The sequence below is a fragment of the Flavobacterium sp. FlaQc-49 genome (genome assembly GCF_044005985.1).
Classification (GTDB): domain Bacteria; phylum Bacteroidota; class Bacteroidia; order Flavobacteriales; family Flavobacteriaceae; genus Flavobacterium; species Flavobacterium cupriresistens.
This window is the reverse complement of the sequence record NZ_JBIPCS010000005.1, coordinates 230687-346029: the sequence shown is the minus strand read 5'-3', so window position 1 is coordinate 346029 and position 115343 is coordinate 230687. Positions and strand designations below refer to the sequence as shown.

111 protein-coding genes (2 of these 111 running past the window's edge) are annotated in these 115343 nt (G+C 34.7%); 33 read left to right on the top strand and 78 right to left on the bottom strand.

Annotated elements, in window-relative coordinates; translation table 11 throughout:
- A protein-coding gene (locus tag ACHRV3_RS13525; protein ID WP_230001598.1) for a tetratricopeptide repeat protein crosses the window boundary here: on the top strand, positions 1-786 show its 3' portion. The gene continues 483 nt to the left of window position 1, outside the view; only the last 786 of its 1269 coding nucleotides appear in the window; its start codon lies off the left edge, out of view; its stop codon occupies positions 784-786.
- A gap of 67 nt (positions 787-853) precedes the next feature.
- On the opposite strand, the gene ACHRV3_RS13520 is transcribed toward ACHRV3_RS13525, so the two are convergent.
- The 7 genes from ACHRV3_RS13520 to ACHRV3_RS13490 all read right to left on the bottom strand — a co-directional run bounded on the left by ACHRV3_RS13520 (position 854) and on the right by ACHRV3_RS13490 (position 10497).
- Complete coding sequence (locus ACHRV3_RS13520; protein ID WP_047776081.1) at positions 854-1273, bottom strand: OsmC family protein; 420 nt, start codon at positions 1271-1273, stop codon at positions 854-856.
- Positions 1274-1876: 603 nt separating this feature from the next.
- On the bottom strand, positions 1877-3868 hold the full coding sequence (locus ACHRV3_RS13515; protein ID WP_395435039.1) for a DUF349 domain-containing protein: 1992 nt from the start codon (positions 3866-3868) through the stop codon (positions 1877-1879).
- Positions 3869-4147: 279 nt separating this feature from the next.
- Positions 4148-4888 carry a lipid A phosphoethanolamine transferase gene (locus ACHRV3_RS13510; protein ID WP_395435038.1) on the bottom strand — a complete coding sequence of 247 codons (741 nt, stop codon included), beginning with the start codon at positions 4886-4888 and terminating at the stop codon, positions 4148-4150.
- A gap of 66 nt (positions 4889-4954) precedes the next feature.
- On the bottom strand, positions 4955-5704 hold the full coding sequence (locus ACHRV3_RS13505) for a shikimate dehydrogenase (RefSeq protein ID WP_047776075.1): 750 nt from the start codon (positions 5702-5704) through the stop codon (positions 4955-4957).
- Complete coding sequence (locus ACHRV3_RS13500; protein ID WP_047776073.1) at positions 5704-7101, bottom strand: tetratricopeptide repeat protein; 1398 nt, start codon at positions 7099-7101, stop codon at positions 5704-5706. Before ACHRV3_RS13500 ends, ACHRV3_RS13505 begins: the two co-directional genes overlap by 1 nt.
- A 206-nt stretch (positions 7102-7307) precedes the next feature.
- On the bottom strand, positions 7308-8504 hold the full coding sequence (locus ACHRV3_RS13495; protein WP_395435037.1) for an aspartate aminotransferase family protein: 1197 nt from the start codon (positions 8502-8504) through the stop codon (positions 7308-7310).
- A gap of 325 nt (positions 8505-8829) precedes the next feature.
- A complete protein-coding gene (locus ACHRV3_RS13490) occupies positions 8830-10497 on the bottom strand; it encodes an OstA-like protein (RefSeq protein ID WP_395435036.1) in 1668 nt (555 codons plus the stop codon).
- A 285-nt stretch (positions 10498-10782) separates the two neighbouring features.
- Between ACHRV3_RS13490 and ACHRV3_RS13485 the strand changes: the two genes are divergently transcribed.
- Positions 10783-12651 (top strand): alpha-amylase family glycosyl hydrolase, encoded by a 1869-nt coding sequence (locus ACHRV3_RS13485; RefSeq protein WP_395435035.1) that lies wholly within the window; start codon positions 10783-10785, stop codon positions 12649-12651.
- A 314-nt stretch (positions 12652-12965) separates the two neighbouring features.
- Here ACHRV3_RS13485 and ACHRV3_RS13480 read toward each other — a convergent pair whose 3' ends face one another.
- From ACHRV3_RS13480 to rsfS, 7 genes are all read right to left on the bottom strand, one after another.
- Positions 12966-13745 (bottom strand): superoxide dismutase, encoded by a 780-nt coding sequence (locus ACHRV3_RS13480; protein WP_047776067.1) that lies wholly within the window; start codon positions 13743-13745, stop codon positions 12966-12968.
- A gap of 8 nt (positions 13746-13753) precedes the next feature.
- A complete protein-coding gene (locus ACHRV3_RS13475; protein ID WP_047776065.1) occupies positions 13754-14023 on the bottom strand; it encodes an acyl-CoA-binding protein in 270 nt (89 codons plus the stop codon).
- Positions 14024-14677: a phosphatidylserine decarboxylase family protein gene (locus ACHRV3_RS13470; RefSeq protein WP_047776063.1), complete on the bottom strand. Its 654-nt coding sequence runs from the start codon at positions 14675-14677 to the stop codon at positions 14024-14026. It lies immediately after the preceding gene.
- A complete protein-coding gene (locus ACHRV3_RS13465) occupies positions 14667-15557 on the bottom strand; it encodes a phosphatidate cytidylyltransferase (protein ID WP_047776060.1) in 891 nt (296 codons plus the stop codon). The genes ACHRV3_RS13470 and ACHRV3_RS13465 overlap by 11 nt, the downstream gene beginning before the upstream one ends.
- Before the next feature lies 1 nt (position 15558).
- Complete coding sequence (locus tag ACHRV3_RS13460; RefSeq protein WP_047776058.1) at positions 15559-16167, bottom strand: lactate utilization protein B/C; 609 nt, start codon at positions 16165-16167, stop codon at positions 15559-15561.
- A gap of 113 nt (positions 16168-16280) precedes the next feature.
- The gene (gene ftsH, locus ACHRV3_RS13455; protein WP_395426028.1) at positions 16281-18206 is read right to left on the bottom strand and encodes an ATP-dependent zinc metalloprotease FtsH; all 1926 of its coding nucleotides are present in this window, start codon (positions 18204-18206) and stop codon (positions 16281-16283) included.
- A 15-nt stretch (positions 18207-18221) separates the two neighbouring features.
- On the bottom strand, positions 18222-18593 hold the full coding sequence (gene rsfS / locus ACHRV3_RS13450) for a ribosome silencing factor (RefSeq protein WP_007809313.1): 372 nt from the start codon (positions 18591-18593) through the stop codon (positions 18222-18224).
- A gap of 94 nt (positions 18594-18687) precedes the next feature.
- Here rsfS and ACHRV3_RS13445 point away from each other — a divergent pair, with 94 nt between their 5' ends.
- The gene (locus ACHRV3_RS13445) at positions 18688-19416 is read left to right on the top strand and encodes a biotin--[acetyl-CoA-carboxylase] ligase (protein ID WP_395435034.1); all 729 of its coding nucleotides are present in this window, start codon (positions 18688-18690) and stop codon (positions 19414-19416) included.
- A 182-nt stretch (positions 19417-19598) separates the two neighbouring features.
- On the opposite strand, the gene ACHRV3_RS13440 is transcribed toward ACHRV3_RS13445, so the two are convergent.
- The 3 genes from ACHRV3_RS13440 to pyrE all read right to left on the bottom strand — a co-directional run bounded on the left by ACHRV3_RS13440 (position 19599) and on the right by pyrE (position 21798).
- On the bottom strand, positions 19599-20264 hold the full coding sequence (locus ACHRV3_RS13440) for a hypothetical protein (RefSeq protein WP_395435033.1): 666 nt from the start codon (positions 20262-20264) through the stop codon (positions 19599-19601).
- 337 nt (positions 20265-20601) lie between these two features.
- On the bottom strand, positions 20602-20994 hold the full coding sequence (locus ACHRV3_RS13435; RefSeq protein ID WP_047776047.1) for a hypothetical protein: 393 nt from the start codon (positions 20992-20994) through the stop codon (positions 20602-20604).
- 159 nt (positions 20995-21153) lie between these two features.
- Positions 21154-21798, bottom strand: a complete 645-nt coding sequence (gene pyrE / locus ACHRV3_RS13430) for an orotate phosphoribosyltransferase (protein ID WP_395435032.1) — start codon at positions 21796-21798, stop codon at positions 21154-21156.
- Positions 21799-21805: 7 nt separating this feature from the next.
- Between pyrE and ACHRV3_RS13425 the strand changes: the two genes are divergently transcribed.
- Positions 21806-22408 (top strand): NUDIX hydrolase, encoded by a 603-nt coding sequence (locus ACHRV3_RS13425; RefSeq protein WP_230001608.1) that lies wholly within the window; start codon positions 21806-21808, stop codon positions 22406-22408.
- Positions 22409-22686: 278 nt separating this feature from the next.
- On the opposite strand, the gene ACHRV3_RS13420 is transcribed toward ACHRV3_RS13425, so the two are convergent.
- The 3 genes from ACHRV3_RS13420 to ACHRV3_RS13410 are packed head-to-tail and all read right to left on the bottom strand — an operon-like array spanning position 22687 to position 25175.
- On the bottom strand, positions 22687-23031 hold the full coding sequence (locus tag ACHRV3_RS13420) for a cyclic-phosphate processing receiver domain-containing protein (RefSeq protein ID WP_047776042.1): 345 nt from the start codon (positions 23029-23031) through the stop codon (positions 22687-22689).
- Positions 23031-23411, bottom strand: coding sequence for a hypothetical protein (locus ACHRV3_RS13415; protein WP_395435031.1), 381 nt, complete (start codon positions 23409-23411; stop codon positions 23031-23033). The genes ACHRV3_RS13420 and ACHRV3_RS13415 overlap by 1 nt, the downstream gene beginning before the upstream one ends.
- Before the next feature lie 36 nt (positions 23412-23447).
- Complete coding sequence (locus tag ACHRV3_RS13410) at positions 23448-25175, bottom strand: M14 family metallopeptidase (protein WP_395435030.1); 1728 nt, start codon at positions 25173-25175, stop codon at positions 23448-23450.
- A gap of 207 nt (positions 25176-25382) precedes the next feature.
- Between ACHRV3_RS13410 and ACHRV3_RS13405 the strand changes: the two genes are divergently transcribed.
- The 4 genes from ACHRV3_RS13405 to ACHRV3_RS13390 all read left to right on the top strand — a co-directional run bounded on the left by ACHRV3_RS13405 (position 25383) and on the right by ACHRV3_RS13390 (position 29150).
- Positions 25383-25841 carry a cupin domain-containing protein gene (locus ACHRV3_RS13405; protein WP_047775967.1) on the top strand — a complete coding sequence of 153 codons (459 nt, stop codon included), beginning with the start codon at positions 25383-25385 and terminating at the stop codon, positions 25839-25841.
- 16 nt (positions 25842-25857) lie between these two features.
- The gene (locus ACHRV3_RS13400) at positions 25858-26736 is read left to right on the top strand and encodes a dihydrodipicolinate synthase family protein (protein ID WP_395435029.1); all 879 of its coding nucleotides are present in this window, start codon (positions 25858-25860) and stop codon (positions 26734-26736) included.
- A 393-nt stretch (positions 26737-27129) separates the two neighbouring features.
- On the top strand, positions 27130-28479 hold the full coding sequence (locus ACHRV3_RS13395) for a DEAD/DEAH box helicase (RefSeq protein WP_395435028.1): 1350 nt from the start codon (positions 27130-27132) through the stop codon (positions 28477-28479).
- Between the two features lie 224 nt (positions 28480-28703).
- Positions 28704-29150, top strand: coding sequence for a hypothetical protein (locus tag ACHRV3_RS13390; RefSeq protein ID WP_047775962.1), 447 nt, complete (start codon positions 28704-28706; stop codon positions 29148-29150).
- Positions 29151-29268: 118 nt separating this feature from the next.
- Here ACHRV3_RS13390 and ACHRV3_RS13385 read toward each other — a convergent pair whose 3' ends face one another.
- From ACHRV3_RS13385 to ACHRV3_RS13375, 3 genes are all read right to left on the bottom strand, one after another.
- Positions 29269-29847 carry an alkylphosphonate utilization protein gene (locus ACHRV3_RS13385; RefSeq protein WP_230001612.1) on the bottom strand — a complete coding sequence of 193 codons (579 nt, stop codon included), beginning with the start codon at positions 29845-29847 and terminating at the stop codon, positions 29269-29271.
- A gap of 84 nt (positions 29848-29931) precedes the next feature.
- Positions 29932-30390 (bottom strand): pantetheine-phosphate adenylyltransferase, encoded by a 459-nt coding sequence (gene coaD, locus ACHRV3_RS13380; RefSeq protein WP_395435027.1) that lies wholly within the window; start codon positions 30388-30390, stop codon positions 29932-29934.
- Between the two features lie 194 nt (positions 30391-30584).
- A complete protein-coding gene (locus ACHRV3_RS13375; RefSeq protein ID WP_395435026.1) occupies positions 30585-31556 on the bottom strand; it encodes a D-alanine--D-alanine ligase in 972 nt (323 codons plus the stop codon).
- A 209-nt stretch (positions 31557-31765) separates the two neighbouring features.
- Here ACHRV3_RS13375 and ACHRV3_RS13370 point away from each other — a divergent pair, with 209 nt between their 5' ends.
- Positions 31766-32389: a PASTA domain-containing protein gene (locus ACHRV3_RS13370; protein WP_047775955.1), complete on the top strand. Its 624-nt coding sequence runs from the start codon at positions 31766-31768 to the stop codon at positions 32387-32389.
- Positions 32379-33422, top strand: a complete 1044-nt coding sequence (locus ACHRV3_RS13365) for an RluA family pseudouridine synthase (protein WP_047775954.1) — start codon at positions 32379-32381, stop codon at positions 33420-33422. Before ACHRV3_RS13370 ends, ACHRV3_RS13365 begins: the two co-directional genes overlap by 11 nt.
- 70 nt (positions 33423-33492) lie before the next feature.
- Here ACHRV3_RS13365 and ACHRV3_RS13360 read toward each other — a convergent pair whose 3' ends face one another.
- The 4 genes from ACHRV3_RS13360 to ACHRV3_RS13345 all read right to left on the bottom strand — a co-directional run bounded on the left by ACHRV3_RS13360 (position 33493) and on the right by ACHRV3_RS13345 (position 37046).
- Positions 33493-34104 (bottom strand): hypothetical protein, encoded by a 612-nt coding sequence (locus tag ACHRV3_RS13360; RefSeq protein ID WP_395435025.1) that lies wholly within the window; start codon positions 34102-34104, stop codon positions 33493-33495.
- 296 nt (positions 34105-34400) lie between these two features.
- Positions 34401-35654, bottom strand: coding sequence for an ATP-binding cassette domain-containing protein (locus ACHRV3_RS13355; protein WP_395435024.1), 1254 nt, complete (start codon positions 35652-35654; stop codon positions 34401-34403).
- Positions 35655-35671: 17 nt separating this feature from the next.
- The gene (locus ACHRV3_RS13350) at positions 35672-36529 is read right to left on the bottom strand and encodes a sulfurtransferase (protein ID WP_395435023.1); all 858 of its coding nucleotides are present in this window, start codon (positions 36527-36529) and stop codon (positions 35672-35674) included.
- Between the two features lie 127 nt (positions 36530-36656).
- Positions 36657-37046, bottom strand: a complete 390-nt coding sequence (locus ACHRV3_RS13345; RefSeq protein WP_047775941.1) for a DUF1398 domain-containing protein — start codon at positions 37044-37046, stop codon at positions 36657-36659.
- A 357-nt stretch (positions 37047-37403) separates the two neighbouring features.
- Between ACHRV3_RS13345 and ACHRV3_RS13340 the strand changes: the two genes are divergently transcribed.
- On the top strand, positions 37404-38096 hold the full coding sequence (locus tag ACHRV3_RS13340) for a hypothetical protein (RefSeq protein WP_395435022.1): 693 nt from the start codon (positions 37404-37406) through the stop codon (positions 38094-38096).
- 25 nt (positions 38097-38121) lie between these two features.
- Here ACHRV3_RS13340 and ACHRV3_RS13335 read toward each other — a convergent pair whose 3' ends face one another.
- The 19 genes from ACHRV3_RS13335 to ACHRV3_RS13245 form a co-directional block, all read right to left on the bottom strand.
- The gene (locus ACHRV3_RS13335; RefSeq protein WP_395435021.1) at positions 38122-38958 is read right to left on the bottom strand and encodes a mechanosensitive ion channel family protein; all 837 of its coding nucleotides are present in this window, start codon (positions 38956-38958) and stop codon (positions 38122-38124) included.
- Positions 38959-38978: 20 nt separating this feature from the next.
- Positions 38979-39422 (bottom strand): nuclear transport factor 2 family protein, encoded by a 444-nt coding sequence (locus ACHRV3_RS13330; RefSeq protein WP_395435020.1) that lies wholly within the window; start codon positions 39420-39422, stop codon positions 38979-38981.
- Between the two features lie 80 nt (positions 39423-39502).
- Complete coding sequence (locus ACHRV3_RS13325; protein ID WP_047775934.1) at positions 39503-39940, bottom strand: thioesterase family protein; 438 nt, start codon at positions 39938-39940, stop codon at positions 39503-39505.
- A gap of 138 nt (positions 39941-40078) precedes the next feature.
- Positions 40079-40669, bottom strand: coding sequence for a hypothetical protein (locus ACHRV3_RS13320; RefSeq protein ID WP_395435019.1), 591 nt, complete (start codon positions 40667-40669; stop codon positions 40079-40081).
- A gap of 22 nt (positions 40670-40691) precedes the next feature.
- Complete coding sequence (locus ACHRV3_RS13315; protein ID WP_395435018.1) at positions 40692-41720, bottom strand: saccharopine dehydrogenase family protein; 1029 nt, start codon at positions 41718-41720, stop codon at positions 40692-40694.
- A gap of 38 nt (positions 41721-41758) precedes the next feature.
- A complete protein-coding gene (locus ACHRV3_RS13310; protein ID WP_395435017.1) occupies positions 41759-43024 on the bottom strand; it encodes a Na+/H+ antiporter in 1266 nt (421 codons plus the stop codon).
- A gap of 144 nt (positions 43025-43168) precedes the next feature.
- Entirely contained in the window at positions 43169-43489 is a 321-nt protein-coding gene (locus ACHRV3_RS13305; RefSeq protein WP_230001627.1) for a hypothetical protein, read from the bottom strand.
- A 75-nt stretch (positions 43490-43564) separates the two neighbouring features.
- The gene (locus tag ACHRV3_RS13300; RefSeq protein ID WP_395435016.1) at positions 43565-44008 is read right to left on the bottom strand and encodes a hypothetical protein; all 444 of its coding nucleotides are present in this window, start codon (positions 44006-44008) and stop codon (positions 43565-43567) included.
- A 103-nt stretch (positions 44009-44111) separates the two neighbouring features.
- Positions 44112-44666, bottom strand: a complete 555-nt coding sequence (locus ACHRV3_RS13295) for a hypothetical protein (protein ID WP_395435015.1) — start codon at positions 44664-44666, stop codon at positions 44112-44114.
- A gap of 65 nt (positions 44667-44731) precedes the next feature.
- Positions 44732-45247, bottom strand: a complete 516-nt coding sequence (locus tag ACHRV3_RS13290) for a hypothetical protein (protein ID WP_395435014.1) — start codon at positions 45245-45247, stop codon at positions 44732-44734.
- Positions 45248-45320: 73 nt separating this feature from the next.
- Entirely contained in the window at positions 45321-46421 is a 1101-nt protein-coding gene (locus tag ACHRV3_RS13285) for a hypothetical protein (protein WP_395435013.1), read from the bottom strand.
- 448 nt (positions 46422-46869) lie between these two features.
- Positions 46870-47376 (bottom strand): hypothetical protein, encoded by a 507-nt coding sequence (locus ACHRV3_RS13280; protein WP_395435012.1) that lies wholly within the window; start codon positions 47374-47376, stop codon positions 46870-46872.
- Between the two features lie 186 nt (positions 47377-47562).
- Positions 47563-48024, bottom strand: a complete 462-nt coding sequence (locus ACHRV3_RS13275) for a DUF3828 domain-containing protein (RefSeq protein ID WP_395435011.1) — start codon at positions 48022-48024, stop codon at positions 47563-47565.
- Between the two features lie 24 nt (positions 48025-48048).
- Positions 48049-48525, bottom strand: a complete 477-nt coding sequence (locus ACHRV3_RS13270; protein WP_395435010.1) for a hypothetical protein — start codon at positions 48523-48525, stop codon at positions 48049-48051.
- A gap of 151 nt (positions 48526-48676) precedes the next feature.
- Positions 48677-49168 (bottom strand): hypothetical protein, encoded by a 492-nt coding sequence (locus tag ACHRV3_RS13265; protein WP_395435009.1) that lies wholly within the window; start codon positions 49166-49168, stop codon positions 48677-48679.
- 173 nt (positions 49169-49341) lie between these two features.
- A complete protein-coding gene (locus ACHRV3_RS13260; RefSeq protein WP_395435008.1) occupies positions 49342-49935 on the bottom strand; it encodes a hypothetical protein in 594 nt (197 codons plus the stop codon).
- A gap of 207 nt (positions 49936-50142) precedes the next feature.
- Positions 50143-50682 carry a hypothetical protein gene (locus ACHRV3_RS13255; protein WP_395435007.1) on the bottom strand — a complete coding sequence of 180 codons (540 nt, stop codon included), beginning with the start codon at positions 50680-50682 and terminating at the stop codon, positions 50143-50145.
- A 218-nt stretch (positions 50683-50900) separates the two neighbouring features.
- On the bottom strand, positions 50901-51494 hold the full coding sequence (locus tag ACHRV3_RS13250; RefSeq protein ID WP_395435006.1) for a hypothetical protein: 594 nt from the start codon (positions 51492-51494) through the stop codon (positions 50901-50903).
- Between the two features lie 311 nt (positions 51495-51805).
- Positions 51806-52192, bottom strand: coding sequence for an RDD family protein (locus tag ACHRV3_RS13245; protein WP_395435005.1), 387 nt, complete (start codon positions 52190-52192; stop codon positions 51806-51808).
- 338 nt (positions 52193-52530) lie between these two features.
- Between ACHRV3_RS13245 and dnaK the strand changes: the two genes are divergently transcribed.
- Both dnaK and ACHRV3_RS13235 read left to right on the top strand, forming a co-directional pair.
- The gene (dnaK, locus tag ACHRV3_RS13240; protein ID WP_047775908.1) at positions 52531-54414 is read left to right on the top strand and encodes a molecular chaperone DnaK; all 1884 of its coding nucleotides are present in this window, start codon (positions 52531-52533) and stop codon (positions 54412-54414) included.
- 247 nt (positions 54415-54661) lie between these two features.
- Complete coding sequence (locus ACHRV3_RS13235; RefSeq protein WP_395435004.1) at positions 54662-55234, top strand: hypothetical protein; 573 nt, start codon at positions 54662-54664, stop codon at positions 55232-55234.
- Positions 55235-55298: 64 nt separating this feature from the next.
- Here ACHRV3_RS13235 and ACHRV3_RS13230 read toward each other — a convergent pair whose 3' ends face one another.
- Positions 55299-55901, bottom strand: a complete 603-nt coding sequence (locus tag ACHRV3_RS13230; RefSeq protein WP_395435003.1) for a transposase — start codon at positions 55899-55901, stop codon at positions 55299-55301.
- 205 nt (positions 55902-56106) lie between these two features.
- Between ACHRV3_RS13230 and corA the strand changes: the two genes are divergently transcribed.
- From corA to ACHRV3_RS13215, 3 genes are all read left to right on the top strand, one after another.
- Positions 56107-57177, top strand: coding sequence for a magnesium/cobalt transporter CorA (corA, locus tag ACHRV3_RS13225; RefSeq protein WP_395435002.1), 1071 nt, complete (start codon positions 56107-56109; stop codon positions 57175-57177).
- A gap of 63 nt (positions 57178-57240) precedes the next feature.
- Positions 57241-59334 carry a phosphate acetyltransferase gene (gene pta, locus ACHRV3_RS13220; protein ID WP_395435001.1) on the top strand — a complete coding sequence of 698 codons (2094 nt, stop codon included), beginning with the start codon at positions 57241-57243 and terminating at the stop codon, positions 59332-59334.
- Between the two features lie 88 nt (positions 59335-59422).
- Positions 59423-60619, top strand: a complete 1197-nt coding sequence (locus tag ACHRV3_RS13215) for an acetate/propionate family kinase (protein ID WP_395435000.1) — start codon at positions 59423-59425, stop codon at positions 60617-60619.
- 260 nt (positions 60620-60879) lie between these two features.
- On the opposite strand, the gene ACHRV3_RS13210 is transcribed toward ACHRV3_RS13215, so the two are convergent.
- Genes ACHRV3_RS13210 through ACHRV3_RS13200 form a run of 3 tightly spaced genes read right to left on the bottom strand, consistent with a single transcriptional unit; the run spans position 60880 to position 63404 of the window.
- Positions 60880-61431, bottom strand: a complete 552-nt coding sequence (locus tag ACHRV3_RS13210; RefSeq protein ID WP_395434999.1) for a hypothetical protein — start codon at positions 61429-61431, stop codon at positions 60880-60882.
- A gap of 8 nt (positions 61432-61439) precedes the next feature.
- Positions 61440-62831 carry a hypothetical protein gene (locus tag ACHRV3_RS13205; protein WP_395434998.1) on the bottom strand — a complete coding sequence of 464 codons (1392 nt, stop codon included), beginning with the start codon at positions 62829-62831 and terminating at the stop codon, positions 61440-61442.
- 6 nt (positions 62832-62837) lie between these two features.
- Positions 62838-63404 (bottom strand): YceI family protein, encoded by a 567-nt coding sequence (locus ACHRV3_RS13200; protein ID WP_047775897.1) that lies wholly within the window; start codon positions 63402-63404, stop codon positions 62838-62840.
- 757 nt (positions 63405-64161) lie between these two features.
- Between ACHRV3_RS13200 and ACHRV3_RS13195 the strand changes: the two genes are divergently transcribed.
- The 10 genes from ACHRV3_RS13195 to ACHRV3_RS13150 all read left to right on the top strand — a co-directional run bounded on the left by ACHRV3_RS13195 (position 64162) and on the right by ACHRV3_RS13150 (position 81846).
- Positions 64162-66906: a histidine kinase gene (locus ACHRV3_RS13195; RefSeq protein ID WP_395435046.1), complete on the top strand. Its 2745-nt coding sequence runs from the start codon at positions 64162-64164 to the stop codon at positions 66904-66906.
- 243 nt (positions 66907-67149) lie between these two features.
- A complete protein-coding gene (locus ACHRV3_RS13190; protein WP_395426060.1) occupies positions 67150-70164 on the top strand; it encodes a SusC/RagA family TonB-linked outer membrane protein in 3015 nt (1004 codons plus the stop codon).
- 4 nt (positions 70165-70168) lie between these two features.
- Positions 70169-71632, top strand: coding sequence for a RagB/SusD family nutrient uptake outer membrane protein (locus tag ACHRV3_RS13185; protein ID WP_395434997.1), 1464 nt, complete (start codon positions 70169-70171; stop codon positions 71630-71632).
- An 11-nt stretch (positions 71633-71643) separates the two neighbouring features.
- Positions 71644-72543 (top strand): LamG domain-containing protein, encoded by a 900-nt coding sequence (locus ACHRV3_RS13180; protein WP_395434996.1) that lies wholly within the window; start codon positions 71644-71646, stop codon positions 72541-72543.
- A 68-nt stretch (positions 72544-72611) separates the two neighbouring features.
- Complete coding sequence (locus tag ACHRV3_RS13175; RefSeq protein ID WP_395434995.1) at positions 72612-73997, top strand: glucoamylase family protein; 1386 nt, start codon at positions 72612-72614, stop codon at positions 73995-73997.
- Positions 73998-74002: 5 nt separating this feature from the next.
- A complete protein-coding gene (locus ACHRV3_RS13170; protein WP_395434994.1) occupies positions 74003-74716 on the top strand; it encodes a prolyl oligopeptidase family serine peptidase in 714 nt (237 codons plus the stop codon).
- An 11-nt stretch (positions 74717-74727) separates the two neighbouring features.
- The gene (bglX, locus tag ACHRV3_RS13165) at positions 74728-77028 is read left to right on the top strand and encodes a beta-glucosidase BglX (RefSeq protein WP_395434993.1); all 2301 of its coding nucleotides are present in this window, start codon (positions 74728-74730) and stop codon (positions 77026-77028) included.
- Between the two features lie 101 nt (positions 77029-77129).
- Positions 77130-77915, top strand: a complete 786-nt coding sequence (locus tag ACHRV3_RS13160) for a glycerophosphodiester phosphodiesterase family protein (protein WP_395434992.1) — start codon at positions 77130-77132, stop codon at positions 77913-77915.
- A 65-nt stretch (positions 77916-77980) separates the two neighbouring features.
- Entirely contained in the window at positions 77981-79912 is a 1932-nt protein-coding gene (locus ACHRV3_RS13155) for a discoidin domain-containing protein (protein ID WP_395434991.1), read from the top strand.
- 545 nt (positions 79913-80457) lie between these two features.
- Entirely contained in the window at positions 80458-81846 is a 1389-nt protein-coding gene (locus ACHRV3_RS13150) for a M20/M25/M40 family metallo-hydrolase (protein ID WP_395434990.1), read from the top strand.
- A 1033-nt stretch (positions 81847-82879) separates the two neighbouring features.
- On the opposite strand, the gene ACHRV3_RS13145 is transcribed toward ACHRV3_RS13150, so the two are convergent.
- The 17 genes from ACHRV3_RS13145 to ACHRV3_RS13065 all read right to left on the bottom strand — a co-directional run bounded on the left by ACHRV3_RS13145 (position 82880) and on the right by ACHRV3_RS13065 (position 95232).
- Positions 82880-83185 (bottom strand): hypothetical protein, encoded by a 306-nt coding sequence (locus ACHRV3_RS13145; RefSeq protein ID WP_395434989.1) that lies wholly within the window; start codon positions 83183-83185, stop codon positions 82880-82882.
- A 4-nt stretch (positions 83186-83189) separates the two neighbouring features.
- A complete protein-coding gene (locus ACHRV3_RS13140) occupies positions 83190-83642 on the bottom strand; it encodes a hypothetical protein (RefSeq protein ID WP_395434988.1) in 453 nt (150 codons plus the stop codon).
- Between the two features lie 91 nt (positions 83643-83733).
- Positions 83734-84411, bottom strand: coding sequence for a YiiX family permuted papain-like enzyme (locus ACHRV3_RS13135; RefSeq protein WP_395434987.1), 678 nt, complete (start codon positions 84409-84411; stop codon positions 83734-83736).
- 112 nt (positions 84412-84523) lie between these two features.
- Positions 84524-85378 (bottom strand): hypothetical protein, encoded by an 855-nt coding sequence (locus tag ACHRV3_RS13130; protein ID WP_047775872.1) that lies wholly within the window; start codon positions 85376-85378, stop codon positions 84524-84526.
- Positions 85379-85396: 18 nt separating this feature from the next.
- Positions 85397-86215 (bottom strand): 3-deoxy-8-phosphooctulonate synthase, encoded by an 819-nt coding sequence (gene kdsA, locus ACHRV3_RS13125; protein ID WP_047775870.1) that lies wholly within the window; start codon positions 86213-86215, stop codon positions 85397-85399.
- A gap of 285 nt (positions 86216-86500) precedes the next feature.
- Positions 86501-86953: a 2-dehydro-3-deoxyphosphooctonate aldolase gene (locus tag ACHRV3_RS13120; RefSeq protein ID WP_395426074.1), complete on the bottom strand. Its 453-nt coding sequence runs from the start codon at positions 86951-86953 to the stop codon at positions 86501-86503.
- Between the two features lie 100 nt (positions 86954-87053).
- Positions 87054-87752, bottom strand: a complete 699-nt coding sequence (locus ACHRV3_RS13115; protein ID WP_395434986.1) for a lysoplasmalogenase — start codon at positions 87750-87752, stop codon at positions 87054-87056.
- Between the two features lie 12 nt (positions 87753-87764).
- On the bottom strand, positions 87765-89036 hold the full coding sequence (locus ACHRV3_RS13110) for a sterol desaturase family protein (RefSeq protein ID WP_395434985.1): 1272 nt from the start codon (positions 89034-89036) through the stop codon (positions 87765-87767).
- 65 nt (positions 89037-89101) lie between these two features.
- Positions 89102-89377 carry an ATP-dependent Clp protease adaptor ClpS gene (locus ACHRV3_RS13105; RefSeq protein WP_047775865.1) on the bottom strand — a complete coding sequence of 92 codons (276 nt, stop codon included), beginning with the start codon at positions 89375-89377 and terminating at the stop codon, positions 89102-89104.
- Between the two features lie 34 nt (positions 89378-89411).
- Positions 89412-90245: a 50S ribosomal protein L11 methyltransferase gene (prmA, locus tag ACHRV3_RS13100; protein WP_395434984.1), complete on the bottom strand. Its 834-nt coding sequence runs from the start codon at positions 90243-90245 to the stop codon at positions 89412-89414.
- A 142-nt stretch (positions 90246-90387) separates the two neighbouring features.
- A complete protein-coding gene (gene tpiA / locus ACHRV3_RS13095) occupies positions 90388-91140 on the bottom strand; it encodes a triose-phosphate isomerase (RefSeq protein ID WP_395434983.1) in 753 nt (250 codons plus the stop codon).
- A 71-nt stretch (positions 91141-91211) separates the two neighbouring features.
- Positions 91212-91706: a TlpA disulfide reductase family protein gene (locus ACHRV3_RS13090; RefSeq protein ID WP_230001682.1), complete on the bottom strand. Its 495-nt coding sequence runs from the start codon at positions 91704-91706 to the stop codon at positions 91212-91214.
- Between the two features lie 300 nt (positions 91707-92006).
- Positions 92007-92672 (bottom strand): YqiA/YcfP family alpha/beta fold hydrolase, encoded by a 666-nt coding sequence (locus ACHRV3_RS13085; RefSeq protein ID WP_047775857.1) that lies wholly within the window; start codon positions 92670-92672, stop codon positions 92007-92009.
- A gap of 58 nt (positions 92673-92730) precedes the next feature.
- Positions 92731-93030 carry a type II toxin-antitoxin system RelE/ParE family toxin gene (locus ACHRV3_RS13080; protein ID WP_395434982.1) on the bottom strand — a complete coding sequence of 100 codons (300 nt, stop codon included), beginning with the start codon at positions 93028-93030 and terminating at the stop codon, positions 92731-92733.
- The gene (locus tag ACHRV3_RS13075) at positions 93027-93272 is read right to left on the bottom strand and encodes a type II toxin-antitoxin system ParD family antitoxin (RefSeq protein ID WP_230001684.1); all 246 of its coding nucleotides are present in this window, start codon (positions 93270-93272) and stop codon (positions 93027-93029) included. The genes ACHRV3_RS13080 and ACHRV3_RS13075 overlap by 4 nt, the downstream gene beginning before the upstream one ends.
- Before the next feature lie 231 nt (positions 93273-93503).
- Positions 93504-94625 carry a BT_3928 family protein gene (locus ACHRV3_RS13070; RefSeq protein WP_395434981.1) on the bottom strand — a complete coding sequence of 374 codons (1122 nt, stop codon included), beginning with the start codon at positions 94623-94625 and terminating at the stop codon, positions 93504-93506.
- Positions 94626-94692: 67 nt separating this feature from the next.
- A complete protein-coding gene (locus ACHRV3_RS13065; RefSeq protein WP_047775851.1) occupies positions 94693-95232 on the bottom strand; it encodes a DUF1599 domain-containing protein in 540 nt (179 codons plus the stop codon).
- Between the two features lie 148 nt (positions 95233-95380).
- Between ACHRV3_RS13065 and folP the strand changes: the two genes are divergently transcribed.
- Both folP and ACHRV3_RS13055 read left to right on the top strand, forming a co-directional pair.
- Positions 95381-96214, top strand: a complete 834-nt coding sequence (gene folP, locus ACHRV3_RS13060; RefSeq protein ID WP_395435045.1) for a dihydropteroate synthase — start codon at positions 95381-95383, stop codon at positions 96212-96214.
- A gap of 47 nt (positions 96215-96261) precedes the next feature.
- The gene (locus ACHRV3_RS13055) at positions 96262-96909 is read left to right on the top strand and encodes a hypothetical protein (protein WP_395434980.1); all 648 of its coding nucleotides are present in this window, start codon (positions 96262-96264) and stop codon (positions 96907-96909) included.
- Positions 96910-96993: 84 nt separating this feature from the next.
- Here the strand turns inward: ACHRV3_RS13055 and rlmH are convergent, their stop codons facing one another.
- The 11 genes from rlmH to ACHRV3_RS13000 all read right to left on the bottom strand — a co-directional run bounded on the left by rlmH (position 96994) and on the right by ACHRV3_RS13000 (position 111088).
- The gene (rlmH, locus tag ACHRV3_RS13050) at positions 96994-97467 is read right to left on the bottom strand and encodes a 23S rRNA (pseudouridine(1915)-N(3))-methyltransferase RlmH (protein WP_029269532.1); all 474 of its coding nucleotides are present in this window, start codon (positions 97465-97467) and stop codon (positions 96994-96996) included.
- Positions 97468-97564: 97 nt separating this feature from the next.
- Positions 97565-97870: an antibiotic biosynthesis monooxygenase family protein gene (locus tag ACHRV3_RS13045; protein ID WP_395434979.1), complete on the bottom strand. Its 306-nt coding sequence runs from the start codon at positions 97868-97870 to the stop codon at positions 97565-97567.
- A 65-nt stretch (positions 97871-97935) separates the two neighbouring features.
- Positions 97936-99354 carry an adenosine deaminase gene (locus ACHRV3_RS13040; protein ID WP_395434978.1) on the bottom strand — a complete coding sequence of 473 codons (1419 nt, stop codon included), beginning with the start codon at positions 99352-99354 and terminating at the stop codon, positions 97936-97938.
- A 109-nt stretch (positions 99355-99463) separates the two neighbouring features.
- Positions 99464-99748 carry a GNAT family N-acetyltransferase gene (locus tag ACHRV3_RS13035; RefSeq protein WP_395434977.1) on the bottom strand — a complete coding sequence of 95 codons (285 nt, stop codon included), beginning with the start codon at positions 99746-99748 and terminating at the stop codon, positions 99464-99466.
- A 5-nt stretch (positions 99749-99753) separates the two neighbouring features.
- The gene (locus tag ACHRV3_RS13030; protein WP_047775840.1) at positions 99754-100149 is read right to left on the bottom strand and encodes an OsmC family protein; all 396 of its coding nucleotides are present in this window, start codon (positions 100147-100149) and stop codon (positions 99754-99756) included.
- Between the two features lie 3 nt (positions 100150-100152).
- Entirely contained in the window at positions 100153-101034 is an 882-nt protein-coding gene (locus tag ACHRV3_RS13025; protein WP_395434976.1) for a pirin family protein, read from the bottom strand.
- Between the two features lie 292 nt (positions 101035-101326).
- Entirely contained in the window at positions 101327-103324 is a 1998-nt protein-coding gene (locus ACHRV3_RS13020; RefSeq protein WP_395434975.1) for a heavy metal translocating P-type ATPase, read from the bottom strand.
- Between the two features lie 10 nt (positions 103325-103334).
- Positions 103335-104552 (bottom strand): efflux RND transporter periplasmic adaptor subunit, encoded by a 1218-nt coding sequence (locus ACHRV3_RS13015; RefSeq protein ID WP_395434974.1) that lies wholly within the window; start codon positions 104550-104552, stop codon positions 103335-103337.
- A gap of 11 nt (positions 104553-104563) precedes the next feature.
- The gene (locus ACHRV3_RS13010; protein ID WP_395434973.1) at positions 104564-108880 is read right to left on the bottom strand and encodes a CusA/CzcA family heavy metal efflux RND transporter; all 4317 of its coding nucleotides are present in this window, start codon (positions 108878-108880) and stop codon (positions 104564-104566) included.
- A gap of 94 nt (positions 108881-108974) precedes the next feature.
- Positions 108975-109301, bottom strand: coding sequence for a DUF6660 family protein (locus ACHRV3_RS13005; RefSeq protein WP_053004236.1), 327 nt, complete (start codon positions 109299-109301; stop codon positions 108975-108977).
- 689 nt (positions 109302-109990) lie between these two features.
- Complete coding sequence (locus ACHRV3_RS13000) at positions 109991-111088, bottom strand: DNA alkylation repair protein (RefSeq protein ID WP_395434972.1); 1098 nt, start codon at positions 111086-111088, stop codon at positions 109991-109993.
- Between the two features lie 404 nt (positions 111089-111492).
- Here ACHRV3_RS13000 and nadC point away from each other — a divergent pair, with 404 nt between their 5' ends.
- The 5 genes from nadC to priA all read left to right on the top strand — a co-directional run.
- Positions 111493-112350 carry a carboxylating nicotinate-nucleotide diphosphorylase gene (nadC, locus tag ACHRV3_RS12995; protein WP_395426088.1) on the top strand — a complete coding sequence of 286 codons (858 nt, stop codon included), beginning with the start codon at positions 111493-111495 and terminating at the stop codon, positions 112348-112350.
- A 117-nt stretch (positions 112351-112467) separates the two neighbouring features.
- Positions 112468-113388 (top strand): YihY/virulence factor BrkB family protein, encoded by a 921-nt coding sequence (locus ACHRV3_RS12990; protein ID WP_047775830.1) that lies wholly within the window; start codon positions 112468-112470, stop codon positions 113386-113388.
- A gap of 3 nt (positions 113389-113391) precedes the next feature.
- Positions 113392-113823, top strand: a complete 432-nt coding sequence (locus ACHRV3_RS12985; protein WP_047775828.1) for a DUF2147 domain-containing protein — start codon at positions 113392-113394, stop codon at positions 113821-113823.
- 25 nt (positions 113824-113848) lie between these two features.
- Positions 113849-114604 (top strand): subclass B1 metallo-beta-lactamase, encoded by a 756-nt coding sequence (gene bla-B1-FLAV / locus ACHRV3_RS12980; protein ID WP_395434971.1) that lies wholly within the window; start codon positions 113849-113851, stop codon positions 114602-114604.
- Positions 114605-114731: 127 nt separating this feature from the next.
- Positions 114732-115343, top strand: partial view of a primosomal protein N' gene (gene priA, locus ACHRV3_RS12975; RefSeq protein ID WP_395434970.1) — the beginning only. Its footprint extends 1839 nt past the window's final position; the window shows 612 of its 2451 coding nt (coding positions 1-612); the start codon lies at positions 114732-114734; the stop codon falls past the right edge of the window.

The window sequence follows — 115343 nt, the reverse complement described above, 5'->3', positions numbered from 1 at the left end:
GCGGTAAATGCTCAAGACTATGATGCAGCTTTACCAATGTACGAAGAATTGAAAAAAGTAAATTATTCCGGAAAAGGAACTAGTTATTTGGCATTAAACAAAGCAACTAAAAACGAAGACGGTTTTAATAATGCTAATGAAAGAGATTTAGCTGTAAAATTAGGAACTCACGAAAAACCAAGAACAGAAGCAATTCCTTCTAAAAGAGGTGAGATCAACAAAAATCTTGCTTTAATCCTGGTTCAAAAAGGACGTATTGAAGATGCTAAAAAAGCCGTTGCAGATGCTAGAAAAGCAAACCCGGAAGATTCTACTTTGTTGCTTACAGAAGCCAATCTATATTTAGAAACTAAAGATTTTGAAACGTACAAAAAATTAGTTAACGAGGCTTTACAAAAAGACCCGAACAATGCTGATCTATTGTTTAACTTAGGGGTAATTAGCAACAATGCTAAAAATCCTGCTGACGCTGAAAAATACTATTTGAAAGCGATCGAAATCAAACCGGATTATACAAACGCTTATCTTAACCTTGCAGCTTTAAAATTAGAAGCAGAGAAACCAATCATTGAAGAAATGAACAAATTGGGTACTTCTGCAAAAGATATGAAACGTTATGACGTTTTAAAAGCGCAAAGAGAGTCTGTTTTTAAAGGAGTTATTCCTTACCTTAAAAAAGCAAACGAATTAGATCCTAAAAACGAAGATGTTTCTAAAACATTATTAGGTGTTTACAAAGCATTAGAAATGACTGCTGAAGCAAAAGCTTTGAAAGCTACAATGTAAGCAGAAATGAATTAGTATAAAAAAAACCAAGGCTTGACCTTGGTTTTTTTATGCTTTAAAGTTTCGTCTAACTTACCAAAGTAGCAGTTAACGTAATTGTAGTATTTAAAAGCTTTGATATTGGACAAATTTCTTTCGCTTTAGCAGCCGTTTTTTCGAATTCTTCTGCTGAAATAGAAGGGACTTTTCCTTTTAAATCCAAATGAATCAAAGTTATAGTGCCGTCTTCAAAGGTTACTGTCGCTTCTGTAGTTAAATCATCTGCGGTAAAACCTCCTTCGTTAAGTAAAAAACTTAATTGCATCGTAAAACAGCCCGAATGCGCTGCTGCAATAAGTTCTTCCGGATTCGTTCCGACTCCGTCTGCAAATCTTGTTTTAAAGGACAATTGCGCATTGTCTAATGTAGTACTTTGTGTACTGATAGTTCCTTTTCCTTCCATGCCCGTACCTTTCCAGTTGGCATTTGCTTTTCTTGTAAATTTCATATTGATACTATTTAAAGGTTTACAATCTTCTGATTCTCAAATATAATCAATATTTTAAAGAATAGTTTTATGAAATTTAATTAGAACGTTAAGTTTCTGGGAGAAATGCTTGAAAACATAATTGTGCGCAAAGTTTGTATCAAGTCAAAAAAAATGTGGAGTAATTTGTGTAAATCTTCTTCTGTTTATTTTGTTGGTGATTTTAGGCTTTATTTCTCGCAAAGATGCAGAGCCGCCAAGTTTTTATACTGATTTTTTAACTTCGCGACTCTGCGACTTCGCGAGATTTTTGTTTCTCTGCATCTTCTGAACTTGATTCCAAAGTTTTCCAAGCAAAAATGCCAAACAGTTTTTCTCTTCTTTCCTCCATTTGTCAGGCTGAGCGAAGTCGAAGCCCTTTTTACCAAACCAGCCTTCGACTACGCTCAGGGTGACAATAATTCATAAAAGAACGTTATAGAGCGTTTTTAACGAGACAAACATAGGAGTCCGAAAAACTTTATGTTGATCTTGCTTTGCGAACCCTGCGCTTAAAAAAAAGTGCATAAAAAAAAGGTGCAATGAGAATTTCATTACACCTTTTATATTTTTAAATCAAAAGTCTTATTCCTGACCTAGATTACGTAATTGTTTTAATTTGTCTTTCCAAACATCAAGGCTTTCTTTGTGAACAGCAATGTTTTTACGAACTTCAAGAACAATTGAATTCTCTTTCTTAGCATTTTTTGTATTGGTAAAAAACTGAATGTTGTTCTCTAATTGGAAGATTTCATTTTGAACCTCTTCAATTTTGCGCATTAAGAAGATTTTTTCGTTGTCCAGTTTTCTGGTGTCGTTACTTTCCGATAAAGAATCTATACGGTTAGAGAAACGCATCATTTCGGTTTCTTTTTTACTCAAACTTAATTTTTCAAAAAGAGCATCCAGGATTTTATTGAATTTCCCTTCAATATGACGTCTTGAGAAAGGTACTTTACCAAAGTCTTTCCAAGTTTCAATATGTAATTTTATAGCGTCCAAATCAGTTTTGTGGTCTCCGGTAAGCTGGTAAGCTCTTAAGATGTCCAAGTACGCTTTTTTGTTGTCAAAAGCCGCTACTTCATCACCGTTTTCCTCTGATTTGTGCTCTTTTAATTTATCAAAATAGTGATTGCAAGCGTCTTTGAAATCCTTCCAGATTTTATCAGAATATTTTTTAGGAACATGACCAATTTGTTTCCACTCTTCCTGAATTTGTTTCATGATTGGAGTAGTGGCACCAAAATCAGTACTTTCTTGTAATTCTTTGGCTTTGGCAACAAGAGCCATTTTTTTATTTAAGTTGTCGTTTTGATCTTTTTTAATGTCCTTATAAAAAGAATTTTTAAAAGAGTTGAAATTTCTAACGGCAGTTTTAAAAGAAGCCCAGGTTTCTTCGTTTACCTCAGACGGCACTTTTCCCGCTGCAAAGAACTCATTTCTTAACGCTTCTACTTTTTGAATTTGTAGCAACCATTGCGAATGGGAGTTTACTTTTTCAGTTCCCAGAACTTCTAATTTACCAATAATCTCTTTTTTAATTTCAAGATTTTGTTGCTCATTAGCTCTTTGGCTTTCAAATAAAACCTCTCTTTTATCATGGATTTTTTTAGTCAGTTCACTGAACTTGTTCCAGATGGTATCACGGTGTTCTTTAGAAACAGGTCCGATATCTTCTTTCCAGATTCGGTGTAGGTCTTGTAATTCTCTGAAAGATTTACTGATATCCGTTTCGTTTACCAATTCTTCAACACGAGCTATAATTTTTTGTTTTTGCTCTAAGTTGTATTTAAAATCTAAATCTCTGGCTTCACGATCTAAGTGCAGATAATCATAGAAATTTTCTACATGAAAGTGATAGTTGTTCCAAACGTGATTGTATTTGTCTTTTGGAATTGGTCCTGCATTTTTCCATCTCTCTCTTAAATCATTAAAATGTTTAAGCGTGTCTTTGATGTTTTCCTGCGGGTTTATAAGTTCTTTTAGCTCCTCAACAATTGCAAGTCGATTGTCTAAATTAGATTTTAAATTGGTTTGTAAATGTTTGAAATGCGCATTTCTCTTTTCTCTGAAAATAGAATAATATTCATCAAACTTAGATTTTAATGGAGAATGGTATTCAAATTCTTCATTAGGATCTTGTTTAGAAGCGTTGAATTCTTCTTTTTTCTCCTCTATAAGATGATTGTATTGTAATAAGAATGATTTCTTGATTTCTTCGATATGCTCTTTTACAGACATTACTTTGTCTGTATTTACAAGTTTTTTCAGTTCGTCAACAAGAGTATCTAGCGTAAAAGTATCATAATCCTGCATAGGGATTTCATGACGTTCTTTTAACGTTTCATCTTCACTTTCCTCAGCGTTCGAATTGGTGATCGCATCTAATGCCTCTTGATGATCTGCTTCCGGAGTTTCAGCTACAGTTTCTAATTCAATTTCAGTAGTTGAAACTAAATTTTCCGCTGCAGTTTCAGAATCAGATTCTTCAATCACATTGTCTTGTATAGAATCGCTAATCTCGATTTCTAGTTTTCCGTCTGCATCTTGCAGGTTATCATTCTTTTCTTCTAACATTTTAAATGTATAAGGTTTATTGGTTTAAGTAGAGCGAAAGATAGTAAAGGTGTTTCTAAATACAAAATAAATCGTTTGTTTATGCACTATTTTTCGATGAAATCCTTATTTATTGTTCTGTTTTAGGGATGTGATATTCTTTTTTTTGTTTCGTTTTCTGAAATAAATTCAAAATTTGACCCTATACCATTTTTAGAAAAATGCTATTAATTGATTATTTCGTTTTCTATTAAGGATTTTATTTTAAGAAATCTGAAATTTTGTAGTCAAAGATCTTTGTCAGAATAAGATTAGAAGACCAACCTCCAAACCATAGTTGTATGTTTTGTTTCCTCCAAAAGCCACACTCGGATGGATGTAGGCGAGGTTAGTAGGGGTAATTTTTCGGCCAAATTCTAAAAAAGCATTATTTTGAAAGCCTTCTAAAATACTATTGTACCGAAAAGCAACATCGGCAGCAATCCAGTTTTTGCCAAAAAAATGAAATAGTACATTTTCATAAGCAATGACATTAATATCACTTCGTTCACTGGAACCGGCAAAACTCGCCTGATATTCTAAGGAAGTGATCCAAAGGAATTTTTTATCGCTCATATATTTCCCATAAAAAACGGCCGGCATGACAACCCATTTGCCCGATCCGAAGTTGGGATCTGCGGCAGAATTGGCATATACTCTTGCTCTGAGGGCAATACCGTTTTGTCTCTCCATAAAAGGAATGTAACTAACCCCCATGCCAACATCTCCAATCCCGCTTTTATTTATCGAATTGGTATTGGCTGATATTAAAGGAAGGTCAAACCGTAAATTCCAGGCTTTGTCTCCAATCGGAACTAAAGCACGTACTTGTGTAGTATTAAAAGAACCATTGTCGGTATCTAAATACTCATTAAAAAGTAATATGGTTTTAAGAAAATAATGATAACGGGGCTCTGAAAAAGGGCTTTTGGACTCAACTGTTCCTTGAGCATTTGTAGCCGTGGCAATTAAAAAAAATAGAATAAGTAACGATTTATTCATAACTACCTATTAACGAGTAGTCTAATGTACGAAAATTACTTTAACATTTTATGGACGGCCGGTTTTTTATTTATTCCAGATTTTCCAGGCTTTTTCGGCTTGAAAAATAAGCATGTCGTAGCCATTTTTTATAACAGCACCACGTTCTTTTGCATTTTTTAGAAATTGAGTTTCTTCCGGATTGTAAATTAAATCATAAGCGATATGCTTATTGGTGAAATATTCATACGGCAGGTCAGGACAGGCTTCAATATTAGGGCTTGTGCCTACCGGAGTACAATTGATTATAATTTGATAATTGTCAAAAGTAGTAGCGTTGATTAAATCGTAATCAATGATGTTGTCTTTGGCTTCTCTCGAAACAAAAGTATAAAGAATATCAAGCTCATCAAGAGCAAAAGCAACCCCTTTTGAGGCACCACCGGTACCTAAAATGAGTGCTTTTTTGTGATGGGGTTCTAATAGTGGCTTTAATGATTTTTTAAAACCATAGTAGTCTGTATTGTATCCTTTTAATTTACCGCTCTTGGTAAATTTTATGGTATTAACAGCGCCTATTAAAGCCGCTTTTTTTGAAAGTTTATCTAAAAAGGGAATGACTTGCTCTTTGTACGGAATCGTAACATTTAATCCTTTTAAATCCGGATTGTTTTTTACTAATCCGGTGAAGTGATTGATTTCTGAAATGTCAAAATTTTCGTAGCTGTTGCCGGTAAAAACTTCATTGCTAAATTTTTCAGTAAAATATCCTTTCGAAAAAGAGTAGCTAATGTTACGGCCCAGTAAGCCAAAACGTCTTTTTAAAGTGTCAATCATTATTGCTTTCTGTGTTTTTCAATATAATTTTTAACCATTTTTTTGGTCCAGACTACCGGAAACAAATCTTCGATTAAGATGTAATTGTCAAAGTTTAAACGTAATCCGTTGCTTAAATGAAATTTAGCTTTTGTATTGTCCTGAATCATAAAATACAATCCCGCAAGACGATATTCAACTTCATTTTCTTCAGGGAAGTATTCCGACGCCTGCAATAAGGTTTGGATGGCGCTTTCAAATTCACCTAAAAACTGAAGAATATCAACCCAGAATAACCAGGTTTCTAAGGCGTAATCGCCAAATTCGACTGCTTTTCTATACCCAAACTCAGCCTCTTCAAAGAAGTTCATTTGTTTGTTTATCGTTGCGTAACGTTTCCAATACAAACGATTTTGATTGTCGATAGCCAATGCTTTGTTGACAAAGAATAAGGCTTTCTGGAAGTTTTTTTGACGAACATAAAAATCAGTAATCGCGATCCATCCTTTGTCTAAAAGCGGATCTTCATGTACGGTCTGATTGTAATATTGTAATGCTTTGGCTGAATTGCCCAGTTTTTCATGACATTTTCCGATACGCAACAAAGCATACGAGGTAGCATCGTCTAATTCGATGGTACGGTTGTAGCTTTCGATGGCTTTGCTGTAGTCTTTCAGGCGTTCGTAAGCTTTTGCTTTTTCCATAAAGGCACCTAAGAACTCATCGTCTATGATGGTTGCATAATCAAAGGCACGAATGGCATTTTCATATTCTTTAACACCATAGTGCAAGCGACCCAACTGATGCCAGGCAATCTCGCTGTACGGGTTTTTGTTGATATAATCGTTCAGATATACAATGGCATCCTGATTTTGATCTAAAAATTCAAAACAATACACCACATTGTATAAAGCAGATTGATCTTCTAAATCTTCTTCAAGACATTTGATAAAACTGTCTTTTGCCATCTCAAGGTTATCCATAAACAGATATTCCATTCCGATTAAGTTGTACACGTCAGCGTAATCGTCTGTATATTGCAGCGCAATTTTAAGTAATTCTACCGCTTTTTCGTGTTGGTCTCTCTTAGAACAAATATTGGCTTTCTGGATGTAAATTTCCTCGTTGTTAGGTTCAATTGCATACAACTCATTCAAAAGCTTTTCAGCGATGTCGAGTTTGTCATCGTAAACCAGCATTTCTACTTGTACTAGTTTTAAGCCCGTAGATTTTGGGTGCTGATCCAATGCGAGTTTTAAGGCTTTTTTTGCTAAATTAGCCTTACCTATGTCTAAATAATGAAGAATAATTTCTTCAAATTCTTCAGAATCAAAAAAGAGTACTTTGTTAGTTTTTAACATCGACTCAAATTTGGATAGGGATAGGTTATAATCTTCTTCTTCGTTGCTTAATTGCATACTTTGTTTATTTGAAATTAGCCTGTTATAAAATTAGGCAACCATATTTTGTTGTGAGGAAAGGGGATTAATTGTTTTGAACAATTTAATTAACAATATGGACAGAATTCGTGTTCTGTTTTTTTAGGTGGTATTCGTTTTTCTTGTAAAAGAATACAGCATTATTATTCTAAAATTTAATACTAATCCGGAGTATTTACCCCTGATTAATTTTCTTGTTCCTTTTTCATTATTTCATCCATAACATTCAAGATAATGGCACAACCTTCTTTTATTTCCTCTTCAGAAATCGTTAACGGCGGTGTTATTCGTATCGCGCATCCTTCAAACAGCAACCAGAATAAAATGAGCCCTTTGTCCTGACAATTCAAAATAACTTCGTTGGTTATTTCGGCAGTTTCAGTCATGGCGGCAAGCATCAATCCTTTTCCTCTAACTTCCTTTATCAAAGGATGTACCAAAAGCGATCTGAAGAGTTTTTCTTTCTCTAACGCCTCTTGCATGAGGTTTGTTTCAGTTAATTCCTGCAAAGTTGCCAGACAGGCTGACGCAATGACAGGATGACCTCCAAAGGTGGTGATGTGTCCTAATTTCGGATTTTCCGTTAAAAGATCCATTTTTTCTGCCGATGCCGTGAAAGCACCAACAGGCATTCCGCCACCCATTCCTTTTCCCATAACGACAATATCCGGAACGACATCATAGTTTTGAAAACCAAACAGTTTTCCGGTTCTTCCAAATCCGGGTTGGATTTCATCCACAATCATCATGGCTCCAACTTCATCACAGCGCTTGCGTACTTTTTGAAGGAAATTATCATGGGGTTGGATGAATCCTGCACCTCCTTGAATGGTTTCTAAAAGAATAGCAGCCGTTCGCGTGGTTATTTTTTGTAAATCTTCTTCGTTGTTGAATGTAATAAAATCTACATCAGGTAGTAATGGACGAAATGGTTGTTTGCGTTCCTCAAAGCCCATAACACTCATCGAACCCATCGTGTTACCATGGTACGCATTATGACACGATATAAGCTGACTGCGACCTGTTGTTCGTTTAGCCAATTTAAGCGCTCCTTCAATCGCTTCTGTGCCTGAATTGACCAAATAAGTTTTGTTCAGGGATTCTGGAAGGAGTGAAGCTAATAATTTGCAATATTCTACCGCCGGGCTTTGCGAATATTCACCATAAACCATAACATGCGAATATTTGTCTAACTGGTCTTTTATAGCCTGATTGACTCTCGGATGTTGATGACCAAGCGTGCAGGCAGAAACTCCGGCCACAAAGTCTAAATATTTTTTATTGTTGGTATCGTATATGTAGGAACCAATGGCATGCGAAACCTCCATTCCTAAAGGATAAGGGGATGTTTGTGCCTGGTATTTTATAAAATCGGGATTCATTTCTTTTTTAGGTGCTAAGTTGCTGAGATTCTGAGTTTTTTGTTTCAGGTTTCAAGTTTCAGGTTGCTGGAAACTGCGACTGTGACTGAAAGCTACTTCTTGAGTTTCAAGTTTCAGGTTGCTGAAAACTGCTACTGCGACTGAAAACTACTTCTTGAGTTTCAAGTTTCAGGTTGTTGGAAACTGCGACTGCGACTGAAAACTACTTCTTGAGTTTCAAGTTTCAAGTTGCTGAAAACTGCGACTGAGACTGAAAGCTACTTCTTAAGTTTCAAGTTTCAGGTTGCCGAAAACTGCGACTGAGACTGAAAACTGCGACTGAAAACTATTTTTTCTCCTTGGTCTTCTCCTTACTCTTTTGTTTAACAGTTGGCTTCTTTTTATCGTAATCTAATGTCTCTTTCATGATTTTCATGGGAACATTTTCTTTTGCATCATCTTCTTTTCCTTCTTTGACTAATTTATCGTTGAGTTCATTCTCTTCGGGGGTAAAAATATCGTCTTTAGATTTTATTCGTTCATCACCTCGCCAGACTAGACCTCGCAGTTTTCGGGCATTTTCGGGCAGATCAGCTTCGGGGTAGATATCGCCATCTACTTTGTTGAAAAAAGTGATGGTTTCGAGTGCATTGTTTTCTAAAATCATATTGATTTTACTACTCACATTTTTATTGATACCGATAAGTTCATGGGCATCATTCCGCATATAGTAAATAACTTCCGTGTTTTTTACGACATCGACATCATGTAGTTTTCCATCCCGGAATTTACCAAATAAATTGATACCCTTAACCTGATTATAACCGGTTCCGAGGGTGTCCCGCGAGACCATGAAGGTATTGTTGAGCACTTTTAAAGAATCGATTTTTCGAGTTGTATTATTTCCGATAAGGTGCATGATATCTCCTGTAATCTGACTTTCACCATTCCAAAGAATCGGATTTCCGATTAGTTTTGTTAACGCACTTTTAGAGTTGGAATGAATCGAATCGCATTTTCCGCTCATATCGGTTTTGTAAAAACGTGCATTGTTATAAGCTCTAAGGATTCGCTCGCCTTCTTTACCGGTAACCATCAGTTTTTTTCCGTGAATATAAACGGAATCATTATCTACAAAGTTAACCGCAACGGCTCTTTTAGTAACAAACATCGAATCTTTAAGTTTGAAGACTTCTGCATAATGTCCTTTTACAATTCCGCGATTGATAGAATCCGTAATTTTTACATTCCGCGTTGCAGAAGCAAATTCAGTATTCCGATTGTAGAATAAACTATCACCTTCTATGCGCCGATCATCGTATTTTATATAGGATTTTCGCAGTAAATGCGCCAGATTTTTCTTGGTGTCATAAAAACCATTTTCTGTATAGATATAATTGGTTTTACTGGTAATCGTCGACGGGCCAAATAAGTAACTGTGTCCTGAGTTACTGTAATAATCCAGGTGATTTGATTTGATTATGTATTTCGGGTTGGTAAGCGTAACGGCCGTTAAAAACTTAAACTTTTTCTCCGTCACATAATACCTGCCTGATTTACTAACCAAGGTATTGTCTTTGTTGATGATAGTTCCTTTTGTGTTGTAAAAAACTTCCTGAACATTTCGGTCAAAATTGATCGTATCCGTCTGCAAAGTAGCATCCGGTGAAGTCATAACAGCATTTCCGGTTGCAAAAGCCTTTTTCATATTACCATTGTACTCGGCATATTTACTGTTTAGAAACAAGGTGTCACCCTGTACTAATTGTACATTTCCGAAAGCTTTCAGATAGTTTTCTTTTTGAAAAAAGTACGCCTTGTTGCAAGTTAGTACTACACCATCATGATTGACCTTCACATTTCCGGTTAACAAAAGTGCGTCCGGCATTAATACCTGATCGACATCAGAAAAATCAGCATTCTCGACAATGATTTTTTTGGGTGTTTGTGCAAAGATGCTTTGAACACTTAAAAGAAGCAAACAATAAGATATGAAAAGGAGTGATTTCTTCAATGGTTTAAATTTTTGTCAAATTTATGAAAAAGGTTACAACCTTTAAGGATATTAGGATTAATTTATAATTCATAAATTTCATTACAGGTTAAGCGAATTTTAAAAGTTTAAATTATGAACAAAAACCGCTACTCTCTCGTTGTAGTTTGTCTTTTTGAATTGGAAACAGTATAAATTGATTTAAGTTTTCTTCGGGTTTTAAAAATTAGTTTAAATTTAATAAATGGTTTCTAAATTATCGATTTAATCTCTCGGTTTAGAAAAGAATCAGTTTATAAAATCAATATGATAAGTAAAAGAATTTTTGTTGCAGGAATGGCTGTAACGATGCTGTTTTCGGCATGTAAAACAAAAGATTTGAAAATGAACAGAGACAAAGAGGAAGTTGCTGGAGATAAGAAAATTGTCGTGTATCAGGTTTTTACACGTTTATTCGGAAATAAAAACACCACCAATAAGCCATGGGGCACCATTGAAGAAAATGGGGTTGGAAAGTTTGATGATTTTACAGATAAAGCATTGCATGAAATTAAAGATTTAGGGGTGACTTATGTTTGGTATACCGGAGTTCCACATCATGCTTTGGTTCGTGATTATACAGCCTATGGAATTTCAAACGATGATCCGGAAGTGGTAAAAGGAAGAGCAGGTTCTCCTTATGCAGTAAAAGATTATTACAATGTGAATCCTGATTTAGTGGTAAATCCTGCCAATCGTTTACAGGAATTTGAAGCTTTGATTGCGCGAACCCATAAAGCAGGATTGAAAGTCATTATTGATATAGTACCCAATCATATTGCCAGAAAGTATGAAGGAAAAAGCAATCCGGAAGGCGTTCGGGATTTTGGCGCTGATGATAACGTAACGGTTGAATACAGTAAAAACAATAACTTCTATTATATTCCGAATCAACATTTTCAGATTCCTGACGGCGATATTCCGCTTAATGGAGAAAAAAGCCTTCTTATTGATGGTGTTTTTGATGAAAACCCGGCAAAATGGACGGGTAATGGTTCACGTAAAATAAAACCGGATCAAAACGATTGGTACGAAACCGTAAAAGTAAATTATGGTATTCGCCCGGATGGTTCAAAGGATTTTCCGGAACTTCCGACTGGTTTTGATCAAAAAACCTATCAGGAGCATTTTACCTTTTGGCAGGATAAAGACGTGCCGGATTCCTGGAAGAAATTTAAATCGATTGCCTTGTATTGGACAGCCAAAGGGGTTGATGGTTTTCGTTATGATATGGCCGAAATGGTTCCGTATGAATTTTGGAGTTATATGAATTCGGCAATCAAAATGAAAAACCCAAAAGCGTTTTTATTGGCCGAAGTTTATAATCCGAATGAATACCGCAATTATATTCGCTTGGGAAAAATGGACTATTTGTATGATAAAGTAGAAACATACGATAAACTAAAAGATATTATTCGTGGAAAATCTTCAACAGATGGTTTGTCTGAAATTCAAACCAGAATGTCGGATATCGAACATCATATGTTACATTTTTTAGACAATCATGATGAACAGCGCTTGGCAAGCCCTGAATTTGCAGGAACTCCGGAAAAAGGTAAACCGTTGATGGTTGTTTCTACTACAATCAGCACATCGCCAACCATGGTGTATTTTGGACAGGAAGTAGGAGAGGCCGGAAATGAAAACGCCGGTTTCGGCACCCGTTCGCGAACTTCAATTTTTGATTATATCGGCGTTCCAAATCATCAGCGTTGGATGAATGAGGGGAAATTTGATGGCGGGCAACTTTCAGAGTCAGAGAAGAGTCTTCGTGATTTTTATAAACGTTTATTGAATTTTTCGATTAACAGTCCGGCTTTGATGGGAAGTTTTCAGGAAATTCATTCTGTAAATCATCAGAATACAGGTTATACCGATTTGATTTATTCTTATGTGCGTTGGTCCGAAAACCAGAAGTTGATTGTTGTGGCTAATTTTTCTTCGGAAAAGACAAGTGAATTCGAATTAAAAGTTCCTTCTGATGTTATTTCTAAATGGAAATTAAAGGAGGGCTCTTACGTGCTTTTGGATCAGTTGTATTTGCAGAATAAAATCTATTTTACAGTAAAGAATGGTGAAGGGGTGGCACGAGTTAAAATTGGGCCTTCTGAGTCGTTTATTTATGAAGTGAAGTAACTTTTTTTAACCGCAAGGGACGCAAAGGGTTTACGCTAGGTTCGCTATGGTGTTTTTCACGCAGATTTGGCAGATTTTTTTTGTTGCCGCGCAAAGTTAAAATAGCTACTGTTGTTTTGTTAGCAGTAAATAAATCAGCCTAATCTGCAAAATCTGCGTGCTAAAAAAAAAATACAAAGCTATAAGTAAAACTTGCGTCCTTTGCGCAAACCCTTTGCGACCCTTGCGGTTAAACTTCCTAACCTTAAAAGTTTATAAGGATAAAAAAAAAACAGGCTGTCTCTTAATGTAGAAACAGCCTGTTTTTTTATGTTTTATACTTTTCTGACTTTCTTTAAAGCCTCAATATAATTTTCGTTTACTTTTTCCCAATTGATGTGCTGGTAAAAAGCATCAATATAGGTTCCTTTTCGGTTTTGATAATCGAGGTAATAAGCATGTTCCCAAAGATCAATTCCCATAATGGGTGTTCCGGGGATCAGAGCATTTTTCATTAGCGGATTGTCCTGATTATCGGTCGTTGTGACCTGTAATTTCCCTAATTTGTCCACTACCAACCAAACCCAGCCTGAACCAAATTGTTTTGTTGCCTGACTTTTAAATTGGTGTGTAAGATTATTAAACGAACCAAATTCTTTATTAATTGAGCCAGCAAGCGTATCCTTTGGAGTTTGCTCTTTTGGTGTCAGAATATTAAAATAAAGTGTGTGATTGTAATATCCACCAGCATTTTGACGAAGTTTGGCATTGTTGAGATCTAATTTTTTCAGTATATCTTCAATCGTCATATTCTCATATTCGGTAGAAACAATTTCTTTATTTAAAGTATTTGTATACGATAAATAGTGTTTTGAATAATGTGTTTCTAAGGTAAGTGATCGTATGGCGGGGGCTAAACCGTCATAAGGAAAAGAAAGTTTGGTTAAAGCAAAAGAACCTGCTTCAGCTTTTACATCATCAGGTGTTCCTATGAGTATTTTCTCTTCTTTTGTTGGTAAAGGAACTTCTACAACTTCGGTTAGCTTATTGTCCTGACAAGAAAATAATGCTAAGAATGAAGTTAAAATACTGAAACGAACAATGTTTTTCTTCATAATAAAAATTATTTTGCTGTTAGTGAATTAATGATTTCGATATAATTTTCTTTAGCCTCATCTCTTGATAAATGGCTTATTTGCATCCATGCATTTGTTTTGAAAGCGTCTCTTAAATCAAAATTTTCAGATTGATTGTAAACGGCAGTTCCAAAAGTGGCTTGTTTGTAATAGGCATATAGCCTTAGTTGCACATCTTGCGGCAACGCGGCTTGTGTCATTTTTAATGCATTTTCTACAGCCTCAGAGAAACGTGTATCTAAATCTTTTATCGTCATTTAAGCTTTTGTAGCAATAATGGTTTTTCCTCCAATTGCTTTTTGGTTTAATTCCACATTAATTGGAGTACCTAAAGGTAAAAATAAATCTACTCTCGAACCAAATTTAATAAAACCTGCATCAGTTCCCTGAATAACCTGCATTCCTTCTTCGGCATAATTCACAATTCGACGTGCCAAAGCACCTGCAATTTGTCTATATAATACCTGTCCGAAAGTATCATTTTCGATAACAACAGTTGTTCTTTCGTTTTCTTCGCTTGCTTTTGGATGCCATGCAACTAAAAACTTTCCAGGGTGGTATTTACTGAATTTGATAATACCGTTCATTGCGTAGCGCGTAACGTGCACGTTTATTGGTGACATAAAAATAGAAACCTGAAGACGTTTGTCTTTAAAGAATTCACCTTCGTAAACTTCTTCAATTACCACAACTTTTCCATCAACTGGAGCAAGAATGTGATCACTGTTTAAAACGGCGATTCTTTTTGGGTTTCTAAAAAATTGCAGAATAATAATCAAAATTAACAAAGCTGCTATTTGAACAAGCATTCTTAGCCAATTGATATCGATAAATTTTTCAGCAATTAAAAGTACGGCAACAGTAAAAACTGTACCTAATAAGATTGATGGGGCTCCTTCTTTATGAAACATAATATAAAATTTGGTAAAATAAAAATATAAATGGTGCAACAAATATAACACTATCCAGGCGATCTAAGATGCCTCCGTGTCCCGGCATTATCGAACCGCTGTCTTTTACACCGGCGATTCTCTTAAATTTAGACTCGATCAAATCGCCGATCGTTCCAAAAACACTTACTATTAAAGCAATAATCGTCCATATTAAAATGGATTTATTACTAAAAGCCGGACTAGGCTGAATGTAAAGTTTTGAAATTAAAAAACCGGCAAAAGCAGCAAATACAACACCTCCCAAGAATCCTTCTATGGTTTTTTTTGGAGAAACACGCTCAAAAAGTTTGTGTTTTCCCATCGATTTTCCAACCAGATAAGCAAAAGTATCATTGGTCCAGATCAGGACGAACAATCCAATAATAATTTTCGGATTGTAATCGTTGGTTCCAAAAGAAATTTTGACAATAAAAAGAAAGGGTAGTGTAATATATCCCAGTAGGTAGAGATATTTTGAGGAAATGCTTACTTTTTGAACAGAGTCATAAAATAAGAATATAATACATTTAACTGATATCACTACTGTAACGGCAAGAAGTATCAGATTTAATTGTTGAATGTTGGTTTCTAAATCGAGGTTTGTTTGAAACAATTCATCCAGATAAGCAGTTGTCTGTTTGTTGTAATGACTTAAGAGTACAATAACAGCATATAACAAAACTCCGAATAGAATGGCGAAGATTTTATTAAGGCTTACCAAGTTGCAAAACTCGTAAATTGTAATGATCAGGAAAATACCAAAAAGGATAATAAAGCTTTCAGTAGAAAACAAGATCGAACTTAATAGTAAAGCAATATAAACAGCACCGGAAATGGCTCGCTTGAGTGTTTCGTTCATCTTAAAGATCCTCTAAGAGCAATAAATATAGATTTTTCGCAACACTTCCGTATTGTGTAAAATCTTCTTCTTTTGCTTTTTCGAAATATTTTATTGTGGTAATATTAGTTGGATAATCCCTTTCGTATTTGTGTTTAATAGCACTTAGACCATCGCTTTTTATAGCCAGGATCTGACTTGTGGTTGCTATTATGACAATGTTAGCAGGTAATTCGTTTGGTTTGTCTTGTCTGATTTGCTTGGATGAAAATAAGATTGAACCTTCATCGGCAATCAGGTTTTCGCAAGAGGCAAGTAAAAATTTAGGATTTCTAGGAGAGATATAAAGTAATTTATTCTCTTCTAACAGGCTAAATAAACCCGGTTCATAACATAAAACTTCGTTTTCGAACCAGTCGTTTTCTTCGAGGATATTTTCAAACTGTTCGGCAACTTCTTGTTTGTTTTCACAATACAAAAATTTACCGCCATTCTTCTTAAAATTAAAAATGAACCTCTCGTCAATTGACAAATGACTATCAGGACTTGCCGCACTTCCTCCATATTCGCTTTCATGTTCTTCATCAGAAGCGGAGTCACCGGAACCAAATATTTTTTTGAAAAAATTCATTTTATATGAAATACTTTACATGTTAATTGAAAACGTTCAAAGATAAAAAAATCTTAATTCAAAAGGCTATTTTGAATTAAGATTTTAAAAAATATTAAATATTTCTGTATAATTTACGAAACTACTTCTTCAAGATTTTTGTCAAAAGTACGTTTTCCGAAAATTGTTTCTAAGTCATCTTTGAAAATAACTTCTTTTTCAATTAAGATATCAGCAAGCTGATTTAATTTGTCTTTGTTTTCTTCCAGAATTTGAATGGCTCTTTTGTATTGACCTTCAATTAATTCTGAAATTTCAGCATCGATAATTTTTGCTGTCTCGTCAGAATAAGGTTTCGAAAAGTTGTATTCGCTTTGTCCGCTTGAGTCGTAATACGTAACATTTCCGATTTTATCATTCAAACCGTAAATCGTTACCATAGCACGAGCTTGACGTGTTACTTTTTCTAAGTCACTTAATGCTCCGGTTGAAATTCTGTCAAAAGTTACTTTTTCAGCAGCTCTTCCACCCATAGTAGCACACATTTCGTCTAACATTTGATCTGTTCTAACGATTTGTCTTTCTTCCGGAAGGTACCAAGCAGCTCCTAAACTTTGTCCACGTGGCACAATAGTTACTTTAATAAGTGGTGCAGCATGTTCTAACATCCAGCTTACAGTTGCGTGACCCGCTTCGTGAATCGCAATTGCTCTTTTCTCTTCTGGAGTAATGATTTTGTTTTTCTTTTCAAGACCTCCGATGATTCTGTCAACAGCATCAAGGAAATCTTGTTTGTCTACTGCAGTTTTGTTATTACGCGCCGCAATCAAAGCAGCTTCGTTACAAACATTTGCAATATCTGCACCTGAGAAACCAGGAGTTTGTTTGGCTAAGAAATCTAAATCAAGACCTTCTACTTTTTTGATAGGAGCTAAGTGTACTGCAAAGATTTCAGCTCTTTCGCGAATGTCCGGTAAGTCAACAAAAATTTGTCTGTCAAAACGACCAGCACGCATTAAAGCTTTATCAAGAACATCAGCTCTGTTGGTTGCAGCTAAAACGATTACGTTAGAGTTGGTACCAAAACCATCCATTTCTGTTAGTAATTGGTTCAAAGTGTTTTCTCTTTCGTCATTTCCGCCTGACATATTGCTTTTTCCTCTTGCTCTACCAACTGCATCAATTTCATCGATGAAGATAATAGCAGGAGATTTTTCTTTTGCTTGTTTAAACAAATCACGTACACGTGAAGCACCAACACCAACAAACATTTCTACAAAATCAGAACCTGATAAAGAGAAGAAAGGTACTTGAGCTTCACCCGCAACTGCTTTTGCAAGTAAGGTTTTACCAGTTCCCGGAGGACCTACCAATAAGGCTCCTTTTGGAATTTTACCTCCAAGGTTGGTGTATTTTTCTGGGTTTTTCAGGAATTCTACAATTTCTTGTATTTCTTCTTTTGCACCTTCTAAACCGGCAACATCTTTAAATGTTGTTTTGATATCTGTTTTTTCATCAAACAGTTTTGCTTTCGATTTTCCAATGTTGAAAATTTGTCCTCCACCGCCACCGGCACCGCCTGACATTTTACGCATAATGAAAATCCAAACACCAATAATAATGATGATAGGAAGTAAGCTGATCAGGATATCGCTCCAGTTGTTTTTTTGCAAGAAATTAAAATCTTTCAGTTTGCCTTCGCCAACTGCTTTTTCTAATTTCGTTTGAAAAATCTGGTCGTTACCAATTTCTAAAGTATAATGAGGACCTTTGTTAGGTCTTTCAAAAATATCTTTTGCTACTTTTTTATTCGCTGCATCTTTTAGTGCTGCTGTTGTAAGGTATACTTCAGCTTCCGCTTTGTTGTATACATTTACTTTCTCAATTTGTCCTTTTTCTAATAAAGAGTTGAATTTAGAAGAGGTCAATTGAGCGGGTTCGCTTAAGCTAGATCCTCCGGTTGCAAAACTTATAAATAAAAAAACCAAAAGTATTGCAGTATATATTAACCAGGGACTTATTTTAAATTTACTCGGATTTGGATTATTATCTTTAGCCATTAGAAAAAATTTTCTTTAGTATTTGTTTTCGATTGTAGTTATTTTGGCATCACCCCAAAGGCTCTCGATATTATAGTATTCACGGATGTGTTTTTGGAAAACATGTACCACGATATGAACATAGTCCATCAGAACCCATTCTGCGTTATCGGTTCCTTCTACGTGCCAAGGTTTATCTTTTAAATCTTTGGATACTGTTTTCTGAATTGAGTTTACAATGGCGTTAACTTGAGTGTTAGAGCTTCCGTTGCAAATTACAAAATAGTCACAAACAGCCGTGTCTATTTCTCTTAAGTCAAGAATATCGATATCATTCCCTTTTACTTCTTCAATTCCTTTGATTATGTTCGCTAATAGAACGTCATTATTAATAGTCTTTTTCGCCATGAATTATTTTATATGATTTTGTAAAGTTACCAATTTTTGTCATTAATTTTGAACCTTAACAAAATATTAAATTAAGTATAAATAAATTATTTAAATGAAACTAATCAAACTCGATGCCATAGATTCTACAAACGATTTTCTTAAGGCATTGGCGAGCCAGGATGAGCTTGATAATTTTACAGTGGTAACGGCTGAAAATCAGATAAAAGGCAAGGGGCAAATGGGCTCCAAATGGCAGTCTGAATCTGGTAAAAACTTAATTATGAGTGCCTTGGTGAAGGATTTTTTGTTTGATAATGAACAGGTTTTTAATTTAAGTATAGTAGTTTCATTAGCCGTAATTGAAACTTTAAAATCGTTGGATATTTCTGATTTAAGTATAAAATGGCCAAACGACATTATGTCATACAACAAGAAGATTGGTGGCATACTAATAGAAAATACTCTCAAAAGTGATGGCAGAATCGTGTCAGTTGTTGGATTAGGACTGAATGTTAATCAAACAAATTTCGCCGAATTGCCTAATGCTTCCTCCTTATCGCTAATTTCCGGAAGAACTTTTGATAAGGATGTTTTGCCTTTTTTAATCACAGAAAAAATAGAACAGAAAATTGAGGCATGGAAAACCAATTCTGAAGTTTTTTGGGACGAATACTTTAATTCTTTGTTTAGAAAGGGTGTTCCAATGCCTTTTAAAAATCTCCAGAATCAAAATTTCATGGGAATTATTCAAGGGGTTTCTCCCGTTGGGAAAATACAAATAATGCTTGAGGATGATTCAGTGGAAGAGTTTGAAATTAAGGAGATTCAGATGCTTTATTAGGGAGGTGCTAAGGTTCTGAGGTTCTGAGTTGCTGAGTTTTTGGTTGCGAAAGGTTCAGAGGGACATTGGCTCAGAGGGAAGAACTTAAATTGAAAGATTTTAATTGTTTGATAGAAATAAATCCGCTAAATCTGCGTTCTTAAAAAAACTCATGACTTTTATACAAGATTTAAAAGAAATATTTAAATCTGCTCAATCTGCGTGCTGACATTCTTTTTTGGTTCAATTTTTCTATTCCAGTAAATAATATAGATTGTTCCTAAGATTGACGGTGTGATCCAGGCTATTAAATTACCAATACCTAATCCGGCGACGATGTAGGCCGTAATAGAGGCGATTAAAGCTCCAATCATCTTTCCGATATGTTTTGAAAGCCAGTTTCTATTGGTTTCCGAAAATTTTTTATAGAAAATAAAATCTTTTACGGTCATGTAAAATCCAAATCCACCAAAAAAAGTAAACAGGATTCCGTTTGCAATGTTATTCAATTGACAATAAACGCCTAACGAAATCATTAGTGCTGAAAAGAATAACATCGTTCCTGAGATTATTTTGTCTAATCTATCTGCTTTGGGTTTATGTTTAAAAGTCAAAGCTCTGTTTCCTGAAATAACAAGATAGATGGTAAACAATCCAATTAGAAATAAAAATATATTTTGATGTTTTGGCATCCAGCAAATCGGTAACGAAATAAGGGAGCTGGTGATCATGCCAATTGAGAATAATTTCCCCATTCTTTTATGCAGTTTTCCACCTTTTCTGACTATAATGCTCCCAATTCCGGTAATTAGTCCAAGTCCTCCAAAAAAAGCATGAATGTAAATTAAAATTTTAATAGCTGGTTCCATTTTGATGTGTTTTAGTTTGATGAACCAAACTTCGATCAATAATGCGGAGCTGAATAATTTATAGTTCTGAGTTGTGGTTTTTTGAGGATGAATTGGTTTTTTTTTAAGGTTCTTAGGTGCTGAGATGCTGAGATGCTAAGTTTTTAGGGAGAGGGGAGGTTGGGAGGTTCAAAGACTCAAGGGAACAAAGGTTCAGATGGGAAGAGCTCAAATTGGGGATTTTAATTTTGTTATAGATGTAAATCCGCTAAATCTGCCAAATCTGCGAGCGAAAAGAAGACAATAAAAAAGTCCGATCGTAAAATCGGACTTTTAAATTATGTGGGCTAATTTACAATTAAAGCTTTGTCATATTAGTAGCCAAAGTTTCAATGAATTTGCTAATTGGTCCTTTGATCATCATGGCCATCATGGCATTAAATTCACCTTCGAATTGCAATTGTACAGCACTTTCTGAGTCAGAAATACTATCAATGTTAGAAACCAATGTAAACGGAAGTTTATCACTAGCAGCGCCCAAGACAATCTTGTTTGGAGCTGTTTTTTCTTTCATTTTTAGTTTTATTTCCGGCATACCTTTTAATCCAAAAATAAAAGCATCTTCGCCAATTACTTCAAATTTAGCAATGTTATCCGGCATTAATTTTTCAAAATTCCTAACATCAGTCAATAAATCAAATAGATCTTGCGCTGATTTCTGAACAGTAACTTTTGGACTTTCTAAGTTCATATTTTATTTTTTATTTAAGCTAAGTTGGTTGTTTAACCGCAAAGTTCGCAAGTTTTGTTCTATTGTAAAACGTTATAAACGCAAAGTTCGCAAAGGTTTTATGTTTAAGTTGTAGAATCAAGACCAAGAATCTAAAATCTACAATCTAAAATCTACAATCTAACCCTGTTTCCAAGTTGACGGACTCACATTCCATTCTTTTAATGCAGCCATATCATCCTCAGAGATGTATTGTTTTTGTACCGCTAAATCCAATAAGTTCTCGTAATTACTTAGTGTGTACAAATCGATATTAGCGTTTTTAAAGTTTTCTTCGGCAACATTAAAGCCATAAGTAAAGGCTGCTGCCATTCCTTTAATAATAGCACCTTCATTGCGTAAAGCTTCAACAGCCATAAGACTACTGTTTCCGGTACTAATTAAATCTTCTACGACAACTACACTCTGACCTTTTTGCAGGAAGCCCTCTACTTGATTCTGTCTTCCGTGTTTTTTTGCTTCTGGGCGGACATATACGAAAGGTAATCCAAGGCTTTCGGCCACTAAAATACCAATTCCTATTGCCCCGGTTGCAACACCGGCAATGACATCTGGTTTCCCAAATTGTTTTTCTATATTTTTCGCAAACTCATCACGAATGAAATTTCGGATGGCTGGAAATGAAAGAATTAACCTATTATCGCAGTAAATAGGTGACTTCCATCCAGAAGCCCATGTAAAAGGATTTTCTGGATTCAATTTAATTGCATTTATTTGCAAAAGCAATTCGGCTGTTTTTTCGGCTGTATCTTTATTAAAAATCATAGTACAAATGTATAAAGTTTTTGTGAACGACAAACCACTTTTTTTGACAAATGAAATCTCAAGAGAGACCAATTTTCAATTATTTCTGTTAGAGAGCATTGATATTGAACAGCTTATTGTCAAAATTTTTCAGAATAAAATTCAAAAAGCGTATTTGTACCATCCTGATGAAAAGGAGATATTGAAGACGTTGAAGGCTAAAATTCCTGTAAACAAAGCCGGCGGAGGACTAGTTTACAATAAAAAAGGGGAAGTTTTATTTATTTTCAGAAACGGAAAGTGGGATCTGCCAAAAGGTGGAATCGAAAAAGGAGAGGAAATAGAGAACACTGCCATGCGCGAAGTCGAAGAAGAGACTGGCGTAGGAAAATTAAGAATCACGAACAAGCTTCAGAAAACCTATCACGTTTTTAAACGTAACGGAAAATACAAACTCAAAATCACACACTGGTTCGAAATGCATTCCGATTTCGAAGGAACACCACACGGACAACAGGAAGAAGGTATCGAAAAAGTAGCCTGGTTAAATCCCGAACAAATTAAAGAAGCCTTGAAGAATTCGTACGAAAACATCAAACTGTTATTTGAAGAAGAAATTCAGTTCCAATAACTGCTGGTGTAAATTCCAATCTTTTAAAATTCCAAATTCCAATTTTACGTTGAACTTTTAAATTCAATTGGAATTTTGAATTTTTTTAGGTTGTTTCAAGTTTCAGGTTTCAGGTTTTGTGAAAACTGTAACTGGGACTGAAAATTATTTCTTAGATTTTTAAGTCTTTTTATCGTCGCTAGCGCGAGCGTCCCGCTCGTGAGCGCAAAGAGAATCAAACTACGGTAAGAAATGGCAACGGGCGCGAGCGGGACGCTCGCGCTAGCTAAAAAAAAGAACTAACTATTTTCGTTTCTCAAATGTCTAATATAATTATCAAGTAAACTCTGAATTTGCTGACTAGCAACAGGATTGGCAGAATGTACATTAAATTTTAGGTTTATTAAATCAAGACCGGATTCATAAACCAGCCATTTTGCGGCAGCATAACCATCTTCTGCAATTATATCATTTTCGTCTAATCCCAAATCATTATCAAAACTGATTAGTTCAGGAAGACCGTTTTCGAGTATGGTTTTTTTGAAGTCATTAAAATTTCTTACGATTACAAAATCATCGTCAGTCAAGTTTTTGTAAACCATTTTTACGGTTCTAATATCGTCAAGAAAAAGCTTATATGTCATTATTTAGGATTTGGTTTTGTTGTAATTATGATTGCGCCCCTGCCTCCTTGAGAGCCGTATATCACTGTAGCGCTTCTTTTGTTTAAAAATAAAATTTGATATAAGTCCTTTTTTTGGAGCGGTAAGAAAACGGTATCTTTTTCTATATCATATTTAATTGGTATGCCATCAATTATAATAATTGGAGACAAACTAATTTGATTATTTTGTGCTATTTTACGAATGGAATCAGATAAATAATATTTTTGATTGTCAGTGTCTTTAAGTACAAATATTGTGTCTTTTGAACAACCAATAATCACCAGTAAAGTAAAAAGTATTAAAATTTGCTTCATTAATTTTTGTTTTTTATTTACCTCAGTAAAACGCTTTGAGTTCATGGTAGTTAAATCTTTAAATATTTTACAAATCACATTTTACAAAACCCGATAAACCGGATACTGCAAATGCGCCTTCTCATAATATGCAGAATGTTTGTAAATCCATTCTAATTGTGCTTCAGGATTTTTAGCAAATGTTGTGTCGTTTTGTTTTTTCGTTTCCAGTTCTGCTTTTAATGTGGGATTCTCTTTCAACAATTTTGCAGCAGTATCTTCAAAAACGTATTCAGAATAATGTTCTTTTTGCTGTAAAATAGCGTCAAAGAAATTCCAATTAAAGAACGAATCCACACCTTCCGGTTCAAAAGCTTCCAATAAATATTTGGCGCCTTTTTGATTTGTAGGCACCAGGTAATCGCCTTTCGCGAAAGCAAGTTTTACGATTTTAGAAGTTATACTTGTATTTCGATGTATATAATGCCCTTCATAAGCGGATGGAGTCGTTTTGAAATCAGCGATTTTATAACTTTCAACCTCAACAATTGTGTCGTTTTTTAGCTGAGAATAGGCAATTCCGTTATTTTTCAAAAGATCGATTATGTTCCAGTAGCCACGTGGAATGATATAAGCGGTTGGAATCACAACTTCTTTAACCGATTTGAATTCTTTGATGTACGGAACGTCTTTTTTGTACGGTTTACTTCGATCATAGTACAAACGGTCTCCGGTTGTAGCATCACTTTTTTTGTACCCCGCTTCATAGCCTAAAAAGGAGAATTTAGTGGTTTTGGTACTGTCCATTTCCCACTTCAAAGTATAGGACTTTTTCGGTAGATATTGCGCTTCGTTTTTTGCTCTAAGCTGTTTGATTTTTGAATAATTCGCCTCCATAAAGTCGATTGTCGATTTCATGTATTCGTAGGTTACTTTTACACGATCGGCATACTTTTTAAGCATGTGCGTTTCAACCACAAAACCTATTGTATTAAATAGTGAAGTATAACCCGTAGTATACCTTGGACTGTCTGTAAACTGGCCAAAACCTTTGTCCGGTGTGTCTTTAAAAGAATCTACATAAGGGGTTGTTTCAATTTTTTTATTTTGTAAATCTTTCACTAAAGCCGGCATCATTTCGGTATTCATAAAATCACCCAAAACGGTTCCCAGTTTATTGTGTTGCGTCATAATATATGTTAGCTTGTATTGATAATCTGATCCGTTACTTACGTGATTGTCAATAAAAACATCAGGATTTGTTTTCTGGAAAATTTCGACAAAACTTTTGGTATTTCGGGTGTCGGACTTTATTAAATCCCGATTTAAGTCATAGTTTCGGGCATTTCCGCGGAAACCATAAATTTCCGGACCATCCTGATTGGCTCTTGTTGTTGAGTTTCTGTTTAAAGCACCTCCAATATTATACACCGGAATCGTTACAATAACCGTATTTTTTGGCGCTTTGATTTTTCCTAAAGCCAAATCTCTGAACAATTGCATAGTGGCGTCAATTCCGTCTGGTTCTCCGGCGTGGATTCCGTTGTTGACAAGAAGAACAGCTTTGTTTTTTTGAATGGCATTAAAATCAAATGCCGCATCCGGATTGAAAGTAATCATGTGTAAAGGATATCCTGAATCTGTCAACCCCATTTCCTGCATTTGAACCGTTGGAAAATCTTGGGACAAAAGAGTGTAGTACTTTATAGTTTCGTGATAATCGGCCGCTTGATTTCCATTACCTTTTTCGAAAAAAGTGTCGTATTTTTTGGTGTTCTGCGCGAAAATTGTAAGGGTGAAAAGTAAAATGGGAATTGTGAAAAGTCTCATGATTTGGGTTTTTAATAGGAGTCAAATATAATTATTTGTTGTAAATGTTTTAATGCTTTTGTAGTTATCAGGAATGTTTCTTTAAAATTTAATTTTCCGAAATTGAACCTGGACTAGTAGTTTGTTTTAAAACTGCACCACTTGTGTAGTCCAAACTTAAAGTAGTTTTGAAAACGCAATACTGCAGTAAACAAAATTTCAAAAATTATGGAAACTAAAGAACAATTTTCATCAAAAGATTTTCACCAAACTTTTGCCCGACCAACATTTGTGAAACCGGAAAAATTAATTCACAGAAATGTAGAAGATGCCGGAGTACACAATCAATTTTCTACCGAAAGAAAACACCCGGTTTTTTTCGTTGATCTTCCCAGTAAAAATGTAAGCATGACTATTGGAGGCCTGTTACCGGATCAGATGACAAACAGACACAGACATACTTATGAAACCGTATTGTATGTCATAGAAGGGCATGGTTACACAGAAGTTGAGGACGAAAGGGTAGAATGGAAGGCCGGAGATGCCGTTTATATTCCGAGTTGGGCATGGCACAGGCATAAGAACTTGAGTAGTGAAGCGTCTGCAAAATATATTGCTTGTGAGAACGCGCCACAACTTCAAAATTTGGGTGTTGCCTTGAGAGAGGAAGAGGGAAGAGATCTTTAACAAACTAAAAAAACAAATGAAAAATAACTTATTTAAAGGCATTATAGCCTATCCGATTACTCCATTTGACAAAGAAGAAAAAGTAGATATTTCGTTGTATAAAAAACTATTGGAGCGATTGCTTGTTTCAGGTTCACACGGAGTTGCGCCATTAGGCAGCACGGGTGTAATGCCATATTTGACAGACGAAGAAAAAGAAGCCGTTACGGAGGCAACCATAGAACAAGTCAAAGGCAGGGTTCCGGTTTTGGTTGGAGTATCAAACTTAACGACCGAAAGAACGATTTATCATGCGAAATTTGCAGAGAAAGCAGGCGCCGATGCGGTCATGATTATTCCGATGAGTTACTGGAAATTATCGGATGATGAAATTGTAAAACATTTTGATGCTGTGGCAAAACAAATAACAGTACCAATCATGGCGTACAATAATCCGGCGACAGGAGGAGTAGACATGTCACCGGCCTTGCTTAAAAGGATTCTTGAAATTCCCAATGTTACCATGATAAAAGAAAGTACGGGAGATGTTCAGAGAATGCATTATTTGAAAAGAGAACTGGGAGATGATGTGGCATTTTATAACGGTTCAAATCCGTTGGCATTGGCTGCGTTTGCTGCCGGGGCTACGGGATGGTGTACGGCAGCACCCAATTTGATTCCGAATTTAAATACGGATTTGTATAACGCGATTCAGAATAATGACTTGAATGAAGCTCAGCAGGTGTTTTACAAGCAATTAAATCTTTTGAAGTTTATAGTGAATAAAGGTTTGCCAAGAGCCATAAAAGCCGGCTTGGAGATTCAGGGAATAGATGGAGGTTTTTTGAGGAGTCCCTTGAAGCCATTGACTGAAAGTGAAGTTAAGGAGTTGGGATTGATTTTGGAGGAGGTTTAAAAAGATTCAGGTTTAAAAGATTCAGGTTTCAGGTTTAAAAGTTTCAGGTTTCAAGTTTCAAGTTTCAGGTTTGAAATGGGGGTGGATTTGGATGGCGTGTTTAAACGCAAGGTTCGCAAAGGTTTTTCGCAAAGGCGCAATGCTGTGCTTAAGATGTTTTTTGACTTCGTTTGGGTGATCTTTGATTTGACTCAGAGAGAGCTTTGGCTTTGGTCAGGACGCCCTTCGACTTCGTTCAGGACTACATACCGTATGTCAAGCTGAGCGGAGTCGAAGCCTTTTACGGAAAACCTGAAACTTGAAACTTGAAACTTGAAACATGAAACTTGAACCTTCAAACCTGAAAAAAAACTTTACCCCCATAAACAACACTATTTTGTTTACTTTTGCAAAATGAATAAAAAACACCATTCCAATAATATACTTTCGAATTTAGGTATTGAGAGCCTGAACGAAATGCAGGAAGTTGCACAAGATGCAATTCTTAACGATAATAATGTTTTACTGCTTTCTCCAACGGGATCGGGAAAAACACTGGCTTTTTTATTGCCGGTTTTAGAATTATTGCAGCCTGAAGTGCTTTCGGTTCAATGTTTGATTTTGGTTCCTTCACGTGAATTAGGATTACAGATCGAACAGGTTTGGAAGAAAATGGGGACTGATTATAAGGTAAATATCTGTTATGGAGGTCACTCGATTGACACTGAAATTAAAAATTTAAGTAATCCACCGGCTGTTTTAATCGGAACTCCAGGGAGAATTGCAGACCATATAGAAAGAGGAACTTTCCGAATGGACAAAATTCAGACTTTAATTTTGGATGAATTTGATAAGTCATTGCAATTGGGTTTTCATGAGCAAATGTCTTTTATCATTGGCAAGCTTACGAAATTAAACAAACGTGTTTTGGTATCGGCTACTTCAGATATTGAGATTCCGAGATATACCCGAGTGGTTAATCCGACCGTTTTAGATTTTATTCCGGAGGAAGAAGAAAAAGCCAATCTTTCGATGAAAATGGTGGTTTCTCCTGCGAAAGATAAATTAGGGAGTTTATTCAATCTGATTTGTTCTTTAAAATCGCAATCGGCTATCGTTTTTTGTAATCATCGTGATGCCGCTGAACGTATTAGTGATACATTAAACGAAAAAGGAATTTACTCAGTGTATTATCATGGCGGAATGGATCAGGATGAGCGTGAACGTGCTTTGATTCAGTTCAGAAACGGAAGTGTAAGTTATCTGATTACAACAGATTTGGCTGCCCGTGGTTTGGATATTCCGGAAATGAAACACGTTATACATTATCATTTACCTTTAAAAGAAGACGAATTTACGCATAGAAACGGTCGTACGGCACGTATGCAGGCTTCGGGTACGGCTTATATACTCATTCACGAAAGTGAAAAAAAATTAGATTACATCGACTACGGTATGGATGCTTTGAATGTTGAAAATACAACAACACTACCAAAACCACCTGAATTTCAAACAATCTACATTAGTGGAGGAAAGAAAACAAAACTGAATAAAATTGATATTGTGGGGTTCTTTTCGCAAAAAGGAAAACTGGAGAAAGGCGATTTAGGATTGATTGAAGTAAAAGATTTTATTTCTTTCGCAGCAGTAAAATATAACAAAGTAACAGAGCTCCTTAAGAATATTAAAGAGGAGAAAATGAAAGGGAAGAAATTTAAAATTGAAGTGGCCAGAAAGGTAGTTAAGAAAGAAGAAGAGCGATAGTTTTTTTGAATTTGAAGAACTTTTTGTAAAGGTTTATATCTTAAATAAGTGTGGTTTTTGAATTTAAATTATTGATTATTAATCTGTTGTGGTTCGTTTATTGAGGAATGAAATGCTTTTGAACAAAATCAACAATTTAATGTTAATAAAATAGCAGTTTTAGAGGTAATTTTTCCTAATTTCGGCGTTTAATAATATAAGTAAAAATTAACCCCAAATTCATTATGAAAAACATTATTACCCTTGCCCTTATGCTCTTTAGTTTTGTTTCGTTTGCACAAATTAAAGTCCTTGAAACTGTACCAGTTGAAAAATTGGGAAAAGTAAATAACAACTATATTCAAAAAATTGGAGATGAGTATACGGTTTATTACACTAGTATTCAAAATGAGGACGAATCGTCAAGTTTAAGAAAGTTTACTTTCAAAAACGTAAATAACGATTACACCAATTTGTACAATATTATTTTAAACGGTTTTACAGCAAGCCCTTTATATGATATCAAATTAGAGTTGCCAAACAATTACATTTGGTTGCACTACACAGGAAGTGTTCTTCCGGAAAAAGCTACTGTTCAGTTTATGGTTTCTACTAAAGATGCTTCTTCTGCAACAAGCAGTGTTTCTGAGCCATTCGTTAAAGATCAGATTAATAAATTGTTTCAAAAATAATTTGTTAGCAGACACTATATTAAAAAGGCCGTTCAGTTTTCTGAACGGCCTTTTTTAGTTTTCAGTCGCAGTCGCAGTTTACAGAAATGTACTGAGACCGAAGACTGCGACTGAAAACTTATATCTTCTTAACGTACTGTGTGATAATTACAATCTGTTGCCCGTCTACTTTTCCTTCAATGTATTCGGCATTTTCATGATCTAAACGAATGTTACGTACAGCAGTTCCTTGTTTGGCAACCATGCTTGATCCTTTTACTTTTAGGTCTTTAATTAAAACCACAGAATCTCCGTGCTCTAAAATTACGCCATTACTGTCACGGTGAATTAGTTTATTTTCGTCCTCTTCACCTTCTCCTGTTGCTTGTGCCCATGCCAAAGTATCTTCGTCTAAGTACATCATGTCAAGCAATTCTTGCGGCCATCCTGCAGCACGCATACGGCTTAACATTCTCCAGGCTACGACTTGTACGGCAACATTCTCGTTCCACATACTGTCGTTTAAGCATCTCCAGTGATTTAAATCGACATTATCCGGATTTTCGATTTGATCTATACAAGTAGTGCAAGCGAATATACTTTCATCAATTCCGCCTTTTTGTGTAGGTAAAACGGTATATACTTTTAGGTTTTCGGTTGCGCCACAAAGTTCACATTTCGATCCGCTTCGTTTGTTTAATTCTCTTTCTATGCTCATTTTTTTGTAATTTATTTGTAGTGACAAAATTATCTTTTAATAGCTTTGCTTACAAATTTATGTTTTTAGGTTTTTTACTTTAGATTATTTCTGCACCCTCACAGCATCCGGAACCAACATCTCATACTCGCCACCATTTCGGAATACGTCACGAACAATACTGGAACTGATATAGGATGTTTTGGCTGCTGTCAGCAAGAATACGGTTTCTATTTTTGAAAGACGTCTGTTGGTATGCGCAATCGCTTTTTCGAATTCGAAATCGGCTGGGTTGCGCAACCCTCTTAAAATAAAGTTCGCTTTTAGTTTATGACATAAGTCGATGGTAAGACCTTCATAGGTAATAACCGTTATTTTTGGTTCGTCTTTGAACGTTTCTTCAATAAATCGTTTTCTTTCTTCCAATGAAAACATGTATTTTTTTTCGGCATTAACACCAATCGCAATGACAATTTCATCAAAAAGAGAAATTCCTCTTTTGATAATGTCTTCGTGACCTAGTGTAATGGGATCAAATGATCCGGGGAATATGGCTTTTCTCATTTTTTTTTGAGGTTCTGAGTTTCTAAGATTCTAAGGTTCTGAGTTTTTGAGGTTCAAAAGCTCAAAGTGGCAAAGGCTCGGAGGTTTTGTTTTGAATTCTTCTTTGTCGAAATTGATAAAGAAAGCTATTTTTAAGAATTAAAAAAGGTTCCGAAATCTTAGTAACTTAGAATCTCAGAACCTCAGTAACTTTTTTAAACTAACGCCAGCTCAATCGCATTAGTAAATAAATCTTCCAGAGAGATTCCCGCTGCTCTGGCTTGCTGTGGAATCAAACTTTCTGTTGTTAGTCCCGGAATGGTGTTCATTTCGAGCATATAAGGTTCGTTGTCTACGATAATGAATTCGCTTCTGGAGAAACCTTTCATTTTTAAAACTTCGTAAGCACGTTTGGCTGTTTCAGCTACTTTTTGAGTTAATTCTTCTGAGATTCTTGCCGGTGTTATTTCTTGTGATTTTCCTTCGTATTTGGCCTCATAATCAAAGAAATCATTGTCGGATACAATTTCTGTAATTGGTAAAACTTTAATTTCACCTTTATAATTGATTACACCAACCGAAACTTCTGTTCCGTCAAGGAAACTTTCGATGATGATTTCGTTATCTTCTTTATAAGCCACCTCAATAGCAATTGGCAATTCGGCAGCGGTTTTTACTTTTGAAATTCCGAAACTTGATCCTGCTTTGTTTGGTTTTACGAAACAAGGTAAACCTACTTTTTTTACAATTTCTTCGGTATTGATAACATCACCTTTGTTTAGGTAATAAGAAATGGCTGTTTTGATTCCGTATGGTTTTAAAACCGAAAGTAAATCACGTTTGTTGAAAGTAAGTGCAGATTGGTAATAATCGCAGGAAGATTGTGGAATGTTTAACAATTCGAAATAAGCCTGCATTAATCCATCCTCACCCGGAGTTCCGTGAATGGCATTGAAAACACAGTCAAAAGTAATTTTTTGTCCGTTTACGATTACAGAGAAATCATTTTTATCAATTGGAAATTCAGCTTCATTTTCGTCTACATATACCCATTTTTCTTTGAAAATATGAATACGAAAACCAACGTATTTTGTTTTGTCAAGATATTGGTGCACAACATTTCCGCTGATAAGAGAAATTTTATATTCGCTTGAATATCCGCCCATGATGATGGCTATGTTTTTCATTTTTTTATGTTTAGTATGTTTTGTTCGTTTTTTTGTTTCAAGTTTCAGGCTTCAAGTTCGACAATTTTGTGAACTTTGCGTGAAATCTTTGCGGCCTTTGCGGTTAAATTTTAACGTAGCGTTTTTTTGCCACTTTCTTGTTTTAAACAAAATTATCATTTTTTTTGAAACGAAATAGGTTTATCTTTGCCACAACTAAAAATAATTTTATGAGTTTACGTAAGTATTTAACAAGCCGTGTGTTCTTTTTGCAAGTATTAGGTGCGGCTGCTATTATTGCAGTTTTGGGTTATTTGTTTATGCATTGGTTGACTTTTACAACTGATCACGGGCATGAAATCGCTGTTCCGAATTTATCTAAACTAACCGAAGAGCAAGTAGAAGCAAAATTAGACGAGCTGGACTTAGATTATGTGCTTTTGGATAGTGTTGATTACCGAAGTGAATTTCCAAAATACAGTGTAGTGGAGCAGGATCCATTGCCTGGAACAAAGGTAAAAGTTGGTAGAAAAATATATATAAAAATTAATGCTTCCGGATTTTCGTCTGTTCGAATTCCGGATTTAATAGAAAAAACGTATCGTGAAGCAGTTCCAACGCTAAAGGCTTTAGGACTTGAAGCAGGAACAATTACCTATATTCCGAATCTTGGAAAAGATATGGTTTTGGAAATGCGTTACAAAGGAAGAAATTTAAAAGTAGGTGACCGTGTATTGAAAGCTTCTAAAATTGATTTGGTTTTAGGAGACGGAAAAGCGACGTATGCAGATGACAGTCAGGCGACAGATAGTTTAGCTGTGCCACCAACTGAAACCCCAAAAGATGAACAATAATATTGAAAATTTAGATTTGGAAGACGAATTATTCGAACATTTCAGATTTGAAGTCCCTAAAGGTCAAGCGCTCTTGCGTATTGACAAATATTTAATGAATTTGATTCAGAATGCGACCCGAAATAAAATTCAGAACGCAGCTACTGAAGGAAACATTTTTGTAAATGATATTCCGGTAAAATCAAATTATAAAGTAAAACCACTAGATGTGGTAACCGTGATGTTATCGCACCCACCCTTTGAAAATCATATTCTTCCGGAAGATCTTCCGTTGAATATTGTTTATGAAGATGATGCTTTGTTGTTAATCAACAAGGAACCGGGAATGGTAGTACATCCGGGTCATGGAAATTACACCGGAACCTTAGTGAATGCTTTGGCACATCATTTTGATAATTTGCCAATGAATAGCAGCGAACGTCCTGGTTTGGTTCACAGAATCGACAAGGATACTTCGGGACTTTTGGTTGTAGCCAAAACCGAAGCTGCCATGACACATTTGGCAAAGCAATTTGAAGCTAAAACTTCTGAACGCGAGTATATCGCACTTGTTTGGGGTAATGTAGCGGAAGAAGCGGGAACTATCGAAGGAAATCTGGCCCGACATTTAAAAGACCGCATGCAAATGGCTGTTTTTGCTGATCCTGAAATCGGGAAACCTGCAATTACACATTATAAAGTGTTGGAACGTTTTGGTTATGTAACGCTTATTTCCTGTAAATTGGAAACAGGTAGAACACACCAAATCCGTGCGCACCTGAAACATATCGGACATCCGTTGTTTAATGACGAACGTTACGGAGGGCATTTGATTCTGAAAGGAACCACTTTTACAAAATACAAACAATTTATAGACAATTGTTTCAAAGCATTACCACGTCAGGCGTTGCATGCTAAAACACTTGGTTTTGTGCATCCGACTACGGGAGAAATGATGCGTTTTGATACCGAATTACCGCAAGATTTTCAAGATTGTATTGAGAAATGGCGCAATTATGGAAAGACGCATAATATGGAAGACGAAGAGAACTAATTAGATAATTTGTTAATTAGAAAATTAGATAATTTTGGTATATAAAAAGCTCCTATTGGAGCTTTTTTATTTAGATACTTTTTACAATAAAGTCGGTTATTTTTACTTCTCCATTTGTTAAGAGACCCAACTTCCCATGTTGGCTTAAATTGCTTTTTTCTAAGGAACATTCCAGTTTAGTGACATTATCTACAGAAAAGAATAATTGATTGTTTAAAACCCGAATTTTGACCGAATACCAATGATTATTTTTTAAGCTGATTGATTTGGTAAATAAACTTGGTCCGCCACGTTTGTCGTATTCGTTACTTCCTTTGTTGTAGGTGCCTCTGCCAATGACGATATTCTGATCAATCTGATAAAGGTAAGTTCTGATGTATTTATCCTGATCGATATGGAGCATTATTTCAAATAAAGATTCTTTTGTCATATTGACTTTCAAATCAATTTCGAAATTTTTCGGAAGTTGTTTTTTAGATTCCATTACACCCCACACCATAGGACCTCCCGTACCCATTAAGGTATCTTTTTGTAAAGACCAACTTTTTGAATTTTGCTTCCAGTCAGATTTGATTTGTGCTGTTTTGGTTAATTGATATTCTTTTTTTTGTGTTGAAATTACGCTGGAGCAGGAAATTAGTAATAAGGACAACAGGAAAAATGTAAGGTGTTTAAATGTCATAAGTTTGGTTTTTAATTTAATTTCAGCATGGTATTTTCAATCCATCAAGCCTTTTTTTGTAGCTATGTCAATTTCGACGAAGGAGAAATCACACTCGCAAATCAACAAAGATTGGCGATTTTCTATGCGGAATTCCTTTTGTGATTTCTCGACTTCGCTCGAAAGGACAAACGACTTTTTTTTTAAATAAACCAAATTTTCAGACCCAATTTTTCACACCTGATCGCTTTTTTAGGCAAGTAACGCAAAGTAAATTTAAAATGAACTTACATCACTTATATGGTTTAAATATACTTTTACTTGATTACCAACTTTTGCACCGGATGGTATTTTACTTTTCCAATCGAACCTGTTGGTGTGGGTACTAATTCAAATACGGAGGTAGGAGCGAGGCCTGATTCGATGCGGTGCGAAACGTAGATGATCGCTACGCTGGTTTCTTGTTTTATGGTATTGATAAGCTGAATTACCAAATCTACATTTTCGTCGTCTAAACCTTCTACAGGTTCGTCCAGAATTAATAATGGTGGATGTTTTAAAACGGCACGAACAATCAACGCCACTCTTTGCTGGCCGATTGACAGTTCTGTAAAACGTTTGTTTTTTAAATGACTCATTTCGATTACTTCAAGCCATTGTGCTACGTTTTGTTTTTGAAAAGTTGTGGGTTCTGTATATAATCCGATAGAATCGAAAAATCCGGACAGTATCATTTGTTCTAAAGTGTGGCTTTTTTGAAACAAATCGGTCATCGAAGTGGTGAAGATTCCGATTTGTTTTTTAATGTCCCAGACACTTTCTCCCGTTCCTTTTTTTCTTCCAAATAAAAATAAATCCTGACCAAATCCTTTTGGATTGTCTCCCGTAATTAAAGAAAGGATCGTGCTTTTTCCGGAACCATTTGGACCGATAAGTTGCCAGAACTCACCCGGTTTTATGGTCCACGATATTTGATCTACAATTTTTCTTTCTTCGTAACTTACCGAAACGTTTTCCATTTTTATTAATACACTTTCGTGAAAGGAATGCGGTTCTATGGCTTTTGGAATTGAAGTAGTCTGTAATGTTTTAAAATGGTTTTCGACTTTTGATAATGGATGCAAAGCAAACGAATTGTCCTTAATTTGGACTTTATTCGGAACAAAATCAAGAACGTCAACATATCGATTAACCAATTGAATAATAGCAATACTATCGGTCAGTTTTTTTAGTGATTCTGCCAAAACAACACGGGAGGCTTGATCTAAATGATCAAAAGGATTGTCGAAAATGATGAAATCAGGTTTTTGATTGATACAGTATCGAAGAAACTCTTTTTTACGCTCGCCTGAAGAAAAGGTTCGCAATTGTCGGTGCGAATCCGGAGAAGCTTCTACAATGTCATATTGGTATTCTTTTTCAATAAATTTCTCTATCGCCATGTCGGAGAAAAGAATGCCTTTCTGATCTTTAAAAATGCCCAGTTCTCCTTCAATAGTGCCGGAAAGTAACGTGTCGATAAAAGCTTTTTTGTTTACTTTATTTGATAAAAGGATATCCCAATGCTGCATTATTATTTCTTAAAAGATTAATTGTTTTCTTTGGTTGCCATCGGACGATCGTTACGTGACCACTCGCTCCAGGAACCTACGTATAATTTTGGAATCGGAATTCCGGCATAATCCATTGCTAATAAGGTATGACAAGCCGTAACGCCCGAACCACAATGGACTATTGTATTTTCGGGTTTTACAGGACCTAAAACTTCAGTATATTTTTTCACTAATATTTCAGCAGCATGATAAAAGCCATTTTCGTCTAAGTTTTCACTAAAAGGAACATTAGTCGCTCCTGGTATATGTCCTGCGATTAAATCCAGGGGCTCTGTGAGACCATCAAAACGATTTTTATCTCTAACATCAATAACGATAAATTCGTCATTATTTCGAGCCGTTTCAACTTGGTTTATGTCCGCTAAACCCAATTGCCATTCTTTAATCGGGTAGTTTTCTACGGTGTCAAAATGTTCAATTTCTGAACTTATTGGAAAGCCACTTATGATGGCAGCCTGTAAACCACCGTTTAAAACCTGTACTTTTTCGTGTCCGACAGCTCTGAGCATCCACCAGAATCTGGCAGCGGCGTTGGATCCGTTTTTATCATCATAAATTACAACATGGCTTGAAGGTTGAATTCCAAGTTTTGATAGTGTTTTTGAAAATTTATCAAGAGAAGGTAAAGGATGTCTTCCACCTTTTGCAGGTTCGGTTGTGATCGTGGCTAAATCGTGGTTCAAGTCAGCATATCGGGCACCTTTTAAATGCTCTTTTTTATAATTTTCTTCCGCACCGATTCCAGCTCTCGCATCTATTAGGATAATTTTTTGAGAAGCATGTAATTCCAGTAGTTCATTGGGATTTATAAGAGACGAAATTTTATTTGACATGGCTTTGGCGTTTTTTGGTTTTATAAAGGATTGAAAATTGGCGATTTGTGTTTGATGCTTCCTTTTTTTGCCACGAATTACATGAATTGGCGCGAATTGAATTTGTTGGTTTGTTTTGTGATTGAAATTAACTTGGGATTTTTTCGATCAGGATTTCATTATCTGATTGATCAAAATAAGTACAGGTCATTTCGACTATATCAACACGCCATTTTGCAATACCACATTGCGCACAATGGCCGCAGAATGTTATATAATCGGTTTCACCATACTGATGTTTTACCAAAAACTCAATAAAAAGTTCTTTGTTCGGAAAAGGGGCTACTTTAATTTCTGCATATTTTTCATCAGCAGTAACGTTGTAATTATTTACGCCGTAATATTCTACGTGACCGTCGTGCACAAAAGTATCGTATCCTTTAACACCTAGAATAATTAAGTCTTGTATATAGTTTGGAAAATCGGCACCCGATTTTACTTTAGAATGTGCTTCTTTTATTTGTTCGATTGTAAACATATTGTCAGTTTTTTAAGATTGCTATTATATTTCAAAAATACGATTAATGGATCAAAAAACGGATTCCGCTTTTATTATCTGATCGAATCTGAATTGATACTTATAAAAGTAAAGAGAACCATTTTTAAAACAAAGAGTAAAATGCTAAAGTTATCTGAAAAAGCAAAGGACTGGGAATTACCGTCACTTCTAATTTTTGTAGGTTTCTTTTTAGTTTCGTTTAATTTAATGTTAACTACTTGATTTTTAAAATGTTGTATTTTGGCGATGAATAATGCACTTAAAAGGATATTTTTTTTAAATAGCAAGGTTTTTCGTAAATTTAATAGTAGAATGTTGTAAGCTAAAATTGATATTATGAAAAGAACAATACTTCTATTCCTGTTGACAGCCCCTACATTTGCCCAGGAAATCAATACATTTGATTTTGCCGTTATAAACTCAACCTTAATTTCACCCAATATCGATCTTGATAAAGGACGTAGTGTTGTTGCGGGCAATGAAAATCAATATTCGACTTACTTTCAGTACGCCTTTACGATGTGCGAGGACGATGTTATTTTGGGAGCTGGCATCGATAAGTCTGATATTGATCGGTCTTATGTTGGTTATATCGGTAAGATATGTGAAAAGTTCAGAGCTACAATCGCTATAGGTTACTTAGAGTCGAGGAGTGGTTATGACGGAACATTTACGGGATTTAGTGTGTCGTGGCATTTTAAGGAGAACACTTTTATTGGTGGTAGTCTCGAGAATCTGCATTCTACAAGCATTAGTTATGATACCGATGAAAGTTCCGATTATTACAGAAAACTGGTTCCAAAAGTTTTTGCGAGTTACGAAATTATTCCACATGTGATTGCTTTTGGTCAGTTAAGCAGCAGAGTTAATGATATTGCTTTAAAATATCAGAACGATCGTTTCGCGGCAGGTGGATTTTATTCCGGTCAGGGAGAAGAAGGAATTTTTGGAACGGTAAACTTTGGTCGTTTTGCAGTTTCCTGCAGTACAACTTTTGATAGAGTAAATTTTGGATTGAAGTTTCAATAAACTAACACGTCTTACTCTAGAAAATTTATTTCTTTAACGTGACAACCTGTTGCGGATAAGGGATATCAATATTGGCTTCGTCAAAACGTTTTTTGATGCTTTGTAATAAATCACAATACATAATAAAACCGTCCGTAGAGTTTTTTGCCCATACCCAGGTTTTTATATTGACACTTGATGCACCGAGTTCAACTACTCTTGCATTAACTAAAGGCGTGTTTTTCTTTTTTTCTTCGGCAGTTCGATTATCAATAGAAAGGGGATGTTTGCTGACTTCTTCTTTCATGATTTCCAGCGCTTTTTCGATATCCGATTCGTAACCGATACCAATTTGGATTATTTTGCAACACTTGGTATCGTGCATATTGGTGTTTACAATAATTTGATTGCTAATAATCGAATTTGGAATAATGATTCGGTTGTTTTCCGCATCTTTCAGAACGACCTGTCTTAGATTGATATCTTCAACGGTACCTACAAAATTGTTGATGGTAATTTTGTCATTGATGCGAAAAGGCTTAAAAATCACAAGAAAAATACCGCTTACAATGTTACTTAACGCTTGTTGCGAAGCCAAACCGGCCACGATCGAAATAACGCCGGCACCTGCCAAAAAGGAATGTCCGATAATTTTAAATTCCGGAATTTGTATTAAGGCAAATGCAAATCCTAAAATATAAATAACCGTAATGATTAAGTGTTTTAAAAACTTAAAACCTGTCGCATCGTATTCTTTATCGCTGAGTTTGCGATAGAGAAACATTTTTAAGGCTCTATCTGTAATGGCACCCAAAACGATGGTTACAATCACTATAATAGCGACAAAAATGCCTATCCTAAAATCTGTTATATAATCAATCATTCGTTGTAAAAAGGAGCTTATTATTCGTCGAAATTGTCGTAATAGGTAAAGTCTTTTGTGATCAAACCGTTTTCAATCGTAAAAATGGTACAAATCGGAAGTTCAAAAGTTGAATCGTCTTCGGCAGTTCCGGAAGACACAAATTCAACGATAACATTATTTTCGCCTGAAGGATAGATCTGAATGACTTTATCAGTCAAATCCGGAAACATCTGATTTAATTCGCTGTATTTTTTTAGGGTTTCGGCACGAGTTTGTTTTACAATCCCTGTTCCTAGTGACGGGTCTTTAAAATCGGCAGTCGGGGTATACATTTCTGCCATTTCTTTCCATTTGTGGTTGTTGAAATGCTCGAAATATTGTTTGACTAAGGCTGTATTTTTTGACTCCATATTTTGCGGTTTTTGGTTGTTACAAGAGATTAAAATTAATAGTGTAAAAAAACTTAAGATTGCTTTTTTCATAGTTATCGTTTTAATTATGGTTGAAACATTCGTTTAACTGTAAGCACAAAATGGAGTCAATTTATTACATAGGAGCTGTTTTAAAGCGCTATAAAATCTTCACTTTTCGGGAAAATACTCAAAGCATCAACTGCAATTTGTGGAGTTGGAGTAGCTAATTTACGCAATTTAGTATCCATCCAGGCGCCATCAACAGTAATAACGGCACAAAGCGTATCATCTTCCTTTCTAAATTCGTGAATGATAGACCAGCGCGAAGCATCCGCTTTCATTTTGGAGGTTTTGGTATGAATGAATATTTTATCTGAAAGTTTTAGCTCTTTTCTAAAAACGCACTCTTCTCTAAATAAAATGGGTCCAAAGCCCTCTGTCTGCATTATTCTTAAAGTCAACCCCAATTGTTCTAAAACTTCGATACGATGTTGTGCGCCAAAATCGTAATAAGCACTATGACGAACGTGAAAATTTGGGTCAAGATCTGACCAGCGAAAAGATAATTCTTTAGTAAATGAAACCATTTGTTTTTTTTAATTTTAATGTTAATCGGAACTGTTTTTTGAGATTTGTTTCTCAGAAAAACGGTTATTGTCAGAAATCGAAATTACAAATAAAAACCGGAAAAGTTCTTTATGAAAACTTAAAGTATCAGCAACAGCTTAATAAAATTCTGTTTGAAAAGAGACGAAATCCTGTAATTTAGGTAATGGTTTGATAAGGACTTTCTTCTGGGAATGAGTTGGCTTTTCACTTTCGTCGTCATAACGTTCTGTATCCTTAATTCGGATTCCGGTAGATAAATTAAAATCTATTGTGGTCATTGTACCTATGCCGTCAGAATAGGCTTCGGAGAAACCGATAAGTTCGAAATTACCATTTTGAAATCGGAATTTATGTTCGTAATGCCCTCTTGTAAGTTCAATATTAATACTGAGAATTCCTTTTTTGATCGTAATTTCTGAAAAAGCATTCCCTGAGTAATAACCTTTTTTGCCCTCAGGAAATGCTGGATCTATTGCTTTTGTTGAAGAAAGAATCGGTTTGAATTTTCCATTTGTTTCGGCAAAATAGATTTCGAGTTTATAAGGTCCTTCATCATTTAAGGTGTCTTGTGATACTAAAACATAATCGATTAAACCGTCTTTGTTTAAATCGCCTTTTACTTTGGTAATCTCTTTATTGAAATTATCTTTTTGAGCAAAGAGCAACGTGGAGAAAAGGATAAAGTATAGTGAAATCAATTTTGCCATTGGGTAATGCAGTAATTTATTTTTAATTCAATTGAGATTCTTTTATAGCTGATATTTCGATGTCATCTTCATCTAAAGCTTGTAAAAAATCTGCTGCATCATAAACTTCTCCCATTGTTGTTACACCGGTCTTTTTTACTCTGCCTGACAAAATTCTATTTATTCCTTCAACTACCAACGGAGCGGTAACGGCATAAATATCCTGTCCCTGAGCGGTAATGATTCTTATTTGGTTGTCTTTTGTTGCAACAACATCAACACAGAATTGTTGTGAGGATCTGTTTTTGCTGTCTACAGCTTTTGGTTCCGGAGTATCATCATTTCTAAGATCATTTAAAGAGTTTTGACTAAGATAGGTATTAACACTGCTAACATTTAAATGACGCGAAATAGTAATGATTTCAGAAAGCGGCAAAGCAACAACTTCCTTAATCCCAATTGGACTTTTAAAATCCCATTCTTGCGAAGGACTTGCTTCAAGTTCTTGTAAACGATTGTCTTTGAACGTTAATCTTTTATAGTGATTTCGGTCTCCTGTTAGCCTTGTTCCTTTTGTTGGATGCCACGAGTCCAATCCAATATAAACATTTATTTCATCGATCTGGTTCCAATCGTGGGTTAGGGCAGTACTCAGTAAATCGGCTAAACCGCCATAGAAAGCAGAGGCCGGAATTATGAGGATTTTATCGTTTTTTGCCTGTTCAGAAAACTGTTCGAAGATGTCTAAAACAGGTTTTTGTTCCGCCGTCAAATCAATGTAATGACTACCCAGTCGCAAAGCAGATTTTATGATCGGTTCTGCGGTGTCTAAGTAAGGGCCGGCACAGTTTATAATAATTTCTGCACCTGAAAATGCATCATCTAATGTTTTCGGTTCGTGAATAGATGCTGCTTGTATTTTTAAATCTGGATATTCTTGATTTAAAAGCACTAATTTTTCCTGATCTCTTCCCGAAAGGATAAGATTTGTATAACCTTGTCTGTAGAGTTCGGAGACAATAAACTTTCCGGTGTGTCCGTAGGCACCATAAATTGCAATTCTATTTTTCATAAGGATTAGTTGGTTTAGTAATGTATAAAAAATATATTTTAAGAACGATTCGTTTCTTTTGGTGTTAATTTTTTTACAATCCAGGGCAAAGTAAGTCCTTGTCCGATAAGGGTTAATAATACAACCGCAACTGAAATAAAAATAATAGCATTTCTTTGAGGGAATGGCGTTCCGTTTTCCAGAAATTTGGGTAACCCGATCGCGATTGCCAACGAAACAATGCCGCGCATACCGGACCAACCCAAAATGATACTATTGTTGAAGTCTAAAAGAGCATGTTCGCTTACTTTTCTTTTTCCTTTTGTATTTAGAAAAGCTTTTTGAAGGTTTATTTTTTGCAGAAAAACCCTTCCCATTCTAATTAGCAGTGCTGTGATGGTAATAATCGCAGCATAACCAATATAAGGCAAAATCATGGTATTGTCTATGTCTTTGAGGATGTAGCGGAAATTAAGACCAATTAAAATAAAGATTAATCCGTTAAGGAGAAAAATAATAATATCCCAAAGCGTTCTGGAGTTGTTTTTTAGACTTTCGGGGAAGATTTTATTACTGAATCGGGCAATAGACAATCCTAAAACGACTACTGCAATAACGCCTGAGACGTGTAGATGTTCAGCAACAAGATAGGCTACAAAGGGCATTAAGAGCATAAAACTAATCGTAACGTTTACATTTTTATGCACTTTGGTTAGGATGTAAGCGAGAATTTTGGCCATGATAAAACCAACCAAAAAACCACCTCCAAGCAATAACATAAACTGTAAGGTCGCTTTCCAAATTACAAAAGCAGATCCCATTACAGCCGCCACAGCAAAGCGGTAAGCAACAAATGCCGATGCATCGTTAATAAGACTTTCTCCCTCAAGGATTGTGATGGTTTTGTGTGAAATTTTTAGCCCTTTTGTGATACTTATAGCCGCTACAGCATCGGTGGCAGAAAGGATTGCGCCAAGTACAAACGAAAGCGGCCAGGTCATTCCGGGAATCAAGTAATGGGCAACAATGGCAATTCCTAAAGTGGTAACAAAAACTAATGTAATGGCCAATGTACCAATTGTATTGATATTGGTTTTAAAATCATTAGGCGAAATATTAAAAGAAGCATCGTATAAAAGCGGAGGCAGAAAAATCAAAAAAATAATCTCGGGATTAATCTCAATTTCGCCCATGCTTGGAAAAAAGCCGATTATGATTCCAACAATAACCAATAAAATAGGGTAGGGTAACTTAATTTTATCTGCAAAAGCAGAAAGTCCAATTACGATGGCCAGGATAAAAATGATGATGCTGTAATTTTCCATTATTTGGCTTTTACTGAATGAGGTATTTTTTGAGATTACTAATTTAGTTATTTCTTAAAATAAAAAATTCACAAAGTTTCTTAAAATTATCCTGTTTCAGTTTTATTGGTTTTAAATTTTGATGTTATGCGTTAGATGATGGTTTTATTTTTCTGAAAGTACACTCCGATTTAATACATCTTCCAGATTTCCAATTTCTAGTAAATCTGCAATAGTTTTTTCAATACACTCCCTTGTAAGTTCCTTTACAAATAAATCTGGTGTACATTGATATAAACCATTTAAATTGTCGCCGCTTTTTTCATTCAGCTTTTTTACAGTTTCTAAAAACTTATACGTCCAAATGTTTATTCCGTAATGTTTTCCATTTGGCAAATCAACATGAATATTACAAGATTCATTTTCCATATCAGAATTGCTAAAATCGACATGTTCAAATTCAAGCCAAAGTTTAAAGTTGGTCATTGGAGATTTATATGTTTTATGTTTAGTTAGTTCGGTTACTTAAAATTATCTGTAAATGCCTGTTAGCAAATGATTCTATTTTAACTCTAATTCAATTTTTTCTTTGGATACTTTTTTTAGTAAACTTTTTTCAGCTAAACTCGAAATAATTAAAATGTTATCTTTTACAAAAAAATCTTCCGGATGCTCCTTTGTAGATTTTTTTCCGCCCCAAAGTAGACCTTCGAGGAAACCTTGCATTTCAAAATTATTTTCAAATTCAAAATACATAATGCTTCCACTGTCAGTTTTGTTTTCAAAATTTTGAACTTCTTTATGTTTTACTTTTCCAATCAAAGCAGAATATAGATCAGGATTATTGTAGAATGTGCAAGCTTGTATTGAGATACATTTTGGTTTATTTGTCAAATGATAATCTACAGGAATTTCATTTTCATTAAGTTTTAACTTTTCAAAATTCTGCGCAAATACATTTGTACTTAAAAATAAGCAAGAAAGAAATAAAATTGTTTTTTTCATTAAATAGGTTTTATATTTAGTTTTTTCGTAATTCAACCATACTTAAATTCGTTAGGAGCTCATTCAAGTCGCAGAATTCTATTTGGTTACAGTTAACTTGTTGTTATCTGATGTTTTTTCTTTTCAATTGTGAATAGGATTCCACAGTAATTATTGAGAGATTAAAAAGTAATAAGTAGTATCCACTCTTTATTTGTTCAACATCTTCAAAAATTTTCCCGAAATATAACATTATCAGTGGGATTATTAGCAAGAATATGTTTAGAAAGCCTAAAATAAAAGTTGTTTTTGGCTTGTCTTTAAACGAATAAATTATTATAAGTAGATTTATTAAAATAGAAAACGAAAACGGCATTAATGGCCATTGAGGAGTTTCAATATCGTCAATGAATAGTTTCCCGATTTGATAACCGTTTAGTGTTAATTTTTTTTTAAGTTTAACAAAGTCTGTAATTGCTTTTTGTTTTTTTACAGTTAGTTCTGCGAAAGTTAAATTATATTCTTTTTCATTAAGTTCTATTTTAGAGACGCTTTTTACCTGTTCCCATAATGGACTATTTTTTAAGTTTCTATTTTCAGAAATATTTTTGTCTGAACAAGTTTGAAAAAAGGGGAGGAATAGAATCAATAAACTAATTATGGAGAGTTTCTTTAACATATTTTGTTGTTTTATGGTTGTTCATTGGTTATTTTCGGTACTCTGTGTGAAAATGCCAGGAACGGTTAGCGGTAGTATTTTTTATAATCCTTTTTGGCTTCAATTATTGTGATTCCAAGTAAAATAAATCCGCCAATGAGAGCAAAATACGCACCTACTCTTTGTTTTTCAATATATTCTGCGGCACTATATACAACTTCATTTTTTTTCTCAATTTGAAAGATATCCAAATTTAAGTTTGTTGAATTATTATCATTAAAATAAACTAGTACTTCATCGTTTAAAGTCAACTTTTTAGCAAGCAAATCATAATTCTGTTCTTTGTTATAAACTCCAAAAACTTTTTCATTTCCCTCAATTTTGAAAGTAAATACTTTTGAGGCAAGTTTATACTTTCCGGCTACTGATGAATTGTTTTCAGTTATTTTTGTTTCAATAATTTTTCCATTTAAACTATCGTAACTAGTAACATTTCTGCTTATGTTTGTTGTTGTTTCAAACTCCAAATAAGCACAAATAAAGCAAACAGAAGTTAATATTAACGAGGCTAAATTTTTAATTATAATTTTTATCGGTTTCATGTTTTTAATTGTGCCGCCAACATTTTTTGGGCTTTACGAGATTGGAAACTAAAACCGCTGTCGACTGTAATTTTTATTTCCACATTGATTTATACTGTTCCATTTTATTCATTTCTTCACTCATAAATGAATTGTCTTTATTTTGTATTCTTAATTGATTTATAGCGTCAATGTTTGCCAATACACCAGATTCATACCAAGGAAATTCATTTGCTAAGGAGTCAAGTTTAGCTAATGCTCTTAGACTTTCTCCATTTTGTGACAGAAAAACCGAATGTTCGTATCTAAATGTTGGACACCAATAATATTCTTCGGCTAATTTTTCCCAAGTTTCTTCATCACAATTTCCTGCTTTAAGAAAATTAATTGCAAAAATAGATGAATCGATATAATTAACAGAAAAAGCAAAATAATTTAATAATGGAATTTCTTTCTCGTTAGCATCGTTTTTAATTCTATTTTCGATTACTTCGTTAATTAATTTATGGGATAGTTCTTTATCTTCATATGAATCGGATAAATGTAATAAATTAGCGTATTCGGTTTTGACAATATCTAAATCCGGTCTCAATTCGTAAGCGCCTTTTGAATAATGTAAAGCTTGAGGAATGGAGTTTAAAACACGATAAAGTTTTGATAGTGCAACAATCAATCTTATATCTTGAAAATCATCTTGTTTTATATTGGTTTCTTGAAAATTTAAAGCTTTTAGAGCGTATCTGTCTTTTACAAATCGTTCAATTATTTGCCATTTTTGTAATTTGTTAAGTTCAGTTTCATCCCATTGTTCAAATAAAATTGCTCTTCGGTCCCAAATTGATCTGACTTTTTTCCATTTATTGAAAGTGAAATTAAAAGCTTCGTGTTCTTCAAACAAATTCCCTTGTTCGTCTTCTAAACTAAGCTCAATTCTAAATTCAGGAGATGAATAGTATCGATTTATTGAATCATACAATTCCGTTTTAAAAAGATCAGGTGTATTTGTACTAATTTCATTAGAACCGGATAATTTATTCATCATTTCTAAAAATAAATCTTGGTCTTTTTGTGGCGAAGATTTAAGTTCATCCATTGCTTTTTTTTCATGCTCCTCAGCATTCTTTTCAATTATTGATGAATTTCTTTCTTGTTCTTTGTTTTCGGTTTTTCCGAATAATCGTTTAAATAGGCTCATAGTTGTTGTTTTTCTAAAATTACAGCTTACGGCTGTTAGCGTTTATTGTTTGTTTTTATAGCGTATTGGTCAAATTTATACTTAATTTTTTTGTTATAAAGTTTGAAATAAATAGCGAGCCTGCCCCTAAAAAAAACAAAAGATGTTCCCATTTTTAATGGAGAAATATCCATTTTTCACTCCACCAAAAATTATATGTAAGTGAATAGATGTTTTTCATTTGTTTTTTTAAGCCGTTACGATGTTTAATTCTATTTAATATTAAATTTCATGTGTAATTGGGATTTCTAAAATATAAAAAGGATATTATCATTTTTTACATATTTTTTGTAAACTTCAGGTTTCCACTTCAGGATTTAATGTGTAAACAGAGATGTGTAAAAAGATGCTTTTATTTTTGCTGTTAATAGTAGTCAAATTATTCAGATCAATATGTATGGTTAATAATTTATTTCTCAATTTTTTCAAAGTAAATACTTTCCCCACTATCCGGGTCACCAATTATAAATTCAATTCTATAATTCCCTAAACCTCTATCAATATGAGCAGAAGTAAAAAGATTTGGGCATTCTAAAGACAATTCATTATATTCAAATTCGTAGTCAACTTCATATTTTCCATTTTGACATATGTCAATAGATGGAGTTGTGGTCAATTTAAAAGTGCCGTTTTCATACAATTGAAGTTTATATTTATCGTAAGTATTTTTGTCAATATTAAGACGAGTGACCTTTACGATATGATATTTTCCAACTAAATCTTTAGTTTTTGGTTTACTTGTGAATAGTCCACTAAACAAACCAAACAGTAGAAAAGCTATAACAATGATTGAAGAAGTTTTTATAAGTATTAATCCTTTTCTTCGTGTATTCTTTTTCAGCAGAAAAAAAAGCCCAGGAAAAAAGCCCAAACCTATGATGAAAAGAATTAAAGACAGAAGTATGTTAAATGTCATTTTTGGATTTGTATTTCAGTTGAAGTTTCTTCTGAGAATTGGGTTTCAGTTTGCATTTTTGGAGTTTGAAGAGGTTAGGTATTAAAAAGATGATTTTTTTCCATTTGACGCACATTTTTCTAGTACAAAACTATTTTTAAATTCTGGGCAATGCTCAAATCTCGTATAAGAGCTCTTAGCGGCTGCTTATTTTAATGCAGCTATTTTTCCGTCAGTAATAGTTACCATTATATTGGTTTTATTTTCGGAACTATTATCATGAAATTTTACATGAAATTTATTTTTTTGTCCCACTACATTTTCTATAGATAATGATTCTATCATTTTTTCAGAGACATCCTGAGCATTTATAAATGGGTCATAATCCAATTCATTATTTTCAAATTCATTCGAAATACTGTCTAATAAAGTCTTTTTACAATATTTGTTTTTCAAAGAATCTAATTTTCTCTCGGATTCTTTGAGATTTGAATTAGTAAATTCATGTAAATAAGCTACATAAAATGCATTTAATATTTCTTTCGAATTAGATTCATCTGCAATTTTTGTGTCCGTACTTGATAATTCGGTTTTGTTTTTTTCGTCGCTTTTTTTACAACTTACTATAAGTAGTACTATTACTATGAAAAATAGATGTCTTCTTTTCATTTTGACTTTCTGTTTTTGTTATTATTACAACCGAGTAATAGGAATAAAATTAATAGAATATTTTTCTCCTTTACGAACTAATTTATCTGTTTGTGTATTATATGATTGTAGTTTACCTTTTGAGATTTTGTATTTCAAATGATATTCTATCTCATTTTCCTTTTTTAACTCATAAGAATGAGTTTTTCCAAAATTTCCAAAATTTACAATGGTATCTTTTCCGTTAATTTTGACAATTTCACTTTCAGTTTCGTCTTTCAGTTTGTTAAATCGTAAATATAATTTCTTTTTTTTGATTATGTATTTTCCATCAAGTTCTTGGTGTGATAAATCGCCTGAAAATTCATAGTGAAAAGTACTATCAGATTTCAACTCAATTTCTGTTATGAAGAAACCTAAATCCGCAAAGTTTGATCGATATTTTCCATTAATTTTTTCGCTAACATTACACGACATTAAAAATATGGAAAAGCAAATAAGTAAAATAATTTTCGTTTTCATTTTCGTTTTTTTTGAGATATAGCTATTAACGGTTTGGCATTTGTAGCAGCTAGGGAATATAAGGTGCGCTTTTATTGTATTATGTATAAGTTTTACAAGTACAAAACCAGCTGCAAATTAAATTAAATACCCGAATCTCATGTAAAAGTTGTTAACTGCTGGCTTGTTTCAATAAACTTCTGGACTTTTCAATAATCTCTAACTCATATTTTAGATTGTATTCTTTACTTGAAAACGTTGGAGAAATCAAAATGTCATTTTCATAGTAAAATCTTTTTTTGATAAACTTTTTTTTCTTTCTACGACTAATTATTGATTCTATGTAAATAAGTTTCGAATTGGAATAGTAAAAACTCATGTCTTCGTCTGTTTCTTGATTCCTTCGTGTATAACAAATCCTGATAACCTGACCATTAGTTTTTAATAACCGCGTATTGTTATACATTCTTCTTGTAGGTTTTCCATCAATTCGACCATGTGTAAATACAAATTCTTCATTAGACACTTCTTCTGTAAGGAAACTAGAAATACTGTCCGTATATTTTACATGTGATTCTATAGTTTTTATTTTGCTCGCATCTGTTTCGCCTGTTTGTCCAAACATTAGGATTGGAGATAATAATAGTAGAATTTTAAATTTCATGTTTTATGTTTGAAATGTACTGAAGCTTACAACTAACGTTCTGGCGCTACACGAGGTTTGGGATTAAAGAGGTGAGTTTTTTCTATTAAACACAAATTTTCCCAGTACAAAAACCAGCTGTAAATTAAGCCAAGTACCCAAATCTCTTTTAACGACTGTTGACAGTTGTATTTTTAGACCCAATTAATATCAGTTGAACTAACTAATTGGCGACTACCGTTTTCATAAACAAAGTTAAAGGTAAATGTTTGCGGTAAATTATCATTAGGTTTTTCCATTAGAATTAACTTTAAAAAATACGGATTACCGCCTATAAAAAATGAACTTTGATTTAAAGCAATTACTAATGAATCTATTGTTTTTTGTTGACCATCCCATTGAACATCATGCCATTTAAATAAATCTTTAATGTCTGTACCTGCTGGTTTACCATTAAAATTATTATTACTGAATATTTCAATTGTTTTCAATTTATCTTTCAGTCCGTCAATACCTGGGGTGCCTTTTGAAAAAGCATAAGCTGAAGTTGTAAAGTTGAACCACTGTCTTGATTTTTCAATATTTGCAACGTAGGTATAAGACATGTTAATTTTAAAGTATACTTTATTTTCTGAAATTATATCTATAGGCTTAACAACATTTGTTAATGCTTCGTCTTTAAAAGCCTGACAAGTCAAATTGTCAATTTTATAATATGGGTCTACACTTTCACATGAGATTGGTATAATCCCTAAGAAAAACACTAATATTAATATATTACGTTTCATAAATTACTCATTGTTTAAAAATTTAATTTTCTGATTCTATGCTATGGATTACAATTATGTCTAATTTTTCGGTAATAGTACTACCAACGTCTTGGCACTATACGAGTATGGGGATTTAGAAGGCCGAATATTAGGAATAAAACGATAATTCAAGAAAGGCTCAATCACGACAAACGGCTGTTGTGCGATCGGTTATTTTATTTACTATTACTCTCCAATATATTTTGTTCGTATAAATTTTGAACAATCATTTTCAAACTCATTGCACGAATCAAATAAGATTGTAGCTCCATTTTTATTTTTGTTACTTTTCAAGATTTGATAAATTTCAACTCCTCCAATTGGGTCGACTCCAACTAAATCAATAATAATATTCTTTGTAAAAGTTAACGTTTTGTATAAGCTTAGTATTCTTCTAGGACTTCCTGCTAATGTGTTCACTTTTATTTTTGGTTTCATCCAATTAAGTTCATATATTTTATTTCTGTAAAATATAATTGAGCCAGAATTCTTAAGATACTTTTCAACTGTTAGAGGAAAGATAAAACTTAAAAGTGAATCTGTTTGTATGTGTTCAACATATTTGAAACTTGAGTTTTGATTTGTAAAAATACTATTTAATTTAAGAGTTAAGTTCCTAAATTTAGCACCTCCAAGAATTTCAATTATAATAATTTCTCCTTCATTTATAGTAAAAGCAGGAATTATAAAATCGTCAATAATTTGTTCAGGGAAATTTAATAACATTATAAATTTGTTATTTGTAAATATTCATAAATTTTGTTTTTTTTTTTACTTCTGCGGTTAACTGTGGCGCAACGTTCTGGTGCTACAAGAGGTTGGGGAATAAAGATGCGGGATTTTCTCCATTAAGCACAAATTTTTCAAGTACAAAACTAGCTGCAAATTCATACTAATGTCCAAATCTCGTGTAACGGTTATTAGTTAGCCGGGCTTTGTTCTTATTATTTTGTAGTTATTATTATTATAGCTCCGTAAACTTCATCTTTTCCATATATAGCATTACTACTGTTTTTATTTAAAATGGTAACATCTGATATAATTTCTTTTTTTATAGGTAGAACTATTGTGTTAAGAGTTTTATTATACTTAAAAGGCTCTCCATCTATGACTATTAATGGAGGATTAGCAATTTCATCTTTTTGGAAAGCGGTTTTGATTTTGTCAACCAAATAATATTGTGATTCATCTTTATTTTCCAGTAAAAATATTTTCGTTTTTGAGGTTGTAATTATTAAAACTCCTGCTTCGCCGAAATTACCATAAATACTAATGCCTTTCTGTTTATCAATTGCTACAATCTTTTCAATAGCAACTTTTGACAATGGTAATTTTCCTTTTTCTAAATCTTGGTAACGAAATGGTATTCCATTAACAACAACAATAGGGCGATTTGTTATTAATCCACTTTCAGCCATTTTTGAAATTGAATCTGAAAGAAATAATTTCTCTTTTCCGTTTTCAAGAAGCTCATATCTGTTTTGTGAATACATTGAAAATGATATGATAGAGATAATTCCGAGAAAAATTTTTTTCATAGTGATTTTTTTATATTTCATAACGCCTTGTTACTAAAATTTCGGCGCTTGTCATGGTTAGGGGTTTAGAAGCTGAGTATTTTCGGCTCGACGAATATAGGAATAAAAACGATAATTCAACTAAAGCGCTACTGGAAGTGGGGAGGCTTCGCATAGCGAGGGATATAGATTTTGGTTGTTTTACTATTGTTGTGTACTAAGAACGATTGGGTATATCTTAAACCTGTTCAGCCTTAAAGCAAATGAATAGCATAATGATAACGTAGCCAATGCAGAGGTGCAGGTTTTATGAATTTTATTTTTTACTCTGCTTAAATTTTCACCATTACAGTCCCACTAAAAATATCATGAAGGGCTCGTTTCTTTGAGCTCGAAAAAATAGTGATAAAAGAAAGCCAGCCGAACAGTAATTTGATGAAATATCGAATCAGCGCCTGGAAAATATTGATTCGTTTTGTGTTGTCGGAATTTTTTCTGACTCTTATGCTTTTTATGTTATTGCCTATTGTGCCACCAAAAGTAGTGGCTATCGGCTCGTATAAAAATAGAGCTATCAGCAAAACAGCCCTTAGCCAATCGGGTACATTTTTGAAATTAGATAGAATATCAGAGAAAATGATCATGCAAGCTACTATTAAAACCGAGTCAATTAGAATAGATTGTATTCTCTCGAGTAAAAAAGGGTATTTTTCGTTCATCGTTTTTTTTTTTTTTGACGAATGTACTTATTTTAATGGTATTCACAGAACTTTTTTTAACACAACCAAGTGCCCTAGCCCTGATGGGAGCGGCATCCTTTTTCTTGCTTCTTTAGCAAGGAAAAGATAGAGCAGACAGCAGGAATCAGCTCCTGATAATGACACTTAAAGTACTGATATGCCATGAATGTCAGGTTTTAAAAATGTCATGTTGTCATATTTTTTTGGTGTGTCAATAGTAAACTGACAATTTACTTTGGTTTTTTATATTGGCATAAAGATTGACTTATGCCACATGAGTTTAAAAATTAGTATATCAAAAATAAATTATATAAAAAATGGGTAAAATAATCGGAATTGACTTAGGTACGACGAACTCTTGTGTTTCTGTAATGGAAGGTAATGAAGCAGTTGTTATTCCTAACGCAGAAGGAAAAAGAACTACACCATCTATCATCGCTTTTGTTGAAGGTGGAGAAATTAAAGTGGGTGATCCTGCAAAAAGACAAGCGGTAACTAATCCAACTAAGACTATTGCTTCTATCAAACGTTTTATGGGACAAGGTTTTGGTGAGGTTTCGGCTGAAGCAAAAAGAGTTTCTTATTCAATTGTAAAAGGAGATAACAATACACCACGTGTTGACATTGATGGTCGTTTGTACTCTGCACAAGAATTGTCAGCTATGACACTTCAAAAAATGAAAAAAACTGCTGAAGACTATTTAGGTCAAACAGTTACTGAAGCGGTTATTACTGTTCCTGCTTACTTTAATGATGCACAACGTCAAGCTACAAAAGAAGCTGGAGAGATTGCTGGTCTTAAAGTTATGCGTATCATCAATGAGCCTACTGCTGCTGCATTAGCTTACGGATTAGATAAAAAAGGAACAGATCAAAAAATTGCTGTTTACGATTTAGGTGGAGGTACTTTTGATATCTCTGTTCTTGAATTAGGAGACGGTGTATTCGAAGTATTGTCTACAAATGGTGATACTCACCTTGGAGGAGATGATTTTGACCACGAAATTATTGACTGGTTAGCTGACGAATTTAAAGCTGAAGAAGGTATTGATTTACGTTTAGATCCAATGTCTTTGCAACGTTTGAAAGAAGCTGCTGAGAAAGCTAAAATTGAATTGTCATCTTCTGCTGAAACTGAAATCAACTTACCTTACGTAACTGCTACAGCTTCAGGACCAAAACACTTAGTTAAAAAATTAACTAGAGCTCAATTCGAAAAATTAACTGATTCTTTAGTAAAACGTTCTATGGAACCAGTTGCTAAAGCATTAAAAGATGCAGGTTTATCTGTTTCTGATATTGACGAAGTTATCTTGGTAGGTGGTTCTACTCGTATGCCAAGAATTGCTGACGAAGTTGAAAAATTCTTCGGTAAAAAAGCGTCTAAAGGAGTTAACCCTGATGAGGTTGTTGCAATTGGAGCAGCTATTCAAGGTGGAGTTCTTTCTGGAGATGTAAAAGATGTATTGTTATTAGACGTTACTCCTTTATCTTTAGGTATCGAAACTATGGGTGGAATTATGACTATCTTAATTGAGTCTAACACAACTATCCCAACTAAAAAATCTCAAGTTTTCTCTACTGCTGCAGATTCTCAACCAACTGTTGAATTGCACGTATTACAAGGAGCTAGAGCAATGGCTGCTGATAACAAAACTATCGGTCGTTTTAACTTAGACGGTATTCCACCAGCACCAAGAGGAGTTCCTCAAATCGAGGTTTCTTTTGATATTGATGCTAATGGTATCATCAAAGTTTCTGCAACTGACAAAGGAACTGGAAAATCTCACGATATCCGTATCGAAGCTTCTTCTGGTTTAACAGCTGAAGAAATCGAAAAAATGAAAAAAGACGCTGAAGCTAACGCTGAGTCTGATAAAGTAGCTAGAGAAAGAGCTGAAAAATTGAACGAAGCTGATGGAATGATCTTCCAAACTGAGTCTCAATTAAAAGAGCTTGGATCTAAATTAGCTGATGATCACAAAGTTGCTGTAGAGTACGCTTTAACTGAATTGAGAATGGCTCACCAATCTCAAGACATTCCAGCTATTCAAACAGCTCTTGACAACATCAATGCAGCTTGGAAAACAGCTACAGAAGCGATGTACGCTCAAGGTGAACAAGGTCAACAAGCGGCTCCTCAACAAGAGCAGTCTCAAGGTGACAATGTTGAAGACGTTGAATTCGAAGAAGTAAAATAATTTACTCCGTAGAGATGCACTGCTGTGCGTCTCTTACATAAGAATTGAAAACCGAGTCAGAAATGACTCGGTTTTTTTATGGCTTTTTTTTTAGATAGGTTTTGAGGTCGGGTATTCTGTTTATTTGAATTAACCCCAGCAGGTTACAGAAACTGGTTTGATTTGGTTGTGAAATATTTTTCTATGAATGTGGTTTCCCTCAATCTTATTAAGTTTTTTAGTGTTTTATTTGCGCAAAAATTAAATTATGAAAAAAAGATTAGGCCTGGTAGTACTGTTAGTAGCTGCTTTATTTACAGGATGTAGTGGTGATGCTGATGACAAAAAAGAAGACCACGCTGGAATTACCTCAGTTACAGCTACCATCAATGGTGTAGCGTGGAAAGCTACAAAAATCAACAGTGTTACTTTGATGAAAGTTCCGGGAGAAAATGGAGGACAGCGTTTTGATATCAATGCTGAAGATGGTTCGCAAAGACTTTTTTTAACGTGCGGAGGCGAGTTAACAGCCAATGATGCTATGCCACTAAAAGAATATGTTTTTGAAGATTCAGGTTCTGAAGGGGAACTGATTAATATTAATGCACTGTTTTTGAACTATTATCTAATTGGAGGAGATTCTTTTGCGGAACATACACCTAAATCCGGAAAAATGACAATTACAGCTATGAATCCGGAGAAAAAGACAGTTTCGGGAATCTTCAGTTTTACAAATGAAAAAGGAGGTATCTTACAAACTAAAATCGTAACTCCAGATGTCTTTGAGGTTACTAATGGTGTGTTTACTGATTTACCTTATACAGTTATTAAAGGAGAATAAATTTTGTGTTATACAAAACGGTTAAAACCCGACAGGTTTTTGAAACCTGTCGGGTTTAGTTTTTTTATAAATTTAAAAACTGTTCTAAAGAATCGAAATTTTCTTTCTGATTGTGAAGGATTTTTAAGTTTTCAGTATTTTCAAACAATACTATTACTTTCTCACGTTTCAGTTTTGTTGGCCTTTCTGAAATACAGGTCTCATAAGAGCTCCAGGGATATTCTATCGGATGTTGACAAAATCCATGATTTACGGGATTAAAATGGATGTATTTTATAACAGCTCTTAAGTAGAAGTCGTTATCAATTAATTTTCTTTTAAAAGGCCTTTCAAATAAAGCACCGTGTCTATTGTAGCCTTTGTTAATTGCTTTTGTATACGCATTAAATAAATTTCCAAAAGATTGATGAGGTGCGATAATCTTTTTTAATTCATATTCTCCATGGCTTTGTAAAATTTCTTCAAAGCTTTTTATTCTTACCAATAAATGAAAATGATTTTTAAGCAGACACCAGGCAAAAGTTTCTGCAATAGGTTCTATATGTTTGTTGTAAAGGTTTAAGAAATGCTCATGATTTCTATTTTCCTTAAAAAGATTTTCACTATTTATCCCCCTGTTATAAATATGATAGTATTTTCCAAATTCTAATGGTTCTACAAGTTGCATAACGTTATAAATTTTATTTTTTGTTTTTCAAACCCGACAGGTTTTTAAAACCTGTCGGGTTTAAAAAATCGATGCGGTTAAATTAAAAGTACAACAAGTAGCATAAATTAATAAAATGATTTATACAAACCACTTCATCAAAATGACAATTGTCATTTCTCCTTCGAATTCTTTTTCGTAATATTACTGTATAAAACATTTTTGAATGCGAAAGATAAAATACAAGAAAGGACGCAAGCTGCAACACATTACGCTAGAGTACACGGGCTCTCACAAAGAGCATCAATCAGAGATGCAACTTTTTGTCTATGATGATGCGGATGTTATTGAATACGAGAAATTTAGTATTTTGGCATTAAATACCTGTATTGATTATACCAAAAATAACTGGTTGAACATCCATGGATTGAATGATATCAATTTGATAAAAACCATTGGAGCGCATTTTAAAGTTGATGATTTTCTTTTGGCAGATATCTTAAATACCACCAAAAGAACAAAACTACAGGAGCAACAAGATATTTTATTCTTCAATATAAAATCGATTTTACCTTCCGAATATTCAGATAACATTAGTGTTGAACAGATTAGTTTTATTTTGAAAGACAACGTTTTAATTTCATTTCAGGAAAAGCGAAGTGATTTTTTTACCCACATACGCGAGCGCCTTCGTACCCATTCCGGGATTGTGCGAACAAAAAAAGTAGATTATTTGTTGTATTTATTATTGGATGCTGTAATGGAGAATTTCTACATTACGTTGGAAGATGAGGAAGATAAAGTAGAGGAATTAATCAATGAAACTAAAAAAGAAGCCAGACCTATTATTCTGGAAAAGATTGAAAACCATCGTGATAATTTAAACTTTTTGAAAAGATCAATTATTCCGCTTAGAGATTCATTATACTATTTGAAATCAATAAAAGATGACAATACTGATAACGGAATCGAAAAAGAAACCTTCAATTTTTTTATAAGACTGCATCAGAAAAGTTTAGAGCTTTTAGAGCAAATTGAATCCGATATGAGTTCATTGGAAAGTGCATCGAATTTTTATTTTTCGGAGCAAAGTCGAAAAATGAATGAAATCATGAAAACCCTCACCATTATTTCGGCCATCTTTATTCCGCTGACTTTTATTGTTGGAGTGTACGGAATGAATTTTGACAATATGCCCGAACTTCGATACAAATACGGCTATCATTATGTCATGATTGCGATGTTTTTTCTTGTTATAGGTTTAATCGTTTATTTCAAAAAAAGACGTTGGTTTTAACGTTTATTTCGAAGTTAAAAATTTCGGGATAGACTACATTTGTTAAGTTTAAAAATATAAAATATGAGTAAAGCGATATACATAGCTACAAGCGACCAAAATAGCGGAAAATCGATTATGACACTCGGTTTGATGAGTATTCTGATTGGTAAAACGGCAAAGGTGGGTTATTTTAGGCCCATCATAGAAGATTTTGTCGATGGCGAATCAGACAATCATATAGAAACAGTTCTTTCCTATTTTAATCTTGACATTAAGTTTGAAGAAGCCTATGCGATTACAAAAAGCAAATTAATTAAGAAGAAAAATAAAGGAAAAATAGGAGAGGTTTTAGATCTAATTATCGAAAAATACAAACGCCTTGAAGAACGTTTTGATTTTGTTTTGGTCGAAGGAACAAGCTTTACAGGAGAAGGAACTGCAATTGAACTGGACACCAATGTGCTAATCGCGAAAAACCTCGGAATCCCAACAATAATCATAGGATCCGGAATTGGAAAAACCTTGGACGAATTAGTAGACAGTCTTAATTTGGTTTACAATTCGTTTAAAGTGAAAGAAGTTGAAGTTTTATCGGTTATTGCCAATAAAGTGCAATTCGAAAATATTGAATTGGTGACACAAGGATTGCAAAAAAGCTTGCCGAGTACGGTTTTGATAAATACAATTCCGCTAATTTCAAGTCTGAACAATCCGACAATGCAGGAGATCGTCAATCAATTGGGTGCCAAAGTATTGTTTGGAAGTACTTATTTAAACAATCAGATTGGGCATTATAGTGTAGGAGCCATGCAATTGCATAACTATCTGGTTCACTTACATGATAACGCTCTGGTAATTACACCCGGTGATCGTTCCGATATTATTTTAGGAGCATTACAGGCAAATGAATCGGCGAACTATCCTTCGATTTCCGGAATCATCCTGACCGGAAATATAATTCCCGAAGAAAGTATATTAAAACTTATAGAAGGACTTTCGGCAGTAGTACCTATAATTGCGGTTGCTGAGGGAACATACTATATCACGAATAAAATAGGTAGTATCAGATCGGAAATTTATGCCAACAACACCCATAAAATTGAAACCTCGATTAGTACTTTTGAAAAATACGTTCAAATTGAAGCACTGTCTGAAAAATTAATCACTTTTGAAGCAGAAGGTATTACACCGAAAATGTTTCAATACAACATGGTTAAAAGAGCCAGACAGCACCGCAAACACATCGTACTTCCGGAAGGAAATGACGAACGAATTATTGTGGCAGCGTCGAGATTATTAGACATGGATGTGGTTGATATTTCAATAATTGGAGATAAAAAACAAATCGAAAATAAAGTCACAGAACTCGGAATTACTTTTGATTTTTCAAAGGTTACCATTATCAATCCGATAGAATCGCCACTTTATGAAGATTATGCCAATACCTACTACGAGCTTAGAAAAGCCAAAAACGTAAGTATTACAATGGCAAGGGATTTAATGGAAGATGTTTCTTATTTTGGCACTATGATGGTCTATAAAGGCCATGCTGACGGAATGGTATCAGGAGCAGCGCATACAACACAGCACACTATTTTACCCGCATTACAATTCATTAAAACAAAACCAAATTCTTCTGTAGTTTCCTCCGTATTTTTTATGTGTTTAGAAGATCGTGTTTCCGTTTTCGGAGATTGTGCGATTAATCCAAATCCAACGGCAGAACAATTGGCAGAGATTGCTATTTCATCAGCAGAGTCAAGTTTAGCGTTCGGAATTGAACCTAAAATAGCAATGCTTTCCTATTCATCAGGATCTTCAGGAAAAGGGGACGAGGTTGATAAAGTAAGAACTGCCACAGCAATTGTAAAACAAAAACGACCTGATTTAAAAATTGAAGGACCAATTCAATACGATGCTGCAGTTGATCTGACAGTCGGAAAAAGTAAAATGCCCGATTCAGAAGTCGCTGGACAAGCAAGTGTACTTATTTTTCCGGATTTAAATACAGGAAATAATACCTACAAGGCTGTTCAGAGAGAAACCGGAGCTTTGGCTATCGGACCAATGTTACAAGGTTTAAATAAGCCAGTAAACGATTTAAGTCGCGGTTGTACCGTAGATGATATTATAAACACAGTAGTAATAACAGCCATCCAAGCACAAGGATTGTAGTCAAGAAAAAAAATGTTTCAGGTTTCAAGTTTCAGGTTCTATAACATGAAACTTGAAACCTGAAACAAAAAAAACTCAGCAAAAAAAAATGAAAATATTAATCATAAATTCAGGAAGTTCATCAATTAAATACCAATTAATGGTTATGCCGGCTAATGAAGTAATTTGTACTGGTATGATTGACAGAATTGGTCTGGAAAGCTCGAATGTTACGTTTAAAACTTCAACTGCTTCCTATGAAGAAACAGTATCAATTCCAACCCATAAAGTAGGATTACAAAAAGTAGCCAATATGCTTTTAGATGCTGAAAAAGGAGTTATAAAATCAACTTCAGAAATTACTGCCGTTGGACATCGTGTGGTGCATGGCGGAAGTAATTTTACTGATACCGTAAAAATCGATGAAAAAGTAAAAGCTAAAATCAAGCAACTTTTTGATTTGGCACCCCTTCACAATCCAGCCAATTTAGAAGGTATTACCGTGGCCGAAGAAATCTTTCATACAGCAGATCAAATTGCCGTTTTTGATACCGCTTTTCATCAGACGATGCCCGAAGTAGCTTATAAATTTGCAATTCCAAATGAATTGTTGACCGAAAAAAGAATTCGAGTGTACGGTTTTCACGGAACAAGTCATAAATATGTTTCAGAACAAGCAATTAAGTATTTGAAAGGGATTCGACATGCCGCACAAAATATCATCACCATTCATTTAGGAAACGGTTGTAGTATGACTGCAATTAAAAACGGAAAAAGTGTAGATCATTCTTTCGGTTTTGGACCAACAAACGGTTTAATTATGGGGACCAGAGCCGGTGATGTAGATCAATCGGTGATTTTTTATATGGCGAACTCATTGGGATACAGTTTAGACGAAATAAATGAGATTCTTCAGAAAAAAAGCGGAATGTTGGGACTTACGGGTTACAGCGATTTGCGTGATATTGAAGCAAATGCCGAAAAAGGAGATAAGGAATGTCAATTGGCATTGTTCATGAATGCCTATCGCATTAGAAAGTTTATTGGTTCTTACACCGCGGCATTAAATGGTTTGGACGCCATTGTTTTTACGGCCGGAATTGGAGAGAATTCTTCGTACATGCGCAAATTGGTTTGTACGGATATGGAGTTTTTCGGAATTGATATCAACGATGAAGAAAATCAGATTCGTTCCAAAGAAATAAGAGAAATCAACAAAACAACTTCTAAAGTTAAAGTTTTGATTGTCCCAACTGATGAAGAATACGAAATTGCCAATCAGGTATACCACTTGCTTCAAAACTAGGATGCTGTATTTAAAGATGAAATTATGCTTGCCCATGTAGAGTAACGTTTTTTAAGCTGCAGATTATGAGAGTTATGAGAAGGGTATCCAAATCATAGGTCTGATATTCTGAGATTTTAAATGTCTAAACGGGCAAGCATAATGTTTTTTGCATTGAAATTTTAAGGACAATACTATTTGTAAAGACTGTCCAATATAAAAAAATCTTTAAGCCATCTTTGAAATAGGCTTTAGAAGGTTTTTTTTATAAATAAGACAACCTAGTTTTTGTACAGAAAAAAGTCAATCTGTATTTCATCTTTTACTTTTACCAAGCCAGCCATTCTTACCGGAGGTTCAAGTCCGATCTCGGAGAAGCTTAAATTTATAATGCCCTCAATTTTATTTCCCGAAGTGTTAAGTATAATGTCTTTGTATTTGAAAGTTTTATCTGTTATCAAAAAAGAAAGGTTGCATTTATAGTTTTTTCCGTATGTTCTTATATCGTAAATGGTTACAGAACTCGTAGGGTATTTTTTTACTTTTACCGTAGTTTGAAAATCTTTAGTCATTATTCGGTGTCTGCAATCAAAGCGGAGCATCGGAATTTCTGCAACAATGTTGTTTCTTTTGTTTAGATTTAGAAAAATGGTGTCTTTTTTTAAGAGTGAATTATCACAATTATAATCTCCAATCGTTGATTTTCCACTGATTTTTATTTCAATCATTTTGATAATTAAAATAGTGTCATCAGGGTAAAAAGTGGGTCTGGCACTTCCTAAGACTAGAAAAGATACGAGACCCAACATTACAATTATAACTAACTTTCTCATTTTATTTGTTAAAAAGTAATAACGGCTTCAAATAGTACTCCGTTGAACTTTCCGCCAAAGAAATCGTTTGGAGTTCCATTGGCATTAAACTGACTGTAATCTTTATAGGTTTGGTTGATATAGCCAACCTTTGCAAGGATATTTTTGGTCATAAACCAGCCGGCACTGCCTTCAAACCTGTTCACAGAAACTTTTTTGGAGTCTGCATTGCTTAATTTGCCACTCACGGTATTGTATTTTCCTCCTATAAAGAAGTTTTCAGAAGAACCAAATCGGTAAACCAAATCGGCTTCATACTGGTTTGTAGTACGTTTTTCGTCATTACCTTTTTTATCTCCTCCAGATGCAAACTCTAAAGTTGCAAAGAATTCAAGCCCTTTGTATTTTACAAAAGGGTTAATCATATAAGAGGTGGCCCAGTTACCAAATGCAGGATTAAATCTTCCGGTGGTCTGGTTAGAAGCCGGGTCAAAATTATCGGCAATAGAGATAGGAGGAGTGGCCGGATTATTATCTTGATCAAATGACGAAGCAGCATGAGTCATTACACCTGTAAAGCGGCTTCCGGCTCTATCAGAAGAATACAAATTACCGCTGGAGTTGGCCGTGTGATATAAAGAACCCGTAAGTCTGACTCTCAGATCAGCGTCGAGTTGTTTGTCATAACCTATTTTGGCAAGAATGGTAGGGCTAATGGTAGTGTTTTGATCCGGGGCAGCAGGGGTTGTTGGAGCAGGAACAATTTCTTTAACATTTTGATTCATTTTAGAATTGGTTACGCCAATCATACTGACAAAGCCACTTCGGATGTAATAAATTTCAGCACCCATTTCGGTAATAAAAGCATCCATGATATTGTTACCGATAAAAGGATTCATCAGTGCATTTCCATTGTCGGATCTTCTAAAGTGAGCATCACCATAATTGTTTTCCATTTGACCGATTTTGATAGTGGCGTACTGCATAAAATCGGACAGAAAATCTTTTTCGATAAAATCTAATTTGTCAATCTGTAAATAACCCCCTTTTACCCAGGTCTCGTTATGATGCCTTGAAGCCAGATAAATATCTAAATTTACACGAACCCCGTCAAACAATTGAGCTCCAATAGTCATATTTGCGTTCGGTAAATTAAAATTATTTTCAAGATTATTTAGTTTGTATTGGTCAGCAGTATAGTTATGATCATTAAAGGACTTTAACCCCTGAAACTGCAATGCAAAAGCAGCTCCTAAATCAACACTCAATCCTTTAAACTTAACACTGTCTTTTTTAACATCAAATTGATTGATTCCCTCTTTGTTACGCGGAATCAGATTTTGAATTTGACCGAATCTGTCCTGAGCTGTTACAGTAGCAATATGTATTAAAGTTATTACCAGAATATAAATTTTTTTCATTAGTGCTTATTTTAAAAAGAGGTTGAAGTTGATAGTAAGGTCTTTACCGGTTTTAATTGTTCCTAATAATGCTTTTGGGGGAGTCATTCCGAAATCGGCAAAAGTTATTTTTTGCACCCCTTGTAAGTTTATAATTTCATTGACAAAGCTTGTTTTTATCTGGGTTTTATATTCTTTACTAACTCCGGCTATGGTATAGATCCCGGTTAAATTCCAGGTAGATTCATTTACTTTTTCTGCAGATTTTAAAACGTATTTTATGTTTTTATGTGTTTTAGTATTTAGCGTTTCGTAAGCAGCTTTGTTTATACCGTTTTTTTCGTTTTTTATACTTTCTGCCAACAGCATAATAGTAAGACTGTTGATTTCGGTTATTTTATGATTCAAGGCTGTTATGTTTGCTGTACCCGTGCCGGTATCAGATTTCATTTCCCAGTCATGTAAAGTAGAGGTTCCGGTTACTGAAAATAGTGATTTTGTATCTACAGTGTAATTTTTCTGAGCTTTGGCATAGAAGGCAATCCCTAAGCAGATAAAGGTTAAGAGAATAGATTTGATTTTTTTTGTTTTCATTTTTGTTCTTTTTTTTGGTTGTTAATTAAGGGGAATTATCTAATAGTCGACTGATTTTTGAATCAGCAGCCGATTCCTGAGATGCGTTGAAAAAAAACAGACAGCTTCTTTAGAGCTGCTTTGAATAGTATTTAACATTTGGATTCTTTGCGTTCCTGACAGCTGTCAAAATTGAACTTCGTCTCCATTTGTTTTTACTACAATAAAAAGATTTCACTCTTTTTGGTACTTAAAACTGAGAAAAATATAATTTATAATTTTCTTGCATATGTGTTAATTTTTGAATGAATTAACTTATTTTTAGCGAAAATATAAAAAAGATAATAACTGGAGGCTAAAAAAATATACTATTTTTACTCTTATTTGTTTGTTTTTTAACAAGTTTATTTTTTCAAATAAAAGTAAGCGACTGTACTATAGACTAATTGCTTTTTTATGATTCATAAGTTTCAACGAATACCATCCATACCCTATAAAAAAGTCTTTGATTTTATAGAAATAGTTTTATGAAGTGTTTTTTTGATGAAATTTAGATAATGAGCAAAGCGAACCAAGTAATTTTTTTTAGCGAAAAAAGAGTCCAATAAAATCGAAAGGATGGGTAAAGATTTTAGAAAATAGGATTAATATGAATTGTAAAAACAAGTGATGAGATGTGTCAAGTGACAGGGCAAATTGGTGACAAAAGAACAGACTGCTTGGTGTCACATAAAAAATTAAATTTTTGTCAGTATCTTTGAATATAAAACCAAATGTTTTGAAATCGACACTTTTAAAATTATTTTTCTTTTTCCTCTTCACTTCTCAAATTCAGGCACAAGAATTACTTCCTTTTGTTGAAAACTACAGTAAATCCGATTTTCAGGGAGATAATCAGGTTTGGAACGTTGCTCAGGGGAAAGATAACGCCATGTATTTTGCCAACAATCATTATTTGTTACGCTACGACGGTGTAATGTGGGAGAAATACACGTTGCCTAATAAAACAATCATTCGTTCTATTTTAATCGAAGACGACAAAATATATTCCGGTTCCTATAAAGAGTTTGGGTATTGGTATCGCAAGGATGGTAAAATGCATTATGTTTCGATTACCAAAAATCTTCGTCTGTTTGCCGAAAAAGACAATGAAGAGATCTGGAAGATATTCAGATTCAATGGATCGCTTTATTTTCAATCCTTCAATGATGTCTTTATTTATAATGGGAAAACCATTCAAAAGATCAAATTTTCATCGCTTATTTCGTATTGTTTTCCTGTCGATAAGAATCTTTATGTAGCGTCTGTTAAGGACGGTATTTTTAAGATGAATGGAAAAAAAATAGCCAATCCAAAGGGATGGGGGATTCTAAAAAATACGGTGGTTCATGCCATTGAAAAATACAAAGACGAAACGTATATTTTTACACAAAAAAAAGGCGTTTTTGTGGTCCAAAGCAATGGACTTAAACCGTGGGATAACCCGTTGAATGAGACCTTAAAGTCAACTACTATAAATGTGGCCAGATTTATTAAAGGCAATAAATTGGTTATTGGTACAGGGAATAAAGGCGTATTTATTTTAGACTTAAAATCCAATTTGTTTAAAAACATTGACCGAAATAATGTTTTAATGAACAATTCCATTTTGAGTATTGGTTTTGACAAAGAAGATGATTTATGGCTTGGTTTAGATAATGGAATTGCCCATATTGAGGTGAATTCGCCGATATCAATTTTTTATGATAATACGGGAATCCTGGGATCCGTTTACTCTGTGGCAAACACAAAAGACGGTTATTTAATAGCTTCCAATCATGGTATTTTTGAGTTTGGTACCGGTAAGTTTAAGATGATGCCAAATACGCAGGGGCAAGGCTGGAATATTACTAAAATTGGTGATAAATTTATTATCGGTCACAATGACGGAACATTCTCTTACGACAACGGTTCATTGACTAAAATCAGTACCGTGAGCGGGGGGTGGAATTTGTCCAAAAGCACCATTAACAATACCTATTTCCAATCGACTTACAGTGGTATTTTAGTGTATGATGATTTGTCAGATTTGTCTAAGTACAAAACAATAAAAGGTCTTACAAAGCCCATAAAATATGTGGCTCAGAACAAGAAAAATGAAATTTGGGCAGCCGATAATTACCGCGGATTGTATCATGTGCTATTAGACGATAACTACAATACCAAAAAAGTAGAAAACGTTACCCAACAGAGTAAAATAAAGAATGATTTTGGCATCAAGATTTTTGAGTTTAGAAAAGAAATACTTTTTCTAATTAATAATTCATGGTACACCTACAATTCAATTAGCAATAAACTGGAAAAGAATGAATTGTTTAATGCCAATTTCAAAAACGTTTCAGATGTTGTAGCCATAGACGAAGATCATTTTATGGTGCTTCAAAATGGAATTTTATATCACATTTATGCTTCCGGAAACAAATTTGTCTGGAACATTATCCAGGAGAAATACTATAAAGGAAAGTTGATTAATGAGAATTTAAGAATTTTTAAAAATCAGAATCATTATCTGTTAAATTTAGATGATGGTTTTATTTCACTTCAGTTAAAATACATCAACAAGCAGCACAAAACGTTACGAGTAGAAGCTTTTAGCGAGGGAACTCTGGTGACAGACAATTCTAAAATTAAATTCAATAAAGAGCTTAAAGTAAATGTGATCTCTGGAATTTATGGAGCAAGTAAACCTAATTTATTCTACAAGCTAAATAAAAGTAAAGATTTTGTTCCAATTTCTGACGGCGTTATTTTATTGAATAATTTAAGTAGCGGTTATCATTCAGTTGTTATTTACAAACACGACGGTGCCAGTTATGAAAAAGTAGCTGATTTTGATTTTAAAGTAGCACAACCCTGGTATTTTTCTTTATGGATGATTTTACTTTATTTAATAGGTATAGCAGGAATTCTGTTTTTCTATTATAAATGGAATAAGCTGCGTTATACTCAAAAATTAAAATTGCAAGCGGAAGAATTAAAGCACCAAAGAGAAATTCTGGAAATGGAATTAAAAACCGAGAATGAGTTGAACATTCAGGAATATGAAAAGCACATTCTGGAATTGGAACTGCAAACCAAATCATCTGAAGTTGCCGGAAAATCATTGTCAATTGCCAAACAGAGCGAAATGATCGACAACATCCAGAATATTTTAAATACGGAAAAAGATTTTAATAAACTCAAAAGCGAAATTAAAAAAGCAATTAAAATCAATGAAGTAAACAAACACGAGTGGGAAATTTTTGAAACCAATCTGAACCAAATCCACAATGAGTTCATTATTAACCTTACCAAGAAATTCCCAAATCTGACTCCAAAAGATATTAAGCTCTGTGTATATCTTAAAATGAACCTTTCTTCGAAGGAAATTGCCCCTATGATGAACATCTCTTTTAGAGGTGTAGAATTACACAGATATCGTCTAAGAAAGAAGTTAGACCTGACTCAAGACGAAAACCTGTCAAAGTTTTTATTAAGTCTGTAAGATTCTGTTGATTTTTTTAAACATCTTTTACTTTTTTATTTCTTTTTTTAGATTATTCTAATACATCATTACTACATCATAACGTTATGTTAAAGGAAATAATTGAATATTTAAATTATTTACTATCAGTTAATTATGTTTGTTTTTTCGCATAATGATGTAGCTGTGTAGTAGTGTGTTTGATGTACTACAACGTTGTAATTGTTTAATTTGGCTCTACTAACTTAAACGATTACAAACTGTATGAAAAATTTTATTTTTAGCTTTTTAGCACTCTTGCTGCTTCCGGCCTATATGTCCGGACAGGCAATTAAAGGAAAAGTACTAGACAGTAGCGGGATGGGTGTTCCGGGTGCTATTATTACGGCATCGGAATCCAAAACTTCTGCTGATACTGATTTCGACGGAAATTTTACGATTAATGCTAAAGTTGGAGAGACTTTAAAAATTGCTATGTTGGGATTTGATTCTGCTTCTGTACCGGCAAGTGCAGGACAAATGACAATCACGCTAAAAGAATCTGGTGATACCGCTTTAAAAGAAGTCGTTGTAATTGGATACGGTACCAGAAAGAAAGTTGATAATACAACCGCTATCAGCTCCATCAGATCGGAGGAAATTACAAAAACTAAAGTACTAAATGCTTCACAAGCCATACAAGGTAAAGCAGCAGGTGTACAGGTTATCTCTTCAGATTTACCGGGAAGTACACCATCTGTAATTATTAGAGGTCTGGGTACTGCACTTGGAGGAAGAACTCCGCTATACATTGTAGACGGAATGCCGACAGAGAATATCAATAACATTAATACAAATGATATCACTTCTTACGATATTTTAAAAGATGCTTCGGCATTGGCAATTTATGGTACAAGGGCTGCAAACGGTGTTATTATCATAACAACTAAAAGAGGTACAGGAAATAAAGTTTCTGTAGAAATCGAAAGTTTTGGAGGTATTAGAACGCCTCTTAAAAAAGTAAAAATGGCAGGTAGTAATAAGTATGCTCATTATACTAACTCAGCGCTACAATCCACTACTTTTTCTCAAGATCAGCCCGTTAATACAGATTGGTTTGACGAAATTACCAGAACGGGAACCTATACACAAAATAATATTTCTGTTTCGGGAGCTTCAGAAAATATAAAATACTTTTTTAGTTTAGGAAACTATGAAGAAAAAGCAATTATGAACGGTTTGGATTTTGGAAGAACCACTTTTAGAAATAATAATGAATATAAAATTTCTAAAAAGTTGAGTCTTAGTCAGAACTTTAGTTTTTCATCTTCCAAATCAACTCCAAAACCATTATCAGCATTTACAAATGCGTACAAACAATCTCCTTTGGTACCGGTTTATTTTCCTGACGGGAAATATGGTGTGTCCAGAGTTGGTGATAATGGTTTTGCTAACGAGACGGGATCTTCAATTAATAATGTAGGGAATCCTGTGGCACAGTTGGACTTTTTTGATGAAGAACAAAGAAGCATCAACTTGCAAGGTGGTTTGAAATTGGATTATGAGATTCTTAAATCTTTAAAATTTACTTCGCAATTTAATGGTGAATATTACACTTGGAAACAGTACAATTATGCAGATAACAAAAATATTTGGCTGGCTGCAAATCCTGATAAAGTAGCGAGTGATTATGAAAAAACGTTTCCGAATGCTAACGTTAATACACTCACAAAAGGCAGAGAACAATACTACAATTGGAATCTTTCTAATTATTTAACCTATAATAAAGTTTTTGGTGAGATTCATGATGTTGAGGTGACTGCCGGTATTGAAACAAATGTAAAAGGATCCAGAGAAAAATTAACGATTGTTAGAAAAAATGTAAATGCAAATGCTAATTATTGGTCATTAAAAGATGTGGAGTATGCAGCAAATGTTACAAGTTATAAAGATGAGGTTTTTAATGAAACTAAATTAGCATCCTATCTGGGGCGTTTTCAATATAAATTGATGGACAGGTATTTGGTTACCGGTACGGTTAGACGTGATGGATCTTCTAATTTTGGAAAAGATTATCGTTGGGGAACCTTTCCTGCTTTTGGTTTAGGCTGGATCGTTACCAAAGAGAGTTTTATGGCTAATGTTAAAGCAATCAGTTTATTAAAACTAAGAGGAGGCTGGGGTAGATTGGGTAACCAAAACGTACCACTTAACAGAGCAAGTTATACGTCCGGTCAAACGGCTTATTTAGGAGGTTCTATACTTAATGAAGGAACAACTATTAATTCTCAAATTGATCCAAGTTTATCTTGGGAAATAACAGAAGAAACTTCAGCCGGTATTGATTTTGAATTATTTGAAAATAAGTTAAAAGGATCATTCGATTTATATGATAAAAATACTAATAATGTAATACTAAATACAAGACCTTACGCTACTTCCGGAATTACAAATGCATCTCCTGCGCATGTAGGTGAGGTTTCTAACAAAGGTTATGAAATTTCGCTGCGTTGGGATGATAAAATTAATGAGAATTTCAGCTACTGGATTGGGGGTAATTTTTCAAACAATAAAAATGAACTTACCGGTGTAAAAACTGTAATCTTGTCACCGGTAGTTGGTGGTGGTTTGGGTAACGGACAAGACACCAAATTGTTGGATAATACCTCTGTTGGACAACCAATAGGAAGTTTTTACCTTTATGAGTATGCTGGCTTTGATCCTGCAAACGGAAAGATGCTTTATTATAATGCAGCAGGAAACAAAGTAACTCAAGATGCGTTAAGCGCAACTGCAGATAAAAAATATGTAGGTTCTATTTTACCAAAATCTAATTACGGTGTTACGTTAGGATTTAATTACAAAAACTTTGATTTTTCTGTTGATGGTTACGGAACGTCTGGAGCAAAAGTATATAATGGTAAAAAAGCACAACGTTTTTCAGGTGAGAACATTGAGGAATCTCTAGCGAATAACTTCTGGACACCAAATAATACGACCGCTTCTAATCCCGGAGCATTTAATCAAGTACCGGTAGCATCTACTTATTATTTAGAATCAGGTGATTTTTTTAGAATCAATAACATTACTGTAGGTTACAAATTGCCTTTGCAAAGCAACAGTTTTATTAGTTCTTGCAGAATTTATGTAAACGCAATCAATCCATTCATTACGCAAAAATTCTCAGGATTTTCTCCCGAGTTAAATGGCGACGGTGATCCATATAAACTTCAAGGAGTGGAGTTAGATGCTTATCCAACTTTGAGATCGTTTGTAATGGGTGCTAATTTAAAATTTTAAGATCATGAAAAAATTATATATAACAGCGTTCGTAGTATCAGCCTTCTTTTTTTCAGGATGTGCGGACGATTATTTAGATGTAGATCAAACCGAATCTATTTCTACAGATGATACCGAATTGTTTAATAACGATGCGGGAGCTGCTACGTTTGTAACTTCAATTTATAACAAATTTCTAAATTGGGACATGACTTCGTTTGGCTGGATTGGTCTTTCAAGTATTACGTCTGATGATGCAGACAAAGGTTCATCACCAGGAGATACAGGAACCGATAAAGATGTATTGGATGCTTTAACGTATAATGCATCAAATCCATCTGCAGAGAGTACTTTTAGAGCTAATTATGATGGAATTAACCGATGTAATCAAGCTTTAAATATTTTACCAAAATTAGATAAAGTTAATCCTGCCTTAAGGAATAGATTAGCGGGTGAGGCAAAATTCTTAAGAGCTTTTATGTATTTTACTTTGGTAAAATGTTATGGAGGAGTTCCTATCGTAGATCATTTACCTGTTCCGGGTTCTGATTCGGACAGAATTATGCAACTAACTCGTAAGTCCGCTGCTGAGGTATATACTTTTATTGAAAACGATTTAAATGAAGCAATTGCTGCTTTGCCAGAAAAAGGCGCTTATGCTGCGGGAGAACGAGCACGAGCTTCAAAAGGTGCTGCTTATGCGCTATTGGCAAAAGTAAGTTTGTATCAAAAGAAATGGCAACAGGTAGTCGATAATTGTAATAAAGTTACCGGATATTCTATTGTTAATGATTATGCTTCCATGTATAAAGCTGCGGGGAAATTTGATTCTGAATCTATTTTTGAAATTTATGCCCAAGGAGCTGTACCGGCAAAAGGAATTGAAGGTTATTCTAATACACAAGGTGCTCGTGGTACCGGTGGTTGGGGATGGGGGTTCAACACACCTTCTCAAAGTTTAGTAAATGCCTATGAGCCAGGGGATGTTAGAAAAAATGCTACTATTATTTTTAGAGGTACTACTTTATACGATGGTAGAGTGATACCTAACACGGTGGAGAACGAAAGATACAACTACAAGTGTTATTCATCTCTTTATACAGATGCATGGGAAACCGATGTAGACATTAAATATCTAAGATATGCAGAAGTTTTATTGATGAAAGCAGAAGCTTTAAATGAATTAGGACAAACTGGGGAGGCTATTCCTTTATTAAACCAAATCAGACTTAGAGCAAACTTAGGAGAAACACCAGCTGTTTCTCAAGGAGATGTTAGAATAGCGATTTGGAAAGAAAGAAGAGTTGAAATGGCTTTTGAACACGACAGATTTTTCGATTTAGTACGTACAGGACAAGCCAAAGCTGCTTTTGATGTTGATGGGAAAAACTTTATAGTTGGAAGACATGAATTGTTCCCTATACCGGCAGCATTTTTAAGAGAAGCCGGAAATCTATCTTCTCAAAACCCTGGTTACGATAACTTTTAAAGACAATCAAAATGAAAAAAAATAAATATATTTTCTTGCTTTCTTCTGTTGCAATGGCAGTATTTTTTACCAGTTGTGAGGATAGTATAGATAAAGTTAACAGTCCAATTCCGTACGAACAAATTGGTGGATATGATAATTCAGATGCTATTGCTCCAGACCATTTGGTTGCTAAATTTAGTTTTGATGGAACTATTTCAGATTCTAAAAATGCAATTACGGATGGTGTTGGACAAAACGTTAGCTATGAAGCGGGAATCAAGGGAGAGGCTTACAAAGGATCTAAAACATCTTTTATAGCTTACAATAACGTTGCAAGTTCTGTAATAAACCTGAAGAGTATTACAGTTTCAATGTGGATCAAAACGGATCCACATACAGGTGGAGCTCAATCTTTATACATGCTCCCTAAAAAAACAGATTTCTGGGGGAATATTTTTACACTTATTGAAGGAACTGGGCCAGCAACCACAATGTTGATGAAAAACCATACCCAAAGAGATGTAATGCCTAGTATTCCTTGGGCTGGGCAATTTATTGAACATAATGGAGCAAACCTTTTGACTAATATGTTTGGCGCATGGAAACATTTAGTGTGGACCTATAATGGTACAAGTTCTACGTACAGTCTCTATATAGATGGGAAAAAATTAGACTTGCCATTATCTCTTTCAAAAAGATATGCAAGTGATCCTACAATGGGAGGAGGTCCTTATGGAGAACTGGCTAATTCTGAAGCCTCAAAATTTATCATTGGCGGTTTTCAACAGCATTTAGGTCCTCCATTTGGAAATCCTGATAGTTGGATGCTTCATTATACGGGGTTAATGGATGAATTCAGAATTTATGATTCTGCTCTTACGGATAATGAAGTTGCAGCATTATATAAACTTGAAAAAGATAACAGATAAGTAATTTGTAAGACACCTGGAGATTTTTTCTCCGGGTGTATTTTTTAATTCATAATATTTTATAAAGAATGAAAATTTCAATATACCTAATCGCTTTTTTGAGTTTTTTTAACTCGTGTTCCTCTTCTACACCGGAGGAAAAATCAGGAGGAACTCCATTACCCACAACTCCGGTAATACCGACTAAACCTTTGACCGATGCAGAAGCAATGGATCAGGTTCAGAAAGATGCCATAAAGTATTTTTGGGATTATGCCGATCCAAATTCAAAATTGGCGAGAGAAAGATATCTTACGGAGGACCCTAATTTTGAGTCCAATATTATAACAACCGGAGGTTCTGGATTTGGGTTAATGACTATTGTTGTAGGTATAGAAAGAGGTTTTTTGCCAAGGGCTGAAGCCGTTTCCAGACTTACAACGGCCTTGACTTTTCTAGAAAAAGCAGAACGTTTTCACGGAGCATGGCCGCATTGGATGGACAATAAATCAGGAAAAGTGATTCCGTTTGGAACAAAAGATAATGGAGGAGATTTGGTTGAAACATCTTTTGTTTGCCAAGCTTTAATTACCATCAGAGAATATTTTAAAAATGGAAGTACTACGGAAAAAGCATTAGCAGCAAAAGCAGATGAACTTTGGAGAGGCGTAGAGTGGAGCTGGTATACAAAAGGCGAAAATGCTTTATACTGGCATTGGTCTCCCAATTATGGATGGGAAATGAATTTTAAACTCGAAGGTTACAACGAATGTTTAATTACTTATGTCATGGCAGCTGCATCACCAACGTACCCGATTTCTGCAGAAGCCTATCATCAGGCTTGGGCAAGAAATGGAGCTATAGTAAGTGGCAGTGCTCAATATGGGTTGCCGGTTGTTTTAAATTACAATGGAGCTTCGGGGAACGTTGGACCAATGTTCTGGTCGCATTATTCTTATTTAGGTTTAGATCCGAATACTTTAAGCGACAAATATGCAGATTATTGGCAATTGACACAGAATCATGCCAAAATTATGGTGCAATACAGCATTGCTAATCCGAAAAAATGGAAAGATTACTCCGATAAATGCTGGGGACTTACCGCAAGTTATACTCGCAACACAGATGGAACCACAGGTTATACCGCTCACCAACCTAATAATGATACGGGAGTAATCACACCAACAGCAGCTTTGTCTTCTTTTCCTTTTACACCGGTAGAATCAATGAAATTTTTACATTATTTATATGATGAAAACAAAGCAAAATATGTCGGAATTGCAGGCCCTTACGATGCTTTTTCACCACAGTACAATTGGGTAACACCTCGTTATTTGGCCATAGATCAAGGAACCATAGCGCCAATGATTGAGAATTACAGAAGCGGTTTATTATGGAAGTTGTTTATGAACGCAGCAGATACCAAACAAGGTTTAACCAAACTTGGATTTAAATCAGGCAAATACGGAATCTAATTGTCATGAAATATAAAATAACACTATTGGTACTGCTCTTTTCTGTATTGAGTTTTGCACAAAGCGAAACAACCGGAAAACTAAAAACAGTGATTGTAACCCATTACGAATTGGGTTATGCACTGCACAAACCGGCCAATACAAAGGAGAAAAAGCCCTTAATAGTTTTTATTTCAGGTGATGGAGAAAAAGGTACAGACATTGAAAAAGTAAAAATTAACGGCCCTCTAAAATACCTGAAGACCCACGAGTTAGATGCTTATGTTCTTGCTCCGCAATGCAAAGAAGACGAAGATTGGGACATAGAGTCTATCTACCAGTTAATTATGAAAATCAGGAAAGAGAACAATATAGACTCCAACCGTATTTATGTGACCGGTTTGAGTTCAGGAGGCTGGGCAGCGTGGAATTTAGCGCTTTCACACCCCGATATGTTCGCAGCAATTGTGCCTATTTCAGGTTTTGTTGATTTGATTCCGTTAGAAAAAGTATGCAAAATAGCGTCTATTCCAACCCGAATTTATCACGGTTTATTAGATGATGTTGTCAATGTAGATTATGCCGTAACGGTTTACAAAGAACTAAAAAAATGTAAGGCAAAAGACGCCCGATTAATCATTTTTGATGATGCAGGTCACGACAGCTGGACAAGAGTTTATGACAATCCGGAGATTTATGACTGGATGTTTAAACAGATAAAAACAAATACGAACAAATAATATAGAATAGAATGAAAAACAAATTAGTCTTACTTTTTTTAGGATGTGCTGTTTTGGGTTACGCTCAAAAAAAGAACACTAAAAATACAGTAAAAATTAAACCGAAGTCTGAATTTGTGGCAGAGTTAATTTCTAAAATGACGCTGGACGAAAAATTAGGTCAGTTAAATTTGCCAACATCGGGTGATATTACAACAGGGCAAACCAACAGCTCCAATGTTGCAAAAAATATTGCTGATGGTAAAGTAGGGGGTTTGTTCAATATAAAATCAGTTCAAAAAATCAGAGAAGTACAAAAGATTGCGGTTGAAAAAAGCCGTTTAAAAATCCCGTTGTTATTTGGTATGGATGTCATTCACGGTTACGAAACAACATTCCCAATTCCATTAGGACTATCGTGTACTTGGGATATGAACTTAATTGAAAGAAGTGCCCAGATTGCAGCTCAGGAAGCAAGTGCAGATGGGATTAACTGGACATTTTCGCCAATGGTTGATATTTCTCGTGATCCGCGTTGGGGAAGAGTTTCGGAAGGTTCAGGTGAAGATCCGTACTTAGGAAGCCAGATTGCAAAAGCAATGGTAAACGGATACCAACAAAAAGATTTGACAAAAAACAATACCATTTTGGCCTGTGTAAAACATTTTGCATTATACGGTGCACCGGAAGCAGGACGTGATTACAACACAGTTGATATGAGCCATATCAGGATGTTTAACGATTATTTTCCTCCGTACAAAGCGGCTGTTGATGCAGGAGTAGGTTCCGTAATGGCCTCTTTTAATGAAATTGACGGGATTCCCGCAACTGGAAATAAATGGTTAATGACCGATGTTTTAAGAAAACAATGGGGTTTTAAAGGTTTTGTCGTGACAGATTTTACAGGAATCCCGGAAATGATTGAGCACGGAATGGGGAACTTACAAGAGGTGTCTGCTCTGTCTTTAAATGCCGGTGTTGAAATGGATATGGTGGGTGAAGGTTTTCTAACCACACTTAAAAAATCTTTAGACGAAAAACGAGTAACAATCGAGCAAATTGATAATGCGGTTCAGCTTATTTTAAATGCAAAATATGATTTAGGATTATTTGAAGATCCTTATAAATATTGCGATGACAAAAGAGCCAAAACAGAAATTTTTACAACAAGTAGTAGAAAAGAAGCACGTCAGATCGCAGCACAATCTTTGGTGTTGTTAAAAAATCAAAATCAGGCACTGCCTCTTAAAAAATCAGGTACAATTGCACTTATCGGACCTCTGGCAGATGCCAAAGAAAACATGCCGGGAACCTGGAGTGTAGCTACAAAAATGGAAAATGCAGTATCCTTATTGAGAGGTATTAAAGAAGTAGCAGGACCTTCCGTTAAAGTGTTGTATGCAAAAGGAAGTAACTTAGATTATGATGCAGATTTCGAAACGAAGGCAACCATGTTTGGCAAAACATTGCACCGTGATGATCGTTCTAAAGAAGAATTACTGGCAGAAGCATTAAAAATAGCCAACCAATCTGATGTGATTGTGGCAGCGCTTGGAGAATCTGCAGAAATGAGCGGAGAATCCAGCAGTCGTACTAATTTAGAAATTCCGCAAGCACAGAAAGATTTATTACAAGCTTTGCTTAAAACAGGGAAACCGGTTGTTTTGGTTTTATTTGACGGACGTCCGTTAGTATTGAATCAAGAAAATGAAACGGTTCCGGCAATTTTAAATGCTTGGTTCGCAGGAAGCGAAGCGGGATATGCTATTGCAGATGTTTTATTCGGTGATGTTAATCCATCAGGGAAATTAACATCGACTTTTCCAAGAAGCGTAGGGCAAGTGCCCATTTATTATGCGCACAAAAATACAGGAAGACCGCTTGCTAATACAGAAGGGAAATTCGAAAAATTCAGATCCAATTATATCGATGAGAGAAACGAACCCTTATTTCCATTTGGATTTGGTTTAAGTTACACCACTTTTGAGTATTCAAATTTGAAGATTTCATCTGATAAAATGAATTCATCCGGAAATGTAAAAGTAACTGTTGAGGTTGCCAATACAGGAAATTTTGATGGAAAAGAAACGGTGCAATTATACATTAGAGATTTAGTTGGTTCTGTAACAAGACCTGTTAGAGAATTAAAAGGTTTCCAAAAAATAGCTCTTAAAAAAGGAGAAAAACAAACCGTGACTTTTGAGATCACCGTTGAAGATTTAAAATTTTATAATTCTGATTTACAATTCGTAGCAGAACCTGGGCAGTTTGATGTTTTCGTAGGAACAGATTCAAATGCCGATAAGAAAGTTAGTTTTGAGTTAACTAAATAGTTGGTTTGTTCTATTGGTCAGCCCTTCGTGTAGTTAGCGAAGGGCTTTTTTTTAAAAGAAACATTTATTTTTTAAACCATCATAATTTTAATTCTTAGACAATGAATACAATTAAAATAGTTCGAACATTTCTTTTTTTGGTAGTATTGGCCATTTTTTCTTCCTGTAGTAGTAAGAAAAATGGTGTAGTGGCACATCGCGGCGCCTGGAAAACCAATAAACTGCCTGAAAATTCTATCGCAGCGCTTAGACATGCCATCGATTTAAAAGCAGCAGGTTCAGAATTTGATGTTGTAATGACAGCCGATGATTCCCTTGTCATCAACCATGATCCGCATTACAATAAATTGATTATTGAGGAAACTAACTATGCGGACTTAATTAAGTTCAGACTCTCTAATGGAGAAAAACTTCCAACACTTTACGAATATATTGCAGAAGGAAAAAAGAATAATAAACAGACCCTTTTGGTGTGTGAAATAAAACCTTCAGGAATAAGTAAAGAAAGAGGACAAAAAATTGCACGCATGGCAGTTGAAATTGTAAAGAAACTTAAGGCCGAAAAAATAACCGGTTATATCAGTTTTGATTATGATATTTTAAAGCAGATTAGAAAAGTAGATTCAAAAGCTACTTTGCAATATCTGGAAGGTAATAAATCACCGACTGAAGTTAAATCAGATCAGATTACAGGTATTGATTATCATTATTCCGTTTTCAAAAAACATCCTGAATGGATCAAAGAAGCAAAAGAAAACCATATCATTTTAAATGCCTGGACGGTTAATGATCCTGCAGATATGGATTGGATAATTGCGAATAATTTTGACTATATAACTACAAATGAACCCGAACTTTTGAAGGAAAGAGTAAAGGGGAGAAAATAGAATAAAGAACATAGAATAAAGAAATGTTTTTAGATGAAATAATTTCTTTATAAAATTAAAATCATATGAAAAATATATTTGTACTGCTGACAATTTTTCTTTTGTCCCTTTTGATGTTGTATAGTAGTAATATGACAGCTCAAAATACAAACATACCGGGAAAAACAGAATGGTTTGATCCGGAAAAACCAGCAACAACCTATTGTAATCCCATCAATATTGGGTACAATTATACGACTCAAAATCATAATGGAATTCCGGAATCTCGCCGTTCGAGTGCCGATCCGGTGATTATTACTTATAAAGGAGATTATTATTTATTTGCCACCAATCAGGCCGGTTTTTTCTGGAGTAAGGACATGTCTGATTGGAAATTTGTTTACGGTAGTTTTCAAAGAAATCCCGGAGACGATGATCAATGTGCACCCGCAGCCTGGGTGGTAAACGACACCCTATTTTATGTAGGTTCAACTTGGAAAAAAGATCATCCGGTTTGGAAAACTGCTGACCCAAAATCAGGACGATGGACAAGGCATGTCAACACTGCGATGCTGCCAACCTGGGATCCAGCCATTTTTCAGGATGATGATAAAAAAGTGTATATGTATTATGGTTCAAGCGGTAAATTACCATTAGTGGGTGTTGAGGTAGATTATAAAACCTGGCTTCCAAAAGGGAATCAGGCTGATTATGCCAAATTATACGCAGCAACAGAAGTCGAAGACATTCAGAAACCTTACGGGCAGGCAAAAGCTGTTGTTGGATTAGACCCCGCAGCACACGGCTGGGAGCGCTTTGGACCAAATAATGATATGGAGCCCGCTCCTTGGGGAAATTTTATTGAAGGAGCCTGGATGACCAAACACAACGGAAAATATTATATGCAGTACGGAGCACCCGCTACCGAGTTTAAAGGTTATGCAAATGGAGTTCACGTAGGCGATAATCCACTAGGGCCATTTGTCTATCAAAAACACAATCCGATGTCTTATAAACCCGGAGGTTTTGTAATTGGTGCAGGCCATGGAAATACTTTTGCCGACAATTATGGAAATTATTGGAATACAGGTACCTGTAAAATCTCTATAAAAGACCGTTTTGAACGCCGCATCGATATGTTTCCGGCCGGATTTGATCAAGATGGAGTAATGTATTCTATTACAACATACGGTGATTTCCCGATTGTTCTGCCAACCCAACAACGGGATCAGACCAAAGGAGCCTCGTCAGGTTGGATGTTACTTTCCTATAAAAAGCCCGTGACAGTTTCTTCTTCTGAAGCTTGTAACGAGGTGGAGACACACAGGATGGACAACGGTGGTAAAAAAGTATATGAAAAAATCTGTTACGATGCTTCAAACCTGACTGACGAAAATATTCAGACCTACTGGTCCGCAACATCCGATCAACCGGGAGAGTGGTTGCAACTTGATTTAGGAAGAAAGATGGAAATTAAGGCTTTGCAAATCAATTATGCAGATCATAAAGCAACCCAGTACAATAAAGCAATGGATATTTATTATCAGTATAAAATATGGATGTCCGATGATGCCCAAAATTGGACTTTAGTGGTTGATAAATCAGCCAATGATAAAGATGTTCCTCATGATTACGTTGAATTAACAAAACCAATTAAAGCGCGTTATATAAAGATGGTCAACATCCATAATGCTTCAGGAATGTTTGCTGTTTCTGACTTCAGAGTTTTCGGAAACGGATTGGCAGAAAAACCAAAAGCAGTTTCTAATTTTAAAGTGAAAAGAAATGCAACCGATCCCCGTAATGCGATTATTTCATGGACAAATAAAACAGACGCTATAGGTTACAACATCTACTACGGAATTACGCCTGATAAATTGTACAATAGTATCATGGTCTATGGTGATCGTACTTATGATTTCAGAGGCTTAGATAAAGGCACAAAGTATTATTTTGCAATTGAACCTTTTAACGAAAACGGTATTGGCGCCAAAAGTAAAATTATGGAAGTAAAATAGCTGTTGAGCGCAATTAATTTTGACACATAGGAGATTAATAAGCAAAAATGCTGCACAATTTTCCTTATCTCTCCACCATTTGTCTGGCTGAGCGGAGTCGAAGCTCTTTTTCCCTAACCAGCCTTCGACTTCGCTCAGGGTGACAATAATGCATAAAAGAATTTTTAATTGATATCTAGAGGGTGTTTTTAACGAGACAAACATAGGAGAGATATAGTTTGTAAAGTCAGATAAAGTCGTTTCACTTAAAATAAATCACATAACGTTATGTGAAAAAATTGTGATTTTCTAAAAACACCATAAATGTTAGTTTTAAATCTATGTTTCTATGTGTTAAATAAATTTAGCAGTATTACACCCGACAGCTCAGTAAAATTATTTTTTGAGTAGTGAAATCCTGAAAACGCTGATTCCAAACAAAAAAGCTTAGAATCAGCGTTTTTTTATAGAAAAGCACTAAGAAAAAGTAGTCGAGTTGTAAAGAATTTTGTTCCTTTGTAAGGCTCGATAAAAAAGAGCGCTTAACCCAAAATGCTATAAAAACCATGAAAAAAACGATTCTTTTAACTGTTTTAGCTTTAAACGGATTGACATCTTTTGCGCAGTCAAATGATGAAAAAAACATTAAATTATTTTACAAAAAGGCCTTAACCGAGTCAAAATGTTATACTTGGTTAGAATATTTGTCAAACGATATCGGAAGTCGTTTATCAGGATCTCCCACTGCAGCAGCGGCAGTTCAATACACCAAATTACAATTAGAAAGACTAGGACTTGACAAAGTATATTTGCAGGAAGTAATGGTACCACACTGGGTTCGTGGAGAAAAAGAGACTGCCTATATCTTAGACAATAAAGCAAAAACGGTGGTTCCGATTTGTGCTTTGGGTGGATCAGTTGCAACAGCTAAAGGAGGTCTTACAGCTGAGGTAATTGAGGTGAAAGGAATTAAAGAATTAGCAGAATTAGGAGATAAAGTAAAAGGAAAAATTGTGTTTTATAACAGACCAATGAATCCGGAGAACATTGAAACTTTTACTTCTTACGGAGCTTGTGTAGATCAAAGATATGCTGGTGCAAAAGAAGCAGCTAAATTGGGAGCAGTAGGAACTATTGTTCGCTCTATGAATTTGCGTTTAGATGATTTTCCACACACAGGGGCACAAAGTTATGGTGATTTGCCAAAAGAGCAATACATTCCAACAGCGGCAATTAGTACAAACGGTGCCGAATTGTTAAGTGCATCTTTAAAAAGAAATCCGACTTTGAAATTTTATTTCAAACAATCTTGCGAAACCTTACCGGATGTTTTGTCTCATAACGTTATTGGGGAATTGACAGGTAAAGAACACCCTGAAAATATTATGGTTGTGGGCGGTCATTTAGATTCTTGGGATTTAGCAGACGGATCACATGATGATGGAGCAGGAGTAGTACAAAGTATGGAAGTAATTCGTATTCTTAAAAATTTAGATTACAAACCTAAAAATACCATTCGTGTAGTATTGTTTATGAACGAAGAAAATGGTGGAAAAGGTGGAGCGAAGTATGAAGAAATTTCAAAGAAAAACAATGAAAATCATATTTTTGCCTTAGAAAGTGATTCAGGAGGATTTAGTCCAAGAGGATTTTCTATAGAAGCAGATGATACTAATTTGAAAAAAATACAAGGGTACAAAGACCTTTTCGAACCTTATTTAGTGCATAGTTTCACCATTGGACATGCAGGTTCAGATATTAATCATTTAACATCAAAAGCAATTGTAAAAGCAGGTTTAAAACCGGATTCTCAACGTTATTTTGATTATCACCACGCTGCAAATGATAAATTTGATGCGATCAACAAAAGAGAATTAGAACTTGGAGCGGCAACTATGACTGCTTTAATGTATCTAATGGATCAAAACGGAATTGAGACGCCTAAAGTAAACTAAGGTTTCATAAATAAAATGATAAAAGCTGCGAGTTCAATCTTGCAGCTTTTTTTTTTAGATCAAGTTGTGCTGTATAAAGAGTTCTCCTGCTCCTTTTTAATTGTTACCTAAATTTTTAGCACGCAGATTTGGCAGATTGCACAGATTTTTTTGTATTTGGTAAATAAGATCAGCCTAATCTGCTAAATCTGCGTGCAAAAGAAAATCTTTGCTAGTCTTGCGGTTAATTTTTTAATCGTAAAATGAAGACAAGGTTTGTAAAGTTTATTTATAGCATTACGACTCCTTTTTAATTGTATACCTAAATTTTTAGCACACAGATTTGGCAGATTGCACAGATTTTTTTGTATTTGGTAAATAAGATCAGCCTAATCTGCTAAATCTGCGTGCAAAAGAAAATCTTTGCTAGTCCTTGCGGTTAATTTTTTAATCGTAAAATGAAGACAAGGTTTGCAAAGTTTATTTATAGCATTACGACTCCTTTTTAATTCTATACGTAAATTTTTTAGCACGCAGATTTGGCAGATTGCACAGATTTTTTTGTATTTGGTAAATAAGATCAGCCTAATCTGCTAAATTTGCGTGTAAAAGAAAATCTTTGCTAGTCTTGCGGTTAATTTTTTAATCGTAAAATGAAGACAAGGTTCGCAAAGTTTATTTATAGCATTGCGACTCCTTTTTAATTCTATACCTAAATTTTTTAGCACACAGATTTGGCGGATTGCACAGTTTTTTTTGTATTTGGTAAATATGATCAGCATAATCTGCCAAATCTGCGTGCAAAAGAAAATCTTTGCTAGTCTTGCGGTTAATTTTTTGATCGTAAAATGAAGACAAGGTTCGCAAAGTTTATTTATAGCATTGCGACTCCTTTTTAATTCTACACCGAAATTTTTTAGCACGCAGATTTGGCAGATTGCCCAGATTTTTTTGTATTTGGTAAATAAGGTCAGCTTAATCTGCTAAATCTGCGTGTAAAAGAAACCCTTTGTGAACATTACGATTATAAAAAAGCAATCGCAATCGTTACCGATTAAACCCTGATTGCAATACTGTAATACAAAAAGAGAATCGGGATATTCGAGAGCAGGATCAGAATTTTAATTCCGATATCCTTTCTTTGTTCCGATAGCTGAATAAATTTGTCCGTCAAATGAAATAACATTATTGCATTTACGATCAGTGCAGAAAAGGCAAACGGACTGGCAACGACTAACAGAGTTGTACTTCCATTCGAAAGTATATAAAAAACGAAAAATAACGTACTGATTATAAACGAACCAATGGTCAGATCGATTGATTCGGTTTCGGTAAAAGTTCTGTTGTTACTAGTTCTCATGATTTTAAATATTAAATGTTTTTTGAATAGATTGAATTGGCGTGTACAACATTTTTGAAAAATCCAGATAGTAAAACGGAAGCGCTTGTTGGCCTCTTTTGTATTGTTGAATGAAATAATTCATTTGTTTTGGATAAAAAAGCGTACCCGACGAGATTACAAGAAATAAATACAGACTTTTTTTGCCATTCCCCAAAAGATAATATTGCATTCCGATTTCTTCACGAACGGAAATACCTGTATTGGTGAGAACATGAATGATGTCATGATCTTCGAGTTTTGGCTGAATATCAAACTGATTTTTAGTAAGGAAGGTTCCCAGTCCAAAACCTAAACTCTCTGCCGGATAGGTTAATAATGTCGTTTTGTCAATGTCCCAAGGTTTGTTTTTTTTGAAATATTTTTGATACGGTTGTTTAGTATGTTCGTACATTTTTTCAATAAGACGATCTTTCATAAGTTGGTTAGTTTTTAAAAGTTCTTTGAATTTCAAAGTAAAATAGGAAATAAAAAAGCTAATTTTTATTGTAAATCAGCTTTCGTGCTTTTTAGTAATTATCGACTATTGTAATTAACAGTTTAGAATCGGAGAGGTTAGAGGGGGAAACCACTTTTTCTTCCAGCGGAATAGCGTTTCCATATCTTTCTTTTAATACTTTTTGTACCCTTTCATCGGCTAAATTAAAATCTTTCAATTCCTGTAGGTTACACAATTCAATGTCGGCACCATTTTTATATATTTTCCAAACCAGTTCAGAGCAATAAATTTTAGTATCGGTCCATTCAAAATAAGCGTCATATTGTTTACCCATAAATTGATTGCCGTAGTTTTTCATTTTCTCAAGTGTTTTTGAATCCAGAACAGCAGTGGCGTTTTTTAGCCTTTTCACGACGTATTTGCCGTCTTTTCCATGTTCGATCCACTTGTCCAATGGAGTTAGTTTTACGGGCTGTACGGCTTCAAAAACGAATTGTTTTCCATTCACGGTAAAAATGATTCCACAATGAGAAAATTTCGACCTGGTCGCAATTCGGACTGCTTCACACTGACTGGATTCCGAGGTCTGAAAAATAATATCGCCATCTTGTATTTTAGCCAAAACACTATTTTCCTGTTTGGATTTCGAAAAGGAATTCATCGGGAAAAACAGTAATGTCACATAAAGGGCACAAGAAAAACTGATTAAAAAACTTACTATAAGGAAAATATATTTTGTCTTCTTCATTTTAAAAATTTAAAATCACAAATAAAGTACTTTGAAGTACAAAGTAAATAATAAAAAAAATAGCTGCCAAATAAAATGACAGCTATTTTTAAAATATAAAGTGAGCTATTTTTTAGATTCTGAAAATTCCTCCAACAGCAATGATTCGTTGTAAAAAGAAGAAATCCTGTGAAGCACTATCTTCACTACTTCTTGTAGTTCTGATGTCCTGCATGTTAATATAACCACCTTTTAACTCTCCCTGAAGATAGAAATATTTAAAAAAGGTAAAGTTAATCCCCGCTTTTGCAGACAATCCATAACCTGAAATATGAAAATCGTCATGACGTTCTTTTCCTAGCAAAGTTGTATTCGTTTTAGGATATAAAACTCCAGCTCCTAACCCTTCAGTTAAATTGATTTGAACTTTGTCTGTATTTGGTAATCCAAACCATTCTGAGATATCATCATGTCTGGAAACTTCCGTATTTACATAGTTCAGACCATCGGTATGCTCATACATTAAGAATTTACCATCTGTAAAGTCAACGGGAGTATTGTTGTAATCCCTATTGTTTGTTGAGCCAATTTGATCCGAAGGCAAATTAACATAACCCGATACATTTGCTGTTTGATCCTGAGTCATTACATACTTCATATGATCCCAACCGATAGCAACGCTATAATGATCATTAATGAAGTATCCCAATCTAAAATTCGTTTGCGGAATGGTCATATTAGCCGGATTTACATAATCAATATGCCATCCTTTTGGTTTGTCATGAGCAGTCATGTTATCAACTGTAAAGTTGTAATCTTTTCCTCTGAAATTGACATCAGACTTGGTATAACTGTCTCTGTTTCCACCCCATGATACAAAGAATTTTCCTTTGTTATGGGCAGTATATCTTTCTACTGCGATTTCTTCCTGTGCAAAAGTGTTTAATGAAAAACCCAATAAGACAAAAAATAAAAATTTAGTTTTCAATGAACTTAGTATTAAAATTTAAAATGAGTTAACCGTTTTTCTGATCGCAACCAATTTGGTCATTAAACCTTCAAAATAGTCTAAATGTAACATGTTGGCACCATCACTTTTTGCATTAGCAGGATCAAAATGAGTTTCGATAAAAATACCGTCAACCCCAACAGCAATACCTGCTTTGGCCACAGTTTCGATCATATCAGGTCTTCCACCTGTAACACCGGCAGTCTGATTTGGCTGTTGTAAAGAATGCGTAACATCAAGAACTGTAGTAGCATATTGTTGCATAGTAGGAATTCCTCTGTAATCAACAATCATATCCTGGTAACCAAACATAGTACCACGATCGGTAACCATTACATTCTCGTTATGACAATCTAATACCTTCTGAACGGCATGTTTCATGCTTTCAGGGCTCATAAATTGTCCTTTTTTCAAGTTTACCACTTTACCCGTATTTGCAGCAGCTACAACTAAGTCCGTTTGACGCACTAGGAAAGCCGGAATTTGCAAAACATCAACATATTGAGCAGCCAAATCGGCATCCTCATTCGTGTGAATATCTGTTACTGTTGGAACATGAAAAGTTTCAGAAACTTTTCTTAAAATTTTTAAGGCTTTTTCGTCACCAATTCCTGAAAAACTATCAATTCTGGAACGGTTTGCTTTTTTAAATGATCCTTTAAATACATAAGGAATCTGAAGTTTGTCGGTAATACCAACTAATTTTTCGGCAATTCTAAGCGCCATTTCTTCTCCTTCAATAGCACAAGGGCCTGCTAATAAAAAGAAATTTCCGCTATCTGTATGCTTAATTTGTGGAATATGTTGTATGTTCATAGTATGTTTTTTTTTGACAGTGCAAAGGTAGTTATGATTTATGAGTTTGAGATGAAGATTTAAGAATTTTTTAAGAGCTAATAGTGCTGATGCTGTAGGCTTTTTCGTTTAAATTAAATTTTTCAGCCGTCATGATTAAATATGGGTTTGATTTATAAAATTTGAATTCTGTTTTTTAAAATTGATTCCAAAAGAAAGTTTATACATTTTAAATTTTTTGCGCTCACGAGCGGGACGCTCGTGAGCGCAAAGAGAATCAAACATCAATTAATAATAACAATAACTCTAGTCCTGCTTCAAACGCAATCCCATCGGAACCATCAAAATTCCTTTTTCGTAAATGTTCAGATAAAGTTTAAGGGGTTTCTTTTGTCCGTCCCATTTTAGTTCGTAAACATTGAGGAATCCGGCTCCCATATCGCTTCTTTTCGTAGGGAAAGGACAGCAGGTTTCTAATCGTGTATAAGTGATTTTTTCTCCGTTTGGACCAGCCAAAGCATTTAAAAAACGGGTTTCGTTTAAAGCTTCATCTTTTGTGTTTCTGTAAAAAATATTCACAGGATAATCAGGATCAAAACCGTATTTTTTGTCGTTACTGAATAAAGTAATGATAAAGGTATTGTCTTTTTTTAATACTAAATCAGGAGCATTATCGTCTACATTTTTTAAAGTGGACTTTGTACTGATACAAGAGGTTACCGATAGAAGTAAAACGATAAAAAGAACTGTTTTTTTCATGTTGAGTGCGTATTTTGTATTACAAATGTAAGCTGTAAAAATGGTTTTTAAAATAATCTGGATTAAGAAAAATACAGACAGAAATACATTAGATTAAGTCTTAAATTTTCTTAGATTCTGTTGCTACAGTGAGACCGGAATTTAATTTTAAGATACCAATTACAATCAGATATTGTGCCACAAGATAGGTTAGCATTATAAAAAAAGAACTTTTCTCTATTGGGGCGTAAAATTTATTGATTGCCAGAATGCTGTCCGAAATAACAAACATAAGGGCACCAATAAAAACGTATTGATTACCGGGTTTTTTCCAGATTAAGAACCCGTTAAAAGCTAACAGTAACATAAAAGAAATTGCGGATGCATAAACAATCACAGGGATTTTTAATTCTCCTAAAGAAGGTAATAAAACAGTTAACATCCCGATTAAGTAACAGGCGATAACGAGACTTCCAATTAGAAAAAGGGTTCTTTTTTTCTTGTTTTGAGTTTTAGTCTGTTTATTAAAAAGAACGCAATAAACGAGATGTGACAGAAGAAACGAAACCAAACCTAAAATGAAATAGATCTCAGCAATATCTGCAAAAAGTAAAATTACATCTCCAATCCAGGAAAATAATAAGGCAGTTAAAAGGGTATTCTTTGATGGGAATTTTTTATAAAAATAAACGCCAAATCCTAACAAGGGAATCAGAATGGGTTTTAAAAATAAATCAAAACTCTCGTAGCCCGAAAGTAAGAGCAAAAGATAAACAGTACTAAAACCAATATAGATTTTAAGAAGCGGGGGATTTTTCATAGTAAGTTTGGGTTATGAATTGGCGAGTTGATTTTGGTTAGTTTTAAAATCAATAGTAACAAAATACAGGGAAGTTAAAAAGGATAACGTCAAATAACCAATAACGACATAATTTGCAAATGGGAATACAACATTCAAACCAAACCAATCACCATAATAGGTGATAATCGCAATGGCAATTATAAAACGAAAGCCTTCCCACAAAGGGGCATATTGGCTTTTATCCATCAGTTCACTATAGCTGTAGATGGTAATCAAAATAAAAAAGCCATAAACAAAGATATTGGGTAGGCCAATTTTGGCAATATTGTCAAATAAATAAGTGACGAACAAAAGGGTTATGAGAACCTGAGCAACAGACCAATAAATCAGTTTTTGAGAATTATGGATACCGTATTTTTCAAAATTAAAAACATTTTCAATTTTGTTTACGGGGTATAATTCTTCAAAATTTTCAGGTCGCCAGCCCGTTGGTTTAAACCAGATGGTGAGTTTGTCTTTCCATTTTGGAGCACGCCAGGCGTCTTTGATTAATAAAGTCAAATGCTGGAAATTAATCCGAATAGGATTCCACGTACTTGCCGGTCTTGTAATTCCAAAAACCGGAGGAACATCATCCAATTCCTCTTGGAAAGTGCCGAAAAGTTTGTCCCAAAGAATGAATATTTGTGAATGATTTTTGTCTAAATATTCCGGATTTATAGCGTGATGCACCCGATGATGAGAGGGCGTTACCAAAATATGCTCAACAAACCCCATTTTCTTGATATGTTTGGTGTGATACCAAAATTGCAAAAACAAATGAAGCGGCAAAGTTATCGCAATAACAGAGGCAGGAACACCAAGTAAGGCGGCCGGAATCAATAAAAAGGTGAATAAGTTGACTAAGCTGGCAATAGGTTGTCGCAGCGCACAGGCCAAATTAAATTCTTCACTGCTATGATGAATAGCATGTTTGTTCCAAAGAAAATTAATCTGATGCGCCAATCGGTGGCTCCAGTACCCGTAAAAGTCGATTACAAAAAAGGCAATACAATAGGAGAGGACATTGGCTTCTAAATGGTAAAGTGCAATTTTAGAAACCATCCATTCGTACGAAATAAAAGTCAGACTAAGGCCCAAAACATCTTTTACCGAATTGGTAATTCCTGAACTAATACTCGACACACTGTCTATTAAAGGCGCAGTATCGTCCTTTTTATAGAGCCCGTATATTTTTTCGATTATAATTAATACTAAAAAAACAGGCGTAGCGATAATTAATATTTTTCCATATTCTTCCATAAAAAAAACATTCAATTTTAATCAAATATAGAATAAAATTGAATGCTTTTTAAAATATTCCGGACTTAAACAATTTCGGCGCTAAGACCCGCTTCCAAAAGTTGTGTGCATTGTGGTTTTAACTTGTCCATCGGACCCGTTTTTACCGCGCATTTTCCGTTGTAGTGTACAATTAAGGAACATTGTTCCGCTTGTTCTGAAGTGTGGCTGCAAACACGCATTAAAGTATCAATTACGTGATCAAAAGTGTTTACATCGTCATTGTAAACAATGATTTCGTTATTAAAACCTACAGCTTCCTTTTCCCGAACCCTTTCTCTTACTTTTTCTTTAGTACTCATTTTGTTTAGATTTTTGTACTGTTGTAATTACTGACTAATTTACGTATTTTAATGAAACCCAGTTATTTCTTTGGAACTTTTTTACGTAAGTCAATCCCTTTTCTGTGCAGGAAGCATCGATAAATGGAATGTCTTCTTCGTAAAAACCGCTTAAAAGCAAAGTCCCTTTTGGATTTAAACAATCCACATAGGCCTGCATATCGTTTAGTAAAATATTACGGTTGATATTAGCAATGATCAAGTCGTATTTTTTACCTTCCAATAAAGCAGCATCGCCTTCATAAACGGTAATATGTTTACAGTTATTGCGTTCTGCATTTTCAATTGAATTCAGATAACACCAATTATCAATGTCAATCGCATCAATTGGTTCAGCGCCTTTCATTTCAGCTAAAATGGCTAAAATCGCTGTTCCGCAACCCATGTCTAAAGTTTTCAAACCTGTAACATCTGTTTCCAGTAAATGCTGAATCATCATGTGAGTCGTTTCATGGTGACCCGTTCCGAAACTCATTTTTGGTTCAATGATAATGTCAAATTCGGCAGTTGTTTTTTCGTGAAAAGGGGCGCGAACGTGGCATTTTCCATCCACATCAATAGCTTCAAAATTCTTCTCCCATTCTTCGTTCCAGTTCACCTGATCGATTTCTTCAAAAGTATATTCGATTTTGAATTCTTCCGATTGTAAAATATAAATGTCATCCAGAATAGTTTCATCCCATAAATCTTTCTTCACAAAAGCTGAAATTCCATTTTCAGTTTCTGTAAAACTTTCGAATGCTTTTTCTCCCAATTCAGCAATTAATATTTCTGATCCTAGTTCTTTTGGTTCAATAGTAAAATGATACCCTAAATATATATTCGACATAAATAATTTTTTTGCAAAGGTAAGAATACAAAGGAGAAGTTGTTTATAAATATGTTAGAACGTTGTCAATTTTGGGATAATTTTTAGACATAAAAAAAGCGATACTGTTACGTATCGCTTTTAGTTTTATATAAATCTAAAATTAGATTGCTGTTACAATAGCTAAAAAGTCATCTGCTTTTAAAGCTGCTCCTCCGATAAGACCACCATCTACATCCGGTTTAGAGAAAATTTCCTTAGCGTTATCCGGTTTTACAGAACCGCCGTATAAAATTGAAACTTCATCAGCAATGTCAGCTCCGAAAGCTTTACGAACTACCTCTCTGATAAATTCATGCATCTCTTGTGCTTGCTCCGGTGAAGCAGTCTCTCCGGTTCCGATTGCCCAAACGGGTTCGTAAGCCAGGACAATTTTAGACCATGATTCTTTTGCAATGTGGAACAATCCGTCACGCAATTGATTTTCAACAATATTAAAATGATTTTCGGATTGACGGTCTTTTAATTCTTCGCCAAAACAGAAAATAACAGTCATATCATGTTTCAAAGCAGTATCTACTTTATTTGCGATTAAAGCGTCAGTTTCATGAAAAATAGCTCTGCGCTCCGAGTGACCAAGGATTACTGTATTGACACCAATGCTTGTTAACATATCTGCAGAAATTTCTCCTGTAAAAGCACCACCTTCAGCTTGGTGAACGTTTTGTGCAGAAACTCCAATAGTGGTGTTTTTTAATTTAGCCACAGCTCCTGCCAAGTTTACAAATGTTGGTGCAACAATTACCTGAGCGGTAGTTTGAGCTGGTATTTTGGTGATTAATTCGCTTAATAATTCTTCAGTTTGTTCTGCGTTTTTATGCATTTTCCAGTTTCCTGCGACAATCTTTTTTCTCATTTTGGTAGTTTTTAGTATTCTTTTAATTTTTTTGTTTTTTATTGAAGTTGCAACTGATTTTTTATTGCGTTTTATTTTAATCCTTGTAAAGTCGAATTGATCAGATCAAAATCTTTTTCGATTGCACGGTACAATACTATTTTTCCGGTTTTATCAACAATGATGTATCTTGGAATCCAGTCTAAGTCAATTGCTTTTCCGAAAACTCCTTTCATACCGTCAGTCATCATAAAATGATCTCCTTTTATTTCGTGTTTTTCAATTCCGATTTTCCATTTATCTGCGGTTTTATCTGCAGAAAGAAATAAATAAGAAACATCAGGATTATTGGCTTGTAGCTCTTTTACTTTTGGCATTGCTTTTACACAATCACCACACCAGGAAGCCCAAACTTCGATTACCAAAGTTTTTCCCTTGTATTTTTTTAGAATGTTTTTAAAGCTTACCTGACTGTCATCTGTAGCTAATAATTTTTGAGAAAGTGCTTCTTTTGAAAAACTGGTTTTCTGAGCTTGTGAACATGAAAAAGTAATAAAGGCAATGAGGATTAGAGCTATTTGTTTCATAGTAAGAGTTTGGTTTATTATTTGAAATACCGAATTCACAAAGTTAAACAAACAAATCGAATGCCAAATGGAGATTAACAAAATTTGAACACTGCTTTGTTTTATCACAAAACAGGAAATTTCGGTTAAAAAAAGAGGTCTGAAATCGTAATAGTTCGTTGTGAAAATCTAATTTCGGAGTAAAATATTGAGATAGGATTTCTAAAAAACTAAAAAAAATCGTTTTTTCAGTTTTCAAAAGAGTTTTCAAAGCAAAAAAAAACGCCAAAAATTTCTTTTTCGCGTTTTTTTTTAGCAGTATTAATTTAGCTCATAATTTCCGTTAGCCCATTTTTTGCAGGGAACAATCCAACCGTCTGAGGCTTTGAATAAAAAACCGTGTTTTAAACCGGTATTCAATTCGATTTCTTTGAAGTGATTGACTTTCAGTTTTGAAGTTTCTTTTCGTTTGATAGCCGAAACTCCCAGAACATCTGATTTTTCATAAATGGTCAGAATGTTTCCACAGAAATTGATGTCCGGAATTTCTTCAATATCAATATCTCTGAAACTGCCAATAAACACAAAATTAACCTCCGGATTTGCCAGATAAGTAGAAACATACTGTGCAATATAACCGCCCATTGAGGTTCCAATTACGGTTATTTTGTTGGGTTTAACTCCTTCTTTTATTAGTTTGTTGATTTGTTTTACCACTTTTTCCGCATAACGGGCTGCGTTGGTGTTTTTCTTTCTTTTTTCACTAAAAACGATAAAATTATCCGCTTTAAAAGAATTGATTATTTCGTTGTATTCGGCTTTACCGTACTCAGGATGAGCTTCATTCAAATCGTGTTCTTCTATAAATTTATTGTGCAGAAAAAAGATATAAGCTTGGTTTGGATTATTTGATTGGGTTTGACTAAAGCCAAAGAAACAGGAAAGTGTAAGAAGTAAAAAAGGAATAAGACGAAATGGTTTTTTCATTGTGGTTTTTGATTTAGTTTAATTTTTTTGATTTTTTTTAATCTGGCCTCTATAGCTTTTATTTGATATGATTTTCAACGTCCATCATCTCATGCAGAATACGGATGATTTCTAATTGATTCTCTTTTATATTTATTTTATAGAAGATAAGATGTGATTTTACTTTTGAACGAAAATAGTCTTTTCTTATTGCCCCAAAATCAGCACCGGAATTTGGTTTTAAGCATAAATATTCAATTTCTTCAAATAATAAATTTAAATATCGGTCAGCTTGTTCAATCGACCAGTTTTCAGCGGTGTACAGCCATATGTTTTCTAAATCTTTTGTTGCTAAATTACTTATTTCGTAATTCATCATTTTGAATGTTTTTCATGAAGATTATTCAAAAATGATTCGCGGTTAAAATCTTTAGCAAATCCGGATTTTTCCCCTTTTTTAAGTTCACTGATTAATTCACTCTTTTTTGTTTCTTCCTGCTCAAACAGTCGTAATGCTGCACGAACAACTTCACTGGCAGAAGTAAACTTTCCATTTTTTACCTGACTGTTTATGAAATTATCAAAATAATCTCCAAGTAATATAGAGGTGTTTTTCGGCATGATTTCTAAATTTTTAATTCAAAGATACCAATTATTGGTATATGTTGTAGCTTGGTTTAGTTTACTTTATCATTTTTATTAGTATAAAATTTTATAGGTTATAAAAGTAAAATGGCTGCAGGGAGATTAAACTAAATTATGGATGAACTTGTAAAATGACAATGATAAATAAAAAAGCGCCAATACCTCTAAAATATAGAATATTGACGCCATTTAAATTACTTCTTTTTTTTAAAGACTATAAGCAACATTTGATAGTTTTAAATCGTCAACGTCGTTATAATGTACTTTTTGTACTATAGTTCCTTTGTTCAGAACCACAATGCTAGGATTTGCTCTTTCAATTGTTTTTAAAGCGATTGCGTCACAGAAATAAAAATCAACATTTAGGCCGTATTGTTTTTTAGCTTTTGCAATTACGTCCGGTCCTGAAGCTGTCATTGCAATTACTTTGTATCCTTTCGCTTTAGCTTCCTGATTTACTTTTTCCAATTTTTTCATTCCCTCAGGATTAGATAAATTCAAATCGTAGGTAACAAAAATAACTAATTTAGGTTCTTTTAATAATTCGTCTTTGTAATCGGAGTCGTCTTTTACCATAGTAAAATCATGAATCGGTGGTACATATCCTTCTGTAATTACTTTGTCTTTACGGTCTACAAAAGTGGCGCCTTCAGGAATGTTCATCAGATCTTTTTCGGTGAACTCTTTGTTAACTCCGTTTACTTTGTAGATAAAAATCATTTCAACTACAGATTTAGGAGCGCCTTCCGGAATTTCCATTCCTTTTTCGATATTGTTTCCAACTTTGAATGGACGGAAATCTTTTATAGGATTGTGATTTAATACCCAAACGGCCATAAAAACACATAAAATTACACTGATTAAAGTAATAATATTAGTTAGTAGTTTTGAAAATAAAGGTTTAACTAATTTTTTATTGATAAACAAAATCAAAATGAAGAAAAGCAATACAATATCTTTTGTAAACGACTGCCAAGGCGTAAGATGTAAAGCATCTCCAAAGCAACCGCAATCTTTTACTACATCAAAATAAGCGGAGTAGAAGGTAAGGAAAGTAAAGAAAATGATCAATAACAATAGGAACCAAATCGTTGCTTTTGCTTTGTAACCTACTAATAACATTACTCCTAAAACGACTTCTAAAATTACTAAAAAGATAGCTAATCCAAGTGCTAAAGGCTCTAAGAACGGCATATTGAAAACCGGCTCACTAAAATATTCCGCCAGTTTATAAGAGAATCCAACCGGGTCATTAAGTTTGATTAATCCTGAAATAATAAATAATATACCGACAAACAGTCTGGAGAATTGGGTAATAACGTTTTTCATAATTTAGAATTTAGTTTAAAATTCCAAAAAGTAACCTTGGAATTTGGGATTTCATTTTTGAAATTTATTATTTCATTGGGTTCAAAATCAACGCAAAAATGGAATAATTAATCATGTCCTGATAATTGGCATCAATGCCTTCAGAGACTAAGGTTTTTCCTTTGTTGTCTTCGATTTGTTTTACACGGAGCAGTTTTTGCAGAATCAGATCGGTAAGCGAACTCACACGCATATCGCGCCATGCTTCGCCATAGTCATGATTTTTAGCTTCCATTAATTCTTTAGTGAGTTTAATTTTAGCGTCGTATAATTCGGTTGCTTTTTCTACGTCCAGATCAGGTTGGTCAACAACGCCTAATTCCAATTGAATCAAAGCCATAATCGAATAGTTAATGATTCCGATAAATTCGCCACTTTCATCCTCATCAACTTTGCGAATTTCGTTTTCCTGTAAACTTCTGATTCGTTGCGCTTTTATAAAAATCTGATCGGTTAGTGAAGGCAGTCTCAAAATACGCCAAGCACTGCCATAATCTTTCATTTTATTGATAAATAAAGTACGGCAAACCGTTACTACGCTATCATATTCTAAAGAAGTATTCTTCATTTATTGTTGTATATTTGCTTAATTTTTTTCCAAAAATAAGGATAATTTTTTGAAAGCCTGAGAGGTTTCAAGTTTAAAGTTTCATGTTTTACGTTCAAACTCGAAACTTGAAACAAAATGAACTTGAAACAAAATAAACCCAAACAAGATTGTAATGAATTGCAAAGGACAACTTATAGATTTGTCAGTTCCCAGAGTAATGGGAATTTTGAATTTGACGCCAAATTCTTTTTTTGATGGAGGAAAATACAATAATGAAGACGAGATCATCACAAGAGCAACTAATATACTAACCGAAGGGGCCGATTTTATTGATCTTGGAGGGTATTCCAGTAAGCCAAATGCAGAATTTGTATCGGAGCAGGAGGAAATTGACCGCGTTGTACCGGCTATAGAACTTATTTTAAAGCATTTTCCTGACGCTTTGTTGTCTGTTGATACTTTTAGAGCTGGAGTTGCTAAAGCAAGTATAGAAAACGGTGCAGCTATTATAAATGATATTGCAGCAGGTGAGTTAGACGACAAAATGTTTGATGTGATTGCAAAATATAACGTACCCTATATTATGATGCACATGCGTGGCAATCCACAGACGATGCAAAGCATGACGCAGTATGACGATATTTTGAAAGAGATGTTGTTTTATTTTTCTGAAAAAGTACAAAAAGCGAGAAGCCTCGGAATTAATGACTTGATATTGGATCCCGGTTTTGGATTCGCGAAAACGACGGATCAGAATTTTGAAGTGATGCAAAAAATGGAACTTTTTAATCTTTTGGAATTACCTGTTTTAGCGGGTATTTCCAGAAAATCTATGATTTATAAAACGCTCCACATAACGGCAGAGGAAGCTCTAAACGGTACCACAATTCTTAATACCATTGCTTTGTCAAAAGGTGCTAAAATACTGCGCGTTCACGATGTAAAAGAAGCGGTTGAATGCGTGACTTTGTTTACTAAAATGAGTTTTAAACAAAATTAAAGTAACACTCCGGGCTGTCATTTTAAATCTTACCATTATTTTAAATTATGAAATACTTTAGCTTACTCTTTGTAGTTCTGTTTTTCTCATGCGGGAAAAAAGAAGATGTTTTATTGCCAAAGTCAAATGTAACGGTCGTTAAAAATGTAGAAGATCTGTCGCCAATCTACATTTTTTTTAAAACAGACGGCAAGGATACCATCGCCGAAGTAAATCGCAAAAACAGCATCATTTCAACCAATTGGATTTTCAATATTGACAAGCGTTTGCCGCTTAAATTGGTAATTCGCGAAGTAATGAAACTTCAGGAAAAGAAACGAGCCGAGAAAGCACACAAAAACGAAAAAGCAGAGAATTATTATTCGTATGCGGATTCTGTTGGAAAGAATTTAGCCTTTTTGCCTTTCACGAAAGTGCATTATAAAATGGAAATTGCCAATAACAGAAGTCAGTTGTATTTCAAGAAAAATGGAAGGATACAATACAGCGGAAGAAAAATATATGATTTTCCGAAAAGTGATTTAAAGCCGTTTTTGGATAGTTTAGTAATCAATCCTAAGGCTGAGATTAAATTTTCGTATGATAAAAATATGACGTACGGAGATTACATTCAATGTAAAATTCTTGTTGAAAAAATGATACAGGAAAAAATTGATTTTGTATTTATAAATAGCGAAGAGGAATTCGTTTTCTAAATCCCCACCTAAAACAAAGAAAACCTGAAACAAAGAAAACCTGAAACAAAGAAAACCTGAAACAAAAAAACTTGAAACAAATCGTTATTGATGATGATAAGGCTCATTTCTTAAAATCGTAAACCCACGGTACAATTGTTCAATAAAAAACAAACGCACCATTTGGTGTGAAAAGGTCATTAGGGAAAGTGAAATTTTACCTTGCGCTTTGCTGTAAACCGTGTCTGAAAATCCGTAAGGACCTCCGATTACAAAAACAAGTGTTTTGATTCCGGAGTTCATTTTCTTTTGTAATTCTTCAGAAAAACCAACGCTTGAGAAGTTTTTCCCGTTTTCATCGAGTAGAATTAACTGATCGGTTGGGGTTAATTTGGAAAGAATTAGTTCTCCTTCTTTTTCCTTTTGCTGACTCTCAGATAAATTTTTTACGTTTTTGATGTCGGGAATAATCTCTAAATCGAATTTGATGTAAAATGACAAACGTTTGGTGTAATCGTCAATCAAAGTCTGAAGCGATTTATTGTCGGTTTTGCCTATGGCGATGAGTTTGATGTTCATGGTTTTTTAGTTTTTTGCCACAGATTAAAAGGATTCGGAAGGATTTTTTCTTTTTTTTAATCTGTGGGAATCTTTTTAATCTGTGGCAAAATTAATGCTATGGCTTCTTATTTTCAAAAACGGTTTCAAAATGTTCTACGACAGGGAACGGTTCGTAATAATGATGCAAAAGTTTCTTCCATTCTAAGTACGCGTCTGAAGTTCTGAAACCTACAGTATGATCTTCCAATGTATTCCAGTCTACCAATAAAAGATATTTGTTTTCTGTCTCCAGACATTTTTCTAAGCGGTGCCCTAAATAGCCTTCAATAGAAGAAATGTACTGACTTGCTTTTATAAAATCACTTTCAAATTGAGTTGCCAAATTTGGTTTTACGTAAAGATAGGCTGCTTCCAGAATCATATTTTATGTTGTAAAATTTAAACTACACCTAACAGGTTTTTAAAACCTGTTAGGTGTAGTTTAAGTTAGTTTTTAGAAAATTGATTTTCAAAAGTTTTAAATCTGGCATCCAGATCTTTCAATAGTTGTTTTTTTACAGAAGCATCCTGAATAAAGCTGTAATTGATACTGTTGTAAACATATTTTTTGATCGTTTCGTAAGTCACATCAGGATATCTTTTTGCCAGTAGAACATATTGTTCGGTCATGTTGGTTCTTAGAATTCCGGCATCGTCAGTACTGATTACAATTGGGACATTAAACTCTTTATAAAGTGAAAACGGATGTCTGTTCTCTTTTACTTTTAAGATGAATTCGTTACTCGTTAAGTTGATCTCAATCGGAATATTGTTTTTGGCCATATAACGCAACAAGTCGTATGAGTTTGCTTCGTATGCAATATCGACTCCGTGTCCAATTCTATTGGCTCCGGCAGTATAAATAGCGGAGTTAATATGCCAGGTTAAATCTTCGGGTTGCACTAATCCAAGAGTTAATTCTCCTGCGTGGAGCGTGTATTTTACATCGTCAAATTTAGAATGGCAATATTTGAACATGACCATATGAAGCCAGTAATCGTTCATAGAATTTTCACCATGTTCAGGAGAAACAATGTTTACGCCTGCAACCAATTTGCTGTCGTTTGCTGAGATAAAAGCAATAACCAGATTTTTGAATAAATCTACCGGTTCCATAAAACGTAGCACAAAGTTCTGATAACGCATGGTAAAACGATCGTCATCAATTTTTAGTTCCTTATGTAGTTTTGCGACGAAGTTTGTATTGAAATCTTCGGCGTATTTTTTAGCGTCTTTTTGTTGTAGTGATTTATACAGTTCATCTAAATACTTTAGAACTGCTTTCTCGTCTTTTTGTGTCGCAGCCTGACGGAGTTTGGTATTAAAATCGGTTAGATTAGCAACATTCATATCACATGGAATCGTTGATAATTGCGTTTCGATATAACTTACATTTTCAGCAAGGGCTCGTTTTTTTAATTCAAGCATTCCTTCGGCAAAATGCCCGTCGATTGTTGCATAAAACTTATCGAAGGAATCAAAAAACAAGTCGTCAGAAGGAACCGATACCCCGTTGTAATCTTTTGCAGACCAGGTTTGCATCACTTGCTGTTTGTAAAAATCCAGCTTTCCTTTATTTTTAAGTGAAGAAAAGGTTTCCCAGTTTCCATTTGCAGGTTTTGTTTTAGAGACCGCCATGGTTTCTAAATTCAAATAGAAATCTTCAGAAATCGCTCTTTCCAAAAGAGGTTCTGCATAAATTGATCCCGAAAAATGATGGTGTAGATCGCCTCCTTTAGGCATTTGTTGAAAAAAAGCAGTAGAAAGGGCTTCGTTGTTTCTGATTTTTTCCAAATAACGTTCAGCCGATTGAGAAAAGCCGATTTGTGCTATAAAAATACAGAAAAGTGTAATTATCCTTGTCATAGTCTAGGTTTAAATTACATGCAAATGTAGTTATTTTACAGGACTTTTGAAAAGGAAGGGGGAATATTTAAGTAAAGACGCACAGCAGTGCGTCTCTACGAGGACATTTTTATGAAAAAAGAACATCATGTATATCAGCGGTTCTATCGAAAACACTTTTGGCAAAAGGACAAAGCGGAATAATTTTAAGATCATTGGCTCTGGCATATTCAACGGCAGCCATGACCATTTTTTTACCCACTCCTTTCCCGTTGAATTCTTCGTTTACTTCGGTATGATCAATGATGAATTTGGTGTCACCGGCCCAGCTATAGGTCATTTTTCCGGCTTGTTTTCCGTCTTCGACAACTTCAAAATATCCTTTTCTTCCTTCGTTTATTTGTTGTATTTCCATGATAGTTAAAATAATGTGGTTTTGATTTCTATTGAATGTGTTAATGTTTTATGAATTGGGCAGCTGTTGGCAATGGTTTCTAAACGTTGTCGCTGTGTATCGTCTACTTCGCCGATGATTTCAATTTTTCGGGTAAATAAAGAGACATTCTGATTAGAGTCTCTTTCAAAATCGACCTTAATATTGATTTCAGAAACTTGCCATTGTTTGCGGTTGATGTACATTCGCAATGTAATGAGCGTACAGGCTGCCAATGAAGAAGCTAAAAGTTCAGAAGGACTAAAACCTAAGTTTTTGCCTCCAACTTCCTGAGGTTCGTCTGCAATTACCGTATTTCCGCTGGCAGATTTTATTTCGGTGCGATACAAGCGCGTGTCAATTTGTGCTGATATAGTTTCCATATGTTATTTCATTCGGGGTTCAGGTAAAGGAACAAACTCAGTCTCTCCAGGGACTTTTGGGAACGTCTGTTCTGTCCAGTCTCTTTTGGCTTTTTCGATTAACTCTTTATCAGAAGAAACAAAATTCCAGAAGATAAAATGTTCTTCAGGGAAAGGAGCTCCTCCAAAAATATAAACAGTAGAATGAGCAGCAATTTCAAACTCACACAACGTACTGTCGTTTGTAATCAGGATCTGTTTCGGATCGTAAACATGCTCTCCGCTTTTAATACTTCCTTCCAGGATATATAAACCACTTTCTCCATATAAATCTTTTCCAATATTGATTTTCTGAGTCGTTTCACTTTTGATTTCAATAAAATACAACGGACTATACACGGGAACCGGTGATTTTTTGTTGAAAGCTTCTCCGGCAATTAACTTATAAGAAACTCCATTTTCTTCCCATTGTGGAATATCATCTGCCTCAACATGTGTGAAATTAGGTTCCATTTGCTCTAATTCTTTTGGCAAAGCAACCCAAATCTGTAATCCATGAAGGACTTTATCGGAAGTTCTTAAATATTCAGGTGTTCTTTCGGAATGTACGATTCCTTTTCCTGCGGTCATCCAGTTTACAGCGCCCGGTTTTATTTCGAGTTCTGTTCCCAGACTGTCGCGATGCATGATACTTCCTTCAAACATAAAGGTCAGTGTAGAAAGTCCGATATGCGGGTGAGGAGGGACGTCCATATTCTGGTGTTGGTTCAGATGTGCCGGTCCCATATGATCGATAAATACAAATGGTCCGACTGCTCTTTTTTCACGAAAAGGTAATAATCTCCCTACCATAAAATTGCCAATGCTGGCGGCGCGTTCTTCGATAATTAAACTGATGTTTGACATGGTATATTTTTAAAATTGATCTTTTGACGATTGAGATTTATTGTAATTATTACTGGGGTTCTTTATAATTGGTTTGACAAAGCTACTATCATTATTAAAAATGCAACTTAATGTAGATTAAGAACAGAGTTATCATAAAAGTAAGGATAAATATTTAATTACTAAAGGCCATTTTTAAACCTAAACCTAACAGGTTTTTAAAACCTGTTAGGTTTGAAATATTTACGTAAAAAAAAGGGGTATTTATACGATTTTGTACAAATACCCCTTTTTAAATATACTTTAATTTTATTTAAAACTTCATTCTTTGTATTCTTACCGCATTTAGAATCGCTAATAAAGCAACCCCGACGTCAGCAAAAACAGCTTCCCACATGGTAGCGAGGCCGCCGGCACCCAGTACAAGTACAATGGCTTTTACAACAAAGGCTAAACTAATATTCTGCCATACAATTTGTTTGGTTTTTTTACCAATATTTATGGCGGTGTATATTTTTGTTGGCTGGTCGTTTTGAATCACGATATCGGCCGTTTCTATAGTGGCATCACTTCCTAAGCCACCCATTGCAATTCCGGCATGTGCCAGCGCAATCACAGGTGCATCATTTACGCCATCGCCAACAAAGGCAATTTTCAGGTCTTTGTTTTTTAAATCCGTAACTTTTTCAACCTTATTTTCGGGTAATAAGTCACCATAGGCCACATCGATATTTAATTCTTTGGCAACGGATTCTACCACAGCTGTTTTATCCCCCGAAAGCATGACGGTTTTTACATTTATTTGATGTAAGCTTTGAATGGCCTGTTTGGCGTCTTCTTTTATTTCATCAGCAATGAGGAAATAACCGGCATATTTTTGATTGACGGCTACAACGATTATGGTGAAAGGCGTTTGGTCTATTTCGGTATCATAACTAATATTGAACTTTTTCATTAGTTTGGTATTTCCGGCCAAAATAGCATTGCCGTCAACTGTACCTTTTAGGCCATGACCTGCAATTTCTTCAACAGCGGTAACAACACTGTTTTTTTCTGCTCCGTTGGCATAGTCAATAATGGCAGTACCAACAGGATGCGTTGATTTGGTTTCGAGTGCAGCCGTATATTTTATTAAATCAGCATCGGGAATCCCGACCGCTACCACTTTTTGAACTTTAAAAACCCCTTTTGTCAAGGTACCGGTTTTGTCCATTACAACAACCTGAATTGCCGTCATGATGTCTAAAAAGCTCGAGCCCTTAAACAAAATCCCGTTTTTACTTGCTGCTCCAATTCCGCCAAAGTAACCCAGTGGAATTGAAATTACCAAGGCACAAGGACAAGAGATTACCAAAAAGACTAAGGCACGATACAACCAATCTTTAAAAAGATAATTGTCTACAAAAAAGTAAGGCAGTAAACAGATCGCGATTGCTGCATAAACCACAATTGGTGTGTATATTTTAGCAAATTTTCGAATAAACAATTCGGTTGGCGCTTTTTTGGAAGTCGCTTCCTGAACCATTTCCAGAATTTTAGACAATTTACTATCGGTATACAAAGTGGTAACTTTTACCTCGGCTACGGCATTTAGATTGATCATTCCCGCAAGGACACTTTCGCCTTTGTTTTTGGTATCAGGTTTACTTTCTCCTGTTAATGCTGCGGTATTAAAGGAAGCCGTTTCAGAAAGAAGTTCGCCATCTAAGCCTAACTTTTCGCCTGGTTTTAATTGAATGATGTCTCCAATTTGAGCATTTTTTGCTTTAATAATTTTAGGCTGATTGTTCTCAAGAATTGTCACTTCATCCGGACGCTGGTCTAATAGTGTTTTGATATTTGCTTTGGCACGTGTTACTGCCAATGTTTGGAAAGTTTCGCCAACAGCATAAAAAAGCATTACAGCAACTCCTTCGGGATATTCACCAATTGCAAAAGCACCGATGGTAGCAATACTCATTAATAAAAACTCTGAAAAGAAAGCACCATTTCGGGCACTTCCAATTGCTTCTTTTATGACAGGAAAACCTACCGGTAAATAAGCGACTATATACCAAACAATTCTAACCCAACCTGTAAACCAGGTTTGAGGTAAATAATTGTCGAAAACAATGGCAATGATTAGTAAAACAAAACTAGTTATTGCCGGAGAAAAAAGCTGAAAAGTGGTCTGATCTCCTACTGAGTGGTCATGTCCATCGTCGTCACTATGTTTGTTATCATCATGTGAGCAGCAACCTGCTTCTGTATTTTTTTTGGGAGCTGTGTTTTGTTTTGTTTCACAGCAATCAGTATCGTCATTATGTATCATAAAATTTAGATTAGTGAGTGTGTTCTCCACCGCCTTTTTGAGCAGACAATAGATAAAAAGCACCTTGTGTAACAATTTTGCTTGTATTCGGGATTGAAGTTACAAATTTTATTTCAGTATATCCCATATCGGTAGTGCCCGGAATAACTTCAATGGCTTTAAAATGTATTTCTTCAGCTTCCTCTTTAGAATCGTGTTTTCCGCCTTTTTCGGCATGTTCTTCTTCTTGAATAAAGATGAAATATTTATCACCATTTTTTACAATTGACGCTTTTGGCAGTGCCGGAACAGTAGCGCTATTAAGGTTTATATTGGCGGACACGTACATTCCGGAGATAAGTCCTTTAGCATCATCCGGATTTATTTTGGCGTGAACGGCAACCGTTTTACTTTCGTTAGAAAAAGATTTATTGATACCGAATATTTTACCTTTTATGGATTTATTGGATTGGTTGGTCAGTATAAAATCGACTTCCTGGCCTATCGAAATAGAGCCTAAATCTTTTTCATATACATTTAAATCCAAATGCATCTGACTGTTGTCAACTACTTCAAATAACGGAATTCCGGTTTCTGCAAATGCTCCTTTGGCAATGCTAATTTTACCTACATAACCACTTATCGGTGATAGTATAGGGATTAATGCATTGTTGCTGTTTGGGCTAATATTAAGCGCCAGCAATTTGTTTTTTGCCGCTTGTGCTCGTGCTCGTTCTACAGCCAATTTTGCTTTGACCTCCTGAAATGTTTTTCGTGGATTTACATTTTCATCAGCCAATGTTTTCTGACGATTGTATTCTAATTGTAAATACTCGATGTTGGCTGTAGCCGATTTGTATTCTTCTAACATTTCTACCACTTCCAGATTTTGAATGGTAGCGAGGACTTTGCCTTTGTTGACATAAGTACCTTCCAGAACTAAAATATCTTTGACTGTACCCCCAAGTAATGTGGCAATTTTAGCGGAATTCTGAGGAGGAACCGTCGTATAGCCGTTTGCTTTAATGATCGTGTTGAGGTTACGGTTTTCCACCATTCCAAACTGAATGCCAACTGTTTTAAATTGAGCAGCCGTCAACATTACTTCATTTTCTAATTTCTCGTCTTCTTGAACCTCTTCGGTTTTTTTCTCATTACACGATGTTAGGAGTAATATGAGCATTAGAAGAAAGGCGATAGGAACAAACAGGAGGGTAAAACGCTTTGTTGTATTTTTTATATTTTTCATTATGATGAATATTAGTTATTAGAAATAGAAGGGAATTGTAAACGAATGGCACTTTGATTGTACATATTCAAAGTCTCGGCATATTGTTTCTTAATGTCAATGGCCTGATTTAAAAAACTGATATAAGTCCAATAGCTCATATCGCCATTTGAATAGCTTTTTTGGGCTGTTGTAATAATCTGCTCGGCATATTGCAGGCCTTCTTTTTGATAATAAGACAGCCCTTTTTGTTGTTTTTCAAAATCGTTATTCAATTCCTGTATTTGTAATTCCAAAGAGAATTTATTTTTCTCTAACTCCAATTCTGATTGTGTAATGTTTATCGCTGCGGCTTTGGCTCTAGCGGTATTAACGCCACCAAACAGCGGAATTTGTAAACCTGCTGTAAATCCCTGAAACAAAGATTTAGTATCAATAGTTTGTGCAAAGTACCCTAAACCCAGTTTTGGTGTTCGTAGAGCTTTATAGGTATTCGCTTCTTTCTGATACACCGAAATTTGTTGCTGATAGTACTCTGCCATTAGGTTTTCTACTTTAGACTTGTTAGCATCTGAAAGTGCTGTAAATTGTAAAGAAGTTGTAGTATCAGGCACAATATCTTCTTTAGTTTGAACAAAAAACTGCAACTGTTTTTGATAAATAGTCAAATCGTAGGCTAACTGCTCTTTTTGAGTTTCAATTTCTTTGACTTTAGCCTTAGCACTAATTACTTCGATGTTTCCGCTTTCGCCAGTCTTAAAACGCAGCTCTGCATTTTTTAGAAATAAAGCATAAATATTGAACAATTCAGTATTTAGTTTTTGAATAGAAACGCCGTATAAATATTGATAATAAGCTAATGTTACGGCTTTTTCAATTTCATAGGCAGACATGGCTTTTCGTTTTTCGGCCAATTTTACCAATTCTTCCTGCAATTGTCGGTTCGCTTTGGTGATTTTTCCGATTGGGAAATACTGCTGTACAGAAACATTGCTATCATAATCGACACTGTTAAACTGTCCGCCTTGGTACTGTATTTGCAAGGCATCCGGTTGAAAAGCAGTCTTTTTAAGAATTGTTTGTTTTTCTACTTCTTTATCGGCAATTTTTAAATTGATGTTATTAGATTTTGCTATTTCAATTGCTTTTTCCAATGTAACAGGCTGTTGGTTTTGAGCAAAAGAAAAACTGCTGATCAGTAGTAAAAAAACAGTTGCTATTGATTTTGTAATTTTTGCTTTTAGATTAATTTTTTTCTCAGACAATAAATAGAGTATAGGTAAAACAATTAACGTCAGTAAGGTTGCGGAGAATAAACCTCCAATTACAACCGTTGCTAATGGTTTTTGAACTTCGGCACCACCGCTTGTAGATAATGCCATTGGCAAAAATCCTAAAGAGGCAACTGCCGCAGTCATTAAAACGGGACGTAATCTTGTTTTTGTTCCAATTAATACACGTTGCAGCGGATCAGTGATTCCTTCTATTTTTAATTGATTGAAATAAGAAATCAAAACAATTCCGTTAAGAACTGCGATTCCAAACAACGCAATAAAACCAATTCCGGCTGAAATACTAAAAGGCATGCCGCGCATCCATAAGGCAAATACACCACCAATTGCCGAAAGCGGAATCGCGGTAAAAATCAAAGCCGCTTGTTTGGTGCTTTTAAAAGTAAAATAAAGTAGTACTAAAATTAAACTCAGTGCAATTGGTAAAGCAATAGAAAGACGTTTGTTGGCTTCGATAAGATTTTCAAATTGCCCTCCGTAAGTCACATAATATCCGGCAGGCAGTTTGAAGTTTTTATCCAATTTTTGCTGAATTTCTTCTACAACACTTTTCACATCACGTCCACGAACATTCAGTCCAATGGTAATTCTGCGTTTACCGTCTTCGCGAATTACTTGTACAGGACCTTGTTCGTATTCTACAGTCGCCACTTGCGAAAGCGGTACCTGTTGTCCGTTTGGTAAAGGAATAAACAGATTGCTCACATCAGCGATGTCGTTTCGATTGTCTTTATTCATTCGAACTACAATATCAAATCGTCTGTTTTCTTCATAAATTTTACCTGCCGCTTCCCCTGCAAAAGAAGAGCGTAGTATTTTGTTTAAGTCTTCAATATTTAAACCATACAAGGCAATTTTATCGTAATCGTATTTAATGGTAATCTGAGGTAACCCACTTACTTTGTCGGCTTTTAGATCGCCGATACCTTCGATTTTATTGATTTTCTTAATTAACTCATTGGCTTTTCTTTCCAGAACATCAAGGTTGTCACCAAATATTTTGATGGCAATATCACTTCGGCTACCGGTCATTAATTCGTTGAAACGCATTTGTATCGGCTGTGAAACTTCGATGTTGGCTCCGGGAATTTTTTCCATTTCAGCTTTCATCAATTGTGCCAAATCTTGCCAGTTGTCGGCACTTGTCCATTCCTTTTTTTCCTTCAAAACAATAATCAAATCACCACTTTCTATTGGCATAGGGTCGGTTGGAATTTCACCACTACCGATTTTGGTAACGATGGTTTTAATCTCCGGAAATTTGGCCTTCAGCATTTTTTCATATTCCGTTGTTGTTTTGATCATCTGTGATAAAGAACTTCCGGTCATGATCGTAGCATTAATGGCTAAATCTCCCTCTTCGATAGTAGGAATAAATTCTCCTCCCATGTTTTGAAAGATAATCAGAGAAAGAGCAAATAAGGCCACAGCAATACCTAAAACCGCTTTTTTAAAACGTAATGCTTTTTCTAAAAGTGGAGTATATAATTTTTCGAACCAAGCCATCATTCGGTCGCTGAAATTCGGTTTATGTTCTGTGCTTTTTGACAAGAATAAAGCACTCATCATAGGGACATAAGTCAGGGATAGAATAAAAGCTCCTATAACTGCAAAACCTACGGTCATAGCCATTGGCTTAAACATTTTCCCTTCAGTTCCGATTAAAGCTAAAATAGGCAGGTACACAATTAAGATAATAATCTCCCCAAAAGCTGCACTGTTTCTGATTTTTGAAGCCGAAGCATAAACTTCTTCATTCATTTCAGATTGTGTTAGCTCTCTTTTTTTCTTGAGTTTTTGCAAGTGGTGCATGGTGGCTTCGACAATAATCACAGCACCATCCACTATAATCCCAAAGTCGATTGCCCCAAGACTCATAAGGTTTCCGCTGACGCCAAATGCATTCATCAGAATTACGGCAAAAAGCATGGCCAAAGGAATCACAGAAGCGACGATTAATCCCGCACGAAGATTTCCTAAGAATAAAATCAATACAAAAATGACGATTAAAGCTCCTTCAAGTAGGTTTTTAGTAACTGTTCCAATAGCATTATCAACCAGTTTACTTCTGTCAATAAAAGCTTCGGCAACAACACCTTCAGGTAACATTTTGTTGATCTGAATCATTTTTTCTTTGACACGTTCCACAACAGCTTTCGAATTTTCTCCTTTAAGCATAAGGGTTAGTCCACCCACAATTTCACCTTTTCCGTCTTTGGTCGTGGCACCAAAACGAATCGCATTTCCGAGTTGTACGGTTGCGATATCGCGAATTAGAATAGGAGTTGCGTTTCGGTTTTTAACCACAATATTTCCAATATCTTTAATTCCTGACGCCATTCCGACTCCACGAATGAAATAAGCAAATTCATCTTTTTCGATATAAGCACCACCTGTATTCTGATTGTTTTTTTCGAGCGCGTCAAAAATTTCTGTGATGGTAACGCCGGCACTATTCAATCGGTTGGGATCAACGGAAATTTCATATTGTTTTACACTTCCTCCCCAGGTGCTTACTTCGGCAACGCCTTTTACGCCTTGTAGTTGAGGTACAATAATCCAGTCCTGAATCGTTCTTAAACTGGTTGCATTGTATTTGTCCTCGTAGCCTTTTTTGGCATAGACGTCATATTGGTAAATTTCACCAAGACCCGTTGAAACAGGAGCTAATTCGGGTGTTCCGGCATATTTGGGAATGATTTCCTCGGCTTGTTTAAGCCTTTGAAAAACTTGTTCACGTGCCCAATATGTATCGGCACCTTCTTCAAATACAACCGTAACAACTGATAGTCCAAAACGGGAAATACTGCGCAGTTCGATTACTTTTGGTATCGTTTTTACCGACTGTTCAAGAGGGTAGGTGATCAATTGTTCGACTTCCTGGCTTGCCAATGTTGGCGCTGTAGTGATAATCTGTACCTGATTGTTGGTAATATCAGGGAGAGCGTCCAGCGGTAGGTTTTTAAGGGAATAACTTCCCCAGGCTATAAGAATCAGGGTAATTAGAAGTATAATGAATTTATTCTTTATACTAAATTGTATAATGTTATCTAGCATTTTTTTGGATATAATGAATGAGAAATCAGACGAAATCGGCCTGTTTTTTTGTGGTAAGTCCACAACACATCTACCCGAAATTACTCGGGCTACATTATACTATCTGAGGCGGTTGCCAGATACTTCCGTAAAAATTAGAAGTAAGAATGGAATGGTAAGAGGATAAAGGTTTTTTAATAAGTAGTGTAGGCTTATTAAAAGAAAATGAAATAACAGGAGTTGTGCTTAGTATTTGCACAGCGCAACAATTACAGCTGCAAAACGGCGGACAAAGATCCGATCCTTTTTCGTGAGACTGATCATCAATTTGGCTTACTTTTTCTGTTGCAGGTGTAGTTGCATCAGTAGCTAGCGTATCTGCACAAGGCAAAGACGATAGCACGATTAAGTAAACTGATAATATGATATTAATCCATTTCACGGGGTAAAAATAAGGATAAAATTTTGATGGTTTATGAAAAAAATATATTTTTTGGCAGAAAAATAACATTTTTGTAGAATCTGTTTTAACCGCAAAGTGCGCGAGGATTTACGCAAAGGACGCAAGGGCTTATGCAAGGGTCGCAAAGACCTTTTTACTTATGTGTCAGGCTGAGCGAAGTCGAAGCCCCTTTTTGTTCAACCAGCCTTCGACTTCGCTCAGGGTGACAATTGTATGAAATAGTAAATGATTGTTGTTTTGTAAAAGTTGTTTAACCGCAAAGCACGCAAGGGCTTACGCAAGGACCGCAAAGACCTTTTTACCCTTGTGTCAGGCTGAGCGAAGTCGAAGCCCCTTTTTGTTCAACCAGCCTTCGACTTCGCTCAGGGTGACAATTGTATGAAATAGAAATGATTGTTGTTTTGTAAAAGTTGTTTAACCACAAAGCACGTAAGGGCTTACGCAAGGGCTGCAAAGGCCTTTTTTACCCATGTGTCAGGCTGAGCGAAGTCGAAGCCCCTTTTTGTTTAACCAGCCTTCGACTTCGCTCAGTGTGACAATAGTGTTAAATAGAAAATGATTGTTGTTTTGTGAAAAATGTTTTAATCGCAAAACAAGCAAGGGTTAGGCAAGGGCTGCAAAGACCTTTTTACCCATCTGTCAGGCTGAGCGAAGCCGAAGCCCCCTCCTTAAACCAATTCAAAAGACAAAGTCTCGCTTTCCGTCCCATTAATAATAATCGACAGCTCATGAATTCCGATATGAAAAACACGAGTGGTGATTATTTTAAAAGATTGATTTCTCTCTACTTTGATTAATTCTTGCGATGGATAGATTTTCTCGCTTATTTTAAAGACTTTTTTGGCTAAATGACCTTTTGCTTTTTTGTAGTGAACGGCATATTCTAATCGTACCGTTTTTGGGGCTTTATTATTGTTTTTTAAATGAAATTGAAACTGTAAGTAGTCTCCGATTTTTACAACAGGAGTTTTGATTTCAAAACCGGTAAGTTCAATATTAGTGCTTTCTAAGCCATAATGACTCAATATTTCAGGATGGCCTTGTTTGAGCAAAGTTCTGCAACCGTGTTTGATAATTCCGTCGGTTTCTTTGCTGATTCCTTTCCATTTATTGGCAATTTCAAGGACGATCTGCGGATTGTCTTTGACAATATCATTCAGGTTATTGGCTACACTTCTGCGTACATATTCGGAGGAGTCATTTTTAAGATTTTCTAAAATAGGCAGTATAGAAACAGGGTCTTTTTTTAAGAACGGAATTGCCATTGCCCAAGGTAATCTCGAACGGCTTCCTTCGCTGGCCAATCGTCTGACATGATGATTTTCATGTAAAGACCATTTTACCATTTCAGCAATCATTTTTTCTTTGTATTTTAAAATAAAAGGGCGAACGGCAAATTCACAACTAATGAATTGGGTAATGGAAACAAAGGCTATCGTCGAAGTTTCAAAATCCTCCAAACCGTAAACTTCAATATAATCGGCAAAAAAGATAAAGGCCAGATTACCGTCTGTAAATTTGTTTTTCTTTAAGTTTTCAATGATTTTATCAATTAAAGCAACCGCTTCCGCGAAATTTTCAGGCATAAATTGATGAAAAACAACAGTGGTATGTTTCATGCGGTCTTTCCATTCTTTTTGGGTAAAATCACCTTCGTAAATAGTGTCAATGAATTTCTGCTTGTCAAATGCCGGATGTACTTCGGCTACAGTCTGACTGAATTTTTCATAGAAAGCAACCGAATAAATGTCTTTAATTAATCCCATAATTTTGTTTGAATGAATTTCAAAGATATTTAATGTTGAGCGATTTTTTATCGATTTTCGTATTAAGTTTGGTCCGGTATTCAAGGTCTGGAAACCTGGTAAAAAAGTCTTGGGAGTGATTATTGTAATCATAACTAAGATGCATTCGGTGAGACATTCTAAAGCAGAAAAGTAGTAGTAGATCTTTATGAGGTCTTAATTTTTTCTATTGGTTTTATGAAGATTGTTTTCTAAGAAATGCTTTTTTGAACTATTGAAAATTGATTTTCAGAGGTGTTGCAAGTTTTTACTATTTTTCTTTCAGGAATTTGCGTGAATTTTGTTGTTTTAAAATTTTTAGCGTTTGTTTCACTTTCAAATCCCCAAAATATGTCCTACTTTAGCATCTTATAAAATTTTAAAAAATGATTAGCGACGTACAATTTCAAACCGAATTACAACTACTTATTAGTAACGCTATTAGAGAAGATGTAGGTACAGGCGACTATAGTTCGTTGGCTTGTATTCCTGAAGCCGCACATGGCCAGGCTAAGCTTTTGGTGAAAGATCAAGGGATTATTGCCGGTGTTGCATTGGCTAAAATGATTTTTGAATATGTAGATCCGGCATTAAAAATTAAAACTTTTATAGAAGATGGTACACATGTAGAATACGGAGATGTTGTTTTTGAAGTTTCCGGAAGCTCTCAGTCTATTTTAAAATCAGAAAGAGTCGTTTTAAACACCATGCAACGTATGTCTGCAATTGCTACAAAAACGGGGCAATATGTGGCGCTTTTAGAAGGAACAGGGGCTAAGATATTAGATACTCGTAAAACAACTCCAAATTTCAGAGTAGCCGAAAAATGGGCCGTAAAAATCGGAGGAGGTAAGAACCACCGATTTGCACTGTACGACATGGTAATGCTGAAAGACAATCATATCGATTTTGCAGGCGGAATTACACTTGCCATAAAGAAAACCAAAGACTATCTGAAGGCTAATAATTTAGATTTAAAGATCATCGTTGAGGCTAGAAATTTAGATGAAATTCGTGAAATTTTGTTAAGCGAAGGCGTTTACAGAATTTTGATTGATAATTTTAATTATGAAGATACTAAAACCGCAGTGCAATTAATCGGTACCAAATGCCAAACAGAATCTTCGGGAAATATCAACGAAAAAACCATTCGCGAATATGCTTTATGTGGTGTAAATTTCATCTCATCAGGTGCACTAACACACTCTGTTTACAATATGGACCTGAGTCTAAAAGCTTTCTAGCAGCGATCTGAATTGTAAATTATCAATTAAAGACAGAAAACAGGACCCCAATCTAAAATCTAAAATCTAACCTCTACAATCAAAAATCTACAATCAAAAATCTAAAATGATAAAAGTATGTCTCAAGAGATAGAAGATCGGATTGAAAAAATTCCGGTATTGCGTTCTATAGTGCGGATTTTTAAGAGAATAAAATTGCCCTGGCTAGAGGGGTTTTCGTTATATGATTTATTGGAATTATATACTTTAGGGATTCTTGAAGGCGCATTTTCGTATCATGCCAGTGCTGTTTCTTTCAGTTTTTTTATGGCCTTGTTTCCTTTTGCGTTGTTCATTTTGAATTTAATTCCTTTTATTCCGATCGAAGGATTTCAGGCCGATTTTTTGCAATTTGTGCACCAGGGGGTTCCTCCAAATACCTATGATGCTATCAGTAAAATTATTAGTGATATTTTAAATAATAGTCATTCGGGTTTATTGTCTTCGGGATTTTTGCTTTCTATTTTTTTAATGGCAAATGGAATTAACGGGATTCTTAGTGGTTTTGAATCCTCTAAACATGTTTTTGATAAACGCGGTTTTTTTAGGCAATATCTGGTTGCATTAGCTATCTCGCTAATTATGACCATTATTTTGTTTGTGACGGTTGCAACAATTGTGGTCTTCGAGGTTTTTATCCAGAAAACAATTATTCAGGATGTGTTGAGTGATCGTATTCCGCTGATTATTTTAGGTCGTTATGTGTTTGTAATATTGATGATTCTGATAACATCTTCGGTATTATTGCGTTATGGTACTAAGCAATACAACAAAGTGCCATTTATTAGTATAGGGTCTGTTTTTACGACGGTCTTAATTGTTATATCTTCGTTCTTTTTTGGGATTTGGGTTATAAAATTCTCAAAATACAACGAACTTTATGGTTCTATTGGTACATTATTAATTCTAATGTTTTATATTTGGATAAACTGTATGATACTGTTATTGGGGTTTGAATTGAATGCCACGATCAGAAAATTAAAACAAAAAAACAAATAAATTATGAAAAATTGGATGTTAACGATTGGGGTGTTTTTTCTAACATTAGGTACAATTCAAAGCCAGACTGTTATTGGAAAATGGAAAACAATTGACGACGAAACAGGCGAGGCAAAATCAATTGTTGAGGTCTATGAGAAATCCGGAAAAGTATACGGTAAAATTGTAGAAATACTTCGTGCAGACCATAAGAAGGATGTATGTGTAAAGTGTGACGGTGCAGAAAAAAACAAGCCAATTTTAGGCATGATTATTATAAACGGTCTTAAAAAAGACGGTAGTGAATACAATGGCGGAACTATTTTAGATCCTACAACTGGTAAAAAATACAAATGTTATATCACTTTAGAATCTGTAGATAAACTAAAACTACGTGGTTATGTTGGACTTTCGATTATGGGAAGAACACAATATTGGTCACGAGTAAAAAACTAAAAAATCATTTTTTTAAATCGTAAAAATGCGAAAATTAGGATCGATACTATTTTTCTTAACCATGCTGTCAAGCAGTTTTGGACAAACTAAGAATTCGTTATTACCCATAAGTCATCTCACAGGTGACTTTTATGTTTATAAAACTTTTCATGATTATAAAGGAACGCTGATTTCTGCAAACGCCATGTATCTTGTAACAGACAAAGGAGTTGTATTGTTTGATACTCCCTGGGACGTAACGCAATTTCAGCCCTTGCTGGATAGTATAAAAGCAAGACATAACAAAAAAGTGATCATGTCTTTTGCGACACATTCTCACGATGACAGAGCTGGAGGGATAGAGTTTTACAGACAAAAAGGAATTAAAACCTATACCGGAAAAGCGACTGATGCTATTTTAAAGAAAGAGAACAAACCAAGAGCGGAATTTGTACTGCCAACTGATACTACGTTTACGGTTGGGAAATATAAATTTGAGGTATATTATCCCGGAAAAGGCCATGCACCGGACAATATTGTAGTTTGGTTTGCTAATGAAAAAGTGCTTTATGGTGGTTGCTTTGTGAAAAATGCTGATGCAGAAGACTTAGGGTATTTGGGAGATTCTGATGTCAAAGAATGGGAGAAATCAATTAAGAAAGTGCAAGCGAAATTTAAGAACCCGAAATATATTATTCCGGGGCATGAGGATTGGGCAGATATACGCTCTCTGGATCATACGCTGGAGCTGGTCAATAAATATAATGCTGAAAAAGCCTCAGGCAAATCAGATAAGAAATAGTTTGTAAATTCAGATAAGACGAAACACTCTCTGTTTTTTGTTATGGCTGAATTGATACTTGTGTTTAGAATAAAAAAATGTATAGAATAATTGAATCTGTAATTGTTCTGAAATCATATAAAAATCGATGTATTTTATTGAAGTTATTTTACCGCTTTCCTTAGCTAAAACTTTTACATATAGGGTTTCTGAGGCAGAATTTCATTTTATTAAAAAAGGAATGAGGGTAGCGGTGCCTTTTGGTAAAAGCAAAGTTTATACGGCACTGGTTCTCGATGTCCATGAAAATGCCCCGACTTTGTATGAAGCCAAAGAAATCCACCAGATTTTAGATGAAAAACCTATTGCTACCGAAACCCAGATAAAACACTGGCTTTGGGTGGCAGATTATTATATGTGTGGTATTGGTGATGTGTACAGAGGTGCATTTCCGGGTGGATTATTGTTAGAAAGTGAAACAATTATTTCGCATAAAGCAGCTGTTTCAGTCAATCAAAACGAACTTTCTGATGAGGAATTCCTGATCTATGAAGCTTTGCAGCAACAGAGTTCTTTGAAGGTTCAGGATATTATTTCGATTTTAAACAAAAAAAGTATTTTTCCGGTGCTTCAAAAAATGCTGGATAAAGACATCATCGTTTTAGAAGAAGAGATAAAAGAAGGGTACAAACCGAAGCTTGTTCGATATGTAAAATTACACAGTAAATATGAAACAGACGAAGGTTTGGGACAGCTACTG

Excerpts from the sequence above, each read along its gene's own strand:
- ACHRV3_RS13520 (WP_047776081.1), bottom strand. The coding sequence starts at position 1,273 with ATGAAATTTACAAGAAAAGCAAATGCCAACTGGAAAGGTACGGGCATG.
- ACHRV3_RS13515 (WP_395435039.1), bottom strand. The coding sequence starts at position 3,868 with ATGTTAGAAGAAAAGAATGATAACCTGCAAGATGCAGACGGAAAACTA.
- ACHRV3_RS13510 (WP_395435038.1), bottom strand. The coding sequence starts at position 4,888 with ATGAATAAATCGTTACTTATTCTATTTTTTTTAATTGCCACGGCTACA.
- ACHRV3_RS13505 (WP_047776075.1), bottom strand. The coding sequence starts at position 5,704 with ATGATTGACACTTTAAAAAGACGTTTTGGCTTACTGGGCCGTAACATT.
- ACHRV3_RS13500 (WP_047776073.1), bottom strand. The coding sequence starts at position 7,101 with ATGCAATTAAGCAACGAAGAAGAAGATTATAACCTATCCCTATCCAAA.
- ACHRV3_RS13495 (WP_395435037.1), bottom strand. The coding sequence starts at position 8,504 with ATGAATCCCGATTTTATAAAATACCAGGCACAAACATCCCCTTATCCT.
- ACHRV3_RS13485 (WP_395435035.1), top strand. The coding sequence starts at position 10,783 with ATGATAAGTAAAAGAATTTTTGTTGCAGGAATGGCTGTAACGATGCTG.
- ACHRV3_RS13480 (WP_047776067.1), bottom strand. The coding sequence starts at position 13,745 with ATGAAGAAAAACATTGTTCGTTTCAGTATTTTAACTTCATTCTTAGCA.
- ACHRV3_RS13475 (WP_047776065.1), bottom strand. The coding sequence starts at position 14,023 with ATGACGATAAAAGATTTAGATACACGTTTCTCTGAGGCTGTAGAAAAT.
- ACHRV3_RS13470 (WP_047776063.1), bottom strand. The coding sequence starts at position 14,677 with ATGTTTCATAAAGAAGGAGCCCCATCAATCTTATTAGGTACAGTTTTT.
- ACHRV3_RS13465 (WP_047776060.1), bottom strand. The coding sequence starts at position 15,557 with ATGAACGAAACACTCAAGCGAGCCATTTCCGGTGCTGTTTATATTGCT.
- ACHRV3_RS13460 (WP_047776058.1), bottom strand. The coding sequence starts at position 16,167 with ATGAATTTTTTCAAAAAAATATTTGGTTCCGGTGACTCCGCTTCTGAT.
- ftsH (WP_395426028.1), bottom strand. The coding sequence starts at position 18,206 with ATGGCTAAAGATAATAATCCAAATCCGAGTAAATTTAAAATAAGTCCC.
- rsfS (WP_007809313.1), bottom strand. The coding sequence starts at position 18,593 with ATGGCGAAAAAGACTATTAATAATGACGTTCTATTAGCGAACATAATC.
- ACHRV3_RS13445 (WP_395435034.1), top strand. The coding sequence starts at position 18,688 with ATGAAACTAATCAAACTCGATGCCATAGATTCTACAAACGATTTTCTT.
- ACHRV3_RS13440 (WP_395435033.1), bottom strand. The coding sequence starts at position 20,264 with ATGGAACCAGCTATTAAAATTTTAATTTACATTCATGCTTTTTTTGGA.
- ACHRV3_RS13435 (WP_047776047.1), bottom strand. The coding sequence starts at position 20,994 with ATGAACTTAGAAAGTCCAAAAGTTACTGTTCAGAAATCAGCGCAAGAT.
- pyrE (WP_395435032.1), bottom strand. The coding sequence starts at position 21,798 with ATGATTTTTAATAAAGATACAGCCGAAAAAACAGCCGAATTGCTTTTG.
- ACHRV3_RS13425 (WP_230001608.1), top strand. The coding sequence starts at position 21,806 with ATGTATAAAGTTTTTGTGAACGACAAACCACTTTTTTTGACAAATGAA.
- ACHRV3_RS13420 (WP_047776042.1), bottom strand. The coding sequence starts at position 23,031 with ATGACATATAAGCTTTTTCTTGACGATATTAGAACCGTAAAAATGGTT.
- ACHRV3_RS13415 (WP_395435031.1), bottom strand. The coding sequence starts at position 23,411 with ATGAACTCAAAGCGTTTTACTGAGGTAAATAAAAAACAAAAATTAATG.
- ACHRV3_RS13410 (WP_395435030.1), bottom strand. The coding sequence starts at position 25,175 with ATGAGACTTTTCACAATTCCCATTTTACTTTTCACCCTTACAATTTTC.
- ACHRV3_RS13405 (WP_047775967.1), top strand. The coding sequence starts at position 25,383 with ATGGAAACTAAAGAACAATTTTCATCAAAAGATTTTCACCAAACTTTT.
- ACHRV3_RS13400 (WP_395435029.1), top strand. The coding sequence starts at position 25,858 with ATGAAAAATAACTTATTTAAAGGCATTATAGCCTATCCGATTACTCCA.
- ACHRV3_RS13395 (WP_395435028.1), top strand. The coding sequence starts at position 27,130 with ATGAATAAAAAACACCATTCCAATAATATACTTTCGAATTTAGGTATT.
- ACHRV3_RS13390 (WP_047775962.1), top strand. The coding sequence starts at position 28,704 with ATGAAAAACATTATTACCCTTGCCCTTATGCTCTTTAGTTTTGTTTCG.
- ACHRV3_RS13385 (WP_230001612.1), bottom strand. The coding sequence starts at position 29,847 with ATGAGCATAGAAAGAGAATTAAACAAACGAAGCGGATCGAAATGTGAA.
- coaD (WP_395435027.1), bottom strand. The coding sequence starts at position 30,390 with ATGAGAAAAGCCATATTCCCCGGATCATTTGATCCCATTACACTAGGT.
- ACHRV3_RS13375 (WP_395435026.1), bottom strand. The coding sequence starts at position 31,556 with ATGAAAAACATAGCCATCATCATGGGCGGATATTCAAGCGAATATAAA.
- ACHRV3_RS13370 (WP_047775955.1), top strand. The coding sequence starts at position 31,766 with ATGAGTTTACGTAAGTATTTAACAAGCCGTGTGTTCTTTTTGCAAGTA.
- ACHRV3_RS13365 (WP_047775954.1), top strand. The coding sequence starts at position 32,379 with ATGAACAATAATATTGAAAATTTAGATTTGGAAGACGAATTATTCGAA.
- ACHRV3_RS13360 (WP_395435025.1), bottom strand. The coding sequence starts at position 34,104 with ATGACATTTAAACACCTTACATTTTTCCTGTTGTCCTTATTACTAATT.
- ACHRV3_RS13355 (WP_395435024.1), bottom strand. The coding sequence starts at position 35,654 with ATGCAGCATTGGGATATCCTTTTATCAAATAAAGTAAACAAAAAAGCT.
- ACHRV3_RS13350 (WP_395435023.1), bottom strand. The coding sequence starts at position 36,529 with ATGTCAAATAAAATTTCGTCTCTTATAAATCCCAATGAACTACTGGAA.
- ACHRV3_RS13345 (WP_047775941.1), bottom strand. The coding sequence starts at position 37,046 with ATGTTTACAATCGAACAAATAAAAGAAGCACATTCTAAAGTAAAATCG.
- ACHRV3_RS13340 (WP_395435022.1), top strand. The coding sequence starts at position 37,404 with ATGAAAAGAACAATACTTCTATTCCTGTTGACAGCCCCTACATTTGCC.
- ACHRV3_RS13335 (WP_395435021.1), bottom strand. The coding sequence starts at position 38,958 with ATGATTGATTATATAACAGATTTTAGGATAGGCATTTTTGTCGCTATT.
- ACHRV3_RS13330 (WP_395435020.1), bottom strand. The coding sequence starts at position 39,422 with ATGAAAAAAGCAATCTTAAGTTTTTTTACACTATTAATTTTAATCTCT.
- ACHRV3_RS13325 (WP_047775934.1), bottom strand. The coding sequence starts at position 39,940 with ATGGTTTCATTTACTAAAGAATTATCTTTTCGCTGGTCAGATCTTGAC.
- ACHRV3_RS13320 (WP_395435019.1), bottom strand. The coding sequence starts at position 40,669 with ATGGCAAAATTGATTTCACTATACTTTATCCTTTTCTCCACGTTGCTC.
- ACHRV3_RS13315 (WP_395435018.1), bottom strand. The coding sequence starts at position 41,720 with ATGAAAAATAGAATTGCAATTTATGGTGCCTACGGACACACCGGAAAG.
- ACHRV3_RS13310 (WP_395435017.1), bottom strand. The coding sequence starts at position 43,024 with ATGGAAAATTACAGCATCATCATTTTTATCCTGGCCATCGTAATTGGA.
- ACHRV3_RS13305 (WP_230001627.1), bottom strand. The coding sequence starts at position 43,489 with ATGACCAACTTTAAACTTTGGCTTGAATTTGAACATGTCGATTTTAGC.
- ACHRV3_RS13300 (WP_395435016.1), bottom strand. The coding sequence starts at position 44,008 with ATGAAAAAAACAATTTTATTTCTTTCTTGCTTATTTTTAAGTACAAAT.
- ACHRV3_RS13295 (WP_395435015.1), bottom strand. The coding sequence starts at position 44,666 with ATGTTAAAGAAACTCTCCATAATTAGTTTATTGATTCTATTCCTCCCC.
- ACHRV3_RS13290 (WP_395435014.1), bottom strand. The coding sequence starts at position 45,247 with ATGAAACCGATAAAAATTATAATTAAAAATTTAGCCTCGTTAATATTA.
- ACHRV3_RS13285 (WP_395435013.1), bottom strand. The coding sequence starts at position 46,421 with ATGAGCCTATTTAAACGATTATTCGGAAAAACCGAAAACAAAGAACAA.
- ACHRV3_RS13280 (WP_395435012.1), bottom strand. The coding sequence starts at position 47,376 with ATGACATTTAACATACTTCTGTCTTTAATTCTTTTCATCATAGGTTTG.
- ACHRV3_RS13275 (WP_395435011.1), bottom strand. The coding sequence starts at position 48,024 with ATGAAAAGAAGACATCTATTTTTCATAGTAATAGTACTACTTATAGTA.
- ACHRV3_RS13270 (WP_395435010.1), bottom strand. The coding sequence starts at position 48,525 with ATGAAAACGAAAATTATTTTACTTATTTGCTTTTCCATATTTTTAATG.
- ACHRV3_RS13265 (WP_395435009.1), bottom strand. The coding sequence starts at position 49,168 with ATGAAATTTAAAATTCTACTATTATTATCTCCAATCCTAATGTTTGGA.
- ACHRV3_RS13260 (WP_395435008.1), bottom strand. The coding sequence starts at position 49,935 with ATGAAACGTAATATATTAATATTAGTGTTTTTCTTAGGGATTATACCA.
- ACHRV3_RS13255 (WP_395435007.1), bottom strand. The coding sequence starts at position 50,682 with ATGTTATTAAATTTCCCTGAACAAATTATTGACGATTTTATAATTCCT.
- ACHRV3_RS13250 (WP_395435006.1), bottom strand. The coding sequence starts at position 51,494 with ATGAAAAAAATTTTTCTCGGAATTATCTCTATCATATCATTTTCAATG.
- ACHRV3_RS13245 (WP_395435005.1), bottom strand. The coding sequence starts at position 52,192 with ATGAACGAAAAATACCCTTTTTTACTCGAGAGAATACAATCTATTCTA.
- dnaK (WP_047775908.1), top strand. The coding sequence starts at position 52,531 with ATGGGTAAAATAATCGGAATTGACTTAGGTACGACGAACTCTTGTGTT.
- ACHRV3_RS13235 (WP_395435004.1), top strand. The coding sequence starts at position 54,662 with ATGAAAAAAAGATTAGGCCTGGTAGTACTGTTAGTAGCTGCTTTATTT.
- ACHRV3_RS13230 (WP_395435003.1), bottom strand. The coding sequence starts at position 55,901 with ATGCAACTTGTAGAACCATTAGAATTTGGAAAATACTATCATATTTAT.
- corA (WP_395435002.1), top strand. The coding sequence starts at position 56,107 with ATGCGAAAGATAAAATACAAGAAAGGACGCAAGCTGCAACACATTACG.
- pta (WP_395435001.1), top strand. The coding sequence starts at position 57,241 with ATGAGTAAAGCGATATACATAGCTACAAGCGACCAAAATAGCGGAAAA.
- ACHRV3_RS13215 (WP_395435000.1), top strand. The coding sequence starts at position 59,423 with ATGAAAATATTAATCATAAATTCAGGAAGTTCATCAATTAAATACCAA.
- ACHRV3_RS13210 (WP_395434999.1), bottom strand. The coding sequence starts at position 61,431 with ATGAGAAAGTTAGTTATAATTGTAATGTTGGGTCTCGTATCTTTTCTA.
- ACHRV3_RS13205 (WP_395434998.1), bottom strand. The coding sequence starts at position 62,831 with ATGAAAAAAATTTATATTCTGGTAATAACTTTAATACATATTGCTACT.
- ACHRV3_RS13200 (WP_047775897.1), bottom strand. The coding sequence starts at position 63,404 with ATGAAAACAAAAAAAATCAAATCTATTCTCTTAACCTTTATCTGCTTA.
- ACHRV3_RS13190 (WP_395426060.1), top strand. The coding sequence starts at position 67,150 with ATGAAAAATTTTATTTTTAGCTTTTTAGCACTCTTGCTGCTTCCGGCC.
- ACHRV3_RS13185 (WP_395434997.1), top strand. The coding sequence starts at position 70,169 with ATGAAAAAATTATATATAACAGCGTTCGTAGTATCAGCCTTCTTTTTT.
- ACHRV3_RS13180 (WP_395434996.1), top strand. The coding sequence starts at position 71,644 with ATGAAAAAAAATAAATATATTTTCTTGCTTTCTTCTGTTGCAATGGCA.
- ACHRV3_RS13175 (WP_395434995.1), top strand. The coding sequence starts at position 72,612 with ATGAAAATTTCAATATACCTAATCGCTTTTTTGAGTTTTTTTAACTCG.
- ACHRV3_RS13170 (WP_395434994.1), top strand. The coding sequence starts at position 74,003 with ATGAAATATAAAATAACACTATTGGTACTGCTCTTTTCTGTATTGAGT.
- bglX (WP_395434993.1), top strand. The coding sequence starts at position 74,728 with ATGAAAAACAAATTAGTCTTACTTTTTTTAGGATGTGCTGTTTTGGGT.
- ACHRV3_RS13160 (WP_395434992.1), top strand. The coding sequence starts at position 77,130 with ATGAATACAATTAAAATAGTTCGAACATTTCTTTTTTTGGTAGTATTG.
- ACHRV3_RS13155 (WP_395434991.1), top strand. The coding sequence starts at position 77,981 with ATGAAAAATATATTTGTACTGCTGACAATTTTTCTTTTGTCCCTTTTG.
- ACHRV3_RS13150 (WP_395434990.1), top strand. The coding sequence starts at position 80,458 with ATGAAAAAAACGATTCTTTTAACTGTTTTAGCTTTAAACGGATTGACA.
- ACHRV3_RS13145 (WP_395434989.1), bottom strand. The coding sequence starts at position 83,185 with ATGAGAACTAGTAACAACAGAACTTTTACCGAAACCGAATCAATCGAT.
- ACHRV3_RS13140 (WP_395434988.1), bottom strand. The coding sequence starts at position 83,642 with ATGAAAGATCGTCTTATTGAAAAAATGTACGAACATACTAAACAACCG.
- ACHRV3_RS13135 (WP_395434987.1), bottom strand. The coding sequence starts at position 84,411 with ATGAAGAAGACAAAATATATTTTCCTTATAGTAAGTTTTTTAATCAGT.
- kdsA (WP_047775870.1), bottom strand. The coding sequence starts at position 86,215 with ATGAACATACAACATATTCCACAAATTAAGCATACAGATAGCGGAAAT.
- ACHRV3_RS13120 (WP_395426074.1), bottom strand. The coding sequence starts at position 86,953 with ATGAAAAAAACAGTTCTTTTTATCGTTTTACTTCTATCGGTAACCTCT.
- ACHRV3_RS13115 (WP_395434986.1), bottom strand. The coding sequence starts at position 87,752 with ATGAAAAATCCCCCGCTTCTTAAAATCTATATTGGTTTTAGTACTGTT.
- ACHRV3_RS13110 (WP_395434985.1), bottom strand. The coding sequence starts at position 89,036 with ATGGAAGAATATGGAAAAATATTAATTATCGCTACGCCTGTTTTTTTA.
- ACHRV3_RS13105 (WP_047775865.1), bottom strand. The coding sequence starts at position 89,377 with ATGAGTACTAAAGAAAAAGTAAGAGAAAGGGTTCGGGAAAAGGAAGCT.
- prmA (WP_395434984.1), bottom strand. The coding sequence starts at position 90,245 with ATGTCGAATATATATTTAGGGTATCATTTTACTATTGAACCAAAAGAA.
- tpiA (WP_395434983.1), bottom strand. The coding sequence starts at position 91,140 with ATGAGAAAAAAGATTGTCGCAGGAAACTGGAAAATGCATAAAAACGCA.
- ACHRV3_RS13090 (WP_230001682.1), bottom strand. The coding sequence starts at position 91,706 with ATGAAACAAATAGCTCTAATCCTCATTGCCTTTATTACTTTTTCATGT.
- ACHRV3_RS13085 (WP_047775857.1), bottom strand. The coding sequence starts at position 92,672 with ATGAAAAAACCATTTCGTCTTATTCCTTTTTTACTTCTTACACTTTCC.
- ACHRV3_RS13080 (WP_395434982.1), bottom strand. The coding sequence starts at position 93,030 with ATGATGAATTACGAAATAAGTAATTTAGCAACAAAAGATTTAGAAAAC.
- ACHRV3_RS13075 (WP_230001684.1), bottom strand. The coding sequence starts at position 93,272 with ATGCCGAAAAACACCTCTATATTACTTGGAGATTATTTTGATAATTTC.
- ACHRV3_RS13070 (WP_395434981.1), bottom strand. The coding sequence starts at position 94,625 with ATGAAAAACGTTATTACCCAATTCTCCAGACTGTTTGTCGGTATATTA.
- ACHRV3_RS13065 (WP_047775851.1), bottom strand. The coding sequence starts at position 95,232 with ATGAAGAATACTTCTTTAGAATATGATAGCGTAGTAACGGTTTGCCGT.
- ACHRV3_RS13055 (WP_395434980.1), top strand. The coding sequence starts at position 96,262 with ATGAAATACTTTAGCTTACTCTTTGTAGTTCTGTTTTTCTCATGCGGG.
- rlmH (WP_029269532.1), bottom strand. The coding sequence starts at position 97,467 with ATGAACATCAAACTCATCGCCATAGGCAAAACCGACAATAAATCGCTT.
- ACHRV3_RS13045 (WP_395434979.1), bottom strand. The coding sequence starts at position 97,870 with ATGATTCTGGAAGCAGCCTATCTTTACGTAAAACCAAATTTGGCAACT.
- ACHRV3_RS13040 (WP_395434978.1), bottom strand. The coding sequence starts at position 99,354 with ATGACAAGGATAATTACACTTTTCTGTATTTTTATAGCACAAATCGGC.
- ACHRV3_RS13035 (WP_395434977.1), bottom strand. The coding sequence starts at position 99,748 with ATGGAAATACAACAAATAAACGAAGGAAGAAAAGGATATTTTGAAGTT.
- ACHRV3_RS13030 (WP_047775840.1), bottom strand. The coding sequence starts at position 100,149 with ATGGAAACTATATCAGCACAAATTGACACGCGCTTGTATCGCACCGAA.
- ACHRV3_RS13025 (WP_395434976.1), bottom strand. The coding sequence starts at position 101,034 with ATGTCAAACATCAGTTTAATTATCGAAGAACGCGCCGCCAGCATTGGC.
- ACHRV3_RS13020 (WP_395434975.1), bottom strand. The coding sequence starts at position 103,324 with ATGATACATAATGACGATACTGATTGCTGTGAAACAAAACAAAACACA.
- ACHRV3_RS13015 (WP_395434974.1), bottom strand. The coding sequence starts at position 104,552 with ATGAAAAATATAAAAAATACAACAAAGCGTTTTACCCTCCTGTTTGTT.
- ACHRV3_RS13010 (WP_395434973.1), bottom strand. The coding sequence starts at position 108,880 with ATGCTAGATAACATTATACAATTTAGTATAAAGAATAAATTCATTATA.
- ACHRV3_RS13000 (WP_395434972.1), bottom strand. The coding sequence starts at position 111,088 with ATGGGATTAATTAAAGACATTTATTCGGTTGCTTTCTATGAAAAATTC.
- nadC (WP_395426088.1), top strand. The coding sequence starts at position 111,493 with ATGATTAGCGACGTACAATTTCAAACCGAATTACAACTACTTATTAGT.
- ACHRV3_RS12990 (WP_047775830.1), top strand. The coding sequence starts at position 112,468 with ATGTCTCAAGAGATAGAAGATCGGATTGAAAAAATTCCGGTATTGCGT.
- ACHRV3_RS12985 (WP_047775828.1), top strand. The coding sequence starts at position 113,392 with ATGAAAAATTGGATGTTAACGATTGGGGTGTTTTTTCTAACATTAGGT.
- bla-B1-FLAV (WP_395434971.1), top strand. The coding sequence starts at position 113,849 with ATGCGAAAATTAGGATCGATACTATTTTTCTTAACCATGCTGTCAAGC.